Annotated in this window: 83 protein-coding genes; 49 read left to right on the forward strand and 34 right to left on the reverse strand. The window is 74.4% G+C overall.

Translation table 11 applies throughout. The annotated features are described in order from the left end of the window. A partial coding sequence (locus IH54_RS0128195; protein WP_267965234.1) for a beta-ketoacyl synthase N-terminal-like domain-containing protein occupies window positions 1-4,200 on the reverse strand: 4,200 nt, incomplete at its 3' end. 624 nt (window positions 4,201-4,824) lie between these two features. Here IH54_RS0128195 and IH54_RS0128200 point away from each other — a divergent pair. From IH54_RS0128200 to IH54_RS0128215, 4 genes are all read left to right on the forward strand, one after another. Then, window positions 4,825-5,589 (forward strand): AfsR/SARP family transcriptional regulator, encoded by a 765-nt coding sequence (locus IH54_RS0128200; RefSeq protein WP_031522119.1) that lies wholly within the window; start codon window positions 4,825-4,827, stop codon window positions 5,587-5,589. A gap of 58 nt (window positions 5,590-5,647) precedes the next feature. After that, window positions 5,648-6,388, forward strand: coding sequence for an AfsR/SARP family transcriptional regulator (locus tag IH54_RS0128205; RefSeq protein ID WP_031522122.1), 741 nt, complete (start codon window positions 5,648-5,650; stop codon window positions 6,386-6,388). Window positions 6,389-6,431: 43 nt separating this feature from the next. Next, window positions 6,432-7,082, forward strand: a complete 651-nt coding sequence (locus IH54_RS0128210; protein WP_031522124.1) for a response regulator transcription factor — start codon at window positions 6,432-6,434, stop codon at window positions 7,080-7,082. Window positions 7,083-7,205: 123 nt separating this feature from the next. Next, window positions 7,206-7,424, forward strand: coding sequence for a DUF5988 family protein (locus tag IH54_RS0128215; protein WP_031522127.1), 219 nt, complete (start codon window positions 7,206-7,208; stop codon window positions 7,422-7,424). Window positions 7,425-7,473: 49 nt separating this feature from the next. On the opposite strand, the gene IH54_RS0128220 is transcribed toward IH54_RS0128215, so the two are convergent. From IH54_RS0128220 to IH54_RS0128235, 4 genes are all read right to left on the reverse strand, one after another. After that, window positions 7,474-8,934, reverse strand: a complete 1,461-nt coding sequence (locus IH54_RS0128220; RefSeq protein WP_031522130.1) for a rhamnulokinase — start codon at window positions 8,932-8,934, stop codon at window positions 7,474-7,476. Then, window positions 8,931-10,976 carry a bifunctional rhamnulose-1-phosphate aldolase/short-chain dehydrogenase gene (locus IH54_RS0128225; protein ID WP_031522132.1) on the reverse strand — a complete coding sequence of 682 codons (2,046 nt, stop codon included), beginning with the start codon at window positions 10,974-10,976 and terminating at the stop codon, window positions 8,931-8,933. The genes IH54_RS0128220 and IH54_RS0128225 overlap by 4 nt, the downstream gene beginning before the upstream one ends. A gap of 60 nt (window positions 10,977-11,036) precedes the next feature. Continuing rightward, on the reverse strand, window positions 11,037-12,203 hold the full coding sequence (gene rhaI, locus IH54_RS0128230) for an L-rhamnose isomerase (protein WP_031522134.1): 1,167 nt from the start codon (window positions 12,201-12,203) through the stop codon (window positions 11,037-11,039). A gap of 117 nt (window positions 12,204-12,320) precedes the next feature. Then, on the reverse strand, window positions 12,321-14,732 hold the full coding sequence (locus tag IH54_RS0128235; protein WP_031522137.1) for a polysaccharide lyase family protein: 2,412 nt from the start codon (window positions 14,730-14,732) through the stop codon (window positions 12,321-12,323). A gap of 782 nt (window positions 14,733-15,514) precedes the next feature. Between IH54_RS0128235 and IH54_RS0128240 the strand changes: the two genes are divergently transcribed. The 13 genes from IH54_RS0128240 to cynS all read left to right on the forward strand — a co-directional run bounded on the left by IH54_RS0128240 (window position 15,515) and on the right by cynS (window position 27,989). Then, the gene (locus tag IH54_RS0128240; RefSeq protein WP_031522139.1) at window positions 15,515-16,690 is read left to right on the forward strand and encodes an enolase C-terminal domain-like protein; all 1,176 of its coding nucleotides are present in this window, start codon (window positions 15,515-15,517) and stop codon (window positions 16,688-16,690) included. A 202-nt stretch (window positions 16,691-16,892) separates the two neighbouring features. Further along, window positions 16,893-18,200 carry an ABC transporter substrate-binding protein gene (locus tag IH54_RS0128245; RefSeq protein ID WP_052397960.1) on the forward strand — a complete coding sequence of 436 codons (1,308 nt, stop codon included), beginning with the start codon at window positions 16,893-16,895 and terminating at the stop codon, window positions 18,198-18,200. Between the two features lie 57 nt (window positions 18,201-18,257). Beyond that, window positions 18,258-19,223 (forward strand): carbohydrate ABC transporter permease, encoded by a 966-nt coding sequence (locus IH54_RS0128250; RefSeq protein WP_031522143.1) that lies wholly within the window; start codon window positions 18,258-18,260, stop codon window positions 19,221-19,223. Further along, window positions 19,220-20,098, forward strand: coding sequence for a carbohydrate ABC transporter permease (locus IH54_RS0128255; RefSeq protein ID WP_043182524.1), 879 nt, complete (start codon window positions 19,220-19,222; stop codon window positions 20,096-20,098). Before IH54_RS0128250 ends, IH54_RS0128255 begins: the two co-directional genes overlap by 4 nt. 5 nt (window positions 20,099-20,103) lie before the next feature. After that, complete coding sequence (locus IH54_RS0128260; RefSeq protein WP_031522149.1) at window positions 20,104-20,751, forward strand: DUF624 domain-containing protein; 648 nt, start codon at window positions 20,104-20,106, stop codon at window positions 20,749-20,751. Then, complete coding sequence (locus tag IH54_RS0128265) at window positions 20,748-21,851, forward strand: Gfo/Idh/MocA family protein (protein ID WP_052397961.1); 1,104 nt, start codon at window positions 20,748-20,750, stop codon at window positions 21,849-21,851. The genes IH54_RS0128260 and IH54_RS0128265 overlap by 4 nt, the downstream gene beginning before the upstream one ends. Further along, complete coding sequence (locus IH54_RS0128270) at window positions 21,848-22,201, forward strand: L-rhamnose mutarotase (RefSeq protein ID WP_052397962.1); 354 nt, start codon at window positions 21,848-21,850, stop codon at window positions 22,199-22,201. Before IH54_RS0128265 ends, IH54_RS0128270 begins: the two co-directional genes overlap by 4 nt. A 105-nt stretch (window positions 22,202-22,306) precedes the next feature. Beyond that, window positions 22,307-23,317 (forward strand): LacI family DNA-binding transcriptional regulator, encoded by a 1,011-nt coding sequence (locus IH54_RS0128275; protein ID WP_031522157.1) that lies wholly within the window; start codon window positions 22,307-22,309, stop codon window positions 23,315-23,317. A gap of 127 nt (window positions 23,318-23,444) precedes the next feature. After that, complete coding sequence (locus IH54_RS0128280) at window positions 23,445-24,803, forward strand: MBL fold metallo-hydrolase (protein WP_031522159.1); 1,359 nt, start codon at window positions 23,445-23,447, stop codon at window positions 24,801-24,803. A gap of 551 nt (window positions 24,804-25,354) precedes the next feature. Next, the gene (locus IH54_RS0128285; RefSeq protein ID WP_031522162.1) at window positions 25,355-25,720 is read left to right on the forward strand and encodes a rhodanese-like domain-containing protein; all 366 of its coding nucleotides are present in this window, start codon (window positions 25,355-25,357) and stop codon (window positions 25,718-25,720) included. After that, a complete protein-coding gene (locus IH54_RS0128290; RefSeq protein ID WP_031522164.1) occupies window positions 25,717-26,460 on the forward strand; it encodes a sulfite exporter TauE/SafE family protein in 744 nt (247 codons plus the stop codon). The genes IH54_RS0128285 and IH54_RS0128290 overlap by 4 nt, the downstream gene beginning before the upstream one ends. A 296-nt stretch (window positions 26,461-26,756) precedes the next feature. Next, window positions 26,757-27,332 carry a rhodanese-like domain-containing protein gene (locus tag IH54_RS0128295; RefSeq protein WP_031522166.1) on the forward strand — a complete coding sequence of 192 codons (576 nt, stop codon included), beginning with the start codon at window positions 26,757-26,759 and terminating at the stop codon, window positions 27,330-27,332. Window positions 27,333-27,497: 165 nt separating this feature from the next. Continuing rightward, entirely contained in the window at window positions 27,498-27,989 is a 492-nt protein-coding gene (gene cynS / locus IH54_RS0128300) for a cyanase (RefSeq protein WP_420711804.1), read from the forward strand. A gap of 31 nt (window positions 27,990-28,020) precedes the next feature. Here cynS and IH54_RS0128305 read toward each other — a convergent pair whose 3' ends face one another. Further along, entirely contained in the window at window positions 28,021-28,995 is a 975-nt protein-coding gene (locus IH54_RS0128305) for a helix-turn-helix domain-containing protein (protein WP_031522171.1), read from the reverse strand. Between the two features lie 173 nt (window positions 28,996-29,168). Between IH54_RS0128305 and IH54_RS41970 the strand changes: the two genes are divergently transcribed. Then, window positions 29,169-33,242, forward strand: coding sequence for a S53 family peptidase (locus IH54_RS41970; protein WP_052397963.1), 4,074 nt, complete (start codon window positions 29,169-29,171; stop codon window positions 33,240-33,242). Between the two features lie 156 nt (window positions 33,243-33,398). Here IH54_RS41970 and IH54_RS0128315 read toward each other — a convergent pair whose 3' ends face one another. Beyond that, on the reverse strand, window positions 33,399-34,406 hold the full coding sequence (locus tag IH54_RS0128315; protein WP_031522176.1) for a helix-turn-helix transcriptional regulator: 1,008 nt from the start codon (window positions 34,404-34,406) through the stop codon (window positions 33,399-33,401). Window positions 34,407-34,549: 143 nt separating this feature from the next. Between IH54_RS0128315 and IH54_RS0128320 the strand changes: the two genes are divergently transcribed. Next, the gene (locus tag IH54_RS0128320; RefSeq protein ID WP_043182529.1) at window positions 34,550-37,399 is read left to right on the forward strand and encodes a M4 family metallopeptidase; all 2,850 of its coding nucleotides are present in this window, start codon (window positions 34,550-34,552) and stop codon (window positions 37,397-37,399) included. A gap of 56 nt (window positions 37,400-37,455) precedes the next feature. Here IH54_RS0128320 and IH54_RS0128325 read toward each other — a convergent pair whose 3' ends face one another. Further along, window positions 37,456-38,667: a cation:proton antiporter gene (locus IH54_RS0128325; protein WP_031522181.1), complete on the reverse strand. Its 1,212-nt coding sequence runs from the start codon at window positions 38,665-38,667 to the stop codon at window positions 37,456-37,458. 270 nt (window positions 38,668-38,937) lie between these two features. Between IH54_RS0128325 and IH54_RS0128330 the strand changes: the two genes are divergently transcribed. Together IH54_RS0128330 and IH54_RS0128335 are read left to right on the forward strand one after the other, a co-directional pair. Further along, the gene (locus IH54_RS0128330) at window positions 38,938-40,065 is read left to right on the forward strand and encodes a PP2C family protein-serine/threonine phosphatase (protein ID WP_078862595.1); all 1,128 of its coding nucleotides are present in this window, start codon (window positions 38,938-38,940) and stop codon (window positions 40,063-40,065) included. A 231-nt stretch (window positions 40,066-40,296) separates the two neighbouring features. Beyond that, window positions 40,297-41,163: a hypothetical protein gene (locus tag IH54_RS0128335; protein WP_031522186.1), complete on the forward strand. Its 867-nt coding sequence runs from the start codon at window positions 40,297-40,299 to the stop codon at window positions 41,161-41,163. A 186-nt stretch (window positions 41,164-41,349) separates the two neighbouring features. Here the strand turns inward: IH54_RS0128335 and IH54_RS0128340 are convergent, their stop codons facing one another. The 4 genes from IH54_RS0128340 to IH54_RS0128355 all read right to left on the reverse strand — a co-directional run bounded on the left by IH54_RS0128340 (window position 41,350) and on the right by IH54_RS0128355 (window position 47,227). Beyond that, window positions 41,350-42,567: a S53 family peptidase gene (locus IH54_RS0128340; RefSeq protein WP_031522188.1), complete on the reverse strand. Its 1,218-nt coding sequence runs from the start codon at window positions 42,565-42,567 to the stop codon at window positions 41,350-41,352. Continuing rightward, complete coding sequence (locus tag IH54_RS45745) at window positions 42,564-44,780, reverse strand: hypothetical protein (RefSeq protein ID WP_031522191.1); 2,217 nt, start codon at window positions 44,778-44,780, stop codon at window positions 42,564-42,566. Before IH54_RS45745 ends, IH54_RS0128340 begins: the two co-directional genes overlap by 4 nt. A 286-nt stretch (window positions 44,781-45,066) precedes the next feature. After that, complete coding sequence (locus IH54_RS0128350) at window positions 45,067-46,434, reverse strand: chitinase (protein WP_234343965.1); 1,368 nt, start codon at window positions 46,432-46,434, stop codon at window positions 45,067-45,069. Between the two features lie 397 nt (window positions 46,435-46,831). After that, on the reverse strand, window positions 46,832-47,227 hold the full coding sequence (locus IH54_RS0128355) for an ArsR/SmtB family transcription factor (protein ID WP_031522195.1): 396 nt from the start codon (window positions 47,225-47,227) through the stop codon (window positions 46,832-46,834). Window positions 47,228-47,337: 110 nt separating this feature from the next. Between IH54_RS0128355 and IH54_RS0128360 the strand changes: the two genes are divergently transcribed. The 4 genes from IH54_RS0128360 to IH54_RS0128375 all read left to right on the forward strand — a co-directional run bounded on the left by IH54_RS0128360 (window position 47,338) and on the right by IH54_RS0128375 (window position 53,111). After that, window positions 47,338-48,591, forward strand: a complete 1,254-nt coding sequence (locus IH54_RS0128360; protein WP_031522197.1) for an MFS transporter — start codon at window positions 47,338-47,340, stop codon at window positions 48,589-48,591. Between the two features lie 93 nt (window positions 48,592-48,684). Next, a complete protein-coding gene (locus tag IH54_RS0128365) occupies window positions 48,685-50,445 on the forward strand; it encodes an ABC transporter transmembrane domain-containing protein (RefSeq protein WP_052397964.1) in 1,761 nt (586 codons plus the stop codon). 97 nt (window positions 50,446-50,542) lie between these two features. Beyond that, on the forward strand, window positions 50,543-52,297 hold the full coding sequence (locus tag IH54_RS0128370) for an ABC transporter ATP-binding protein (protein WP_031522201.1): 1,755 nt from the start codon (window positions 50,543-50,545) through the stop codon (window positions 52,295-52,297). A 616-nt stretch (window positions 52,298-52,913) separates the two neighbouring features. Then, window positions 52,914-53,111: a hypothetical protein gene (locus tag IH54_RS0128375; protein ID WP_031522203.1), complete on the forward strand. Its 198-nt coding sequence runs from the start codon at window positions 52,914-52,916 to the stop codon at window positions 53,109-53,111. 173 nt (window positions 53,112-53,284) lie between these two features. On the opposite strand, the gene dmpI is transcribed toward IH54_RS0128375, so the two are convergent. Then, complete coding sequence (dmpI, locus tag IH54_RS48150; protein WP_031522205.1) at window positions 53,285-53,473, reverse strand: 4-oxalocrotonate tautomerase DmpI; 189 nt, start codon at window positions 53,471-53,473, stop codon at window positions 53,285-53,287. Between the two features lie 107 nt (window positions 53,474-53,580). Then, on the reverse strand, window positions 53,581-54,495 hold the full coding sequence (locus IH54_RS0128385) for a LysR family transcriptional regulator (RefSeq protein ID WP_031522207.1): 915 nt from the start codon (window positions 54,493-54,495) through the stop codon (window positions 53,581-53,583). A 137-nt stretch (window positions 54,496-54,632) separates the two neighbouring features. On the opposite strand from IH54_RS0128385, the gene IH54_RS40325 reads away from it, so the two are divergent. Next, window positions 54,633-54,908 (forward strand): hypothetical protein, encoded by a 276-nt coding sequence (locus IH54_RS40325; RefSeq protein ID WP_052397966.1) that lies wholly within the window; start codon window positions 54,633-54,635, stop codon window positions 54,906-54,908. 19 nt (window positions 54,909-54,927) lie between these two features. On the opposite strand, the gene IH54_RS0128395 is transcribed toward IH54_RS40325, so the two are convergent. Beyond that, window positions 54,928-55,542: a dihydrofolate reductase family protein gene (locus tag IH54_RS0128395; protein WP_031522212.1), complete on the reverse strand. Its 615-nt coding sequence runs from the start codon at window positions 55,540-55,542 to the stop codon at window positions 54,928-54,930. A 150-nt stretch (window positions 55,543-55,692) separates the two neighbouring features. Here IH54_RS0128395 and IH54_RS0128400 point away from each other — a divergent pair, with 150 nt between their 5' ends. Both IH54_RS0128400 and IH54_RS0128405 read left to right on the forward strand, forming a co-directional pair. Next, window positions 55,693-56,487 (forward strand): SDR family NAD(P)-dependent oxidoreductase, encoded by a 795-nt coding sequence (locus tag IH54_RS0128400; protein WP_031522215.1) that lies wholly within the window; start codon window positions 55,693-55,695, stop codon window positions 56,485-56,487. 155 nt (window positions 56,488-56,642) lie between these two features. Further along, complete coding sequence (locus IH54_RS0128405) at window positions 56,643-57,494, forward strand: sulfurtransferase (protein WP_052397967.1); 852 nt, start codon at window positions 56,643-56,645, stop codon at window positions 57,492-57,494. Window positions 57,495-57,687: 193 nt separating this feature from the next. On the opposite strand, the gene IH54_RS0128410 is transcribed toward IH54_RS0128405, so the two are convergent. Both IH54_RS0128410 and IH54_RS0128415 read right to left on the reverse strand, forming a co-directional pair. Beyond that, window positions 57,688-57,936 (reverse strand): WhiB family transcriptional regulator, encoded by a 249-nt coding sequence (locus IH54_RS0128410; protein ID WP_031522220.1) that lies wholly within the window; start codon window positions 57,934-57,936, stop codon window positions 57,688-57,690. 259 nt (window positions 57,937-58,195) lie between these two features. Then, window positions 58,196-58,642 carry a MarR family winged helix-turn-helix transcriptional regulator gene (locus IH54_RS0128415; protein ID WP_031522222.1) on the reverse strand — a complete coding sequence of 149 codons (447 nt, stop codon included), beginning with the start codon at window positions 58,640-58,642 and terminating at the stop codon, window positions 58,196-58,198. Window positions 58,643-58,724: 82 nt separating this feature from the next. Between IH54_RS0128415 and IH54_RS0128420 the strand changes: the two genes are divergently transcribed. The 6 genes from IH54_RS0128420 to IH54_RS0128450 all read left to right on the forward strand — a co-directional run bounded on the left by IH54_RS0128420 (window position 58,725) and on the right by IH54_RS0128450 (window position 73,530). Continuing rightward, window positions 58,725-59,144: an organic hydroperoxide resistance protein gene (locus tag IH54_RS0128420; protein WP_031522224.1), complete on the forward strand. Its 420-nt coding sequence runs from the start codon at window positions 58,725-58,727 to the stop codon at window positions 59,142-59,144. A gap of 580 nt (window positions 59,145-59,724) precedes the next feature. Continuing rightward, window positions 59,725-61,281 (forward strand): class I adenylate-forming enzyme family protein, encoded by a 1,557-nt coding sequence (locus tag IH54_RS0128430; protein WP_234343968.1) that lies wholly within the window; start codon window positions 59,725-59,727, stop codon window positions 61,279-61,281. Window positions 61,282-61,426: 145 nt separating this feature from the next. Next, entirely contained in the window at window positions 61,427-64,486 is a 3,060-nt protein-coding gene (locus IH54_RS0128435; RefSeq protein WP_031522228.1) for a non-ribosomal peptide synthetase, read from the forward strand. Further along, window positions 64,483-64,818, forward strand: a complete 336-nt coding sequence (locus tag IH54_RS46300; protein ID WP_107060284.1) for a phosphopantetheine-binding protein — start codon at window positions 64,483-64,485, stop codon at window positions 64,816-64,818. The genes IH54_RS0128435 and IH54_RS46300 overlap by 4 nt, the downstream gene beginning before the upstream one ends. After that, window positions 64,815-70,313 (forward strand): non-ribosomal peptide synthetase/MFS transporter, encoded by a 5,499-nt coding sequence (locus IH54_RS0128445; protein ID WP_052397968.1) that lies wholly within the window; start codon window positions 64,815-64,817, stop codon window positions 70,311-70,313. Before IH54_RS46300 ends, IH54_RS0128445 begins: the two co-directional genes overlap by 4 nt. Then, complete coding sequence (locus IH54_RS0128450; RefSeq protein WP_063762393.1) at window positions 70,300-73,530, forward strand: non-ribosomal peptide synthetase; 3,231 nt, start codon at window positions 70,300-70,302, stop codon at window positions 73,528-73,530. Before IH54_RS0128445 ends, IH54_RS0128450 begins: the two co-directional genes overlap by 14 nt. A gap of 79 nt (window positions 73,531-73,609) precedes the next feature. Here IH54_RS0128450 and IH54_RS0128455 read toward each other — a convergent pair whose 3' ends face one another. Then, window positions 73,610-74,956, reverse strand: coding sequence for a condensation domain-containing protein (locus tag IH54_RS0128455; protein ID WP_031522237.1), 1,347 nt, complete (start codon window positions 74,954-74,956; stop codon window positions 73,610-73,612). A 541-nt stretch (window positions 74,957-75,497) separates the two neighbouring features. On the opposite strand from IH54_RS0128455, the gene IH54_RS41975 reads away from it, so the two are divergent. Then, entirely contained in the window at window positions 75,498-77,426 is a 1,929-nt protein-coding gene (locus IH54_RS41975) for an amidase (RefSeq protein ID WP_078862597.1), read from the forward strand. Continuing rightward, a complete protein-coding gene (locus IH54_RS45755; RefSeq protein WP_159012106.1) occupies window positions 77,423-77,593 on the forward strand; it encodes a hypothetical protein in 171 nt (56 codons plus the stop codon). Before IH54_RS41975 ends, IH54_RS45755 begins: the two co-directional genes overlap by 4 nt. 48 nt (window positions 77,594-77,641) lie before the next feature. Here the strand turns inward: IH54_RS45755 and IH54_RS45760 are convergent, their stop codons facing one another. After that, the gene (locus IH54_RS45760) at window positions 77,642-77,785 is read right to left on the reverse strand and encodes a hypothetical protein (RefSeq protein ID WP_159012108.1); all 144 of its coding nucleotides are present in this window, start codon (window positions 77,783-77,785) and stop codon (window positions 77,642-77,644) included. Between the two features lie 213 nt (window positions 77,786-77,998). Between IH54_RS45760 and IH54_RS0128480 the strand changes: the two genes are divergently transcribed. Further along, window positions 77,999-78,469 carry a PPOX class F420-dependent oxidoreductase gene (locus IH54_RS0128480; protein ID WP_078862598.1) on the forward strand — a complete coding sequence of 157 codons (471 nt, stop codon included), beginning with the start codon at window positions 77,999-78,001 and terminating at the stop codon, window positions 78,467-78,469. 42 nt (window positions 78,470-78,511) lie between these two features. Here IH54_RS0128480 and IH54_RS0128485 read toward each other — a convergent pair whose 3' ends face one another. Continuing rightward, the gene (locus IH54_RS0128485; protein ID WP_031522244.1) at window positions 78,512-79,369 is read right to left on the reverse strand and encodes an NAD(P)H-binding protein; all 858 of its coding nucleotides are present in this window, start codon (window positions 79,367-79,369) and stop codon (window positions 78,512-78,514) included. A 96-nt stretch (window positions 79,370-79,465) separates the two neighbouring features. Between IH54_RS0128485 and IH54_RS0128490 the strand changes: the two genes are divergently transcribed. From IH54_RS0128490 to IH54_RS0128500, 3 genes are all read left to right on the forward strand, one after another. Next, complete coding sequence (locus tag IH54_RS0128490) at window positions 79,466-79,867, forward strand: winged helix-turn-helix transcriptional regulator (protein ID WP_052397970.1); 402 nt, start codon at window positions 79,466-79,468, stop codon at window positions 79,865-79,867. Between the two features lie 87 nt (window positions 79,868-79,954). Then, on the forward strand, window positions 79,955-83,374 hold the full coding sequence (locus tag IH54_RS0128495; protein ID WP_052397971.1) for a hypothetical protein: 3,420 nt from the start codon (window positions 79,955-79,957) through the stop codon (window positions 83,372-83,374). 87 nt (window positions 83,375-83,461) lie between these two features. Beyond that, on the forward strand, window positions 83,462-84,946 hold the full coding sequence (locus IH54_RS0128500) for a serine hydrolase domain-containing protein (RefSeq protein ID WP_031522251.1): 1,485 nt from the start codon (window positions 83,462-83,464) through the stop codon (window positions 84,944-84,946). Window positions 84,947-85,016: 70 nt separating this feature from the next. Here the strand turns inward: IH54_RS0128500 and IH54_RS0128505 are convergent, their stop codons facing one another. The 4 genes from IH54_RS0128505 to IH54_RS0128520 form a co-directional block, all read right to left on the reverse strand. Beyond that, entirely contained in the window at window positions 85,017-85,385 is a 369-nt protein-coding gene (locus IH54_RS0128505) for a VOC family protein (RefSeq protein ID WP_031522253.1), read from the reverse strand. Window positions 85,386-85,620: 235 nt separating this feature from the next. After that, window positions 85,621-85,872, reverse strand: coding sequence for a helix-turn-helix domain-containing protein (locus tag IH54_RS0128510; protein ID WP_031522256.1), 252 nt, complete (start codon window positions 85,870-85,872; stop codon window positions 85,621-85,623). Continuing rightward, complete coding sequence (locus tag IH54_RS0128515; RefSeq protein ID WP_031522258.1) at window positions 85,872-86,363, reverse strand: DUF2975 domain-containing protein; 492 nt, start codon at window positions 86,361-86,363, stop codon at window positions 85,872-85,874. The genes IH54_RS0128510 and IH54_RS0128515 overlap by 1 nt, the downstream gene beginning before the upstream one ends. Before the next feature lie 123 nt (window positions 86,364-86,486). Continuing rightward, entirely contained in the window at window positions 86,487-86,708 is a 222-nt protein-coding gene (locus IH54_RS0128520; RefSeq protein ID WP_031522260.1) for a hypothetical protein, read from the reverse strand. Window positions 86,709-86,745: 37 nt separating this feature from the next. On the opposite strand from IH54_RS0128520, the gene IH54_RS0128525 reads away from it, so the two are divergent. Together IH54_RS0128525 and IH54_RS0128530 are read left to right on the forward strand one after the other, a co-directional pair. Then, window positions 86,746-87,018 carry a hypothetical protein gene (locus tag IH54_RS0128525; RefSeq protein ID WP_159012110.1) on the forward strand — a complete coding sequence of 91 codons (273 nt, stop codon included), beginning with the start codon at window positions 86,746-86,748 and terminating at the stop codon, window positions 87,016-87,018. A 162-nt stretch (window positions 87,019-87,180) separates the two neighbouring features. Then, complete coding sequence (locus IH54_RS0128530; RefSeq protein WP_031522265.1) at window positions 87,181-87,942, forward strand: isocitrate lyase/PEP mutase family protein; 762 nt, start codon at window positions 87,181-87,183, stop codon at window positions 87,940-87,942. Window positions 87,943-88,031: 89 nt separating this feature from the next. Here IH54_RS0128530 and IH54_RS0128535 read toward each other — a convergent pair whose 3' ends face one another. Continuing rightward, window positions 88,032-88,445 carry a winged helix-turn-helix transcriptional regulator gene (locus tag IH54_RS0128535; protein WP_031522267.1) on the reverse strand — a complete coding sequence of 138 codons (414 nt, stop codon included), beginning with the start codon at window positions 88,443-88,445 and terminating at the stop codon, window positions 88,032-88,034. Window positions 88,446-88,546: 101 nt separating this feature from the next. Between IH54_RS0128535 and IH54_RS0128540 the strand changes: the two genes are divergently transcribed. Further along, window positions 88,547-89,398 carry an alpha/beta fold hydrolase gene (locus tag IH54_RS0128540; protein WP_031522270.1) on the forward strand — a complete coding sequence of 284 codons (852 nt, stop codon included), beginning with the start codon at window positions 88,547-88,549 and terminating at the stop codon, window positions 89,396-89,398. A 137-nt stretch (window positions 89,399-89,535) separates the two neighbouring features. Here the strand turns inward: IH54_RS0128540 and IH54_RS0128545 are convergent, their stop codons facing one another. Then, complete coding sequence (locus IH54_RS0128545) at window positions 89,536-89,982, reverse strand: winged helix-turn-helix transcriptional regulator (protein WP_031522272.1); 447 nt, start codon at window positions 89,980-89,982, stop codon at window positions 89,536-89,538. Between the two features lie 126 nt (window positions 89,983-90,108). Between IH54_RS0128545 and IH54_RS0128550 the strand changes: the two genes are divergently transcribed. The 3 genes from IH54_RS0128550 to IH54_RS0128560 all read left to right on the forward strand — a co-directional run bounded on the left by IH54_RS0128550 (window position 90,109) and on the right by IH54_RS0128560 (window position 93,581). After that, window positions 90,109-90,981 (forward strand): aldo/keto reductase family oxidoreductase, encoded by an 873-nt coding sequence (locus tag IH54_RS0128550; protein ID WP_031522273.1) that lies wholly within the window; start codon window positions 90,109-90,111, stop codon window positions 90,979-90,981. Window positions 90,982-91,373: 392 nt separating this feature from the next. Continuing rightward, a complete protein-coding gene (locus IH54_RS0128555; protein ID WP_234343971.1) occupies window positions 91,374-92,276 on the forward strand; it encodes a trypsin-like serine protease in 903 nt (300 codons plus the stop codon). Between the two features lie 135 nt (window positions 92,277-92,411). Next, window positions 92,412-93,581 (forward strand): S53 family peptidase, encoded by a 1,170-nt coding sequence (locus tag IH54_RS0128560; RefSeq protein WP_043182548.1) that lies wholly within the window; start codon window positions 92,412-92,414, stop codon window positions 93,579-93,581. Window positions 93,582-94,556: 975 nt separating this feature from the next. On the opposite strand, the gene IH54_RS0128565 is transcribed toward IH54_RS0128560, so the two are convergent. Together IH54_RS0128565 and IH54_RS0128570 are read right to left on the reverse strand one after the other, a co-directional pair. Then, complete coding sequence (locus IH54_RS0128565; protein WP_107060285.1) at window positions 94,557-95,150, reverse strand: RNA polymerase sigma factor; 594 nt, start codon at window positions 95,148-95,150, stop codon at window positions 94,557-94,559. A 73-nt stretch (window positions 95,151-95,223) separates the two neighbouring features. Then, window positions 95,224-95,634, reverse strand: coding sequence for a hypothetical protein (locus tag IH54_RS0128570; protein WP_052397975.1), 411 nt, complete (start codon window positions 95,632-95,634; stop codon window positions 95,224-95,226). 642 nt (window positions 95,635-96,276) lie between these two features. Here IH54_RS0128570 and IH54_RS0128575 point away from each other — a divergent pair. Continuing rightward, entirely contained in the window at window positions 96,277-96,795 is a 519-nt protein-coding gene (locus tag IH54_RS0128575) for a hypothetical protein (protein ID WP_159012113.1), read from the forward strand. Then, window positions 96,792-99,182, forward strand: a complete 2,391-nt coding sequence (locus IH54_RS0128580) for a glycosyltransferase (protein ID WP_078862599.1) — start codon at window positions 96,792-96,794, stop codon at window positions 99,180-99,182. Before IH54_RS0128575 ends, IH54_RS0128580 begins: the two co-directional genes overlap by 4 nt. Before the next feature lie 162 nt (window positions 99,183-99,344). Here the strand turns inward: IH54_RS0128580 and IH54_RS47145 are convergent, their stop codons facing one another. Next, a complete protein-coding gene (locus IH54_RS47145; RefSeq protein WP_234343973.1) occupies window positions 99,345-99,578 on the reverse strand; it encodes a nuclear transport factor 2 family protein in 234 nt (77 codons plus the stop codon). Between the two features lie 377 nt (window positions 99,579-99,955). Beyond that, window positions 99,956-100,825, reverse strand: coding sequence for an NAD-dependent epimerase/dehydratase family protein (locus IH54_RS0128590; RefSeq protein WP_031522288.1), 870 nt, complete (start codon window positions 100,823-100,825; stop codon window positions 99,956-99,958). A gap of 85 nt (window positions 100,826-100,910) precedes the next feature. On the opposite strand from IH54_RS0128590, the gene IH54_RS0128595 reads away from it, so the two are divergent. Beyond that, window positions 100,911-101,486 carry a TetR/AcrR family transcriptional regulator gene (locus IH54_RS0128595; RefSeq protein ID WP_031522290.1) on the forward strand — a complete coding sequence of 192 codons (576 nt, stop codon included), beginning with the start codon at window positions 100,911-100,913 and terminating at the stop codon, window positions 101,484-101,486. A gap of 60 nt (window positions 101,487-101,546) precedes the next feature. Here the strand turns inward: IH54_RS0128595 and IH54_RS0128600 are convergent, their stop codons facing one another. The 4 genes from IH54_RS0128600 to IH54_RS0128620 all read right to left on the reverse strand — a co-directional run. Further along, entirely contained in the window at window positions 101,547-102,521 is a 975-nt protein-coding gene (locus IH54_RS0128600) for a YihY/virulence factor BrkB family protein (RefSeq protein ID WP_052397973.1), read from the reverse strand. A 261-nt stretch (window positions 102,522-102,782) separates the two neighbouring features. Further along, window positions 102,783-103,889 (reverse strand): NAD(P)/FAD-dependent oxidoreductase, encoded by a 1,107-nt coding sequence (locus IH54_RS0128605; protein ID WP_159012115.1) that lies wholly within the window; start codon window positions 103,887-103,889, stop codon window positions 102,783-102,785. A gap of 186 nt (window positions 103,890-104,075) precedes the next feature. Further along, a complete protein-coding gene (locus IH54_RS0128610; protein WP_031522297.1) occupies window positions 104,076-104,657 on the reverse strand; it encodes a TetR family transcriptional regulator in 582 nt (193 codons plus the stop codon). 291 nt (window positions 104,658-104,948) lie between these two features. Next, window positions 104,949-105,677: cellulose-binding domain-containing protein (locus IH54_RS0128620; protein ID WP_031522299.1), on the reverse strand; the 729-nt coding region annotated here is incomplete at its 5' end.

The following is a 105,677-nucleotide window of genomic DNA, read 5'->3' on the forward strand; positions in this document are numbered from 1 at the left end:
GGGGCCGTTGGGCGCGGTCAGGCCGTTGCTCGCGCCGTCCTGGTTGACGGCCGAGCCGCGGACGACGGCAAGGACCCGGTGGCCGTTGCGCCGCGCGTCGGACAGCCGCTCCAGCAGGACGAGCCCGGCGCCCTCGCTCCACCCCGTCCCGTCGGCCGCGGCGGCGAAGGGCTTGCAGCGGCCGTCGGGGGCGAGACCGCCCTGCCGGGAGAACTCCACGAACATCCCCGGCGTGGCCATCACCGTCACGCCGCCCGCGAGCGCGAGGTTGCACTCGCCCTCGCGCAGCGCCCGCGCGGCCAGGTGGAGGGCCACCAGCGACGACGAGCACGCCGTGTCGACGGTGAGGGCGGGGCCCTGGAGGCCCAGCGCGTACGCCACCCGGCCCGACACGACGCTCGGCGTGCTCCCGGTGAGCAGGTGCCCGCCGATGTCGGACGCGGCCTCGTACAGGCGGGGGCCGTAGTCGGCGGTGGTGGCGCCGACGAAGACGCCGGTCGCGCTGCCCTTCAGCGAGCCGGGCGCGACACCGGCCCGCTCCAGCAGGCCCCAGGAGAGCTCCAGGAGGATGCGCTGCTGCGGGTCCATGGCCAGGGCCTCGCGCGGGCTGATGCCGAAGAACTCCGCGTCGAAGTCGCCCGCCCCGGCCAGGAAGCCGCCCCGGCCCGTGGCGCTGTCGCCGTCGGCGACCTCCCAGCCACGGTCGGCGGGGAAGTCCCCGATCGCGTCGGCGCCCTCGTCCACCAGCCGCCACAGCGCCTCGCCGGAGTCCGCGCCGCCCGGGTAGCGGCAGTGCACGGCCACGACGGCGACGGCCTCCCCGGCCGCCGGGCGGTGCGCCGCCGCCGTCGCGCCCTGGGACCCGGTACGTCCGGCGCGCAGCCACGCCGCCAGCTCGCGGGGCGTCGGGTGGTCGAAGGTGACGGTCGCGGCCACCGTGCCGCCGGTGGCCGCGGTGAGCCGTTCGGCCAGCTCGGTCGCCGCGAGCGAGTCGAAGCCCAGCTCGCGGAAGGTCAGTTCGGGGTCGACCCGCTCGGGCCCGTCATGCCCCAGCACGAGCGCGGTCTGCGCCCGGACGAGCCCCAGCACGTCGCCCGCGGCGGCGCCGCCCTCGCGGGGCGGGTGCGAACGGCCGGGCGCGTCCCCGGCTGTCGGGCTGCTGTCGGTGCTCGCGTCCCCGGCTGTCGGGCTGCTGTCGGTGCTCGGGTCCCCGGCTGTCGGGCTGCTGTCGGTGTCCGGGGACCCGGCTGCCGCGCTGCCGCCCGCGCCCGGGTCCCCGGCCGCCGCGCTGCTGTCCGCGCCCGGGCCCCCGCTCGTCGCGCTGCCGCCCGCGTGGCCGGTGCCCGCGGTGAGCGCGCGGGGCCCGTACGCGCCGCCCTCCCAGCCCGCCGACTTCCCAGCCCCCTCGACGGGTTGACCGGGCAGGTCCGGTGCGCCCGCCACCGCGTCGGGCCAGTGGCGTGTCCGCTGGAAGGCGTACGTCGGCAGGCTCGTCCGGCGCGGGGCGTACGCGGCGAAGGAGGCCGCCCAGTCGACGTCGGCGCCCCGCACGTGCGCCTGGGCCATCGCTGTCGCGAAGGACTCCGCCTCGGGCCGCCCGCGGCGCTGGACCGCGACGGCGGCGGGCGCGGGCCCGTCACCGGTGTGCGCGGCGGCGGTCTCACGGGCCATTCCGGTGAGCGAGGCGTCGGGGCCGAGTTCGAGGAAGGTGGTCACGCCCGCGTCGCACAGGTGCCGGACGCCGTCCGCGAAGAGGACGGTCCGGCGGGCGTGGTCCGCCCAGTAGCCGGGGGAGCGCAACTGCTCGGCGGTGGCGGGGGCGCCGGTGACGTTCGAGACGACAGGGATCGCGGGCGGCGCGAAGTCCAGCCCCGCGGCTACCTCGCGCAACTCGTCGAGCACGCCGTCCAGATGGGCGGAGTGGAAGGCGTGGCTGACCTTGAGCAGCGTGGCCTTGCGGCCGCATTCCCGCCAGGCGGCGGTCGCCGCCGCGACCGCGTCGCGGTCGCCGGAGACGACCACGGACGAGGGCGCGTTGACGGCGGCCAGACCCACCCGACCGTCGATGCCCGCGAGGGCGTCGAGGGCCTCCTCGGGGGTGGCCTGCCACGCCGCCATCGCGCCGTCCGCGGTGACGGACTGCATGAGCCGCCCGCGCGCGGCGACCAGCGCGCAGGCGTCCGGGAGCGACAGCACCCCGGCCGCGTGCGCGGCGGTGATCTCGCCGACCGAGTGGCCCAGCAGGGCGTCCGGCCGGACGCCCCAGGACTCGACCAGGCGGAAGAGCGCCGTCTGGAACGCGAAGAGCGCGGGCTGCGTGAATTCCGTGCGGTCCAGCGGCGCGCCGCCGGCCCCGTCAGCCGCGCCTCCGGAGGTCATGACGTCCAGCAGCCGCACCCCGAGCAGCGGGTCCAGGGCCGCGCACACCTCGCGCAGCGCGTCGCCGAAGACGGGGTGGGCGGCGGAGAGCCCGGCGCCCATGCCGGGACGCTGGCTGCCCTGGCCGCTGAAGAGGAAGGCGACGCCGCCGGTGACCGTACGGCCGCGTACGAGACCGGGTGCCTCCCGCCCGGCGGCCAGCGCGTCCAGCTCGCCCAGCAGTTCGTCCTCGCCCGAGCCGAGCAAGACGGCCCGGTGCGGGAAGGCCGTCCGGGTGGTGGCGAGGGCGTGGCCGACGTCGACCGGGTGCGCTCCGGGATGGGCCGCCAAGTGCCCGCGCAGGGCGGCGGCCTGGGCCGGCAGCGCCTGCGGGCCCGCCGCCGACACGACCCACGCGGTGACCGGCGGCGCGCTGCGGGCCTCCGGCTCCGCCGGGGGAGGCGCCGCGGGCGCGGGGGGCTCGGTGAGGACGACGTGGCAGTTCGTGCCGCCCATGCCGAAGGAGCTGACCCCCGCCGTGAGCGGGCGGCGCTCGTCGGGCCAGGGCCCGTAGACCGTCTGCACCCGCAGGCCCAGCTCCTCCAGCGGGATCGCCGGGTTGGGCGCGGTGAAGTGCAGGCTCGGCGGCAGCCGCCGGTGGCGGATGCTCAGCACGGTCTTGAGCAGGCCCGCGATGCCCGCGGCGGCTTCCAGGTGGCCCAGGTTGGTCTTCGCCGAGCCGACCCGAAGCGGCGCGCCCGCCGGGCGCCCACCCAGTGCGGCGCCCAGCGCGGCGGCCTCGACCGGGTCGCCGACGGGCGTGCCGGTGCCGTGCAGTTCGACGTACTGCAGATCGGCCGGCGACACCGCGGCCCGCTGCCATGCCTCCCGCAGCACCTCCTCCTGCGCCCCGGGGTCGGGCCGGGTCAGCCCGTCGGTCGCCCCGTCGTTGTTGACGGCGCTGCCCGCGATCACGCAGTGCACACGGTCGCCGTCCGCGAGCGCGGCGGCGAGCGGCTTGAGGAGCACCATGCCGCCGCCCTCGCCGCGGACGAACCCGTCCGCACCGGCGTCGAACGTGCGGCACCGCCCGCCGGCCGCGAAGCCGCGGAACTGCCCCTCGGCCGCCCGCATGCTCTCCGGCGCGAGGATGAGGTTGACCCCGCCCGCGAAGGCGAGGTCCGCCTCGCCGCGGCGCAGGCTCTCGCACGCCAGGTGCACCGCGACCAGCCCCGAGGACTGCGCCGTGTCCACCGTCATGCTGGGGCCGCGCAGCCCCAGCCGGTGCGAGACGCGGTTGGCGATGATGCCCCGCTGGAGGCCCGCCATGGAGTGCCGGCCCATGCCGCCGGAATCGCCCGCGCCGCCGGGACCGCTGGTGCCCAGGCCCCGCAGCAGCGCCGCGTAGTCGTCCCAGATCGCGCCGGTGTAGACGGCGGTGCGGCTGCCCGCGAGCGCGGCGGGGCGGATGCCCGCGTCCTCCGCGGCCTCCCAGGCCAGTTCCAGCATCAGCCGCTGCTGCGGGTCCATCGCGACCGCCTCGCGCGGCGGGATGCCGAAGAAGGCGGCGTCGAAGGTGTCGACGCGGTCCAGCAGCCCCGCGGTCCAGGGCGCCGCCCCGGGCGGGGCCGGCAGCCGGGATCCCGGCACGGGCCCGACGGCGTCCCCGCCCTCCCGCAGCAGGGTCCAGAAGGCCTCGGGGCCGGGCGCCTTCGGCAGCCGGCAGGACATCCCCACAATCGCCACGGGCTCGGCGGGGGACGCGCAGGGGAGGGGGGAGGCGACGGAAGCGGAAGGCGCGGAAGGCGGCGCCGGTGCGAGGGCTGGGCGTGGGCCGGCCATGAAACCCCCATACATGAATCGCGGAATCACCTGTCATGCGCGCAGGACATGCCCGGAACGCCATTCATTCTCGGAGCGGCCCCTAAAGATGATCTAACCGTCGCCGGCCGCCCACGTTTCGGACGTTTACGCGTCGCCGGTCAGGCAAAATGGACATCACCCGTGCAAGCCGGGCAACCGGGCATGAGGTGCGCCGGTCCCCGCCGTCCGCCGGGGAGTGGCGGAAAGCTGCCGCTACGCATTCGCGCAGGTCCGCCCCCGCGGCCCCGGTCCGTGGCGCGGGCAAGGAAGTCCGCCCGTGGCGGACGTGCCGGATGTCGGATTGGTCACCGCGCGGCCATTTGGCTGTCGGTTGACCGACCCTCACACCGTTGTGCAAGGTGTAGCTATGATGCGTTGATGCTCCTTGCCACAAGCGAATGAATGGCCCTTCTCCCGCCGGACCGGCGCGTGAGAGCTGCCCGCCAGGCGAAGTCCCGGCACTGTGGCCGGACTTGTGTCACCGGCTGGCGGATTCCCCTACGCTCGACAACAGGGTGATTCTCGAGTGCTAAAAAAACATATGGAAAACAGCATGTGCCCTTGCCTGGCCGGCGTATGTCCGCCGGCGGAAGGCGCGGTGCGATGAGGTACGAGATACTCGGCCCGCTGCGCCTGGCCGAAGGAGCGTCGACCCGGCTGGTCGGCGCCCGCAAGGTCGAGGTCCTGCTGGCGGCGCTGCTGGTGCGGGCCGGTGAGCCGGTGTGCAGCGACGACCTCGCCAAGGAGATCTGGGGCACCCGTGCGCCCCGCCAGACCCAGGCCGCCCTGCACGTCTACGTGTCCCAGTTGCGCAAGTCGCTGCGGCTGCCCGGCCGGAGCGAGAGCCCGGTCGTGACCGCCCGTGGCGGCTACACGCTGCGGCTGGGCACCGACGAACTGGACTTCGCCCTCTTCCAGGCCCTGGTGCGCACCGGGCGCGCGGCCCAGGAGGACGGCCGGCTGCAGGAGGCGTGCGAGGCCTACGAGGAGGGCCTCGGCCTCTGGCGCGGACCGGCCCTCGAGGAACTGCGCGACGGCGGCATCGTCAACGGATTCGTGTGCTGGGCCGAACAGGCCCGGCTGGACTGCATGGAGCGCTTCGTCGAGACCGGCCTGGCACTGGGCCGGCACCGCGAATTCATCGGCTACCTCTACGCGCGGATAGAGGAACTCCCGCTGCACGAGTCCTTCTACCGTCGGCTCATGCTCGCGCTGTACCGTTCCGGTTGCAGAGCCGACGCCCTCGACGTCTACCGCTCGGCGCGGACGGTACTCGTCGAGGAACTCGGACTCGAACCGTCCGCCGCACTCCAGCAATTGCACCACGCCGTGCTCGTCGACGCCCCGGAACTGGCGGCGCCCCGGTGAGTGCCCGTACGTACTGAACGTCCGTCAGGTAAAACGGTCCGGACTTTACGGGGGTAACATGCGGTACGAGATACTGGGTCCTCTCCGGGTGGACGACGAGCGGGGGAGTTCCCCGCTCGGCGCGGAGCGACTGGCGACCCTGCTGGCCGTGCTGCTCATCCGATCCGATCAGGTCGTCCCGGCGGAACAGATTTCCCGCGAACTGTGGGGCGAAACACCGCCGCACCGCACCACGGCCACCCTCTACGTCTGCATTTCCCGGCTCCGCAAGTTCCTCGACCGGCCGGGGCGGCGCAATCCCATCCTCACCCGGCCCGGCGGATACATGCTGTGCCGGGCCGCCAGCGAATGCGACGCCGACGTCTTCGAGCGGCTGATGGCCACGGGCCGCAAGAGCGCCAGGTCCGGGCAACCGGAAGCCGCCGCCGCGAGCTTCGACAGCGCCATGCGGCTGTGGCGCGGCGCCGCACTCGCCAACGTCCGCTCTGGCCCGCTCGTCACCGGCTTCCGCCGGCGGCTGGACGAGATGCGGATCGAGTGCTCCGAGATGTTCGCGCAGACCCGCCTCGACCTCGGCCGCCACGAGGAGGTCATCGCCCCGCTGCGCTCGCTCGTCACCGAGTTCCCGCTGCGGGAGGTCTTCTACCGGCAGTTGATGCTCGCGCTCTACCGCTCCGACCGGAAGTCCGAGGCCCTCGGCATCTACGACTCCGCGTGCCGGGTCCTGGACCGGGAGACCGGACTGGAACCGGGCCGGGACCTCCGCCAGCTCCGGCACGCGGTCCTGGCCTCCCTCTGATGCCGGCCGCCCCCGCCCCGTCCCGTCGATGGAGTAGGTGAACGTGGTGCCTGCGGTTCCGGTCAGTGTCGTCATCGTCGACCACCACCCCGTCGTCCGCGCGGGGCTCTCGACCTGGTGCGCGGCGGCAGAGGGGCCCATCGAGGTCGTCGCCGAGGGCCCGGACGTGTCCGTCGCGCTGTACGGTCCGGGCCGCGCCGCGGACGTCGTCGTGCTGGAACTCCTCCCGCGCGACGGTCGCCCCACCTGCGCCGAGCTGCACGAACTGGTCGCGCAGCAGCGCAGGATCGTCGGATACACCATGCGCGGCGGCCCGGAGCCCGCCCTCGCCCGGATGGATCTGGGCTCCACCGCCGTGATCACCCGGGCAGCCGAGCAGTGGCACCTGGTGACCGCGATCCGGGCGGCCGCCGCCGGGGTCCGCTACACCCCGCCGCGGCAGGCTTCCGGCCGCCGGTGCCCGCCCGACCGCCCCCTGCTGTCGGCGCGGGAGCTGGAGGTGCTCGTGTCCTGGTTCCGCTCGGAGTCCAAGGGCGTCGTGGCCAAGAGCCTGGGCATCTCCGAACGCACCGTCAACACCTATCTGGACCGGGTGCGGATCAAGTACGCCAACGCGGGCCGTCCCGCGAGCACCAAGGCGAAACTCATGGCGAGAGCCGTGCAGGACGGTCTCATCTCGCTCGACGAGTTGTGAGATCCGCACGATGCCGCGTGCCCGCGCGCACCCGAGACTGTCATGGAGCGACAACGCCGGGCGAACGGCGCCCGGACGGCACCGACAGGTCAGCAGCACGAACGTGAAGGGAGCACCACTGCCATGACGTCCGCACCCCCGCCCAACGTCATCCTCCGCGGCGGCCCCGAGCAGTTCGCCCCGCCCTCGCACACCCGCTACGTGGACGACACGGACACCAAGCTGAAGCTCTTCGTCGGCAACGCCTGGGAGCACTACGAGCCCACTGAGGAGTTCATGGAGCACGACGGCCGCAACCTGCGGGTCTTCGAGTGGAGCCGCCGCACGTACGTCGCCGAGTGAGCGAGGCGCGGGCGGTCCCCGCGGGGCGGACACCGCCGCCCCGCGAGGGTCACCGGCCGATCCGGCGGGCCGCCGCGTCCCACGCGGCGCCGTCGCCCGCCGGCTCGTAGCGCACCACCGGCTGCGTCGCGGCCAGCAGGGCCCGCGTCGCCGCGCGGCCCGGCAGCAGTCCGCGGGCGCGGGCCTGGACCAGGACGTTGCCCAGCGCCGCGGCCTCGGCGGGCCCGGCGACCACCGGCAGCCCGCAGGCGTCGGCGGTCAGCCGGCACAGCAGGGCGTTGCGGGCCCCGCCGCCCACGACGTGCACCACGTCCACCGGCCGGTCGGCGAGCGCCGCCGCCTCCCGCACCGCCGCCCGGTGGGCGAGCGCGAGGGAGTCCAGGACGCAGCGGGTGGTCCCCGCCCGCGTGGCCGGTGCAGGCTGGCCGGTGGCCCGGCACGCCGCGGCGATACGCTCCGGCATCCCGCCCGGCGCCAGGAAGGCCGGGTCGGCGGCGTCCACGACCGACCGCAGTCCCGGCACCCGCGCCGCCTCCCGCAGCAGCGGTACCGGATCGGTCACGTCCCAGGCGCGCATGCACTCCTGGAGCAGCCACAGGCCCACGACGTTGCGCAGGTAGCGGACGGTGCCGTCGACGCCCAACTCGTTGGTGAAGTTGGCGGCACGGCTGGCCTCGGTCAGGACAGGGGCGTCGAGTTCCAGCCCGGCGAGCGACCAGGTGCCGGTGCATATGTACGCGAAGTGTTCGCCGGCGGCCGCAGGCACGGCCGCGACCGCGGAGGCGGTGTCGTGCGAGCCGACCGCGGTGACGGGCACCGGGCCGTCGAGCCCGGTCTCGGCGAGGACGGCGGGCAGCAGGACGCCGGCCGGGTCGCCGGGGCGGCGCAGCGGTGCGAACAGGTTCAGGTCGACACCGGCGGCCGCGGCCACCTCGGAAGCCCACCGGCCGGTGCGGGGGTCCAGGAGCTGGGTGGTGGAGGCGTTGGTCAGCTCGGTGCCCTGCTCGCCGGTGAGCCAGTACGCGATCAGGTCGGGGACGAGCAGCAGCCGCCGGGCGGCCGCGAGCTGGGCCGTGCCGCGGGCGGCGGCGAGCTGGTAGAGGGTGTTGAAGGGCGCGTACTGCACACCGGTCGCCGCGTACAGGGCGGCGGGCGGCATCCGCGCCCACACGTCCCCTGCGACGCCCTCGGTGCGCGGGTCGCGGTAGTGCACCGGGTTGCCCAGCAGCCGCCCGTCGGCGTCGAGCAGCCCGTAGTCGACGGCCCAGCCGTCGACGCCGACGGAGTCCGGCCGTCCGCCGGCGGCGCCCGCCAGCCGCAGCCCGTCCAGGACGCCGCGGTGCAGCGCCAGCACGTCCCAGTGCAGGGTGCCGCCCACGGTGACGGGCCGGTTGGGGAAGCGGTGGGCCTCGGTGAGGTCGAGGGTGCCGGGGCCGACGCGGCCGACCATGACGCGCCCGTTGGACGCGCCGAGGTCGACCGCGGCGAAGGTCCCGTGATCGGCGGTCATCGCAGGAACGCGGCGGCGACCCCGGCGTCCACGGGGATGTGCAGACCGGTGGTGTGGGTGAGGTCGCCGCCGGTGAGCGCGAAGACCGCATTGGCGACGTGGTCGGGCAGCACCTCGCGCTTGAGCAGGGTGCGCTGGGCGTAGAAGGCGCCGAGTTCGGACTCGGGCACCCCGTAGACGGCGGCGCGCCGGGCGCCCCAGCCGCCGGCGAAGATGCCCGAGCCGCGCACCACCCCGTCGGGGTTGACGCCGTTGACGCGGATGCCGTGCTCGCCCAGCTCGGCGGCCAGCAGGCGCACCTGGTGGGCCTGGTCGGCCTTGGTGGCGGAGTAGGCGATGTTGTTGGGGCCGGCGAAGACGGCGTTCTTGGAGGCGACGTAGACGATGTCGCCGCCCAGGCCCTGCGCGGTCATGACGCGGGCGGCCTCGCGGGAGACGAGGAAGGAGCCGCGGGCCATGATCGCGTGCTGGAGGTCCCAGTCGCGGGCGGTGGTCTCCAGCAGCGGTTTGGAGATGGAGATCCCGGCGTTGTTGACGACCAGGTCGACGCCGCCGAAGGCGAGCAGGGCGGCGTCGAAGGCGGCGCGGATCTGCTCCTCGTCGGTGACGTCGACGGTGACGGCCACGGCCTTGTCCGGCCCGCCGAGTTCGTCGGCGACGGCGGCCGCGCTGGCGGCGTTCAGGTCGGCGACGACGACGCACGCGCCTTCGGCGGCCAGCCGGTGGGCGACGGCCCTGCCGATGCCGGACCCGGCGCCGGTGACGAACGCGACGCGGGTCGCCAGCGGCTTGGGCGCGGGCATCCGGCGGAGCTTGGCCTCCTCCAGCTCCCAGTACTCGATGCGGAACTTCTCGGCCTCGGCGATGGGCCGGTAGGCGGAGACGGCTTCGGCGCCGCGCATGACGTTGACGGCGTTGACGTAGAACTCGCCCGCGACGCGGGCGGTCTGCTTGTCCTTGCCGTAGGAGAACATGCCCACGCCCGGGACCAGGACGACCGCCGGGTCCGCGCCGCGCATCGCGGGCGAGTCCGCGGTGGCGTGCCGGTCGTAGTAGGCCGCGTACTCGGTCCGGTAGGCGGCGTGCAGCTCCGCCAGGCGGGCGGTCACGTCCTCCAGCGGGGCGGCGGGCGGCAGGTCCAGGACCAGGGGGCGGATCTTGGTGCGCAGGAAGTGGTCGGGGCAGGACGTGCCGAGAGCGGCCAGGCGCGGGTGCTCGGCGCGGGAGAGGAAGTCCAGCACCTCGGCGGAGTCGGTGAAGTGCCCGACCTGCGGCCGGTCGGTCGAGGCGATGGCCCGCAGGACGGGTGCGAGGGCGGCCGCACGGGTCCGCCGCTCTTCGGCCGGCAGCGGCTCGTACCCGTCGAGGACCGGTCCGAGGGGTTCGGGCCTGCCGCGCTCGGCGAGGAAGGACTCGGCGGTGCGGATGATGTGCAGGGAGTTGGCCTCGCACTCCTCGGACGTGTCGCCCCACGCGGTGATGCCGTGCCCGCCCAGCACGCAGCCGATCGCGCGAGGATTGGCCTGCTTGACCGCGGCGATGTCCAGGCCGAGCTGGAAGCCGGGCCGCCGCCAGGGCACCCACACCACGGTGTCGCCGAAGCACTCGGCGGTCAGCTTCTCCCCGTCGGCGGCGCAGGCGAGCGCGATGCCGGAGTCTGGGTGGAGGTGGTCGACGTGGGCGGCGTCGACCAGGCCGTGCATGGCGGTGTCGATGGACGGGGCCGCGCCGCCCCTGCCGTGCAGGCAGTAGTCGAAGGCGGCGACCATCTCGTCCTCGCGGTCCACGCCCGGGTAGACGTCCGCGAGCGCGCGCAGCCGGTCCAGCCGCAGCACCGCGAGGCCCGTTCCGGTGAGGGTGCCCAGGTCGCCGCCGGAGCCCTTGACCCACATCAGCTCGGTGCCGGCGCCGGTCACCGGGTCGGGCGCGGTGCCCTTGGCGGAGGTGTTCCCGCCGGCGTAGTTGGTGTTGCGCGGATCGGAGCCGAGCCGGTGGGAACGCTCCAGCAGGGCCCGGACCTCGGGGTGCGAGGCGGCGGTCATGGCAGGTGTCCTTGTCTGGGAGGGGACGGCGGTGGTGCGGGCGGCGGCCGGAAGCGCGGGTCAGGCGCCCCAGCCGGCCTGCTCACCGCCGACGCGTTCGGTGACGATGCGCTCCGCGTGGCCGGTCGCGCGGTAGGCGGCCATCGGGTCGGGGCCCAGGCCCATGTCCTGGCGGACCTCGGCGAGCAGCGGGCGGACGTCGGTGTTGTAGGCGTCCATCAGCACCGCGTTGGCCTCCAGCACCTCGCCGGCCTGCTGGGCTGCGGCCAGGGCGCCGGCGTCGACCAGCAGCGCCTTGGCGGTGGCCTCCTGGACGTTCATCACCGAGCGGATGATCGCCGGGATCTTCGCCTCGATGTTGTGGCTCTGGTCGAGCATGAACGCCACCCCGGTGGCCGGGTCCAGGCCGCCGTTGCGCACGACCTCGTGCATGATCCGGAAGAGCTGGAAGGGGTCGGCCGCGCCGACCATCAGGTCGTCGTCGGCGTAGAAGCGGGAGTTGAAGTCGAAACCGCCGAGCTTGCCCTCGCGCAGCAGGAAGGCGACGATGAACTCGATGTTGGTGCCCGGCGCGTGGTGCCCGGTGTCCACCACGACCTGCGCCTTCGGCCCCAGCTTGAGGCAGTGCGCGTACGAGGTGCCCCAGTCGGGGACGTCGGTGGTGTAGAAGGCGGGCTCGAAGAGCTTGTACTCCAGCAGCATCCGCTGCTCGTCGCCGAGCCGCTCGTAGACGGTGGCCAGCGCTTCGGCGAGGCGGTCCTGCCGGGCGGTGATGTCGTCCTGGCCGGGGTAGTTGGTGCCGTCGGCGAACCACAGCTTCAGGTCCCGCGAGCCGGTGGCGTCCATGATGTCGACGCAGGCCAGCAGGTGGTCCAGCGCCTTGCGGCGCACCGCCGGGTCGGGGTGGGTGACCGAGCCGAGTTTGTAGGCGTCGTCCTGGAAGACGTTGGCGTTGATCGCTCCCAGCGACAGCCCGCGCTCACCGGCGTACGCGGCCAGGCCCGCGTAGTCGTCCACGGTGTCCCACGGGATGTGCAGCGCCACCACCGGCGCCACCCCCGTCGCCTCCTGCACCCGGGCGGCGTCGTCGAGCTTCTCGTACGGGTCGCGCGGGACTCCGGCCTGCGCGAAGACCTTGAAACGCGTCCCGGAGTTGCCGTACGCCCACGACGGGGTCTCGATCCGCTGGGACGCCAACGCCGCCTTGACGGCGGACACTTCACTCATGGGCAACTCCTATGAATCGTTTCATGCCGCGGACGATAAACAGCGTGCCGCGCGGGTGTCAACAACACTGCCGTCCGGCGCCGGGGCCGCGCGGGAGGCGCGGCCCACGGCCCCGGCTCAGTGACCGGACGTACTGGTGGCGCTTCCCCGCACCCGGCCGCCGTTGGCGTGGAAGCCGAACTCGACGTGGCCGTCCGCCCGGACGGGGCGGGCACCGGTCGTCGCCACCGTGACGGACGCCGACCCGCCGGGCGGGATGGATGCGGCCACGGGGACGGGGAAGCTGTTGGGATCGGCCCCGGCGACCTGCGGCAGCCCGCCGGCCTGCCAGCGGACGGCGTCCAGCCGGACGTCGTTGGCCGGGCCCGACCCCTTGTTGGTGATCTCCACCCGCCAGGTGCTGGTGCCGTGCGAGGTGCCCAGCGACGTCACCCGCCCGGCGAGCCGGGCCGGCCGCGCCGGCTGCGGACCGTCGATCTCCAGCACGACCGTGTCCCAGCCGAAGCCCACCGAGGACGGCGCCCCGGGCGTGACCGTACCGCCGTGCGTGAAGGCGACGGTGTTGTCCCCGGCGGTGAGCAGCGCGGCCGGGAAGGTCAGCAGGGCCTGCCGGGGGTAGCCGCTGCGGTCGGACTGGCGGGCCATGGTGGAGTCACTGTTGGCCGGCAGCGTCCCGGCGATGCCCGCGGACGTGCCGTTGACGGTGACCACAGGCGGCTTGCCGCCCTGCTGCATCGACGACGACACCGTCAGGTACGCGGTGCCCTCGGGTGCTTCGTCCAGCGGGAAGTTCACCGTCCAGGTGCCCGGGTTGGCCTGCGCATAATACCAGTCCTCGGGCTCCCACGACCGGCCCACGGTGAAGGTCAGGTCGCCGGGCACGAGCGACGGCTTCCAGTAGTCGCGCGGGCTGGGGCGCACCGGCGACCCGGTCGCGAGCGCGTACTCCTCGCCGGTGCGGTCGGCGCGGCCGATCTGCCACAGGAAGGTCGAGCGCTCGGTGGGCGACCAGGTGATCGTGCCGAGATCCTGGTGGGGGCCGGAGACGGTGATGCCGGTGCGCGTGAGCTGGTCGGTGACCGAGCCGTCCGCGGCGAAGACGTACAGCGTGTACGTGCCGGGGTCGGTCGTGCCCGGCTGCCACGCCTCGGGGACGCCCGGCAGGGCGAAGCTGCCGTCGGCGGCGGTCCGTACGAAGTGCACGGGCTCGTGGATCGTGTACACGTCGGTGACGTCCTGGGTGCTGAGCAGCACCCACAGATCCCCCGCGGAGCGGCCGTCGGCGACCCGGATGCGGCCGGTGACCGTGCTGCGCCGGGCGGGCTCGGGGTAGAGCGGGTCGTCGACCCACGCGGCGCCCGCGCGGTTCTCGGCGATCTCGCGGCGGGCGATGCCCGCGGCCTCGGCGATCATCGCGTCCGGGTCCTGCGGGTCGCCGGTCGTCAGGAAGCTGAACCACGGCCCGTACAGCCGCCGGTAACCCGCGGGCAGGGCGTAGGAGGGCAGGCCGTAGTGGTTGGCGCCGAAGTAGTTGAGGATCAGCGCGTCCTGGTGGATAGCCAGGTCCTGGTGCTGCGGGCCGACGCCGTAGAAGCCGGCGAGGGTCTCGTCGGACACCCCGCCGAGAGGGGTGAACCAGGTGCCGAAACCGTTGCCGTAGTGCCCGAACATCGGGTTCTCGTGGTGGTAGAGGCTCCAGTCGTACTTGGTGTAGACGTCGCCCGCCTTCGTGCCGCCCGCGTTGCTGTCCGGCGAGGGCAGGCCGGGGTTGTTCGCGCCGTCGACCAGCCAGGTCTCGTCGCCGACGCTCTGCTGCGTGGCCAGGTAGGCGTACGTGGGCTGCTGACCCTTGCCGCGCTCCCAGTTGTAGCAGTGGTCGAAGACCGAGCGGTCCCAGCGGGTGTTCATGCGGACCTCGTTGATGGAGGTCGCGTCGGTGGCGGTGAGGATGTCGTAGCCGTACAGGCCCGGCTTGCCCGCCCGCATGACCAGGTGGTGCTCGTGCCGCAGCGGCACGCTCGTGACGTCGGCGAACGCGACCTCGACCAGCTCGGGGGAGACCCGCAGCACCTTGACCTGCGTGCACACCAGACGGGACTTGCCGCCGCCGGCGTCCACGTAGAAGGAGTGCCGGCGGTCGGGGTCGCGGGGGTCGACGCCGTTGAGGTTGTGGGCCAGTTCGGTGCCGTCGACCACGACCGAGGTGGCCGTGACGGACACGTCGGACCAGCCGGTGAGGACGCCGCCGGCCGCGTCGTCGCGGCCGAAGGCGAAGCGGACCAGGCCGTTGTCGAGGACGATCTCGCCGGCCTCGCCGGGGAAGGCGTACGTGCCGACCGCCGCCGGTCTGCCGTCGAGCGTCAGCCGTACCGGGTGGTGTGCGGCGTCCGGGTCCGCGGCGCCGCCCGGTCCCTCCTGCGGCGACTGCGCGGCCGCCGCACCGGCACCGCCCACGACGGTGGCGGCCGCACCGGCTCCCATCAGACCGAGCGTGGTCCGACGGCTCACATGGCTCTGCTGCCAGGACATCAAGACTCCTCGTGCTGGACGACTGGGGTGGCGGCGCCGTGCGGCCGACCCGGGATGGCGGCGGCCGGCGCGGAGCAGGAGTGCGGGGAGAGCCGGGCCGTGACGGCGCGGGCCGGCCCCGTCCGGGCACACGGACTTCTCGCCGCGGGCTGCGGTCGCGGTGGCCCGATACGGGGATTGAAACGTACCAACTGCTCTGCCGGGCGTTGAAGCTAGCGAGCCGGACGAGGATTGGGAAGGGGTCGCGGGCAGGCCGATCCCCGGGCCACGGCTTCCGGGGTGCGCCGGACGGGGCCGGGCCGGTGGTGCGTACGCCCTGGGGAACGGTGGGCTCCGGATGGTCGCTGCGCAGGTCAGACCGGGTGCGGGGGCGGGTTGCGGGCTTGGGTGTCGGATCCTGGTGGACTATGATCGACTGGCGCGAACTCGCCACATTGTGCGTGGATCGATTCAATCGCTGAACGGCAGGGGAACAGGCCGCGCGAACGGTCATGAATCGGTTCAGCCCCTCCGGGACGGCTGCGACGCCTCGAATCACCGTGCAGTGCACGGCCCGTACCTTCGCCGTGACAGAAGCCGCAACGGGGCGAGTGGCATCGACTCATATGACCCCACGACGAAAAATCGTTTCAATCAAGTTCTTGACGCTACTGAAACAGGGCCGTAGCGTCCCAGCCCATCAGGCCGCCTCCGGCCGCACATCGCGTTCCTTCCTGTTCCCTCTCGTTCCCTCTCGTTCGTTTCACGTCCTTTCCCGTTCACCGTCCCGAAGCGAGGGCAGCATGCCGTCCGGTACCGCTGGCACCACGATCGTGGCTGTGTCGGCCCAGCTCTTCCGTACGACGACGAAGCTGGCCGTCGACCCCGACGGGCACGAGCACCCCGGCGCCGAACGCGCCGTCACCCGGGCCCTGCTCACCCTCACCGACAGCGAGGGCAACCAGGGCCGCAGCCTGGCCGACCCGGCGCACATCGGGCGCGACGTGCTCGACGGGCACGTCCGCCCCGTGCTGCTGGGCCGCGACGTGCTGCACCGGGCCCGGCTGTGGCAGGACCTGGCCCGCCGCCAGCGCGGCAGCGCCGGGACCCTGGGCAACCGGACCCTGGCCGCCGTCGAGCTGGCGCTGTGGGACCTCACCGGCCGCCGCCTCGGGCTGCCGGTGTGGCAGCTGCTGGGCGGCATGCGCGACAAGGTCCCCGCCTACGCGAGCACCATGTGCGGCGACGAGATCCCGGGCGGCCTGTCCAGCCCGGAGGACTACGCCGCCTTCGCCGAGAAGCTCGTCGCGCAGGGCCACCACGCCGTCAAGCTGCACACCTGGATGCCGCCGGTGTCCTTCGCGCCCAGCGTGGCGATGGACATCCGGGCCTGCGCCGCCGTCCGCGAGGCCGTAGGGCCCGACGTCCCGCTCATGCTCGACGCCAACCACTGGTACAGCCGCGCCGAGGCGCTGGAACTCGGGCGGGCCCTGGACCGCCTGGGCTTCCACTGGTTCGAGGAGCCGATGGACGAGTACTCGGTCAGCTCCTACCGGTGGCTGGCCGGCCAGCTCGACACGCTCGTCATCGGCCCGGAGACCGTCGAGGGACGGCTCCAGGCCCGCGCCGAGTGGATCGCCGCCCAGGCCTGCGACATCCTGCGGGTCGGCGTCCCCACCAGCGGGGGCATCGGCCCGGCGCTCAAGACCGCGCACCTGGCCGAGGCGTTCGGCATGGACTGCGAGCTGCACGGCGGCGGCGCCGCGACGCTCGCCGTCCTCAGCGCCGTGGGCAACGCCCGCTGGTACGAGCGCGGACTGCTGCACCCCTTCCACGACTTCGACGAGGTCCCGCCGCACCTGACGCGGCCCCCCGCGCCCGTCGACTCCGAGGGCTACGTCCACCTCAGCCACGAACCGGGGCTGGGCGAGGGCCTGGACACCGGCTACATCGACGCCGAGACGGTCGCGTCGTGGTGACGCCCCCGCTGCCGTGAGGCCGCGGCAGCGACCACGTTGCCGGCGCGACCGAACCCGGCGGCAGCGGCGCGGCGCGGCGCGCCGCCACGCCGGGACACGCACCACCCCCGCGGCCGCCCCGCCCGGCGTCCGCCCCGAACCCGCCCGTTACCCCCCGCGGCCGGCCACCGCCGGCGCGCCCGCACTCCGCAGGAGTACGTCCATGACTCTCCGTACCACCGTCCAGCGCCACCCCCGCAGCGTGCGGACCCTGGCCGTCGCCACGACCGTGGTGTGCTCCCTGACCCTGGCCGCGTGCGGGTCCGGCTCGGACTCCTCCAGCGGGGGCAAGGTCAAGTTGAGCTTCTCGTGGTGGGGTGACGCCTCGCGGGCCAAGGCCACCGAGGACGCGGTCGCCGCCTTCGAGAAGGCCCACCCGAACATCACCGTCAGCACGCAGTACGCCAACTTCGCGTCCTACAACCAGAAGCTGGCCACCCAGATCGCCGGCGGCGGCGCCTCCGACCTGATCCAGATCGACTGGGGCAACCAGAGCCAGTACGCCAAGAGCCACACCCTGCTCGACTTGTCCACCGGCCCCGGCAAGGTCGACCTGTCCGGCCTGGACCCGAAGTTCGCCGGCAGCGGCAAGGACGGCGACAAGCAGGTCGCCGTGCCGTTCGGCCAGGCCACCCAGAGCTTCGTCGTCGACACCACCAAGCTCCAGTCGCTCGGCGTGCCCGTCCCGCAGGCGAGCTGGACGTGGGACGACCTCAGGACGTACGCGCAGGCGGTGCACGACAAGTCCGGCGGGAAGGTCGCCGGGATCTCCGACCCCGGCACCACCTGGGCCGCCTTCCAGTCCTGGCTGCTCCAGCGCGGCAAGCAGCTCTACACCGGCGACGGCAAGCTCGCCTTCACCAAGGACGACCTCGCGCAGTTCTGGAACTTCTGCACCGACCTGCGCAAGTCCGGCGCGGCCACGCCCGCCAACCAGACGGCCACCCTCGTCTCCGGCCCCGCCGAGGACCCGCTGGCCAAGGGCACCGCGGCCGCCGAGTGGGACTACGACAGCATCTACGCCAGCCACGCCGCCGCCACCAAGGACACCCTGGCCCTGCTCCCGCTGCCCGGTGAGAGCGGCCGGACGGGCATGTACGCCAAGCCGTCGATGCTGCTGTCGGTCTACGCCCGCTCCAAGCACCCCAAGGAGGCCGCCGAGCTGCTGAGTTTCCTGGTCAACGACCCGAAGGCCGCCGCGGCGCTGGGCACCAGCCGGGGCCTGTTCCCCAACCTGGCCGTGCGGAAGCAGCAGGCGGCGACCGCCACCGGCAACGACAAGGTCGTCTCGGACTTCGAGGCCGCCAACGCCTCGCAGCTCGCCGCCACCCCGACCGCCCCGCCGAAGGGCGACGGCCAGCTCATCACGCTGATGCAGCGGATCTACGGCGCCGTCAGCTTCGGCCAGCAGAGCCCGGAGGACGCCGCCGGCTCCTTCATGCAGCAGGCGAACCAGATCCTCGGGCAGTGACGGCCCGCCCGTAACAGCCCCCGCACCACGCCTGACGAAGGACGAAGGAGGAAGCCGGTGAGTTCGACGGCACGGCTCGACCGACCGGTATCGGCGATCCCGACCCGCAAGCCACGCAAGCCCCTGCCCACCAAGGGTGTCGCCGACCGGACCGCCGGATACATCTTCCTGCTGCCCTGGTTCGCCGGCCTGGCGATCTTCACCGTCGGGCCGCTGGTCTACTCGCTGTACCTGTCGTTCACCGACTACGACCTGCTGGACCCGCCCAAGTGGGCGGGTCTGGCGAACTACCGGCAGATGTTCACCACCGACCCGCGCTTCTTCCACGCCGTGCGCGTCACGCTGGAGTACGTGGTCGTGGTGACGCCGGTCAAACTCGGGCTGGGACTCGCGGTGGCGCTGCTGCTCAACCGCAGGCGGCGCGGCGTCGGCGTCTACCGCTCGCTGTTCTACCTGCCCTCGCTGCTGGGCACGAGCGTCGCGGTGGCACTGGTGTGGCGCTCGATGTTCGCGCAAGGCGGCGCCGTCTCCGACGGCTTGGCCTCGCTGGGGCTGCCGAAGACCGACTTCGTCAACAACCCGACGTGGTCGCTGCCGGCCATCATCCTGCTGTCCTGCTGGCAGTTCGGCGCCCCGATGGTGATCTTCCTGGCCGGCCTGAAGCAGATCCCAGCGGAGCTGTACGACGCCGCCGACGTCGACGGCGCCGGCAAGTGGCAGCGGTTCTGGCACGTCACCGTGCCGCTGCTGTCCCCGGTGATCTTCTTCAACCTGCTGCTGGAGACCATCAACTCCTTCCAGGCCTTCACCCCGGCGTTCATCGTCAGCGGCGGCACCGGCGGCCCGGCGGACTCCACGCTCTTCTACACGCTGTACCTCTACCAGACCGGCTTCAACGACTTCCGCTTCGGCTACGCGTCGGCCATGGCGTGGGTGCTGCTCGCCGCGGTCGGCATCGTCACCGCCATGATGTTCCGCCTGTCGCGGGCGTGGGTCTTCTACGGGGACGGAGGCAACCGATGAGCGACCGCGCTCTCACCGCCGCAGCCGGGCCGCGGGCCGGCGGCGGCACGTACCGGGCCGTACTGTGGCACGTGGTGGTCATCGCGATCGTGCTCGTGGTGATCTACCCGGTGCTGTGGATGCTGGGCACCTCGTTCAAGCCCGCGACCGAGATCGTCACCTCCAACCGCCCCTGGCCGCTGCACTGGACGGCCGGCAACTTCCCCGACGGCTGGCACGCCAACCCCGGGGTGACCTTCGGCCGGTTCTTCACCAACTCCCTGGTGATCTCCGCCCTTGCCGTGGTCGGCACGCTGCTGTCCTGCTCGCTCGCCGCGTACGCCTTCAGCCGGCTGGAGTTCCGCGGGCGCTCGGTGATGTTCGCCGGCATGGTCGTGACGATCCTGCTGCCCTACCACGTGCTGATCGTCCCGCAGTACGCGATCTTCAAGCGGTTCGGATGGATCAACACCGACCTGCCGCTCGTCGCCCCGAAGTTCCTGGCCACCGAGGCGTTCTTCATCTTCCTCATGGTCCAGTTCATGCGCGGCATCCCGAAGGAGATCGACGAGGCCGCCCGCCTCGACGGCTGCGGTCCCTACCGCACCTTCCTCCACGTCGTGCTGCCGCTGACCCGGCCCGCGCTCATCACCAGCGCGATCTTCAGCTTCATCTGGACCTGGAACGACTTCTTCACACAGCTGGTCTACCTCAACGACACCGACAAGTTCACCGTGCCGATCGGCCTTTCGCTGTTCGTCGACCAGACCGGTATGACCTCCTACGGCCCCATGATGGCCATGTCGGTGCTGGCCCTCGCGCCGGTCTTCCTCTTCTTCCTCGCCTTCCAACGGCTCCTGGTGGACGGCGCCACCTCCAGCGGACTGAAGGGCTGACCACGATGCCCGCACACCCCACCCCCGGCGGTCAGGCGGCCGCCGCCCGGCGGTTCGGACCCGTCCTGAGCGCCGAGCGCACCGAGCAGGTGCGCACGGCCGCCGAGACCATGGCCGTCGGCGCGCTCTTCCTGCTCTTCTCGCTGCCTCTGGTCACCGTCGGCGCCGCCTGGTGCGCGGCCGCCGAGGTCGTCGCCGGCTGGCACGAGGAGCGCGAGGCGCCGCTGCTGCGGACCTTCGCCTGCGTGGTGCGCCGCGACCTGCGCAGCGGCCTCGCCCTCCAGGGCACCGTCCTCGCCGTCCTCGCCGCGACCTGGCTGGAGGTGCACACGGTGCTGAACTCCCGCATCCCGGGCCGCCCGGTGGAGGCCGCGGCCCTGGCGGTGCTGGGCGCGGCGGCCGTCGCGCTCGCGCTGCTGGCCGCAGCCTGCCGGGCCGCCGACCGCACCCCGTGGGCGCCCGCGCTGCGCACGGCGGTACGGCTCGCGGGCGCGGCCCCGGGCACGCTGCCGCTCGTCGTCACCGCGCTGGCCTGCGTGGCCGCGCTGGTCGCCACGATCCCCGCCTTCGCGGGCTTCATGGCGGGACCGCTCGCCTACGCGGTGTCCGTGGCCGCGGTCCGCGCCACCCGGCGCACCGGGGCCGCCCGATGAGCGCCCCGGTCAGGGCCGCCCTCGTCGGCACGGGCGCCATCGCCCGGCACGCCCACCTCCCCGCGCTGCGCGCGCTCGGCGACGAGGCCGACGTGGTCGCCGCCTTCGACATCGACGAGCAGGCCGTACGCGCCTTCTGCGCGGACGGCGGCGTGCCGCACGCGTACACCGACCTCGACCTGATGCTCGCCGAGCAGCGGCCCGGCCTGGTCGTCATCTGCACCCCGCCGGCCTTCCACCAGGAGCAGACCACCGCCGCGCTGCGGTCGGGCGCCTGGGTCTGGTGCGAGAAGCCGCCCTGCCGCTCGCTCGCCGAGTACGACGCCATGCGGGCCGCCGAGGGCGAGCCCGGCGGCCCGTACGCCGCCATCGTCTTCCAGCACCGCTTCGGCTCCTCCGCGGCGCACGTGCGCGAGCTGATCGCCGGCGGCGCGGTAGGCCGCCCGCTGGTCGCGCACTGCCAGACCACCTGGTACCGCGACGCTGCCTACTACGCCCCGCCCGGCCGCGGCACCTGGGCCGTCGAGGGCGGCGGCACCACGATGGGCCACGGCATCCACCAGATCGACCTGATGCTCGAACTCCTCGGCCCCTGGGCCGAGGTGCGCGCCATGGCAGGCACCCTGGTGCACGGCACCGAGACCGAGGACGTCTCCACCGCGCTGGTCCGTTTCGCCTCCGGCGCCCTCGCCACGGTCGTCAACAGCGCCGTCAGCCCCGACCAGGTGAGCCGGATCCGCATCGACTGTGCGCGCGCCACCCTCGAACTGACCCACCTCTACGGCTACTCCGCCGCCGACTGGCGCATCACCCCCGCCCCCGGCGTCGCCCCCGAGGAGGCCGCCGCCTGGCGGGACATGGGCGACGACGTCCCCAGCTCGCACCTGGCGCAACTGCGCGCGCTGACCGCCGACCTGAGGGCCGGGCGCCGCCCGCGCGCCAGCGGCGCCGACGGCCGCACCAGCCTCGAACTGGTCGCCGCCCTCTACAAGTCGGCCCGCACCGGCGCCACCGTCGAAGCCGGCGCGATCGCCCCCGGCGACCCGTTCTACACCTCGCCCGGCGGCGTGCCGGGCCCGCGGAAGGAGCCGGCCTCGTGACGGCCGCCGAACCCCCGCAGGAAGGCGCCCGGCGCCGTGTCTGCTTCCTGCTGAAGGTCCGCCAGGAGAAGCTGGCCGAATACCGGCAGCGGCATGCCGAGGTCTGGCCGGAGATGCGCGCGGCCCTCGCGGCGACCGGCTGGCACAACTACTCGCTCTTCCTGCGCGACGACGGCCTGCTCGTCGGCTACCTGGAGACCGAGGACTTCGACCGCGCCCGCGCCGCGATGGACGCCACCGAGGTCAACGCGCGCTGGCAGCAGCAGATGGCCCCGTACTTCGAGGCGCTGGACGGCGCGGCGCCGGACGCCGCGATGGTCCCGCTCGCCGAGGTCTTCCACCTCGACTGACCAGGCGCCCGCGGGCTCCGCACGCGGTGCTGTGCGCGTCCGCCCGTACGCCACGCGGTGGCCACTACTCTGTCGCTGTCCACGACATGGGAGACGACGTTAGCGATGATCGGCATCAAGGACGTGGCCCGGGAGGCCGGCGTCTCCGTGGGGACCGTCTCCAATGTGATCAACCGGCCCGACCTGGTGTCCGAGGCCACCCGGGACCGCGTGCTGTCGGTCATCAGCCGGCTCGGGTACGTCCGCAGCGAGTCCGCGCGGCAACTGCGGGCGGGCGCCAGCCGGATCGTGGCGCTGCTCGTCCTCGACATGGGCAACCCCTTCTTCGTCGACCTCGCCAGCGGCGCCGAGCGGGCGGCCCGCGAGGCGGGGCTGCGGGTCATGGTCTGCAACAGCGCGCAGGACGCCGCCGAGGAGGCCGACTACGTCGCCCTGTTCACCGAGCTGCGGGTGCGCGGCGTGCTCGTCACCCCCGCGGACCCGGCGGGCCGCAGCCTGGAGGTGCTGCGCCGGCAGAACATCCCGTACGTCCTCACCGACCGCGTCGCCTCCGACGCCGACGCGTGCTCGGTCTCCGTCGACGACGTGAACGGCGGCCGGCTCGCCGCCCAGCACCTCATCGACGCCGGGCACCGCTCGATCGTCTACGTCGGCGGCCTGGCCGACGTCCCGCAGGTGCGTGACCGGCGGGCCGGCGCGCTGGCCGCGCTCGCCGGCGCCGGGCTCCCGCCCACCGCGCTGGTGGACGTCACGACCGCCCGCCTCGACGTGGCCGCCGGCCGTGACGCCGGGGCCCGGCTGCTCGGGCTCGCGCCGCGGCCCGGCGCCGTCTTCTGCGCCAACGACCTGCTGACCCTCGGCGTGCTCCAGTCACTCTTCGACGCGGGCGTCAAGGTGCCCGACCAGACGGCGATCGTCGGCTACGACGACATCGAGTTCGCCGCCGCGGCTGCCGTGCCGCTCACCTCGGTCCGCCAGCCCGCCGCGGCCATGGGCCGGATCGCCATGGAGCTTCTCGCCGAGGAGACCGCGCAGGCGGGCGTCCCGCACACCCACCGGCAGATCGTGCTCCAGCCCGAGCTGGTCGTCCGCAGCTCCAGCCTGCGCCGCGGCTGACCCTCCGCCGCCCGCCCGCGCCCCACCCCCTCCGACCAGCTTCGATACCCCTCCGGTGATACCCCGAGGGGTATCCGTGTACCGTGGAGGTATACCCCGGGGGGTAAAGGGCGAAAGGAAGCACCTCTTGTTCTTCATCGAGACCATCGAGCTCAAGGGCCTCGGCAACCGGCACTACCTGGCCGGCGGCCGCTCGGCCGCCGTGGCGGTGGACCCGCCGCGCGACATCGACCAGGTGCTCGCGGCCGCCGCCCGGCGCGGCGTGCGCATCACGCACGTGGTCGAGACGCACCTGCACAACGACTACGTCAGCGGCGGCCTGGAGCTGGCCCGGGTGACGGGCGCCGCCTACCTCGTGCCCGAGGGGGCGCGGGTCGCCTTCCGCCGGGTGCCGGTGGCCGACGGCGACGAGATACGCATCGACGCGGGGCTCGGCCTGCGGGCCGTCGCCACCCCGGGGCACACCCCGCACCACACCGCGTACGTCCTGCACGACGACGGAGCGCCGGTGGCCGCCTTCACCGGCGGCTCGCTGCTCATCGGCGCGGTCGGCCGCCCCGACCTGGTGGAGCCCCGGCTCACCGAGGGCCTGGCCCGCGCGCAGCACGCGTCCGTGCGGCGGCTCGCGGACGAGCTGCCCGACGAGGCGTCCGTGCTGCCCACCCACGGTTTCGGCAGCTTCTGCTCCTCCGCCCAGGCAGGCGGGGACGCCACCACCATCGGCCGGGAGAAGACCGTCAACCCGGCATTGACGGCTGACGTGGAGTCCTTCGTCACCCGCCTGCTCGCCGAGCTGGACGACACGCCCGCGTACTACGTCCACATGGCCCCGGTGAACGCCGCAGGGCCCGCTCCCGTGGACCTGACCCCGCCCGGCGTCGCCGGCGCGGGCGAGATCGCCGAGCGGCTCGCGGCGGGGGAGTGGGTCGTGGACCTGCGCAACCGCGTCGCCTTCGCCGAGGGCCACGTCGCCGGGACGTACAACGTCGAGGCCGACGGCAAGCTCGCCACGTACCTCGCGTGGCTGATCCCGTGGGGCCGCCCCGTCACGCTGCTCGCCGGATCCCCCGAGCAGCTCGCCGCCGCCCAGCGCGAGCTCGTCCGGGTCGGCATCGACCGCCCCGCGGCCGCCGCGACCGGCACCCCGCGGGAGTGGGCCGCCGAAGGTGCCCCGCTCGCCTCCTTCCCGCGCGCATCCTTCCGCGACCTGGCCGCACGCGGCACGGAGGGCATCGTCGTCCTCGACGTGCGCCGCAGCGCCGAGCGCGCCGCCGGCCACCTCGCGGACTCCGTCCACATCCCGCTGCACGAGCTGAACGGACGGCTCGCCGAAGTCCCCGCGGGCACGGTGTGGGTCCACTGCGCCGGCGGTATGCGCGCCGCCATCGCCGCATCCCTGCTGGACGCCGCGGGCCGCTCCGTGGTGGCGGTGGACGACGCCTTCGACGCCGCCGTCGGCACCGGCCTCCCCCTCACCACGAACTGAGCACGCGCTCGCTCACGGCACCCGTTCACGGCCTGGCGGCCGCTGCCGCCACGAGCGGTACGGCGCCGACTCCGGCGGCCTGCGGTAACGCCCTGCCGGGCGCGCGGCCGTCGCCGGCCGGGTCTCCCCGGCCGTTCCGGCCGCACACGGTGCCGGGCCGGTGCCCGTGACCTGGGTGACCGCCCGCAGGGTGCGCGCTCGTCGCGGGCCGGGTGCGTGCGGTGACCGCCCGCCGGGTGCGTGTCTGCCGCTGGCCAGGTGTCCGATGCCGCTCCGCCGCGTGCGCTGCGGAGGGCGCCGCTGACCTGCGGCGCCCACGTGCCGGGCGCCCTCGCCGGTGGCCGGGCAACCGGTCGCGCGCCGTGTGCCGGGCTGCTGCCCGCGACGTGGGCGACTGCCCGCCGGGTGCGTGCTCGCCGTGGGCCGTCTGCCCGCAGTCCCTTCCGCCGGGCGTGCGGCGGCCCCCGTTCCCGACAGGTGCCCGCCGCCCGCGACTCCCCTCCGACGTCCGAACCCCGGATCCCTCCACCACGACTCCCGTGAGGCTTGTGATGTTTCCCTTCCGCGGCGCTCCGCGCCGCGTCAGCGCCGACGAGGCCCGCCACCGCACCCTCGGCCCCGCCGCGCCCGCCGTCCTGGTGGACGTGCGGGAGCGGGCGGAGTGGGATGCGGGGCACGTGCCCGGCGCCGTGCACGCGGCGCTGTCCCGGCTGGTGGCCGGGGCGGCTCTGCCGGGTGCGGCCCAGGGGCGGCCGGTGGTGGTGATCTGCCGCAGCGGCCACCGCTCGCAGCAGGCGGCCCGGCTGCTCGCCGACCGCGGCGTGGACGCCGTGGACGTCAAGGGCGGCATGAAGGCGTGGGCCGCCGCCGGGCACGCGGTCGCAGGCCCGCACGGGACGACCGGCACCGTGGCATGACGGACCTCGTCCTGGCGCTCACCTCCGGCGCGGTCGTCGGCCTGGCCCTCGGCGGGCTGGGCGGCGGCGGCAGCGTGCTCGCGGTGCCCGCCCTCATCTACCTGCTCGGCTTCACCCCCGCCGACGCGACCACGGCGGCGCTCGTCATCGTCGCGCTCACGTCCGTCACCTCGCTCGCCGGGCACGCCCGGGAGGGCAACGTGGCCTGGCGGACCGGGCTGCTCTTCGCCGCCGCGGGCATCGTCCCCGCGGCGCTCGCCGGGGCCGCCGCGGGCCACCTGCCGCAGCGGGCGCTGACCGCGGCCTTCGCCGCCGTCGCGGTGCTCGCGGCGCTGCGCATGCTGCGCCCCGCGCCGCCCGCGCGCCCCGGCGCCGTGAACCCCGCGCGGGCGGGCGCCGCGGGAGCCGGGCTCGGCGCGGTGACCGGTTTCCTCGGCGTGGGCGGCGGCTTCCTGGCCGTGCCGGTGCTGGTCGGCGTGCTGAAGGTGCCGATGCGGCGGGCGGTCGGCACCAGCCTGCTGGTGATCACCGTCAACTCGGTCGCCGCGCTCGCCGCCCGCTCAGGCAGCGGCTCGTCGCTGGACTGGGCGGCCGTGGCGCCCTTCACCGCCGCCGCGGTGCTCGGCGCGTGGGACGGCAAGCGGCTGGCGCGCAAAGCCACCGGCAGCACACTCCAGCGGCTCTTCGCCTGGGCGCTGCTCGCGGTCGCCGCGCTGATGCTCGTGGACGCCGTCCGGTGACCGGCGGCCGCGCCGGAGGTGCCGCCTGCGGTGGGTGCCGCGACCTTCCGCCGGCGGTGGGCCGGTCGTGCGGTCCTCGCCCCAGAGCTTCGCCTGGGAGGTGCCCCCACGCGCCCCTGACGGACGCCGCCCCGCGCCCCCGCGGTCGCCCCCGGACGCCGCCCGTGCGGGGCACGACCACCGCAGGGGGAAGGCCTCGGAAACCTACCGGTCGGTAGAAAGCTTCACGCTCCCGTACGACTCCCGAAACAGAACCTGTTCTCGGGGCACTCTTGACCCCTTAGGATGCATGCACTATGGCTACGACCACCTCCCTCGACGCCCGCCAGGCCCGTGCCCGGCTGGACGACCTCACGGTCATCGACGTGCGGACCGCCGGCGAGTACGCCGGCGGCCACATACCCGGCGCGCTCAACGTCCCGCTCGACCGGCTCGACGATGCCCTCCCCGGCATCCGGGACGCCGCCGAGCGCGGCCCCGTCCTGGTGGTGTGCGCCTCCGGCGCCCGCTCGGAGAACGCCTGCCGCACCCTCGCCCGGCACGGCATCGAGGCCGCCACCCTCACCGGCGGCACCGGCGCCTGGGCGGCCGAGGGCCACGACCTCGCCCGCCCGCAGGGCAGCCCGCGCGCCGTCTGGGCCATGGAGCGGCAGGTCCGGTTCACCGCGAGCCTCATCATCCTGCTCGGCCTCGCGCTGGGCTTCTTCGTCCACCCGGCCTTCCTGCTGCTGTCCGCCGGCATCTGCGGCGGGCTGATCTTCTCCGCCCTGACCGACACCTGCGGCATGGCCGTCGTGCTGGGCAAGCTCCCGCACAACCGCCCCCGCGCCGCCGACCTCGACGCCACGCTGGCCCGGCTGCGCGGCCGCTGACCCGCGGCAGGGCAGGAGGCGCCACGAGCCGGCGAGGCGGTGGAACACGCCTCACCAAGAGCCGGCGAGGCGGCGGAACACGCCCGAAACACGCCTGACGTACCATCACCCCCCTACCAGCGGCCCGGTGACCCACCGGGCTCCCGGGCGGGGAGGTCCCGAGCGATGAGCGACGCAGGGAAAGACGGCGTGCCGGGCGGTCTTCCGCCCCGCATGGACCGCGACGAGATCACGGCCGCGATCGTCGCCGCCAGGCTGGCCAAGGGCCTGACCTGGCAGAAGCTGGCCGACGAGATCGGGCGGCCGGTGGTCTGGAGCACCGCGGCACTGCTCGGGCAGCACCCGCTCCCGCCGGACGCCGCACTCCGGGTCGTCCGGCTGCTCGACCTGCCCGACGAGGCCGTGCCGGTGCTCGCCGCCGTCCCGCACCGCGGGGCGGGCGGGGTGCCGACCGATCCGACCATCTACCGCCTCCACGAGGCGGTGCAGGTCTACGGCCCGGCCCTGAAGGAGCTGATCCACGAGCAGTTCGGCGACGGGATCATGAGCGCGATCAACTTCAAGGTGGACATCGGGACCGCGACACACGACGGGGCCGCGCACGTCGTCATCACCTTCGACGGGAAGTTCCTGCCCTACAGCTGGCCCAACGACTGAACCGGCCGCCCCGCCCGCGCCCGGCGGCCCGTCACAGCCAGCCGCGGCGCATCGCCTGGGTGCCGGCCTGGAAGCGGCTGGTCGCACCCAGGCGCCGGGTGAGGTCGGCGATACGGCGCCGCAGCGTGCGCTGGCTGAGGTCCAGCTGCCGGGCGATCGCCTCGTCCTTGAGCCCGGCGTTGAGCAGCTGCAGCAGCGCCCGGTCCTCCTCGGCGATCTCCGGGTGGACCTGCACGGCGGCGCCGGGGGCGGCGAAGATCGGCGTGCCCTGGGCCCAGTGGACCTCGAACAGCTCGGTCAGCGCGTCGCTGAGCCCGGACTGCCGGACCAGCACCGCCGCGGTCCGCATCCCCTCGTCGCTGCCGGTGAGCGGCACCAGCGCCTCCCGCCGGTCGACCACGATCAGCTTCGTCGGCACCCGGGGCAGCACCCGGGCCTGCTCGCCCAGCGCCACCAGGTCCCGCAGCCGCTCCGCGTACTCCGGCACGGCCAGCACCTCGCCCGCATAGGCGGCGCGCACGCTCACCCCGCGGGCCAGCAGGGTGCGTTCGGCCTCGGAGGTGCTGCCGTAGGAGGTGACGTACGGCGGCGTGTCGAAGGCCAGCACCTCGCGTTCCGCGCTCGCCAGCAGCTCCTCGACCCGCCGGGTGATCCGGGCCGGGCCCTCGATCACCTCCACCATCAGCCGCGGGTCCGCACGCAGGCTGCGCTCGTGGAATTCCGCGGCGTACGCCTCCACGGACGAGGCCACGCGCTCCAGCTCCGCCTGCCGGGCGCGGATGAGCGAGGCCAGCCCGGTGCGCGGGTCGACCGGCGCGTACTGCGCGGGGCGGCCCGCACGGCAGCCCGCCAGGCCCGCGGCCACCAGGCCGTCGAGCGCCAGCCTGGCGCGGGCGGGCGGTACGTCGAGGAGCTCGGCCAGCGCGCCGGCCGTCAGCGACTCCTGACGCAGCAGCACCTGGTAGGCGCGCTCCGCGCATTCGTCAAGACCGATCGGCTCCAGCACCCTGCCGCCCCCTCGTCCCTCTGCCGGGTTTTGACCTGATTCGGCCCGGCCCCGGTGTGGCCACGTGTGGCCATTGGCCATAAGTGGCCAACCGAACCACTCCCTTGTCACCCCCGTGAGCTGCAACTCTACGACCTCCCCCCTTCGTGGTGACAAGGAGTTACGAGCCCCCGATGAAAATCCGAGCAAAGGCCCTGCGAGGCGGTGCGCTGGCCGCGGCCCTGGCCACAGCCGCCGCCGTGCTGGCGGCCCCCGCGGCGCATTCCGAACCGTCCGACCACGTCATACGCCTGAACGCCGCCCAGCTGGCGAAGCTGAGCGCCAAGTACACCCCGATGAGCGACGGAACGCCCGGCCTGGTGGCAGCGGCCGCAAAGGCCGGCGGCTCCCAGGGCGACGCGGCCGGGACGTCGGACCCGGCGGCGCCGCAGACCGCCACGTCGCCGTCCGTCGACGAGCAGACGAACTGGCAGACCGCGCGCGGCGCCGCGTCCACGCTGGCCCTGAACGGCACCGGCGACTGGGTCGCGCTGTTCGGCAGCGGCTCGGTCACCCGGTACGACGCCCACGGCGACCCGGTGTGGCAGCGCACTACGCACTCCCTGTACTCCGACTGGCACGTGACGCCGCAGAGCAGCCTCCAGCAGGAGGAGTACACGGCGTCCATGTACGAGGGCTACAACCCGTACAACCCGTCGTCGACCGGCAAGCACCCCTACGCGCAGGCGGACTTCAACCACGACGGCGTCGCCGACGTGGCGGTGGCCTACTCGGTCGGCGACAACCCGGTGCGCAGCTTCACCAGCCCCGGCTCGGCCCTGTCGACCGGCACCTTCGTCAGCGTCCTGGACGGCCGCACCGGCCGGATGCTGTGGCACCGGCTCGTGCCCGGCTACGTCGGGTCGATGCTGGTGCAGGACGGCAAGCTGGTCGTGGCCGAGCGCACCGGCCCCGACTGGGACCTGGACCCGGTCGCGGAGCAGGGCGGCAGCCGCAGCTCGCTCACCGCCTACTCCTTCGCCGGCGGCGCCGAAGGCCTCACCGCACGCACCGCGTGGACGTACAGCACCGGGGCGCCCTGGGCCTCCTGGTCCGACGTCGAGCCGATGACCGGCGGGCGGATCACCGCCGGCTGGACCGACACCCCGTTCGGCCTGGGCAGCCCGCGCCCGGCGGCCGGCCACGTGGTGGTCGTCGACGCGGCCACCGGTCACGTCAGCGTGGACACCAGGACCCCCGGCTACCCGCGCATCGTGCACCAGGACCCGGACTCGGACCGGGTGCTGGTCGCCGAGCAGAACGACCCCTACGACGCCGTGCGCTGGGACCTGACCGCGTACGACGCCCGTACCGGCTCCCGCTCGGTGCTCGCCTCGCGTGAGGGCACCATCCCCGAGGCGTTCCTCGTCAACGGCCAGGCGCACGGCGAGCAGGCGCGGTACGCCGTCGCCGAACTCGGCATCGACCCGGTGACGCTGGCCGACGGCCAGAGCACGGTGTCCGGCTGGGACGAGCAGGGGAAGACGGTGTGGCACCACCAGACCGCCAGCACCGTCGGCGAAGCCAACGCCCCGACCCTGTCCCTGGCGCTCGACCCGCACGGGCACGGCCAGGTCCTCGCCACCGTCGCCGACGCCACCGCGGTGACGGCCGCGACGCCCGAGGGCCTGTACCACATGCAGCTGCTCGCGTTCGACGCCCGCGACGGCGGGGTCATGTGGCGGCGCGAGGGCGACGTCACCGGCGACCAGGTGACGCCCTACCAGGGCCGCCTGCTCACTGTCGGCTACGACGCCACCGCCTGGTCGATCGACCCGCAGCACGGTGATGCCACCGCGCTGCCGCTGCTGGGCGACCTGTACTCGGCGGTCTCGGCCGACGTGAACGGCGACGGCGTCAGCGACCTGGTCGCCGGCGGTCAGAGCCACGGCCTCTTCGCGCTCGACGGCCGCTCGCTGAAGAGCAGCACGCCGCGCATCCTGTGGCACGCCGCCGTCAGCGGAGCCGTCCACCAGGTCCAGCTGGCCCAGGTCGCCGACAGCCGGGGCACCGAGGCGACGCGCCTGGTCGCCGCCACCTCCGGCGGTTTCGCGGTGCTCGACCCGCACAGCGGCCGTGTCACGGCAGACGTGGCCACGGGCGCCTTCCAGTACGGCGTGACCGTGACCGGCGGCGAGATCGTCGCCACCGGCGCCAAGGGCGTCAGCGCCTACACCGCGGACGGAACCGCCCGCTGGACCTACCGCCCCGCGGGCACCGACGGCAAGCACGTCGTCTACTCCACACCCGCCACCGACGGCCAGGGCCGGCTGTTCCTGGAGTACGGCGGCACCCTGTCCGGCTTCGGCACCGGTGCCAGCGACCCGGCCCCGACCGCCGTCGCGCTCGACGCCGCCGCAGGCACCCAGCTGTGGAGCGAGCGGCCCACGGGCCTGACGGCCACCTGGATCGAGCAGCAGGCCGGCGCCTTCGCCGACCCGGCCATCCCGTCCGCCGGCGGCCACGGCGTCGCCTTCGCCTTCGGCGGCAACACGCCGGGCGAACCGCACCAGGTCCAGATCGTGGACGGCCGGACCGGCAAGGTCGTCTCGGCACGCGACACGATCGGGTCGAACACCTTCCAGGGCTTCGCGGCCTCGCAGAAGTACGGCCTGGTCGAGCTGCACGCCTTCGAGGTGACGGTCTACCCGGCCGACGGCAGCGCCGCGTACGACGTCCGCATGAACGTCAACCCGCAGCAGGGCGTGTTCGTGACGACGACGGGTGGCAAGGAGACCTTCGTCATGGGCGTCGGCGGGATCGAGCAGTTCGACCAGCCCTTCCCGCAGCCCGAGGACACCCTGGCCGCCACCAGCGAGGCGTTCTCGCAGTTCGCCGGCTCGGTCACCCCGGTGACCCTCACCGGTGCCGGAGCCGGCACCGAGTTGGTCGGCCTGCCGCGCGACTGGGCCGCGTACGCGCTCAACCAGGAGGTCGGTACGTACGGCGCCGACATGGCGGCGCCCGACGCCTTCCCGCACGGTGTGACGGTCCAGCAGGTCACCGACACGGCGAAGGCGGCGAAGCCCGCGCCGAAGTCGCTGCTGAAGTCGCCCGCCGCCGGCGCGGCGGCAGCCCCCGTCAAGGACCCGGCCCTGCCGAGCGGCACCGCCACCCCCTCGCTGAAGGTCCAGGCCTCGGTGCGGGTCTCCCCGCACGACACGATCGAGACCACCCGCGGCTACACCCCGCAGCAGATCCAGGCCCGGCTCGGCCTGACCGGTGACGGCACCGGCCAGACCATCGCCGTCGTCGACGCCTACGACTACCCGAACGCGACGTCCGACCTGAACCACTTCGCCGACCACTTCGGCCTGCCGCAGACCTGCGACAGCGTCCCGGCCGGCACGGACTGCTTCGACTTCCGGCAGGTCTACGCCGACGGCACGCGGCCCGAGGCGGACGCGGGCTGGGAGGAGGAGGAAGCCCTCGACATCGAGTGGGCGCACTCCGTCGCACCGCACGCCAAGATCGTGCTGGTCGAGGCCGCCGACGCCTCCGCCGCCGGCCTCTACCGGGCCGTCGACAGGGCCGCGGCGCTGCACCCGGCGGCGGTGAGCAACAGCTGGGGCATGTCGGAGTTCTCCGAGGAGTCCTTCTACGACGGCCACTGCAAGCTCGCCGACTCCGTCTGCACCCAGTCCACGGGTGACGCCGGCTACCCCGCGGGCTACTCCAGCACCAACCCCAACGCCCTGGCCATCGGCGGCACCAACCTCCAGCTGGACGCCGACGGCACCACCCTGGGCGAGACGGCATGGCGCTCCACCGGCGGCGGCCTGAGCTACTTCGAGAAGCGCCCCGCCTACCAGGACGGTGTGCAGGACTCGGCGTACCGGGCCACCCCGGACGTCAGCTTCGTCGCCGACCCGCGGACCGGCGTCGCCGTCTACACCACCGCCCTCGGCGACCCCGAGTGGCTGGAGGTCGGCGGCACCAGCCTGTCCGCCCCGGTCTGGGGCGCGCTGCTGACCGCCACCGACCAGCTGCGCGCCACCGCGGGCAAGCACCCGCTGGCCGTGGCCGGTCCGGACGGGGACACCGCCCACGGCGACGTCTACGGGCTCGGGGACAAGCTCAACGACGTCACCGCCGGCTCCAACGGAGCGTGCGGCTCCGAGTGCACCGCGGGGCCCGGCTACGACACCGTGACCGGCCTCGGCTCCCCGCTCGCGGGCGTCGACACGGCGCTGGCCGCGATGAAGTGACGGTCCACCGGGGAGGACCGGGCGGGGGCCCGGCCATCCCCGGACGGGGCGCGTCCGGAGGGGAGCGCCCTACGGACCGGGGGCCGGCTCACACCGCTCGCGCGGGTGAGCCGGCCCCTCGGCGTCTCAGGCCGTGAGCCGGGCCTCTCCCACGTCTCAGGCGGTGAGCCAGCCCCGCAGCGTCGCCTGGACGCCGGCCTGGAAGCGGGTCTCGACGTTCAGCATCTGCATCAGCCGGGTGATACGGCGGCGGACGGTGTGCACGTGCACGCCGAGCCGCCGCGCTATCGCCTCGTCCTTGAGCCCGGCCGCGAGCAGCGTCAGCAGCTCGCGGTCCTCCGCCGCGGCCTCGCCGTGCGCCGCCGCCCCGATCGGCAGCGCGCGCTCCCACACCGCCTCGAAGAGCGGCGTCAGCGTGTGGCCCAGCAGCGAGTCGCTGACCACCAGCGCCCGTGCCGTCGGATCGGCGGCCTCGGTCGGCGGCAGCAGCGTGATCCGCCGGTCGACCGTGATGAGCTTCGTCGGAAGGTCGGCGCCCACCCTGATCTGCACGCCCTGAGCGGCCAGTTCGGCGAGCCCCTCGGCCCGGCCGGGGTAGCGCAGCCCCTCGCGGTCGACGACCACCCGCACCTGCACGCCGCGCCGGACCGGGCCCGCCACGTCCAGCGGGGCGGGCATCCCGTCGGGCGCGCTCCCGGCGTACGGCGGGCGGTCCAGGAGGGCCACCTCGACCTGCGCGGAGGCCAGCAGCCCCGCCGCGCGCTGCGCGATGGCCTCCCGGCCGCCGATCGCCTCGATACCCGCGGCGCGCACGTGGTGGGCGTCGCCCAGCAGTTGCTCGCTCGCCCGGTCCACCGAACCGGTCAGCTCCTCCAGCGCCGCCGAGCGCACGAGCAGTTCGGCCTGGTGGTGGTGGATCAGGCCGCGCAGCGCGGTGGCCGGAGCGGCCGCCCGGGGCAGCGCGCCCCTCCCCGCGGAGGGGACGGTGAAGCCGCGCTCGGCCAGCCATGCGAGGGCCGCGGTGACGCGCCGCGCGGGCAGGTCCAGGTCCCGCGCCAGGGCGGCGCGTGAGGCCGCGGGCCCGCCCAGCAGCGCCGCGTAGACCCTGAGTTCGTCCTCGCCGAGGCCGAGCGCCCGCCACTGCGCCTGCACTTCCTCCCGCATCACACCTGCGATCTTGCTGCGCGCACCCAGGACACACAAGTGTCCATGGCCACAAGTACGCACCCGGGAAGCGTTGTTCGCGGCCCCTGTCCGGCATTTCGATGTCCGCGTCCGTTCATGTATCGCGCTCCGAAGGGAAGACCATGGGGATCCCCGCACGCAGCAGAACGACAGCGGACGCGAGGGCCGGCACACCCCGCCGCCGCGGCGCCCGCGTCACGGCCCAGGGACTCGCCGCCGCCCTGCTCGCCACCGCGGGACTGGTCGCGGTCACCGGACCGGCCGCGCACGCCGACGCCGCGGCGCAGCCGGCGCCCGCCGCAAGGACGCGCACCCCGTCCCTGGTCACCGGGCTGGACGAGGCCGCGACGGCGAGCGGCAGCGCGGCCGACGCCGCTCTCGGGCACCTGGCGGCGAAGAAGAGCCGCTACCACATCGACGACCCGAAGCGGGATCTCGCCGCTGTCTCCAGTGAGCGCAGCGGCAAGGACGAGACGGTCCGCCTCCAGCAGAAGTACCGCGGCGTGCCGGTTCTCGGCGGCCAGTACGTCGTACGGATGCGCGAGGCGAGCGGCAAGCGCACCGTCACCGGCACCTCGGGCAGCTTCTACACCCAGCTCGACCTGCCCTCCACGACCCCCGACGTCTCCTCCGCCGTCGCCGTCAGCCGCGCGGTCGGGGCGGTCTCGACGCAGCTGGGACAGGGCCCGCTCACCCGCCCCGCGGGCACCGCGCCGTCCACCGGCACCCTCGGGGGCACCGACGAGGGCCTGACCGTCCTGCCACAGGGCAAGGGCGTGCTCACCCGGCACATCACCGTGTCCGGCACGGACCCGCGCACCGGGCAGCCGGTGAAGCAGGAGGTCTACGTCGAGGGCCACTCGGGCTACCCCGTCCTCCAGTACAGCGGCATCCAGTCCTTCGCCCCGGCGGGCACGGCGACGGCGGCGCCGACCGCCGCGAGCGGCACCGCGGCCCCGGAAGCTCCTGCGGCCGGCCAGCAGCTCGTCGTCAAGGGCAGCGGCGTGCGCTACAACGGCGAGACGACCGAGCTCAACCTCTACCAGGGCGCCGACGGCGCCTACCAGATGATCGACTACGGCCCGCGCGACGCAGGCGTGAGCAGCACCCTGCTCGCCACCTACGACGCCCGCGGCCGCGAGGCCTCGACGGCGTCGGGTGCCTGGCCCAGCGGCATCAAGACCTTCAGCTCGTCCACCACCGACCTCGGCCCTGAGTACACCGACTCCGGCGCGGTCGACGCCCACTGGGGCGCCGCACAGGTCTACGACTACTACCGGAGGCACTTCGGGCGGGACGGCCTGGACGGCAAGGGCGGTTTCGTCTACTCCCTCGTCGGCGTCGTCGCCGACGGCCGGCCGTACAACAACGCCTTCTGGGACGGCAGCAAGATGGTCTACGGCCAGGGCGGCGGCGACTACCGCACCTTCTCGGCCGACACCGACGTCGTGGGCCACGAGATGACCCACGGCGTCATCCAGAACACCGCGAACCTCGTCTACGCCGGGCAGTCCGGCGCGATGAACGAGGCGCTCGCCGACTACTTCGGGAACGCCATCGACGACGAGGCCAACCACATCCCCATGTCCGACCCGGACGCCTCGCTGCTCGGCGAGAACCTGTGCGTCAACGCCTCCCCGCGCGACTGCGCGCTGCGCAACCTCGACGACGGCGCGACCACGTCCAAGGACTTCGTCGGCGTCACCTACCGCGGTGACGACGGCGGCGTGCACCTGAACTCCACGATCTTCTCCGGCGCCCTGTGGGACATCCGCCAGGACCTCGACCCCGACTTCGCCGACCGGATCGTCTACCGCGCCCTCACGGCGTACATGACCCCGCTGGACGGCTTCACCAAGGGCCGCGCCGCGGTCGTCGCCGCCGCGCAGGAGCTGGGCGCCACCAAGGCCCAGCTGATAACCGTGAAGCAGGCGTTCGCCGCGCACGGCATCGTGCCCAACTGGGAGACCGCGCTCGGCATCGACGCGAGCACCCTGATCAGCAAGGTGAACATCTCCGGTACGGGAGTCGGCGCGGGCGGCGGCAAGTACGCCGTCTCGCTCAGCAACGACGACGGCAGCGAGCCGTACTCGGTGTGGGCGGGCAGCACCAGCGGCACGGGCAGGCCCACCCTGGTCAGCGGCAACAACGGCGACTACAACGTCTACGCCGACACCGACGGCAGGACCGTCGCCTGGGCGGAGTTCGCGCCCGCCTCGATCCTGATCAAGGTGCGCCCGCTGGCAGGCGGCCCGGAGAAGACCGTGTACTCCTCCTACACCGACATCTCCTCGGTCGCGGTCGACGGCGACTACGTGGTCTTCACCGAATCCGACCCGTTCGGCAACCCGCACGTCGGCTACCGCGACATCAGGACCGGCGCGGGCACCTGGGTGGACGGCGGCCGGTACCAACTGTCCACCACGCTGCCCTCGATCAGCGGCGGCCTCGTCGCCTACGCCAAGCTGTGGCCGGAGTCCGACGGCTACAAGCTCGGCGTGGAGACCACCGACCTGGCGACCGGGAAGACCACCCTGATGCCCGTCGACAAGAACGCCACCCTCGCCGTCGGCCAGACCGCGGTCACCGCCGACAGCGTCTACTGGCTCGCCGACACCGACCTGTCCGACGGCGGCCGGGTGTCCCTCGACCGTGCGGACCACGACGGCTCGGCCCCCGCCGTGCTCGTCCCGGAGACCCGCGGCACGGCCCTGTACGGCTACAGCCTGACCGCCTCCGACGACGCGGTCACCGTCCTGTCCGTCCCCCCGGCCACCACCTGGGCCAACGACACCCTGCCGAAGCTCTACCAGATCGCCCCCGACAGCACCGGCGGCCTCCAGCGCGTCTCGTGCGACCGCGGCGACCAGGTCTTCCCCGCCGCAGACACCGGGCAGCGCGTCCTGTGGCTCGACGGCACGACCGGCTGGACCGACCTGGTCGTGCGCGACCGCCCCGCCGGCCAGTGCTGACTTGACACGCCCGCACGCCGCCGGGCTCCCGGGCCGCTGCCCCGGGAGCCCGGCGGTCACCACGCCTCGCTCTCCTCCGCCGCCCGCGGCATCGCCCGCTCGCCGGTCCGGCCGCGCAGCCGCCCGGCGAGCAGCGGCAGCACGAGGACGGAGAGCATCGCCGCGCCGACCAGCGAGGCTGCCGTGCCCGAGCCGATGACCTCCTGGTCCAGCCCGATCGTGGTGATCGCCGCGACCAGCGGCAGGCAGGTGGCCGCGTAGAGCGCGAGGGCGCGCCGGTCCGGCCCGCCCAGGCCGGACGGCGCCAGCAGGTGGACCGGGCCGCCGCGCAGCAGCACGAACAGCAGCAGGAAGCCCGGCACCATCAGCAGCGCGCCACCGCCGTGCAGCAGTGCGTCCAGGTCGAAGTTGACACCCGTGTCGACGTAGAAGAGCGGGACGAGGAAGCCGAAGCCCATGCCCTCGATCCTGCCCAGCACCTCCTCCCGGCTCCGCGGCCCGGCCCCCGACAGCACCAGCCGGGTGAGCACGCCCGCGGCGAAGGCGCCGAGCAGCACGTCGAGCCCGAAGGACGCCGCGAGCGCCAGCATCCCCGCGAGCAGCAGCATCACGAAGCGCACCGCGAACTGGCCGCTGCTGTGCAGCGTCCGGTCGACCAGCCGGGAGAACCACGGCCGCCGCGGCCGCAGCGCCCACAGCACCGCGAGCGCCGTGACCACGCCGAAGACGGCCAGCAGCGCTGCCGACTGCCCCGGCTTGCGGCCGCTCAGCAGCAGGGCGACGGCGACGATCGGCCCGAACTCGCCCACCGCCCCGAAGGCCGACACCGCCGTGCCGAACCGGCTGCCGAGGTCCCCGTCGTCCTTCAGGATCGGCAGCACCGTGCCCAGCGAGGTGCTGACCAGCGCCGTGCCGATGACGAACGCCTCGTACGGCTTCCCGCCGCTGATCCCGAACGCCACCGCGAGGGCCGCCGCCAGCGAGGCCAGCCACGCGGCCCCGGCCCGGCGCAGGAGCGGGCCGCGCACGGCGCCGAAGTCGATCTCGTACCCGGCGAGGAAGATCAGCATCGACAGGCCCAGGTCCGACAGCGTGTCGATGACCTGGTCGCGGTGCGCCCAGCCGAGCACCTGCGGGCCCAGCAGGATGCCCAGCGCGATCTCGAAGACGACCTGCGGGACGCGCACCCGGCGCCGTGCCACGTCGGCCAGCAGCGGTGCGAGGACGGCCGCGGCCATGATCAGGACCAGGGTGCCCGGGTGCGCCACGCCGTCCAGTCCTCCTCGTCTCGCGGGGCGGCCCGACAGGTCCGGCGCCCCCCGCCAGCCTCGGCCGCCGGGCGCCCGGGCACGAGCCGGGTGGCCCGTCCGGAGGAGCCGGGCGGGGTGCCCGGGGCTCCGCCGACATGTGGCCGGGCCGGTACCGCAGCACAATGGAGGCCGAGCAGGAGGACGGCGGACGCGGAAGCGGACCCGCGACGGCTGCCGGGGCGTCCGCTGCCCCGCGACGCGCGAGCGGAATGGGTGCGGCGAGGAGCGATGCGGTTCCCTTGGTCCCGGTCCGGTGAGGACGACGGCACCGGCTCGTCCCGGCAGATGACGGGGCTGGTCGCGGTCCCGATCGTCCTGATCGCCGTGATCACCGTCGCGGACGTGCTCGCGCCGCAGGACATCCATCTCGGACCGCTGCTGGTCGTGGCGCCCGCGCTCACCGCCGCCTTCGGCAGCTCACGGCTCACCGCGCTGGTCGGCTTCCTGGCCACCGCCGCCCTGTTCACGATCTCCGCGGTCCGCAACAGCATCTTCACGTCCAACCACGAGAGCCAGATCGCCGCGCTCGTCGTGATCTCCACGTTCACCGTCTTCTTCTGCCGGCTGCGCGAGCGGCACAGCGCCGAGCTGAGACAGGTGCGCTCGGTCGCGGAGGCCGCCCAGCAGGTGGTCCTCCAGCCGCTGCCGGACCGGATCGGCCCGCTGACGGTCGCGGTCCGCTACGAGGCCGCGGCCGACCAGGCGCGGATCGGCGGCGACCTCTACGCCGCGGTGCGCACCCGGCACGGCACCCGGCTGCTCATCGGGGACGTGCGCGGCAAGGGCCTCGCGGCGGTGGACGACGCGGACCTGCTGCTGGGCGCCTTCCGCAGCGCCGCCCACCGCGAACTGCCGCTCGCGGCGCTGCACCTCGAACTCGAGGCCGTCGTCGCCTGGGGCCTCACCCAGCCCAACCGGCACGGCGAGGACCCGGGGGAGTCCTTCATCACCGCCGCGCTCATCGACATCCCCGACCGCGAACCGCGGATCAGCGTCCTCAACAGCGGCCACCCCGCCCCGCTGCGCCTGCACGGCGGCCGGGTCACCGCGCTCGTGCCCCGCCGCTACTCGCCGCCCATCGGCATCCTCCCGCCCGAGGACGCGGACGCCGCCGCCGACGTCTTCGCCTTCGAGCCCGGCGACACCCTGCTGCTCTACACCGACGGCGTCACCGAGGCCCGCGACCTCGCCGGCACCTTCTACCCGCTCACCGACCGGCTCCCGGACCTCGTCCCCGGCGGGGCGCACCCCGTCGACCTGCTGACCGCCCTGCGCGCCGACCTGCTGCGGCACACCTCGGGCAGCCTCGACGACGACGCGGCCGTGGTCGCCGTCCGGCACGACGGCCTCCCCTGACGGGATCGCGCAACGCTGCCCGTCGATCGGACGGGGGCCGTCCCCGCACGGTGCGGGAGGCCGGCCCGGTGTGCCCGCGGGGCCGGCCGGCCCCCTGACGGCCTGCGGACCCGCTGACCGCAGGGGCGGACGAGACCGTACGGAGACCCGGGCGTTGCCGGAATGCCGGTGTCGACCCGGGAGCATGACGGCATGGGGGATGTCGCGCGGAACACGAGCAGGGGCCAACGCGTGGCGCGCGGTTGCGCGTTCACCGCGATCGGCGCGGTGGGGGTGGTGTTCGCACTGCTGGTGTGCGGTGCGTGGTACATCAACGAGCAGCTGAAACCCGTCCCCCCGCCGGACGTCGCCGCCTTCGCGCACTCCGCGCCCGCCCGGGCCGCCAGGGCCGGCGCGGCGCGGTCCGCCTCCGCCGATACGGCGGCCCTCGCCGCAGCCCTGCCGGGGGCCGAGCCGCTCGGGACCTCGGTGTCGGACGTCTGCCGCAGCCTAGAGAGCGGCGCGATGTTCGGCGGCCGGTCGAGCTGGGGCCCGGTCCAGTGCACGCGCGCCACCGTCGCCTACGTCGCGTTCGACGGCGACATCGCGGCGCGCCTCCGGGCGCTCGACGCGGTCCTGGCCGCGCGCGGCTGGACGGGCAGCACGCTCACCGAGGCCGCCGCCTCGCCGGACCGGACCGCGCTGCCGCCCTCCCCGACCGAGTCCTTCTCCCCACCGCATGCGGCGCCCACCGGCTGGGGCCGGGTCTCCGGGAAGTACGCGCGTCCTCCGCACCGGGCCGCCGGGTACGACACCTCTGCGAGCCTCCAGGTCTCCGTGGCCGGTGCGCCGTACGACCCGGAGACGGCCGCCGGGTACCTCCAGCTCGGCGACGAGCCCCTGCGCCGCACCGAGAGCGGGCTCGTCCACGTCACCTGGCAGCCCCTCTCCACCCACGCGGTGGCCCAGGAGGCCTTCGTCACCCACCACTACGTCGCCGCCTTCTCCGTCGTCGTGCGCTACATCGTGCAGTCCCCGCCCGCGACGCCCACGAAGTCCCCGACGCCGACGACGTACGATCCCGGGCCGTGCCTGAGCGGCAGCCACACATGCTCCTGACACGGACCGCGGACCACGGGATCTGTCGCTGCGGCGGCTGCTCGCGCACGGCGCCGGAGCCGTGGCCGTGCAACGGCGGCACCGACCGGCAGTGGCGCCCCGGGCTGATCGCGCCTGGGCTGATCCCACCGCCCCGCCGCGCGGGGAGGGGCGCCGCACCCGGCTCCCCTCCCCGCGGACCCGCCGTCAGAAGGCGCCGAGGCCGTCCGGGGTGCCGTTGCCCGTGGGGCTGTCGTAGCCCGGCCCCGCCGTGCACTGGTAGTCGCCGCCGCAGTCCGTGCCCTGGACGTTGCTGCCGGTCGTGACGTCCGTCAGGCCCGCCGTCGCCGCGTACAGCGCGGAGGCGTCCGGGAACCGGGCGGGGTGCCCGGCCAGCGCGATGACCGCGGCGACCAGCGGCGCCGACGCGCTCGTGCCGCCCACCACGGACCACCCGGGGTCCGTGCCGCCGGTCCCGTCCGTGGTGTAGACGGCCAGCCCGGTGTCGGGATCGGCGACCATCGAGACGTCGGCGACCGTCCGGCCCGGGCAGTTGGGGTCGTGCTGCCACGCGGGCTTGTCCACCCACGCCGAGCAGCCGCTGCCCGCGCCCTGCCACGCACTCTCCGACCACCCGCGGGCGGTGCCGGGATCGCGGGTCAGCGTGGTGCCGCCGACCGCGAGCACGCTGCTGTACGCCGCCGGGACGCCCGGGATGCCGTAGCCGGCGTCCCCCGAGGAGGCCACGACCGCCACGCCCGGGTGGGTGTAGTGGTCGGCGTACGACGCGTTCGGGCCGCTCTCGGCCGCGGTGTAGCTGTTGGAGATCTCGGTGGCACCGAGCGCGGCCGCCGTGTCGACGGACGCGGCGAGCGTGTCCCCGGCGGCCTGGTCGGCCTCCACCAGCAGCAGGTGGCAGGAGGGGCACAGCGCCGAGGCCGCGTCGAGGTCGAGCGCGGTCTCCGTCGACCAGCCCTGGTCGGGCGGGAGCGGGGCACCGGCCCCGCGCTGGTTCACCTTGCGGAAGCAGCCGTTGGCCGTGGTGCAGGCGGGCAGGCCGAACGTCGTGCGGTAGACGGCGAGATCGGCCTCCGCCTGCGCGGCGTCGCCCGCCTCGACGACGGCGACGGTCTGCCCGGTGCCCCCGGCCGCGGGCAGCCCGTAGGCCGCGCGCAGCTCCGCCGGACCGTAGCCGGGCGGCAGCGCGGCCTGCGCCGCGGTGGCCGCGTGCGGGCCGCGCACCCCCTTCCCGGCGTGCAGGTCGGTGCGCACCTGGGCGAGGCAGCGGGCGAAGCCCGGCTTCGGGGTGCCGCACACGTCGCGGAGGTGCGGGGAGGCGGCGGCCGCCCTGCCCGCGGGGACCACGGCAAGGGCCGCGACCGTGGCGAGTGCGGTCAGGTACGGGCGTACGGCTGCGGGCCTCATCGTGTGCTCCCCGGGGCGATGCCGTAGGCGGCGGTGACGGTCTGGGTGATCGAGCCGCCGGCGCCGTCCGCCGCGGTGACCTCGATCGACGGGGCGGCGGTGCCGGTGTTCCGCCAGTCGGCGTGGTAATTGCCGGCGCTGCCGGTGAGCGCGGCGGGCTGCCAGGTCGCGCCGCCGTCGAAGGAGACCGACACGGTGGCGGACGTGACGGGGGCGTGCGAGCCCCGGCCGTCGTAGGACAGGTGGCCCACGGTGAGGTCCAGGCCCTGGGTGCCGCCTTCCGGCCCGGTGTTGGACGGGTCGGTGTCGAGCCGGTAGGTGAGGGTGAGCGCGGGCATGATGCGGCAGCCGGCCGCCGGGCAGGGCACGTCCGCCGGCAGGTCGAGGCCGGGGTCGGCGCCCCGGCCCGGGTCGTGGAAGGCGAGTTCGGTGCGGGTCCGCACCGACTGGCCGGCGCCCGTGGCGGAGCGGTCGGTGTCCAGGACGGCGCGGTAGTCCGCGGGCCCGTCCCCGGCGGACACCCGGGCGCCGATCACGTCCGGCTCGTCGACGAGCCGGGTGCCGTCCCGGGAGAGCGTGAAGTCCGTGTCCGCGGCGACGCTGCCGACGTGGTCCGGCTCGCTGTCGCCGGTCGGCAGGTAGAGGGTGAACTGCCCGCCGCCGGCGCACGCGGTGCATTCGCGTACCTGCTGGTCGTGGTGGGTGCCCAGGCCGGGGGCGAGCGGCCCGTGGGCCCAGTCGACCGTGCGGGTGGAGCCCGGCGCGAGGGTCAGGGTGTCGGAGTCGAACGTGTCGAGCTGCGCCGTCACGGTGCCGAAGGCCCACCCGCCGCCGTCCGCGGTGCCGACGTATTCGGTGCGGCTGCCCGGCACGGCCTGGCGGCCCTGGTCGACGGGCGGCGGCAGGACGGTCTGGCCGGCCGCCTCCACCGCCCGGGTGAAGCCGTCGACGGGCAGCACGTAGAGGGAGCCGGGGGCCCCGCCCGCCGCCGGGTCCGCGGAGAACCGGTGCTCCACGGTGGCCAGTTCGCCGGGCTCGGCGCGGAAGGCCTGATCCGCGGGCACGTCGTCGGAGCCGAACGCCACGTCGTAGCGGTACGCCCCGCCGTCCGGCGCCGCGCCGCCCCACTGGACGACGTACCGCGAACCGGCCGCGGCCGCGGGCCGCGCGTTGACGTAGACGGGCACGGTCGCCGGACTGCCGACCTGGACGCTGTCGAAGGTGACGTTTCCGGACGGCCCGGTGCGGAACCAGGTGAGCTTGAGGACGTCCGCGGTGGCGGGCTGCGGGGTGGTGACGGTGACGCGCCGGTCGGCGGCGGCCTCCTCGACGGCGACGGTGGTGTCGGGGCCGTCCTCGGCGACCGTGGTGTCCTGCGCCACCTCGCGCCAGGCGGTCTCGGCGCCGTCCGCGGCGCGGTCGACGAACAGCGTGTAGACGGCGTAGTGCCCCGCGGGCACCTGGACGTTGCCCTCGCCGTTCTCGACGGGCACGACCGTGCCGAAGCGGCTCACGTCGTCGGTGTTGAGCACGATGCTGCCCAGCGGCGTGTTCCCCGGCCCGCCGGACAGGCCGCGGGCGCTGATCCGCAGGGTGTGCAGCGGGAAGTGCGGGCGGGCGGCGGTGCCGGTGCCGGTGCCGCCGAGCCGCACCGACTCCAGCGCCGGCGGCAGGCGCCGCTCCCGCACGGCCCGGCCGAACGCGGCGGCCGAGCCCGGGTCCAGGACGCCGGTGGCGGTGCTGCCGGTGACGGAGGTGAGCCGCACCCCGGGCGGGGCGGCGGGCGGGGTGCCCGCGGCGAAGGTCAGGTCCAGGGGTGTTCGGCCGCCGGCGGTGCTCTGCCGGGCGAGGGCGGTGACGTCGAAGAGGGAGAGGTCGAGCCGCCGGCCCACCTCCGGCAGGACGTCGGCCGGAACGGCGTAGGTGTCGCCGCCCCCGCCGCCGAAGGACACCAGCGTGGCGGCGGGGCCGTCCTGCGGCAGCATCCGGTAGCCGCTTACGTGACGACCCGTCGTGCCGACCAGCAGCCGCTGACCGGTGACGAGGGCGACAGTCCTCGACGCGGGTGCCGGCACCGTGGCGGCGGTGCCGGCGGGGCCCGCCTGCGCGGCGCCGCTCGCGGTGCCGCCTGCGGCTCCTGCCGCGGCCAGCGCGAGCGCGACCGCCGCGCGGGCGAGCGCCCGGACCGGGCGGCCCCTTCGTCTCGTGAGCATGTTGCCTCCGTGGGGGGATAGGCGTGGGGGGACAGTTCGCCGTGCGGACACTCGCTGGGCCGCCAACTCGCCGCAACGCCACGGGATTCCACTGTGTCACGAGTGACGCACGGGACACAGGTGGCGTACGTCCTCGATGCTCGGGCCGGTCCCGGACATGCCGGTGCCCCCGCGGGGTTCGCGGGGGCACCGGGTGTCCGCGGGGATCCTCCGCAGCCCCGCGCCCCGGTCCGTGACGGGGCTCGTCACGGACCGGGGCGCGGGGCCGGGCTGCTCCGGCGGGGCGTCAGCGTCCCTGGAGGGACCTGACGTTGTCGCCGAAGGTCCAGCCCTTCGAGCCGTCCCAGTTGATCGACCAGGTCATCAGGCCCTTCAACGAGCCGCCGAAGGCGTTCCACGACTGGCCGACCAGGCCGGGCGACATGTAGCCGCCGCCCGCGCCGGGCTGCGCGGGCAGGCCGGGCACCTGCTTGTCGTACGGCACCTTGATCGTGGTGCCCTGGACGGTCAGGCCGTTGTTGAGGCACGTGGTCTGGGCGGTGAAGCCCGCGACCGTACCGGCCTCGTACGAGTCGCCGGAGCAGCCGTACATGCTGCCGTTGTAGTACTGCATGTTCAGCCACCACAGCCGGCCGTTGTCCACGTACTTCTTCACGATCGGCAGGTACGCGCCCCAGATCGAGCCGTAGGTGACGCTGCCGCCGGTGACGTACGCGGTCTCGGGCGCCATCGTCAGGCCGAAGCCCGCGGGCATCTGGGCCAGCACGCCGTCGATGATGCGCTCCAGGTTGGCCTGCGAGGCGGACAGCGTGCCGATGCTGCCGCTGCCGGACAGGCCGGTCTCGATGTCGATGTCGATGCCGTCGAAGTTGTACTGCTTGAGGATCGGCACGACGGTCGCCACGAAGCGGTCCGCGACCGTGCTCGACGACAGGTCGATGCCCGCGGCGGCGCCGCCGATGGACATCAGGATCGTCGCCCCGGCCGCCTTGGCCTGGCACATCTCGGCGGGCGTGGCGACCTTGACGCCGCTGTCCATGCCGTCCTGCCACTCGACGGTGCCGTCCGAGAGGATGACCGGGAAGGCCGCGTTGATGACGTTGTAGCCGTGCTGGCCGATCCGGCTGTCGGTGACGGGCGTCCAGCCGAGGCCGGGGTGGACGCCGTTCGCGGCGCCGTCCCAGTTCTCCCAGTAGCCCTGGAGGACCTTGCCCGAGGGCCGGGGCTTGGTGGCGCAGGTGCTGCCCGGCGGGGTGGTGGGGGGCGGGGTCGTCGGCGGGGTGGTGGGCGGAGTGGTGGTCGGCGAGGTCGGGGGCGTCGTGGTGGGCGAGGTCGGCGGGGTGGTCGTCGGCGAGGTGGGCGGCGTCGTGCCGGTGCCGCCGGGGCCGGTGAGCGACACGTCGTCCGCAAGGTAGGCGGGCTGGCCGTACCAGCCGTGCACGTACACCGTCACCGAGGTGGTGTTCGCGCCGGTGGTGAAGCTGACGCCGAGCTGCTGGTACGAGGAGGCGCCCGGCGTCCAGGTGGACGGGTCGGTGCCGCCGGTGCCGGTCGCGCCGATGTAGACGTAGCTGCCCTGGACGTACGCGCGTCGGCCACCAGGTTGGCGGCCGCGGCGCCGGCCGCCGCCCCGGAGCCGACGAGCGCGACGCACGCGCCCAGGACGGCCGCGGCACTCACTCCGGCGACGGTGCGGTTCACGGCGGCGTACCGGCGCGCGGTACGGCCGGTGCGCGCCGCGACGGCCGCCTGTGGGCGGGCCGTCCGGCGTGGAACGGGCAACCTCCGACGGAACATGCTGTGCTCCCTTCTCGCCACGTGCCAAGGGCATGAGCAAGTGAGTGGGGGAGGGCTTGACGCCCGGCTCAGGGTGAAGTGGAGACATGCGCGCGTGTGACCGTCGGGATCGTAGGAGCGGCAGCAGGGCGCGTCAATAGGTCTGGACCAAAAGAGGTCTGGACCAAAGTCGGATCGGGCCACGCCCGGGACCTGCGGATCGACTCCGGGTCAGGGCTCGCGCCGGCGCTTTCCGTTCGGCCGGGCGCCCGGTGTCACGCCGTCGGGGGCGGTGTCCAGGCCGCCACGAGGTCGACCAGGCCGGGGAAGCGGGCGTCGAGGTCCTCGACGCGGACGTGGCTGCGGCGTTCGAGGCCGTACTGGCGCTGGCGGGTGACGCCCGCCTCGCGCAGCGCCTTGAAGTGGTGGGTGAGCGACGACTTGGGCCGGTCGAGTCCGAACCAGCCGCAGGAGTGGTCGAAGTCCTCGGACTCCAGGAGGAGTTTGCGGACGATCGTCAGCCGCAGCGGATCGCTGAGCGCGCCGAGCACGGTCTCCAGGCGCAGCTCTTCGACACCCGGCTCCGGCAGCGGTTCGGGCAGGCCGGACGGCTCGGGCAGCACCGTGACGGCGCGTGCGGCCGCCCCGTTCGGGGTCCTGGCCGGGGACATGGGCGACTCCTCGTCGACGCGGAATGCTTGTACGACTTCAATCGTACTGCATGCTAAGTTCGACTCGACTCGTACTGCTGGAGGTCAGCAGCACATCGGGAGGAGCAGTCATGTCCGAAACCCGGAGCAGATCCGTCCAGGCCGTCGGTGCAAGGCCGCGCAGCGGGGCCGCGGGGCTGCCTGCCGCGCCGCTGCGGTGGGTGTGGCTGGCGGCCTGGCCGGTCACGGCGGTGTTCGTGCTCTCGAACGCGGCGACCCCCCTGTACGTGCTGTGGCAGCGCGACATCGGCTTCTCCAAGGGCACCCTGACCGTGGTGTTCGCCTTCTACATCGTCGGCCTCCTCGGCTCGCTCCTGGTCTCCGGCGTGCTCTCCGACCGCCTCGGACGCAAGCCCGTCCTGCTGCCCGCCCTGGCGCTCGCCCTCGCCGCCTGCCTGGTCTTCGCGACCGCCACCAGCGTGGCCGCGCTCGTCGTGGCGCGGCTCTTCACCGGGATCGCGGTCGGCGCCGCCGTCTCGGCCGGGATGGCCGCGGTGACCGACGTCGCCGGCCCGGGGCGCCGCCGCACCGGCGCGCTGCTCGCCTCCTGCGCCATGGTCTTCGGCGCCGGGCTCGGCCCGCTGCTCGCCGGTCTGCTGTCCGAACTGGCGCCCGCGCCGACCGTCACCGTCTTCGCCGTCGAGGCCGTCCTGCTGGCCACGGCGGTGCTCTGCGTCCTGCGGATGCCCGTGCGCCGCCCCGCCGCGCCCGGCCGGGGCGCCTGGGTGCGGGTGCCCGGGGTCCCGCGCGGCAACGGCCGCCGGCTCGCCCTCGGCATCGCGGTGTTCGCGCCCGGCATCACCGCGACGTCCTTCGTCCTGTCGCTCGGCCCCTCGCTGTTGTCCGGGCTGCTCGGCACCACCAACCGGATCGTCGCCGGGGCCACGGCGTTCGCGATGTTCCTGGCCGCCACCGGCGTGCAGTTCGCCGTCCAGCGGCTGCGCCGCCGCACCGTCCTCGCCGCGGGTGCGGTGAGCACCGCGCTGGGCATGGCCGCGCTGGTCGCCGCCGTGCACACCTCGTCGGTGGCCGTCCTCGTCCTGTCCGCGCTGCTGGCGGGCGCGGGCCAGGGCATGGGCCAGCTCGGCGGCCTGTCGCTGCTCAACTCCGGCATCCCCCCGCAGCGCCTCGCCGAGGCCAACGCGGCGCTCAACGTGGGCGGTTACCTGCCGGCCGGCGTCCTGCCGGTCTCCGCCGGCTACCTGAGCGACGCCGTGGGCCTGACCACCGGGGCCACCGTCTTCGGCGCCGTCCTCATGGGCCTCGCCGTCCTGGCCCTGGTGACGGTCCTGTCCACCCGGCGCCAGGTGACGGACCCGGCCTGACGAAGTGCCGCCCGGCGCCGGACGGTTGGCCGCGAGGGCGCCGTGTTACGGTCGCCGCGGATGCGTCACGGCGCGGGGGCGGAGGGGCGGCCGGTGCGGACCGACACGGAGCAGCCGCGGGGCGGCGGGCGCCCGCCGCCCCGCGAGGACGCCGAACCCCCCGCCTCCGCCTGGCGGTTGCTGGCGCGGGCGCTGCGCCGCAACGCGCGCGGCGCCGCGGCGGTGGTCGCCCTGCTCTCGGTCTGGCAGTTCTCCGAGGCGATGGTGTCCGTGGTCGTAGGCATGATCATCGACCACGCCGTGGCGGCGGGCAGTTCCCGCGCCCTCCTGGCGTGGGGCGGGTTGCTGGCACTGGTCTTCGCGTCCCTGATGGTCTGCTACTTCCACGGCGCCGCCGGGGCGTTCCGTACCGACCAGCGCGAACGCCACCGGCTGCGGGTCGAGATCGCCGGGCACGTCCTGCGGCCGGCCGGCGCCCGCAGCGGCGCGCTGCCCGGCGCGACGCTGTCGCTGGCCACCGCCGACGCGGAGAGCGCCGGCACGCTCGCCCAGCCCGTCGGCTACACGCTCGCCTCGGCGGCGGCCGTGCTGGGCAGCGCGGTGATCCTGCTGCGCATCGACCTGGTGACCGGCCTCGTGGTCCTGCTGGGCATGCCGCTCCTGGTGGCCCTCACCCAGTTCGCCACCCCCGCCGTCTCGCGGCGGAGCCGCGACCAGCTCACCGAGGTCGCCCGCACCTCCGCCCTCGCCGCGGACCTGGTACGCGGGCTGCGCGTCCTGAGGGGCCTCGGCGCCGAGGACGAGGCCGTCGCGCGCTACCGGGCGAGCAGCCGGGCCGCCACGGCCGCGGGGATCCGGCTCGCCGGATCGCACGGCGTGCTCGAAGCGCTCTCCACCGGGCTCGGCGGGCTGTTCCTCGCCGCGGTCACCCTGCTTGCGGGCAGCCGCGCACTGGACGGCACCGTCTCGACGGGGGACCTCGTCGCGATCGTCGGCCTCACCCAATTCCTCGCGGTACCGCTGCGGGCGCTGGGCCGCACCGGCGAGCAGGTGGGGTCCGCGTACGCGGCCGCCTCCCGCATCGCCGAATTCCTGGCCACGCCCCCGCTGCTGGCCGCCGGTGACGGGGTCGCGCCCGGCAGCGCCGCGGGGCTCTCGCTCGAGGACGTGACCGCGGGCGCGCTGCGCGGCTTCTCCCTCGCCTCCCGGCCGGGCGAGCTGCTGTGCCTCGTCGTCCCCGACCCCGCCGCCACCGGCACGCTCGTCCGGGTGCTGGCCGGCGAGATCCACGGGGCCGCCCTCGACGGCCAGGTCCTGCTGGACGGCACACCGCTCGCTGCGCTGAGCCTCCACGACCGCAACCGCCGGCTGCTGGTGAACCCCCGTCACGCCCACCTCCTGCACGGCACCCTGCGCGGCAACCTCGACCCCGGGGGCCGCCACGCCGACGCCGCCCTCGCCCGCTTCCTCGACGCCGCGGCCGCGCAGGACGTCGCCGCCCTCGACGGCAAGGGCCTGGACCAGCCGGTGGCCGCCGGCGGGACGACGTACTCCGGCGGTCAGCGGCAGCGCGTCGCCCTCGCCCGGGCGCTCGCCGCCGACCCGCCGGTCCTCGTGCTCGACCATCCGACGACCGCCGTCGACGCGGTCACCGAGCAGCGGATCGGCGCCGGCATCAGAGCGCTGCGCCACGCCCCGGCGAGCGACCGCACCACCTGGATCGTCACCACGAGCCCCGCCCTGCTCGGCGCCGCGGACCGCGTCGTCGTCGTCCGCGACGGCCGCGTCCGCGCCGAGGGCACCCACCGCGAACTGACCGCCGACCGCGACTACCGGGAGTTGGTGCTGCGATGAGGAAGAAGCCGCCGCGGTCCGGGCCCGGGCGCGCGAGGTGCGGTGTGCACGGGCGCGGGGCCGCCGCGTACCGCGGCCGGCGGGAGGCGGTGCGGCCGTGAGCGGGGAGTTGCTGCCGACCGGGACGCGGCGCGAGGCGTACGCCTTTCTGCGGCGTGCCGCGGCCGCCGACCGGTGGGGCGCCGGGGCCGCCGTCGGGACGACGGTGCTGGCGAGCGGCGCCGGGCTCGTACCGCCCTGGGCCGTCGGGACGGTCGTCGACCACGTCGTCTCCGGCCGCGGGGGCATCTTCCCGCAGGCGCTCCTCATCTGCGTCGCGACCGTGGTGGGCGCGCTGGCCGGCGGCGCCTCGGCGGTGGCGCTCGCGCGGGTCGGCGAGCCCGCGCTCGCCGGGCTGCGCGAGGAGGTGCTGGACCGCGCGCTCCACCTGCCCGCCGACCGTGTCGAACGGGCCACCACCGGCGACCTGCTCTCCCGGCTCTCGGACGACGTGCGCACCGTGTCCCAGGGGCTGCGCGACACCCTGCCGGTGGTCGTGGGCTCGGCCGTCACCGTCGTCCTGACCGCGGCGGGCGCGCTGGCGCTCGACTGGCGGCTGGGGCTGGCGGTCCTGGCCGCCGGCCCGCTCTTCGCCGCCGCGCTGCGCTGGTACCTGCCCCGCTCGGCGCCGCTCCACCGCGAGGAGCGGATCGCCCAGGGCCGGCGGGCCGAGGCGCTGCTCGGCGGGATCGAGGCGGCCCCGACGGCCCGGGCGTTCGGGATCGGCCCGCTGCTGGTCGGCCGGGTCGCCGACGCCTCCGGCCGCGCGGCGGGCGTCTCCGTCGACGTCTACCGCCTGTCGCTGCGCCTGCTCATGCGCAACAACCTCGCCGAACTCGCCGGGCTGTCCTGCGTCCTCGGCCTGGGCTTCGTCCTGGTGCGCCAGCACCTCACCTCGGTGGGCGCCGTCACCGCGGCCGCGCTGTACTTCCTGCGGCTGTTCGGCCCGATCGGCGGGATCCTCTTCACCTTCGACCGCTTCCAGGCGATCGGCGCAGCCCTCTCCCGGCTCGTCGGCATCGCGGCGATGCCGGCGCCGCCGGCCCCGGACCCCGCCGCCGAACTCCCGGGCGGCGACGTCGTCCTGGAGGCGGTCACGCACGCCTACGTCCCCGGGCGGCCCGTGCTGCGCGATGTCAGCCTGCGTATCGCCCCCGGCGAGCGGGTCGCCCTCGTCGGCGCCACCGGGGCGGGCAAGACGACGCTGGCCGCGGTCGCCGCCGGGGTGCTCCGGCCGACCGGCGGCACGGTCGCGTACGGCGGCACGCCCTACGACCCTGCGCGGACCGGGGCGCGCTCCCGGGTCTTCCTCGTCACCCAGGACGCCCACGCCTTCGCCGGGACGGTACGGGACGCGCTCACGCTGGTGAAGCCCGGCGCGCCGGACGGCGAGCTGTGGCGGGCGCTGTCCGCCACGCTCGCGGACGGCTGGGTCGCCGCCCTGCCCGGCGGCCTGGACACCGTCGTCGGCGAGGAGGGCCACCGGCTCGCGGCCGACCAGGTCCAGCAGCTGGCCCTGGCCCGGGTCGTGCTGGGCGACCCCTGGTTCGTGGTGCTGGACGAGGCCACCGCCGAGGCCGGGTCGGCGGGCGCGCACGTCCTGGAGAAGGCCGCGGCAGCCGCGGTCGAGGGCCGCTCGGCACTCGTCGTGGCCCACCGCCTGACGCAGGCCCGCCCCGCCGACCGCATCCTCGTCCTGCACGAAGGGGCGGTCGTCGAGCAGGGCACGCACGACGAGCTGCTCGCCTTCGGCGGCCGTTACGCCGAGCTGTGGCGGGCCTGGTCGGACCACCACGCCGCCGCGCCGGGCTGAGCGCGGACCGCCGCCAGCGGTCGCCGTCCGGCGTGCCCGCGACGACGCCGAGGTTGAGGAAGGTCCGCAGCCTCGCCCGGAAGGCGGCGGGCCGCTCCCCGCCGACCCGCGCGACCAGGGCGCCGCCCGCCGCGCCGCTCGCGCTGCCCGCCAGCCGGTCCAGGGCGGCGACGAGCGTGAACGCGGACCAGCTGCCGATGAGGACGAAGGCCGCCAGGGTCGCGGCCTGGAGGACGAGGGAGGCGAGCCGGACGGTGCGCGCCCCGTACCGGTCGGCCCGATTCCCCGCTGGTACGCCGGCGCCGGCCCGCACACGCCGGCGACCGTCAGACCCGCGCCCACCTGCGTGGCGGGCAGGTGCACCACGAGCGTGAAGTAGAGGACGGCGGCGGAGTCGAAGAGCCCGTTGCCCACGCGGCTGACGAAGTTGGCGGCGATCAGGGCGCGCTCCGCGCGGGGGCCCGGCCCACCGGGTATGCGCTCCCCGGCTCCGGTCCCGATCACGCAGGTCAGGCTAACAGTGACATTTCCCGATACGGGCCCGCCCGCCGCCGCGCCGGGCTAGGCTCGTACGTCCGGGGCCCGTCGAGCGGGCCCGCCAGGCACGGGGGTGCTCATGATCTTGATCTTCGCGGCAGCGGCCATTTTCCTCGCGCTGATCGCTTGCGTCGTGACGCTGGTCCGCCGCGGTTCCACCCGCGGCGCTCCGCGCGCCGAAGCCGCCCACCGCGCGGAGGCCGAGTACCAGCGCGCCTTCAACGACGCGCGCACCGTGCACAACGCCGCTGCGATGGGTGACGGCTACCACCGCTGACCCGCCCGCCACGCCGCCCCCGGATTCCGGGATCCGAGGGGACGGCGTGGGCGCTCCGCGTCCGGCAGGGCGTTCGGCTCTCGTCGCTGTGGTCCGCGGTCCCTGCCGCGACCAGCGACCGGACGGCAGCCGACGGCCGACCGGGGGCGGGCGCACCGGACGGCCCGGGTGCGCTACTTCCTCGTATCGGCCGTGAGCTTGCCCGCGACGGCCCAGCTCTCGGGGCTCGTCTCCTGGATCCACACCTGCACGCTCTCGGCCGGCACCTGGAGCGCGTCCACGAACGCGTCGGTGATCCGTGCCACCAGCTCGCGCTTCAGCTCGACGCTGCGCGGGCCCTGCTGGACGGTGACGATGGGCATCTGGTCCTCCTGGGTCGTCCGGGTCGCGGCCTGCGGCCCGCGACCTCCTGTGCCACCCAGTCCACACGTTCCGGCGGCCCGCACCCAGCCCCGGTCCGCGCGTGCAGTCATCGCGGATCGAGATCGCCGCGCGCCACGTCGCGGCAGGCGTCGAGCAGCGGGCGCAGCCGGTGCGCGGGGGTCTCCTGCCGCACCGCCAGCACGCCGGGCAGCGCGAGCCGGCGGCCGGCCGGGTCCGTCACGTGGACGAAGGCGACCCGGCTGTGGCGCAGGTGCGCGGCGTGGGACGCGTACACGACCGTCCACGCCGACCGGCCCGCCCCCAGGGACGCGAGGTTGTCCTGCAGTGAGCCGTGGCTGCGGCCGGGAAGCGGCTCGAATCCGGCCTCGTGGCAGGCGCCGACGACGAGGTCGACCAGCGGCGGGTTGTTGCGCCGCTCCGTCAGCAGCAGCGGCAGACCGGCCAGTTCGGTGAGGGGGACCGTCCCGCGCCCGGCGAGGGCGTGCCCGGCCGGCAGCGCGGCCACCAGCTCGTCCTGCCAGAGCGGCAGCAGGCGTACGCCCTCCGGCACGTCGATCTCGCCCCGGGCGAACGCCGCGTCCCACTCCCCCGCGCAGACCCTGGCGAGCCGCACGTCGAGCGGGCCGGAGAACAGTTCCACCGCGGTGCCCGGGGCATCCCGCTGGAGGACCTCCAGCACCTGGTCGAGGCGCTCGCCCATACCCGTGCTGGTGCCGACACGCAGGGTCGAGCCGCGGTCGGCGACGAACCGCTCCACCGCTCCGGCGGCACGCCGGGCGGCGTCCAGCACCTCGCGGGCGGCGGGCAGGAACTCCTGGCCCGCCTCGCTCAGCCGCACGTGGCGGGGCGAGCGGTCGAGCAGCTCGACGCCCAGCTCCCGCTCGAGCCGGCGGATCTGCGTGCTCACCGCCGACTGGGCGATCATGAGGCGCTCGGCCGCCCGACCGAAGTGCAGATCCTCCGCGACGGCCACGAAGTAGTGCAGCTGGCGCAGCTCCATCCCCGCCGCCCCCTCTCACCCGTCCCCGCGCCTGCGGATCCTTCCAGGCTAACCGGCGGAACCGGCCGGGCCCGTGGCAGGTCCTTCATGGCGTCCGTCCGGCCGGACGGGCCGCCGCACGCCGAGACGAGGTCGATATGAAGCGCCGTTCGACGAGGTACCTGACCGTTTTCGCGTCGATAGCCATCGCCGTGTCCGCCCTCACCGGATGCGCCAGCGACTCGCGCGGCACCGGCGACTCGCCGGTCGCCGACCACCGGGGCGAGGACAGCCCGGCCAACGTCACCAACTTCCCCGACGGCTTCGCGAACATCGCGACCAAGTGTGTCGCGGGCGCTCCCGGCTTCCGCGCGTTCGTGACCACCAGGGAAGCCGCGCCCATCGTGCTCGCCGACCCCGCCTGCAAGGGCTGACACCCGCGCACGGGCGGCGTCACAGCACGTCGTAGACCAGGTGCGTCGCCGTCGACGTCGGGATTGCGCCGCGCTGCACCAGCGTGTGCCGCGCCCCGGCGGGGAAGAGCGGCGTGCCGGAGCCCAGCACGACGGGCGCCAGGTGCAGTGACAGCGTGTCGACGAGGCCGGCCGCGAGCGCCGAGCCGATCGTGGCGCCGCCGCCCATGAGGACGACGTCGAGATCCCGGCCCGCGGCCGACGACGCGGCCTCGGCGCGCTCGCGCGCGGCGGCGACCGCGTCGGGCAGGCCGGTGGTGACGAACGTCCAGTCGAGGTCGGTGAGCCGGACCGAGGCCAGCGGCGCGCTCGTGACGACGACGAAGGCGGGCCGGCCGACCTCACCGGCGCCGTAGCCGGTCTCGGCGTCCCAGCCCCGCGGCCCGTCGACCACGTCGAAGAGGTGCCGCCCGAGGACGACGGCGCCCGAGCGGGCGGTCGCCTCGCCGAGGATCCTGCGGTCCTCGGGGTCGTCGGAGAACGCCCAGGCGTGCAGCGCCGCGCCGCCGGCGCCCAGCCCGCTGTCCGGGCCGGCGCCGGGGCCGGTGACGAAGCCGTCGAGGGAGACCGAGATGTCAGCGGTGATGCGAGTCATACCGGGGAGGACTGCCGCCGCCGCCGGAACTCATCGCTGCCGCCCGGCCCGGCGAAGCCCCCGGGTGGCCGAGCCCGTACCGCGGCGGGCCGGGAAGGAGAACCCTGGCGGCCCGGCCCGCGGGCCGCCGGGACGGCGGGAGACGCCAGCATGCTCATCGACCTTTCCGGCCGGACCGCCCTGGTCACCGGCTCCACGCAGGGCATCGGCCGCGCCGTCGCGGCCGGTCTGGGCCGGGCCGGCGCCCGTGTCGGGGTGAACGGCCGCAGCGCCGGGTCGGTGGGGCGGGCGGTCGCGGAGCTGTGCGACGAGACGGAGCGCGACGTCTTCTTCGCCGCGCCCGGCGACCTGTCCTCCGAGGAGGGCGCGCGCCGGGTCGCGGACGCGCTGCCCGGCGTCGACATCCTCGTCAACAACCTCGGCGTCTTCGGCGCCGCCCCCGCGCTGGAGATCGACGACGCCGAGTGGCGCCGGTACTTCGAGGTGAACGTCCTCGCGGCGGTGCGGATGATCCGGACGTACCTGCCGGGCATGAAGGACCGCGGCTGGGGCCGGGTGATGAACGTCGCGAGCGACTCCGCCGTCGTCATCCCCGCCGAGATGATCCACTACGGCATGACGAAGACGGCGCTGCTGGCCGTCACCCGCGGCTTCGCGAAGGACGCGGCCGGTACCGGCGTGACGGTCAACTCGCTGATCGCCGGGCCCACCCACACCGGCGGCGTCGAGGACTTCGTGTACTCGCTGGTGGACCGCGACCTGCCGTGGGACGAGGCGCAGCGCGTCTTCATGGCCGAGCACCGCCCGCAGTCGCTGCTGCGGCGGCTGATCGAGCCGGAGGAGATCGCGAACATGGCCGTCTACCTCGGCTCGGACTTCGCGACCGCCACGACCGGCGGCGCCGTCCGGGTGGACGGCGGCTACGTCGACTCGATCCTGCCCTGACCCGGGACATGGACCCGCTCCCCACCCGCCTCACGCCCGGGCGGCGGCCGCGGGGCGCGGATCCGCCGTGGCCGGGGTGCTCGGGTGCCGTATGAGGGTCTCGCCATTCGGATGTTATTGGCTCACCATGTGGACAGGTGGCTAGGGTTCGCGGCATGACCGATCATGTGAGTGTCCCGCCGTTCGTGCGGGTGGAGGAGCTGGACGCGCTGCCCGGGCGGGTGGTCCTGGCGGACGTGCGCTGGTATCTCGACGGCCGTTCCGGGCGGGCCGCCTACGAGGACGGGCACTTGCCGGGCGCGGTGTTCGTGGACCTGGACCGCTGGCTGACCGGGCCGGCCACGCCGGAGGGCGGCCGCAACCCGCTGCCGTCGCCCGCGGTCTTCAGCCGGGGCATGCGCACGCTGGGCATCGGCGACGAGGACGTCGTGGTGGCCTACGACGACCAGGGCGGCGTGATCGCCGCCCGCCTGGTGTGGATGCTGCGGACCACCGGCCGGCGGGCCGCCGTCCTGGACGGCGGCCTCGCCGCCCACCTCGACGCCTTCCCCGGCTCCCTCGTGACGTCGGAGCCGGTCCCCGCCGAGGCCGTCTTCACCGAACGCCCCTGGCCGGAGGACGTGCTGGTGGACGCCGACGGCGTGACGGGCCGCGACGTCCTGGCGGTCGACGCCCGCAACCGGGACCGCTTCCTGGGCGCACAGGACCCCGTCGACCCCCGCCCCGGACACGTCCCCGGCGCGCGCAGCGTCCCGTGCCGGGGGAACCTGGACGACCGCGGCCGCCTGCTGCCGCCCCAGCAGATCCGCGACCGCTTCGCCGACGCCGGGGTCGACCGGGACACCGCACCGCTGGTCGTCTCCTACTGCGGCTCGGGGGTGACGGCCTGCCACAATCTGCTGACCATGGAGCACACGGGAATCGGCCGGGGCCGCCTCTTCGTCGGCGGCTGGTCCGCCTACGGCGGCGACCCGTCCCGTCCCGTCGAGACGGGCACCGGCCGCTGACACCCCGTCAACCGCGCCGCCGCAGCGGTCCTGGTGCTGTGACCGGGAGGGTCTGCCGGGAGCTTGCGGCGTCCGGTGCGGTGCGTCGCAAGGCTCCGGATCGGCCTCGTAGCGGGCCTACTCGGCCGGTGCGGCAACGCAGCGAGGTGCCGTGCCGGGCGTCGCAAGCCGGTGAACCCTCCCGGTCACGGCACTATCGGCGTGCGCGGCGTTCGCGGCGCCGCACCGTACGGCGCTCGTCCTCGCTGAGTCCGCCCCAGACGCCGGCCTCCTGGCCCGTGTCCAGCGCCCACCGGCGGCAGGCGTCCATGACGGCGCACCGGCGGCAGACGGCCCTCGCCTCCTCGACCTTCAGGAGGGCCGGCCCGGAGGTGCCGACGGGAAAGAACAGCTCGGGGTCCTCGTCGCGGCACGCGGCGCGGTGTTGCCAGTCGGGGATCATCGTTCCTCCGTCTTGCGGTCGCCCTTCGGTACGGGAGCGGCGGGTGCTGCCGGGGCCGTCGGGCGTCCCCGCCCTCCCCGCGGCTTCCCGCGGCGGTTGCGACGGATGCACCCGTCCCGCTCCACGCTTCGCCTTACCGGGACGGCGGAGCCGAATCCGCCCGGACCCTCCGAACTCGCCGCCCCCCTCGCGGAGTCCGGCCGCCGGGGCGAACGGACGGCGGGTCAGGACCGGGCGGTGTCGCACGGGGTGCGGGCGGTCATGGGCCGGCGGGCGGCGGGGGAGCGGCGTCCAGGGCGGCGACGAGCCGGCGCAGGCCGGCGTGGAGGTGCTCGGCCTCGGCGGCGCTGTAGTCCAGGGAGCCGAAGACCCGCGCCACGACGCCCTCGCCGGGCTCGCGGAGGGCGCGGCCCTCGCCGGTCAGCCGGACCAGGACCGAGCGCTCGTCGGTGCGGCTGCGCTCCCGCGTCACCAGCCCGGCAGCCTCCAGGCGCTTGAGCAGCGGCGAGAGTGTGCCGGACTCGAAACGCAGCGCTTCCCCCAGCTCCTTCACGCTGCGGCCGTCGCGGTCCCACAGCAGCAGCATCGTCAGATACTGCGGGTACGTGAGTCCGAGCGGCCGCAGCTCGCGCCGGTAGGCGTTGTCGAGCTCGCGTGCCGCGACGTGGACGGCGAAGCAGGCCAGGTCGTCCGGTACGAGTCCCATACTCCCAGGGTACAGGTTTGACAGCGCACAATTAAGTTGCGTACAACTGAATCGTTCGCAATCCACTGAGAGGACCCTCGTGATGCCGACCTACACCGCCGTCGCCACCTCGTCCGGCCGCGACGGCCGCGCCACCACCTCCGACGGCCGCCTCGACCTCCAGCTCGCCATGCCGAAGGAGCTCGGCGGCAACGGCGAGGGCACCAACCCCGAGCAGCTCTTCGCCGTCGGCTACGCGTCCTGCTTCGGGTCCGCCCTGAAGCTGGTGGCCCGCGCCAAGGGGCTGAACGCCGACGACTCCACCATCACCGCCGAGGTGACCCTGTCCAAGAACCCGGAGGGCCAGGGTTTTGTGCTCGCCGCAGTCCTGCGGGTCAAGCTGCCCGCTGGCTTGACGCCCGAGCAGGGCACCGCCCTGGTCGAGGCCGCCCACCAGGTCTGCCCGTACTCCAACGCCACCCGCGGCAACATGCCGGTCGAGCTGGTCGTCGAGCACGCCTGAAGCCCGCCGCGTCCCGGCCGGGACCTCTTCCCGGCCGGGGCGCGCGCGTACCGGGTCGGAACAGGCCCAGGTCCTCCAGCTCCTTGTGCAGGGCGGCCCGGGGGTGCGCCGCCCCGTGCGGGGCGACGGCCTTCCCCGGCCGCTGACGCGGGGCCTCTCCCGGGCGGCGGTCGCGCAGCAGTCACGCCCCGGCGAGCCCGCCGGTCAGCCCGCCGAGGTGGCAGAGCCGGCTCACGCCGGGCGTGCCGGGGACGGCGACCGTGAGCATGTGGACGAAGGTGCCCGCCATGGCGAGGCCGATCGCGGCGGGGGAGGGCCGTCGGGCGCCACGCCGCGGCTCCGGGGGCGAATCTCGGCCCGTGGCCCGCGAACCGTTCCTCCTGGTCGGTCAGGGGTCGACCGGTGGTGGCGACCCGTCAGGAGCGGTCGGCGCCGCCTGCGTGAGGGTGCCCGGGAGGCGTCGTACGGCGGTTCGCGGCCGAATCTTGACCCCCTAGTTGGTCTATGCCAATCTTGCCGTCAGGTCTGGACCAAGTGTCATTCGGGGGCGCTCGGAGCCGGCCGGAGAGGCCCGGGGGAAGTGGCAAGCTCCATACAGCACAGCAGGGTCGGCACCCGATTCGACGCGCCGGCGCAGGCCCGGGACGCCCCGCCGGGACCGGACCCCGCGGACGGGCGGACGGTGCACGGACTGCTCGACCTGCGGGCCGCGGCGCAGCCGGACCGGACGGCGATCAGCACCGACACCGGCACCGGGCTGACCTTCGCCCAGTGGCGGGAGCGGTCCCTCTCGGTCGCGAGGGCGCTGGTCGCCCGCGGCGTGCGGCCCGGCGACCGGGTGGCCCTGGTGTTCGGACTGCGCGACTGGCCGGACTACGCCGTGCACTACTGCGCGGTGACCAGGGCGGGCGCGGTCGCGGTGCCGGTCTCGGACGGGCGCCCGGCGGAAGCGACCGGGGGACTGCTGGAGCACTGCGGCGCCGTCGGCGTGATCGCCGGGGCCGCCGGTGAGTTGCCGGCCGGCCCCTGGTGGACGGCCCGGACCGCCGATCTCGCCGCCGACGGACCCTTCCCGGTCGACCTGCCCACGATCGGACCGGACGACGCGGCCCAGGTGCTCTACACCTCCGGCACCACCGGAAAGCCGATGGGCGTGCTCGCCACCCACGGCAACGTGGTGCACGGGACCAGGCCGGCCGCCCGGCACCGGCCCCTGAAGCACTCCGAGGAATTCCTGCACGCCTTCGCCGTCGGCACCAACGCCGGCCAGACCATGCTGGTCAACGCGCTCGACGCGCACCCGGCCGCGCTGGTGGCCACCCGCTTCACCCCAGCCCGGTTCGCCCGGCTGATCGAGCAGCGGTCGGTGGGCAGCGTCTTCGTGGTCCCGGCGATGGCCGCCGAACTGCTCAACGCCGGGGTGCAGCAGCGCCACGACCTCTCCTGCGTCCGGCTCCTCGGCTCCACCGCCGCCGCGCTGCCGCCCAGCGTGGCCACCGCGCTGACCGAGGCCTTCCCGAACGCCACCGTGGTCAACTACTACACCTCCACCGAGGCGGCGCCCGCGCAGACCGCGATGGTCTTCGACCCGGCCCGCCCCACCGCGCTGGGCCTGGCCGCGCGCGGATCGGTGATGGTGGCGGACCCCGACGGCCGCCCGCTGCCGCCGGGGGAGACCGGCGACGTGCACCTGCGCTCGCCCGCCGCCCAGCGCGCGTACTACGGCGACGGCGCGGCCGGCGCGCGGGTCTTCCGGGCCGGCTGGGTGCGGATGGGCGACGTCGGCTACCTGGACCGGGACGGCTACCTGCACCTGGTCGACCGCGAGTCCGACGTGATCAAGTCCGGTGCCTACAAGGTCTCCACGCTCCAGGTGGAAGCGGTGCTGCTGGAACACCCGGCGGTCGCCGACGCGGCGGTGGTCGGCGTGCCGCACCCCGTACTCGGCATGAGCGTCGGGGCCGCGGTCGTACCGGCCGACACCGCCGCCTTCGACCCGGCCGAGCTGCGCACCTACCTCGCCGGCCGGCTGGCCGCGCACGAGATCCCCGGCCGGATCCTCACCCTGGACGTCCTGCCGCGCAACGAGGCGGGCAAGCCGCTCAAACGGGTCGTACGCGAACTGCTCGCCGGCTGACCGCCACCCACCCACCTCTTCCGCCGCCCGCCACCCCATTTCATCTCGTCCCACCTCTCACGCGCGGCCGCCGCGCCCTCCGGCGATGGCGCACGCCCCGCGCCGCCGCTCCTCACGGATTCCCGACAGCGAAGCGAGTCCTTCCATGCCCGAACCCAGTGCCACCGTGCTCCCGGCAAGCCTTCCGCAGCAGGGCGTCTGGCTGACCGAGCGGCTCGACGCCGCCCGCACGAGCTACCACCTCCCGCTGCGGATCGGCTTCGACCGCGTCGACCCCGCGGCCCTGCGCGCCGCCTGCGCGGCCGTCGTCGCCCGCCACCCCGCGCTGCGCGGCGCCCTCGCCGAACGCGACGGGGTCGTCGCGCTCCACCGCGCGCAGGCCGACGTCGTCCTGGCCGAGAGCGCCGCCGCGGACGGCCCGGCCGCGCTGGACAAGCTGATCGAGGAGGAGGCGACCCGCCCCTTCGTGCTGGAGACCGGGCCGCTCGCCCGCTTCACCCTCTTCCACGGCCCGGACGGCGCCGCCGACCTGCTGTTCGTCGCCCACCACGCCGTCTTCGACGGCATGTCCAAGGACGTCCTGGTCCACGACCTGGCCGCCGCGTACAACGCGGCCGTCGCGGGCGCGCCCGCGGACCTCGGAACGGCGGACCCCGAGCGGCCCGCGGAACCCGGTCCGGAGCTCGTCCGGGCCGCCGCCGACTGGTTCGGCCCGCGCTGGACGGACTCGGCCGACCTGCTGCTGCCGGGCCTGCGGCGGGCAGCGCAGGGCGTCGGCCCGGGCGCGGCCACCGGCCGCCGGCTGGACGCCGAGGCGCTCGCCGCGGCCGCCGGCGCGTGCGGGGTGAGCAGCTTCGAGTTCCTGCTCGCCGCCGTGCACACCCTGCTGCGGCGCTACGGCAACACCGGCGTCCCGGTGGCCGTGGCCCTGTCCACCCGGCCCCCGGGACCGGCGCGCGAGATCGGCCTGTTCGTCAACGAACTGCCGCACCACCCGCCCACCTTCGCGGCGTCGCCGTCCTTCCGCGACTTCGCCCTCGGGGTGCGGGCCGGGCTGCGTGAGCTGTACCGCTTCCGCGCGGTGCCCTTCGCCCCGGCCGTCGGCGGCCTCACCCCCCGGGTCGGCCTCACCCCGGTGTCCTTCGGCTACCGGCGCCGCGGACCGGAGCCCGCCTTCACCGGGACCGCGAGCCGCGTCGACTGGATGATGTTCAACGGGACCGCCCGCAGCACCCTGCACATCCAGGTGGTGGACTCGGCGGACGGCTGCGAACTCAGCCTCCAGTACGACCCTTCGGTGATCGCGCCGGAGACCGCCGAGCGGATCGCCGGACACCTGGAGACGCTGCTCGCCGCCGCGGTCGCCGGCCCGGACACCGGCGTGGACGCGCTGCCGCTGCTCGGCGCGGACGAGCTGCGGCAGGTCACCGAGGACTGGAACGACACCGCCCGCGACTACCCGGCCGACCGGACCGTCCTCGACCTGTTCGACGCGCGGGCCGCCGCCCGCCCCGACGCCGTCGCCGTCACCGCGCCCGACGCCGAGCTGACGTACGCCCAGCTCCGCGACCGGTCGGCGGAGCTGGCCGGGCGACTGGCCGCCGCCGGGGTCGCCCCCGGCAGCCTGGTGGGGGTGCACCTGGCGCGCACCTCGGCGCTGCCCGTCGCGCTGCTCGCCGTCCTCAGGGCCGGTGCCGGATACCTGCCGCTCGACCCCGGGTACCCCCAGGAGCGGCTGGCGCTGGTGCTCGCCGACTCCGGCGCCGCGCTGCTGCTGGCCGACGGCGAGCCCGCCGCAGCGGTGGCGGCCGCCGCGCCCGCCGTGCTGCGGCTGGACCTGCCCGCCGGACCGGCGGAGCCCGCGGAGCGGCCGCTGCCCGCGCCGGGCCCGCAGGACCGCGCGTACGTCCTCTACACCTCCGGCTCGACCGGCGGCCCCAAGGGCGTGTCCGTCGGCCACCGCGCCCTGGTCAACCTGCTCAGCTCCTTCGCCGACCGGCTCGGCTCGACCGAGCGGGACCGCTGGCTCGGCCTGACCTCGCTCTCCTTCGACATCGCCGGGCTGGAACTCTTCCTCCCGCTGGTGACCGGCGCCCGGCTGGTGCTGGCCGGCGACGGACTCGCCGTCGACGGGCCCGGGCTGGGCGAGCTGATCCGCCGCGAGCAGGTCAGCCATGTGCAGGCCACCCCGTCCGGCTGGCGGGTGCTGCTCACCGCCGGGAGCCTGCCGGAAGGGCTGACCGCCCTCGTCGGCGGCGAGGCCCTGCCGCTGCCGCTCGCCCGCGAGCTGCGCGGCCGGGTGGACCGGCTGCTCAACGTGTACGGGCCCACCGAGACCACGGTCTGGTCCACCTGCGCGGAGTTGCCGCCGCTGCCCGGGACCGTCACCATCGGCCGCCCCGTCGCCAACACCCGCGCCTACGTCCTCGACCCGCAGGGCCGCCCCGCGCCCGTGGGGATCCCCGGCGAACTCCACCTGGCCGGTGACGGCGTGGCGCAGGGCTACCTGCACCGGCCGGAGCTGACCGCCGAGCGGTTCGTCGCCGACCCCTACGGCGGCGGCCGGATGTACCGCACCGGGGACCTGGCGGCCTGGACCGAGGACGGCGAGCTGGACTTCCTGGGCCGGCTGGACGACCAGGTGAAGATCCGCGGCCACCGGATCGAGCTGGGCGAGATCGAGTCCGCACTGCTGGAGCACCCGGCGGTCACCGCGGCAGCGGTGGCCGTCGACACCGGCCAGGACGGCGAGCAGCGGCTGGCCGGCTACCTGGTGGCCGCGGCCGGGCCCGCCCCCGCCGCCGCCGAGCTGCGCGCGCACCTGGGCCGGACGCTGCCCGGCGCGATGATCCCGCAGGTCTTCGTGGCGCTGCCCGCGCTGCCGCTCACGCCCAACGGCAAGCTCGACCGGCGCGCGCTGCCCGCGCCGCCCCCCGCCGAAGCCGCCGCCGGGCCGCACGACCTGCCGGCCGCGCCCGCCGGCGACCCGGTGGAGGCCGAGCTGTGCGCGATCTGCTCCGAGGTGCTCGGCATCCCCGACATCGGCACGGACGAGGACCTCTTCGACATCGGCGCGCACTCCCTCAGCTTCATCCAGATCGCGGCCCGGATCCGCAAGTCCTTCGACGTCGACCTCGACCTGGAGATCTTCTTCGACGTGACGACCGTGGCCGGGCTCGCCGCAGCCGTGAAGGAGCAGCAGTGACCGACGACTTGAGCACCCCTGCGGCCGTCCGCGCACCGTCCCTGCTCGCGGTGCTCGCCGACATGACGGCCGAGGCGAGCGACGACGCCGTGACCGCCGCCGAACTGCTGGCCGCCCCCGGCACCCCCTTCGTCGCGATGGGCCTCGGCTCGCTCGCCCAACTCCGCCTGGTGGACGCGGTGGAGGGGCGCTACGGGGTCTTCCTCGACCTGGACCAGGGCGACTTCCTCGACAACCTCCAGGCGCTCGCCGCCCACCTGGTGGCCGACCACGGGGTGGCCGAGCAGCCCGCGGACGGGCACGGCGCGGACGGACCGGGGGAGCGCGGATGAGCGACACCCGACCGCAGCCCGCCGGCTGGTCCGACGCCAAGCGCGCCCTGCTCGCCCAGCGGCTGCGCGGCGCCGCCGCACCCGTCCAGGTGGTCGCACCCCGCTCGGCCGGCACCGTGCCGCCGCTGTCCAGCGGGCAGGAACGGCTGTGGTTCATGGAGCAGTTCGCACCCGGCGGGGCCGCCTACGCGCTGGCCCCCGCCCGCCGGCTGCGCGGCCCGCTCGACCGCACCGCGCTGGACGCGGCGCTCACCGACCTGGTGGCGCGGCACGAGGCGCTGCGGATGACCTTCCCCGCCACCGAGGACGGCGCCGCCGAACTCCGCATCGCCGAACCCGGGCCGACCGCCGCGCGGTTCACCGACCTCGCCGCCCTGCCCGAGCCCGCGGCCCGGGCCGCCGAGCTGATCGGCGAGCGGGCCGCGGAACCGTTCGACCTGGCCGCCGGGCCGCTGCTGCGCGCCGAGCTGCTCCGGCTCGGCGCCGAGGAGCACGTACTGGCGCTGGTCATGCACCACATCATCACGGACGGCTGGTCGGTCGACATCCTGCACCGCGAACTGGACGCGCTGTACGCTGCCCGCGCGGACGGCACACCGTCCGGACTCGCCCCGCTCGCCGTACAGTTCGGCGACTACGCGGTCTGGCAGCGGGAACGGCTGGACAGCGGCGCACTGGCCGCCGACCGGGCGTACTGGCGGACCGCCCTGGACGGCGTGCCCGCGCTCGACCTGCCCGCCGACCGGCCCCGGCCGCCCGTGCTCACCTTCGCGGGCGCCGCACACGCCTTCCACTGGGACCGCCGGCTCACCGGCAGGATCGCGGAGGTCTCCCGCGCGTACGGCGCCTCGACGTACATGACCGTGCTCGCCGGCTACCAGGCCCTGCTCTCCCGGCTCGGCGGACAGCGGGACTTCGCGGTCGGCTCGCCGGTCGCGGGCCGGCTGCACCGCGAACTCGAAGGCGTAGTGGGCGCGTTCGTCAACATGCTGCCGATCCGGGCCCGGCTGGAGGAGGGGATGGGCTTCGGCCGGCTGCTCAGCCGGGTGCGGGAGACCACCCTGGACGCGTACGCACACCAGGAGGTGCCCTTCGAGCAGATGGTCGCCGACCTGGACGTCACGCGCGACGTCAGCCGGTCCGCCGTCTTCCAGACCACCTTCGCCTTCCAGAACTACGGCGAGCGCGGCGCGGCGGCGCCGCCCGCCGGGCCCGAGGGCTTCGGCTACGCCGCCACCTCCACGCACTTCGACCTGGCCCTCTACCTGAGCGAGCAACCGGACGGCCTGCACGGGCTGTTCACCTACCGCACCGACCTCTTCGACGAGGCCACCGTCGTCCGTCTCGCCGAGCGCTTCGAAATGCTGCTGGACGCCGCGCTGGCCGACCCGGACCGCCCGGTGGACGAGCTGCCGCTGGTCACCGGGCAGGAGCGGGAGCAGCTGGCCGCCTGGTCGGCCGGTCCCGAACTGCCCGCGGGCGGGCCGGAGACGCTTCCCCGGATGCTGGCACGCGCCGCGGCGGAGCACCCCGACCGCCCCGCGCTGGTCTTCGAGGACCGGTCGCTGACCTACCGTCAACTCGACCGTCGGGCCAACGGGCTGGCGCGGCGGCTGCGCGCCCTCGGCGTCGGACCGGACGACCGGGTCGCGATCTGCCTGGAGCAGTCTCCCGACCTGGCCGCCGCCCTCGTCGGCGTGCTGAAAGCCGGCGGCGCCTACCTGCCGCTCGACCCCGAGCAGCCGCCCGCCCGGCTGGCCCACCTGGTCGCCGACGCACAGGCCGCCGTGCTGATCACCGACTCGGTGCTGCGCGAGCGCTTCCCCGGCTACCAGGGCGCGGAACTGCTGCTGGACGGCGAGCCGTTCGAGGAGTGCGACGACCCGCCCGCCGAGCTCTGCGGACCCGACGACCTGGCCTACGTCGTCTACACCTCCGGCTCCACGGGCCTGCCCAAGGGCGTCGCCGTCCAGCACCGGCAGATCCTCAACTACCTCACCGGCGTGGGGGAGCGGCTGCGCATCGAGCCGGGCGGCCGCTACGGGCTGCTCCAGTCGCTGTCCTTCGACTTCAGCCTCACGATGCTCTACCTGGCCCTCGGCAGCGGCGGCACCCTCCATCTGCTGCCGCGCCGGATCTCCGGCGCCGAACTGGCCGAGCAGGTCGAGTCGCTGGCGCTCGACTACCTGAAGATGACGCCGTCGCACCTGGCCGCCCTGACCGCCGACGCCCCCGTCGAGCGGCTGCTGCCGCGCCGCGCGCTGGTGCTGGGCGGCGAGGCGTCCAGCTGGGCGTGGGCCGCCGAACTGGCCGCCGCCGGGCGGTGCGCGGTCTTCAACCACTACGGGCCGACCGAGGCGACCGTGGGCGTCTGCGTCTTCGAGGTCGGCCCCGAGTCCGGCCCGGGCAACACCCCCATCGGCACCCCGCTCGCGGGCGCCCGCTGCCTGGTCCTGGACCGCGCGATGCGCCCGGTGCCGCCCGGCGTCACCGGCGAACTCCACCTGGGCGGCGACCGGTTGGCCCGCGGCTACCTCGGCCGCCCCGACCTCACCGCCGAGCGCTTCACCGCCGACCCGGAAGGCGGCGGCCGGCTCTACCGCACCGGCGACCTGGCCCGCTGGCGTCCCGACGGCACCCTGGACTACCTCGGCCGCGCCGACGACCAGATCAAGGTGCGCGGCTACCGCGTCGAACCCGGCGAGATCGAGGCCGCGCTGGCCGAACTGCCCGGCGTCACGCAGGCGGTGGTGGTCAGCCGCGGCGAGGGCGTACGGCAGAACCTGGTCGGCTACCTGGAGCGCCCCGGCGCCACCGAGCCGCTCGCTCCGGCCGGGGTGCGGGCCCGGCTGCTGGAGGTGCTGCCCGACTACATGGTCCCGGCGCGGTACGTGGAGCTGGAGCGGCTGCCGCTGCAGGCCCACGGCAAGGTCGACCGCCGCAAGCTGCCCGAGCCCGAGGAGGCCGCCGCCACCGGCGAGTTCGTCGAGCCCGACGGCGAGGCGGAGACCCGGGTCGCCGCCATCTGGACCGAGCTGCTGGAGGTCTCCCGGGTCGGCGCGCTGGACGACTTCTTCGAGCTGGGCGGGCACTCGCTGCTCGCCACCCAGGTGGTGGCGCGGATCCGCCGGGCCTGTCCCGGCCTGCCGGTCCCGATCGGCGTGATGGACATCTTCCGCTTCCCGACCGTACGCGGGCTCGCCGGGCTGATCAGCGACCCGGCGGCGGACCGCGGGAAGGGCGGGCTGCTCCACCGGCTCACCCCGGAGCGCCGCCGTACCGCCGCGAGCGTGGTCTGCGCACCGTACGGCGGGGGCAGCGCGCTGATCTACAAGCCGCTGGCCGACGCGCTGCCGGAGGACTGGGCACTGCACTCGCTCGCCGTCCCCGGCCACGAGCTGGGCGAGCAGCCGATGCCGGTCGAGGAGGTGGCGGCCGCCTGCGCCGAGGAGATCCTCGCGGACGTCGAGGGCCGGCTGGTCCTCTACGGGCACTGCGGGCTCGGCGTGCAGCTCTGCGTCGAGATCGCCCGCCGGGTCGAGGCGGCGGGGCGCGAGATCGAGGCCGTCTACCTCGGCGGGATCTTCCCGTTCGCCCGCCCGCGCGGCCGCGGCGCCGCCCTCGCCGAGCGCTGGTCGGAGCTGGCCGAGCGGCTGCGCAGCGACCAGGGCATGGTCAACGCCCTGGCCGCGGCGGGCCTCGACACCGACGACGTGGACCCCGAGCAGCTGCGGCTGATCATCCACAACCGCAGGACCGGCACCAAGGAGGCGGAGCGCTACTTCACCGAGCTGTTCGAGACCGAGGGCGGCCGACTGCTCGACGCCCCGGTCGTCGCGGTGTGCGGTGAGCGCGACCCGGCGACCGAATTCCACCAGGAGCGCTACCTGGAGTGGCACCGGATCACCGGCACCGCCGCCGCCGTGGTGCTCGCCGAGGCCGGGCACTTCTACCTCAGGTACCGCGCCGAGGAGCTGGCCGCCGTCGTCACCGGGGTGCACCCGGCGCTCGCCGACGGCACCGAGGACCGCTACCGGCGCACCGAGGAGTCCACGTGGTGGCTGGACGGGGTCTCCCGCGACCCGGCCGCCCGCGGCGCCGGTCCGGCGGAGGGCGAGGTCCGGCCGAGCATGGGCCGCTTCCTCACGGTGGCCGCCGGCCAGCAGGTGTCGATGATCGGATCGGCGCTCACCGAGTTCGCCCTGCCGGTCTGGATCTACCTGCGCACCGGCTCGCTGGCCCACTTCGGGCTGCTGGCCGCCTTCGCCCTGGTGCCCGGCATCCTGGTGGCGCCGATCGCCGGCACCGTCGTGGACCGGCACGACCGCCGCAGGACCATGCTGCTCGGCGATCTGGCCGCCGGCGTCACCCAGGCCGTGATGCTGGTCCTGGCCCTCACCCACCGGCTGGAGGTCTGGGAGGTCTACCCGCTGATCTCGGCGCTCTCGGTGGCACTGGCCTTCCAGCGCTTCGCCTGGGGGTCGGCGGCCGCGCAACTGGTGCCCAAGCGCTTCCTGGGCCGGGCCAACGGCGTGGTCCAGCTCGCCTTCGGCTTCGCCCAGTTCCTGGTGCCGCTGTTCGCCGTCGGCCTGCTCGCGGCCGTCGGCCTCGGCGGCATCCTCGCCTTCGACGTGGCCGGCTACGCCTGCGCGGTGGCGGTCGTCGCACTGGTGAGGTTCCCCCGGGCGATGGCCTGGCACCGGCGGGAGTCGGTTGCCGAGGAGATACGGGCCGGATTCCGGCTCGCGCTCGGCAGCCGGCACTTCCGCGCCATGCTGCTGTTCTTCGCGGTGCTCAACATCTTCCTCTCCCCGCTCTTCCTGCTCACCACCCCGCTGGTCCTCTCCTTCAGCCACCTCGCCTCCACCGGCTGGATCGCGACGGGCGGCGGCGCCGGCGCGGTCGCCGGCGGGCTGACCCTGCTCATCTGGGGCGGGCCGCGCCGGGAGCGGCTGCGCGGGGTGCTGCTCGCCGCCCTCGCCCTGTCCGCCGCGTGCGTGCTCACCGGCCTGCGGCCGTCCCTGCCGCTCGTCGCGCTCGGCGCCTTCGGCATGGCCTACGCGCTGGCGCTGGTCAACGGCGTCTACGCGACGATCATCCAGACCAAGGTGCCGCAGCGCTTCCACGGCCGGGTGATCGCGGTCAACACCATGGTCGCCTGGTCCACCCTGCCGGTCGGCTTCGCCGTGGTCGCGCCCTTCGGCCCAGGGCTGCTCCAGCCGCTGATGGACCCCGGCGGCGCGCTCGCCGGCACCGCCGGGCAGATCGTCGGCACCGGCCCCGGACGCGGAATCGGCCTGCTCTACGTGCTGTTCGGCCTGGCCATCGCGCTGCTCGTGACGATCTCGCTGCGGCTGCCCGTACTCGCCGGGTTCGACCGGGAGGTGCCGGACGCACCGTCCGACGACCTCGTCGGCCTCCAGGCGCTCCAGGCCCTCAAGACCGGAACCGCCGACCGACCCACCACCCGCGAGGTGCCCAGTGACCAGCTCTGACCCCGTGCGCCACTACCCGCTGACGGTCGAGCAGCGCCGCCTGTGGTTCCTCCAGCAGCTCGACCCGGCCGACGCCGGCTACAACATGTACATCGCCTGGCGCTGGCGCGGCCCCCTCGACCTGGCCGCGCTGACCGCCGCGCTCGACCGGCTGCGGGCCCGGCACGAGGTGCTGCGCACCCGGTTCGACCTGCTCGACGACCAGCCGGTGCAGCTCGTCGGGCCGCTCGAACCGCTGCCGATCGAGGAGGTGGACCTCGCGGTGCCGCCCGGCGCGGACCCGGCCGAGGCCGCCCGACTGGCGGCCGCGGCCGCCGGCGAACGGGTCAACGCCCCCTTCGACCTGGCCGCGGGCCCGCCGCTGCGGCCCGCGGTGCTCCGGCTCGGGCCGGACGACCAGCTGTTCTGCCTTGCCCTCCACCACATCGTCAGCGACGGCTGGTCCGCGCGGCTGCTGTGGTCGGAGCTGCTCGCCTGCTACCGCGCGGAGCTGGCCGGCCAGGAGCCCGAACTGCCGCCCGTGACAGCTACGTTCGGGCAGTACGCGGTCGCCGAGGCGGAACGGCTCGACGGATCGCGGGCCGCGGCGGAACTCGACTACTGGCGGGACAAGCTCGCCGGGATCGCCCGCCTCGAACTGCCCACCGACCGCCCACGCCCGGCCCGCCCGAACCGCCGCGCCGCCTTCGGCGACGTGCGGATCGACGCCGGACTCGTCTCCGGCGTCGAGCAGTTGGCCCGCAAGGAGCGCTGCACCCCGTTCATGGTGCTGCTCGCGGCCTACCAGATCCTGCTGGGCCGCTGGGCCGGACAGCACCACTTCGCCGTCGGCGTCCCGGTCGCCGGCCGTACCGAGGTCGCGCACGAGGCGCTGCTCGGCTACTTCAGCAAGACCGCGGTGGTACGCGCCGACCTGTCACCCGTGACCGACGGCGAGACGGCCGCCGACGCGGACTTCCGTACCGTGCTGCGCCGGGTCCGCTCCGCGGCGATGGGTGCCTTCGGGCACCAGGACGTCCCCGTCGAGCGGCTCGTCCCCGCCCTCGGACTGCCGCGCGGACGCCACGTACCGCCGCTCTTCCAGACCCTCTTCGTGCTCCAGAGCCAGAACGACCTCTCCACCGAGTCGGCCGAGGACGCCGTACCGGGCGTCACCCTGGAACCGGCCGACGCCGGGTTCGCCCAGGCCAAGTTCGACGTGCTGCTGGACCTGTGGCGGCACGCCGACGGCGGGCTCCACGGGGCCTTCTGCTTCGACGGGGAGCTGTTCGCCCGGGCCACCGTCGACAGCGCCGCGGCACGCTACGTGCAGCTCCTGCGCGAGGTGGTCGCCGACCCGCTGCGCCCGCTCACCGGCGACCTGCTGCTCACCGCGGCCGAACGCGACAGGGTGCTCGCCCTCGGCACCGGGCCCGCGCTGCCCGCCGAACTCCCCACCGCACCGGAGTTGTTCCGCTCGGCCGCCGCCCGGCACCCGGAAGCGGTGGCGCTGGAGTGCGGTGGCGACACCCTCGGCTACCGCGAGCTCGACCGGCGCTCCTCGCTGCTGGCCGAGCGGCTCGGGGCCCGGCCCGGCGCCGTGGTCGCCGTCCGGCTGGACCCCTCCTTCGACCTGGTCACCGCGCTGCTGGCGATCTGGAAGGCGGGGGCCGGATACCTCCCGCTCGACCCGGCGCACCCCGCCGAGCGGCAGCGGCTGCTGCTCGCGGACGGGCAGGCGGAGCTGCTGCTCGCCGCCGCCGGCGACCGGGACGCCGCCGAGCTGGGCGTCCCCGTGCTCGCCCTCCCCGGGAACTGGCCCGCGGACGCGCCCGCGGGCACCCTGCCCGCGGTGCCCGGATCCGCGCCCGCCTACCTGCTGCACACCTCCGGCTCCACCGGCCGCCCCAAGGGCGTCCTGGTGGACCACGCGGCGCTCGCCGCCCGCCTGCACTGGATGGCGGGCCCCGACGGCTACGGCCTGCTGCCGTCCGACCGGATCGTGCAGTTCGCCTCGATCGGCTTCGACACGCACGCCGAGGAGCTGTGGCCCGCGCTCGCGTCCGGCGCGCGCTGCGTCCTGCTGCCGGGCGGCGGGCGGATGCTGCCCGACTACCTCCGTACCCCGGCCGCCGCGCGGGTCACCGTCCTCGACCTGCCCACCGCGTACTGGAGCGAGCTGGTCGACCTCGGCGAGGACCTGCCGTGGCCCGCCGCGCTGCGGCTGCTGATCCTCGGGGGCTCCGAGGCCACCTCCCGGTCGGTCGCCGGCTGGCGGGCCCGGCACGGTGACGCGGTACGGCTGGTCAACACCTACGGCCCCACCGAGGCCACCGTCATCGCCACCAGCGCCGAGCTGACCGCGGCCGACACCGCCGCCCGCCCGCCGCTGGGCCGGCCGCTCCCGGGCGTACGCGCCTACGTGCTGGACCGGGGGCTGCGGCTGCTGCCGGCCGGTTTCGAGGGCGAACTCGCCCTCGGCGGCGCGGGCCTGGCCGCCGGCTACCACGGGCGGCCCGACCTCACCGGGACGAGCTTCGTACCCGACCCGTACGGCCCGCCCGGCGCGCGCATGTACCTGACCGGCGACCGGGTCCGCTGGCGGGCCGACGGGCAGCTGGAATTCCTCGGCCGCACCGACGACCAGGTGAAGATCCACGGCCGCCGTGTCGAACCCGGCGAGATCGAGGGCGCCCTGGCCGCCCACCCCGGGGTGGCCCGCGCCGCCGTGGTGGTCCGTGACGGCACCCGGCTGGTGGGCTACGCGGTACCCAGGGCCGGAGCCGTCCTGGAACCGGCCGCGCTCCGCGACCACCTGGCGGTACGGCTGCCCGCCTTCATGGTGCCCGCCGTCTTCGCCGTGCTGGAGACGCTGCCGCTCACCGCCAACGGGAAGCTCGACCGCCCCGCACTGCCCGACCCCGGCCCGGGCGCCTCCGGCAGCCGCGAGTACCTGGCGCCGCGCACCGACGCGGAGCTGCTCGTCGCCGGCATATGGCAGGAGGTCCTGGGGGTGGAGAAGGCGGGCGCCCTCGACCACTTCTTCGAACTCGGCGGCGACTCCCTCCTGGTGACCCGCGTCGCCGCCCGGATCCGGGCTGCCGCCGGCCTGGACGTGCAGGTGCGGGACGTCTTCGACGAGCCGACCCTGGCGGGCCTGGCAGCCCGCGTGGAGGAGCTGCTGATCGCCGAGATCGACGCGCTCAGCGAGTCCGAGGCGACGCGTCAGCTGGGCTGACGCCCCCGGGGCGGCCGCGGTGCGCGGCCGTCGCCGGGGGGCGCCGGGCGTACGGGGCAGGGGACCGCCCGGCGGGCCGTCAGGCCAGGGCGGCTGCGACCACGCGCTCCTCCACCGCACGCAGCAGCGGTTCCACCTCGGCGGCCGGGACGGAGCGGGTGTCGACCAGCAGGGTCGCGCAGGTGCGGCCTGCTTGCTGCCCCAGGCCGAAGAAGAAGCGGCAGTCCTGCCGCGCCCAGCGCGACCGCCAGCGGAACTCGCCCGGCTGCGCCGCGGCCAGCTGCGAGGGGTCGGGGGCCGCGGCGCCGTGCTCGGTCTCCCGGTGGTCGTTGAAGAGCGCGTTGAGGTCGAGTGCGGCGCCCCGCCGCTTCTCCTCCGCCGTGACCGCCTCCGCGAGCGCCCCCGGGTCGTAGTGGCCGTGCCGGGACGTCTGCAGCTGCGCCCGCCACGCCTTCCGGGCCAGCTCGCCGAACTCGCCAGAACCGCCCAGCACCACCAGCCCGTTCTGCGCGAAGGCGCCGACCGCCGTGCGCTGCTCCTCGTTCACGCGGTTGCCCAGGATGACCTTGAGCGGCACGGCGTCGAATCCGGTGCGCTCGGCCAGCTCCTGCCCGAGCGCCGCCAGGACGACCGCGCTCGGCGAGGTGCCGGTCCCGACCGCCGCCAGCCGGCTCGCCAGATCCAGCCGCTCGCAGCCGAGTTCGCCCTCCCACCAGCGCACGTCCTCGCCGGGTCCGGCGTCCTCGGGCCACAGGGAGGCGGGGATCCCGGTGAGCCGGCGGGACCACAGGGCGACCGCGGCGGCGCTGCGGGCCGTCGCCTGCGGCCCGGCCTCGTATTCGGCCTGCTCGCGCGGCTGCCGTCCCGGCACCGGCGGCGGCAGCACCCCCGGGCGGCGGCGCCGCTGGGCGAGCAGCCGGCGCAGGTCGTCCAGCACCACCTGGGCGCCGGTCCCGTCGGCGGCGATGTGCGCCACCGTCACGACCGCTCCGGCCACCTGGCCCGCCACCAGGACCGCGGTGACCCGCACCGGCAGCCCGTCGCCGAGCAGGTCGAAGCGCACCGCCTTGTCCGCGGCGGCCTCCCGCTCCAGGACCCGCGCGAGTTCCTCCGCCGCGTCCGCCTCGACCAGGCGCACCGTCAGCGTCCCGGCGCCGCCCAGCCGTTGCCGCAGCCCGCCGCCGGCGTCGAGTCGGTAGACGGTGCGCAGCGACTCGTGCCGTTCGAGCAGCGCCCGTACCACCTCGGCGAAGTCCCCCGGGGGCACGGGGTGGCGCAGGGCGAGCGGGAGCGCGATGTTGAAGTAGTGGTCGTCCGGCGCGTACCAGGAGATCGGCTCCCAGATCGTCCGCTGCCCCCAGGTGGCGGGCCGGCTCCCGTCCGCCAGCCCCTCGAACCGGACCTCCAGCCCCGCGCTGCCGTGCATCGGCACCCCTCCGCTCCCCGCAATGGTACAGACCAAAGGGATCCTAGGGCTGCCGAGGCCGCGGGGGCGAGGGGTTCGCCGATATCCGCTCGGCCGTGTACGCGGGGGCGGCCGCCCGGCCCGCGTTCATCGCGGCGGTCTTCGGTGCGCCGACGCCGGACGTGAATTGCCGCGCGAAATTCCCGCGATTCCTGTGACGCCAGGTACCCGAGGGGTGCATCGGGCGGCGGGTGTCTCCGCGAGCGCGCCGCGGACCGTGTTTAATGTGCGTTTCGCCTGTCTCTCTCCTGGTGGAAAAACAGCTGTTCAGTGGATCCTTGACGGCCGGTTGGACCGGATTGGGCCACCTTTGGTGCGGCGGTGAATGTGATGTGCGGGACACCCGCCGGAAATAAATCGGTGAACTGGATTCATCGTGCATGAAAGACGTCTCCGGTGGCTTCCCTGCGTCGTGCCGCGCGGCCTAAAGTCTCCCGTGGGGCGCGAATGCAAATTCGCCGGCCCTTTTCTTCTCCCCCCGTTAAGGACAGGAAAGCCGTACATGACGCCAGAACGTGCCAGGTCCACCCGACCCTCCCGCGCCGGAACCGCGCCCGCGGGGGTGAGCCGCCGGGCCGTGCTCGGCGGGGCCGCCGCGGTGACCGGCGCCGCCGCCGTCTCCGCGGCCGCCGCGACGCCCGCCGCGGCAGCCCCCGGGGCCGGGGGCTCCGCCGACTCCACCGCCGCCGCCCGGCTGCCGGCCGCTCTGCCGCCGGCCTCCTCCGTCAAGAAGCGCGCCCGGCTGGTCGACTACGAGGTGGTCGAGCTGGCGGCACTGATGCGGGCCCGGGCCGTCACGGCCGTAGAGGTCACCAAGGCGTACCTGGACCGTATCGACCGCTTCAACGGGCCGTTCGAGACCTACGGTGACAACGGCCTGTACAACGCCTTCGTCCGCATCGACCGGGAGGGGGCGCTCGCCCAGGCGGCCGCCGCGGACGCGCGCTTCGCCAGGGCGCGGCACACCCATGAGGACCTGCCGCCGCTGCTGGGCATCCCCTTCGGCATCAAGGACTCCGTCGCCGTCGAGGGACTCGACGCCAAGGACGGCAGCCACGCCTTCGACGGCAACACCGCGCTGCGCGACGCGACGGTCGTGCACCGGCTCCGCGAGGCCGGCGCGGTGATACTCGGGCACACCGTCTGCTCGGCCTTCTCCGGCTCCATCACCGGCACCTTCGCCGGCAACGCCTGGAACAAGGACTACGTGCCCGGCGGTTCGAGCCAGGGCTCCGGCGTCGCCCCGGTCGCCCGGCTCGCCGCGGCCTGCATCGGCGAGGAGACCGGCGGCTCGATCATGATGCCCTCGGCCGCGAACGGCGCCAGCGGCATCAAGCCGTCGCTCGGCACGAGTTCGGTCGCCGGACTGATGCCGCTGTCGCCCGGCTACGACGTGCTCGGTCCCATCGCCCGCTCGGTGCGCGACGCGTCGCTGATCCTCTCCGTCATCCTCGGCCCCGACCCGGCGAACGACCCGCTGACGCTCGCCGCGCCCGAGCCCTTCCCCGCGATGCCGCTCACCGCCCGCAAGGGCCGCCGCCCGCTGGCCGGCGTCACCATCGGCATCCCGCAGTCCGACTGGATGCGCACCGGCCGCGGCGTCCAGACCGGCACCGCGCCCCAGGACACCTACGACGCCGACCACCTGGCCGCGTTCGAGCGCCTGAAGCAGCAACTGGCCTCGCTGGGCGCCACGGTGAAGGACTTCCCCGGCCTGGACGTCACGGTCGCGGCCAACGACCCGTACTTCTCCAGCTCCGACGTGCTCGCGACGGTCGACGGCTCCCCGGTCTCGCCCTCCTCGGCGGTGCTCAGCCCCAACCGCTACGAGATCCGCTACTGGGACGCGGTCAAGGACTTCGCCGCCACCCGCCCCGCCGACCAGGCCGCCGCGCTGCTCGCGCAGTACGGCCGCAAGGCGCCCGGCGAGAGCGCGGCCTCCTTCGAGTCGGCGACCCGCTTCGCGGGCCTGATCCCGGCGTCCGTGCGCGTCGAGGGCGAGCGGCGGCGGCGAACCCTGCAGGCCAACTACCAGGCCGCGCTGGACGAGGCGGGCGTGGACTTCATGCTCGTCCTGTCGCTCGGCGCGCAGATCGGGCTGCGCAGCGGCGGCGGCTTCCCGGTCTACCGGGCGTACTACCAGCTCCCCAACGCCCTCGCCTGGCCGATGGTCTCCTTCCCCGTCGGCTACGACAGCACCGTCGGCCTGCCGATCGCCGCGCAGTTCTGGGGCCCGCGCTTCAGCGAGCCGCAGATCGTGCAGGCCGCGATCGACTACCAGGACCACTTCCCGCAGTACCACAACGCCGCCCCGCCCGACCCGGTCGCCGACGCGCCGAAGGTCGCGCCGCGCATGCTGCGCACGGCCGAGCCGGCAACCCCGCCCGAGCTGTCCAACGACCCGCTGGTCGCCGAGGAGGCCCTGCGATGAGCTTCCTGACGGTCGGCTGGCAGCCGGTGATCAACGCCGGGCTGCTGCCGCAGCACCCGGGGGACGACACCGAGCCCGTCGCCACGGTCGGCTGGCTGCCCAAGCTCGGCACCGCCTTCTACCCCTACCCCGACGACGACCCCGAGGCGCCGCCGCCCCGCGGGTGACCGCGCCCGCGGCGGCAGGTTCCACACGGCACAGGGGGTGATGCGGGCTCAGGGGGTGATGCGGACGACGAACGCGACGGCGAACCGGGTCACACCGTCGGTGCTCTTCACGGCGAAGTTCCCGCTGGCCCCGTAGGAGCCGGCCACGAACGGGTCGCCGCCGTTCCGGCCGGCGCTGCCGCCGGTGCTCACCGTCCCCGCCGGGCACGGCAGGCTCGCCGTCGCCTACCCGCCGGGCGGCACCGCCACGTCCTCGCCCCGGTAGCGCCCGACGGACGCGTCCGGTGACGCGCCCTGGGGCGGTACGGGCGGAATCGGGGGCGGCGGCGCGGGCGTTCCCCTCCCGGAGCAGGCCGGCCCGCGTCCGGCGGGACCCGGCCAGGACACCGCCACCGAGGAGCGACCGTGAGCCCGCAGAACCCCGAGAAGCCCGCCGACGTGACGCCCGAGCTGCTGCGCACCCAGCGCACCGGCGTCCTCGTCACCCTCAAGCGCGACGGCCGCCCGCAGCTGTCGAACGTGTCCTTCACCTACGACGACGCGACGCGGCTGGTGCGCATCTCGGCCACCGACGGCCGCGCCAAGACCCGCAACCTGCGCCGCGACCCGCGCGCGAGCTTCTACGTCACCGGGCCCGACCTGCAGGCGTACCTGGTCGTCGAGGGCGACGCCGAGATCACCCCGGTGGCGGCAGACCCGCACGACGCGACGGTCGACGAGCTGGTCGAGGTCTACCGGGCGATCGTCGGCGAGCACCCGGACTGGGACGAGTACCGCGCGGCGATGGTCGCGGACGGGCGGCTGGTGATCAGCCTGCGCGCCGACCGCGGCTACGGGCTGGGGGCCGCCGGCCCGTTCAGCGGTCCGCTGGGCTGACCGCCGAACGGGCGCGGACGCGCGGAGTGGCGCCGCCCCCGGTCAGTTCTTGAGCGCTTCGGCCACCGCGTCGGCGAGGGTGCCGGTGGGGCGGCCGATGAGGCGGGCCAGATCGCCGCTCCCGCCTTCGAGCAGGCCGGTGCGGATCGCGTTGACGTCGACGTCGACGAGGACCTCGGCGACGGGGACGGGAAGGCCGGCGCCGACCAGGACGTCCAGCAGCCGCGGGGCGTCCAGGTCGTGGTGGTCGACCTGCGTGCCGCTCTGCCGGGTCAGCTCGGCGGCGTACTCGGCCAGCGTGAAGGTGTCGTCGCCGCTCAGCTCGTAGGCGGTGTTGTCGTGCCCGCCGGTGGTCAGGACCGCGGCGGCCGCCTCCGCGTAGTCGGCGCGCGGGGCGGCGCCTATGCGGCCGGCCCCGGCGGCGCCGGCGACCCCGTGGGCGAGCTGCACGGGGATCTGCGCGGTGTAGTTCTCGGTGTACCAGCCGTTGCGCAGGAAGGTGTGGACCAGGCCGGAGTCCACGATCAGCTGCTCGGTCGCCTTGTGCTCGTCGGCGAGCACGAAGTCGGCGGCGGGGCCGCCGAGGATGCCGGTGTAGACCAGCCGGGCCACGCCCGCGGCCTTGGCGGCCCCGACGACTGCGGTGTGCTGGGGCACCCGCCTGCCCACCGTGTCGCCGGAGATCAGCAGCACGGTGTCCCCGGCGCGGAAGGCGCCGGCCAGGGTCTCGGGGCGGTCGTAGTCGGCCGTCCGGACCTCGACGCCCTGCTCGGCGAGACCGGACGCCTTCTGCGGGTCGCGCACGGCGGCGACGACCTCGCTCGCCGGGACGCGCCGCAGCAGCGCGGCGGTCACGAGACGGCCCAGCTGCCCGGTGGCTCCGGTGACGACAATGCTCATGAAAGTCTCCAAAATCCCTTTTGATCTCCTGCCTCACTCACTTTATGGGGGGTTCAGGCCTGAGTGGAAGTACGCACTTTTGGGTAAGCTCGGTCCATGACCGACACCCCGGCCGCCCGCGGGGCGGCGACGCTGCCCTTCGACGCGCTGTCCGCCGACTGCCCGTCCCGGTCCGTGGTGGACCGGCTGACCAGCCGCTGGGGCGTGCTCGTCCTGGCCGCCCTGCGGCGCGGGCGGGTGATGCGGTTCAGCGAGCTGCGCCGCACGGTCGAGGGCGTGAGCGAGAAGATGCTGGCCCAGACCCTGCAAGGCCTGGAGCGCGAAGGCCTGGTGCACCGCGAGGCCCGCCCCGTGGTGCCGCCGCACGTGGAGTACACCCTCACGCCCTCGGGGGAGGAGGCGGCCGTGCTGGTCATCGGCCTGGTCTCCTGGGCGGAGGCCAACACCGAGGCAATCGTGCGCGCCCGCGCGTCGTACGACGGCCGCCGCACCGCCTGAGCGCGGCCGCGTCACCGGCGTCGGCGGCCTGCCCGTGCGCCGAAAACCCGTACGGGCGGCGGACCGTGCCGCAGCACAATGACGGGCATGTCCGTCCAGCCGCACGATCCGCGCACCACCGCAGGCCGCGATCCGCGTGCCGCCGTCGACGAGCTGCTCGCCCGGCTCGACCCGCTCGCCCACCCCGCCCGGAGCCGGGCGCTCGCCGCATGGGCGCGTGAGCGCGCGGGGAGCGGGGGGCTGGGCACGCTGCTGGCCGAGCTGGAGACGCGCGGGACGTACGGGCGGCGGCTCGCCGCCGTCGCCGCGTGCGCGGGCCAGGACGCCGGCCACCTCGCGGACCGGCTGGCCGACCCCGACCCGGCCGTGCGCGGGCACGCCCTGCGGGCCTCGCGTCACCTGCCGATCAGCGACGACGCACTGGAGCGGGCGATGGAGGACGCTCCCGGGGTGGTACGCGCGGCGGTCGAGGCCGCGGTCGTCGCGGGCGGGCGGACCGCGCTCGCCGAGCGGCTGATCGGGCCCGTCCGCGAGCGGTGGGGGGAAGCGGAGGCGGTACGGCTGCTGCCGGGCTGCGGGACGGAGACGGTACGGGCGCTGCTGCCCGGACTCTTCCCGGCGGTGACGCACTGGCGCGTGCTGGCCCGCCGCCACCCGGACGCGGTGCTCGACGAGGCGGCCCGGCAGCTCGCCGGACTGCCCGAAGCGGCGCGCGCCGACTGGTGGCTGCGCAACGGGGACATCTTCCCCGCGGCGGCCGAGGCCCTTCCCACGCGCGTCCTGGACGTGCTGGAGGAGCACTGCCCGCCGCATCTGCCGTTCGCCGTGCGCGCGTGCCTGGCGCCGCTGCTGCGGGCGGCCCCGGGGCGGACGATCGGCCTGCTCACCGCCCCGGAGCGGGCCGCCCGGCCGGCACCGGGCCTGGTGTCCCGCACCGCGCTGGGCCGGATCGCCCGGCGCGGGGTGCCGGAGCTGACCGACCTCGGCCGGGAGTGGAGCCGCAACCCGGAGGCCTACGCGCTGCTGCTGCGCGCGCTGCCGCCGCCGGAGCGCGAGGCCTTCCACGACACCGTGACCGCGGGCCGGGACCTGAGCCGTACCGCCCTCGCCGACTGCGTGCTGGAGGCGCTGCCCCGCCGCCGCGCGCAGGCCGAGGCGCGGCGGATGGCGGAGCAGGCAGCGGAACGGGGGGAGAGCTGGCTCACCGTGCTCGCCGCCGTGGCCCACCTGCCGGTGGGCGAGGCGCGGGAGCGGCTGCTCGCCGCGACCCGCCGGCCCGCGGCGGAGAGCCGCGCGGCGGCGTATCCGCTGCTGGTCCGCAACGCGGCCCGCTCCGGCGACCCGGCGGCCGTCGCCGTCCTGCTCGGCGACCTCCAGCGGCTGCGCAACGAGCAGGAACCCGTACGCGGCCCCGCCCTCCTCGCCCTCGCCGAGGTGCCGCCGCGGCTCTTCTCCGGCGCGGACAAGCCCCGCCTCGACACGATCACCGCCGACGCCGTCGAGGCCCGCGACAGCTCCGGGCGGACATGGCACGCCCTTTCCGCACTGGCCGTCAGGATGCTGCGCGAGCACGCGGTGAGCGGCGAACGCGACCTGCTGGCCTGGGCGCTGGAGACCGTGACCCGGCTGTCCGGGCACACCGGCGGCCACGCACTGGGACACCTCGACGCCGGGCTGCGCAAGGGGCAGGAATTCCAGGTCTTCGAGGCGCTGCGCCCCTGGCTGGAGGCGGGCGCGGACAAGGCCGACCACTCGCTCACCTTCGCCCTGGCACGCGCGCTCGGCCGGCGCGCCCACCGCATGCCGGAACTCCAGGAACTCCTGTGGGAGGCGGTCCGGTCCGGCAACGACACCACCGTGCGCCACGCGGTCGACCTGCTCCTCGACGACCCGGCACGACGGGACGGGCGCACGGAGCGGATCCTCGAACTGGAGCCCTCGGCAGCCGTGCTCCCGCCCGTGCTGCAGGTCCTGACGCGCCGCAGGACGGACCTGCTGGACGCCGTCCTCACCGACACCCCGCCGTACGGGCGCTTCCTCACCCCGGGCACCCCGTGGCTGCCGCCCGTCGACGGCATCCACACCTGGCTGCCCCGCCAGCAGGCCGCCGCCGCGCGGCTGCTGGCCCGGGCCGCCGCGGACGCCGGGCTCCCCCAGTCGATCCGGGCCGCGCACATACGGGCGCTGGCCGCCGTCCCCGAGCACGGCTTCAAGGCCGTGCGCCGCTGGACCGGCTCCCCGGCCACCGTGCTCGCCGAGGCGGCCCTCGCCGCGCTGGCGTGGACCGACCGCCCCGCCGACGCGCTGCCGCTGCTGCTGGAGCACGCCGGCGACGACCGGGCGCGGGTCGCCGTCCACGCCGCGCACCGCGTGTGCGAGCGCATCGCCCCGTCCGCGCTGGAGGCGGTGCTGCGCGCCGCGCTGCTGCCCGGCGCCGGCGGTGCCCCCGCGGCGGCCAAGGTCACCAGCCGGAAGGAGTTCGTACGGCTCGCCGCCGCCGGGCTGCCCGTCAGCACCGCGGCCGGCATCGTCGCCGGCACCTTCGACCTCCCGGACCAGCACCCCGACGTACGGGCGGCGTGCGTGGCCGTCGCCGCCGGGCTGCTGCCCGCGCCTGCCGCGTGGGGGCTGCTCGAAGCCGCCGCCGACGGCCCGCCCGTCACCCGGACGGCCCTGCTGCGGGTACGCCCCTACGAGCTCCGCGCCCTGGAGCGGCCGCGCTTCGCACGGCTGGTGGGCCGCGTCACCCACACCCCCGACCGGGAGACCGCCGACCTCGCGGCGGGCCTGCTCGCCGTGTGGGCACCGTGGTACCCCGAGGCCGGACCGCTGCTGGCCGCCCGGACCACCGACCTCGGCAACCGCACCGCCTGGCACGCGGCGGCGGACGGCCTCGTGGCCCTCGCCGCCGCACCGGACGGGGACGGCCCGCTGCTGGACGCCCTGGCCCGGCTCGCCGCCGTCCCCGCGGACCACCTCGACGCCGAGGCCGAACGCGACCTGCCCGCCCGCCGGCGACTCGCCCACCTCGTGACCCGGCTCGCGTCCGCGGCAGCCCCGCGCCCGGCCGCGGCCCACCGGGCGGCGGCCGGGCGCGCCGCCGAACTCCTGTGCGCCGCCCCCGGCTTCCTGCCCCAGGGGGCACAACTCGCCGCCACGGCCCTGGACCTCGACGCGACCGCCCCGCAACTGCTCGGCGGGCTGGACGACCTGGCCGGCCTGCACGCGGACCGTCCGCTGCTCGCCGACCGCACCGCGAGCACCCTCCGCAGCCGCCTCACCGCCGCCCACCACCCCGGTGACCCGCTCGTGCTCCTGGCGGCCGCCGAGCGTCTCACCCTGGCCGGCACCCACGCCGCGGGGCTGCTGGCCCTCGCGGTCACCCAGGCACTGGGCTCGCGTACCTCCTGGCCGCAGGAGTGGCGGGCCAGGCTGCGCGCCCTGCGCCGCCACGCCTGCCCGGACGTCCGGGACGCGGCCCTGGCGGTGACCACAGCGGCGGAGTGACCCGCGCCACCCGCCGGACCGGGCGCGGAGGCGTTGACACCCGCAGGCTCCGATGGGTGGACTGGGGATGATCACCTGGAGGAACACATGAGCACCCACGCCGGCCGCCCGCTGCCGACCAGCACTCCGGCCGCCGAGGGCGTGGACGCGCGCGGCGTCCACGCCTTCCTCGACGCGCTGGAGGCCGCGCCTGGCATCGACCCCCACGGCGTCATGCTGCTGCGGAACGGGCGCCTGGTCGCCGAGGGCTGGTGGGCGCCGCGCACCCCGGACCGGCCGCAGCTGCTCTACTCCCTGAGCAAGAGCTTCACCTCGGCCGCCGCGGGCCTGGCCGCCGCCGACGGCCTGCTCGACCTGGACGCGCCGGTGGTCTCCTACTTCCCCCGGTTCGAGGCGGAGATCACCGATCCGCGCAGCCGGTCGATGCTGGTGCGGCACATCGCGTCCATGGCCAGCGGGCACGAGTCCGACACGTGGGAGCGCGTTCTCGTCGCCGACCGGGCCGAGCCCGTGCGCGGCTTCCTGTCCCTCCCGCCGGACCGCGAACCCGGCACGGTCTTCGCGTACAACCAGTCCTGCACGTACACCCTGGGCGCCATCGTGCAGCACGTGACGGGGCAGTCCCTGACCGGCTATCTGCGCGAGCGGCTGTTCGATCCGCTCGGCATCGCCGAGACCGTCTGGGAGCAGTTCCCGGCCGGGCGCGACCTGGGCTTCAGCGGGATGTACGCCACGACGGACGCGGTCGCCCGCCTCGGGCAGCTCCTCCTCCAGGGCGGGGTCTGGGAGGGCAGGCAGCTGCTCCCCGCCGGGTGGGTGGCCGAGGCGACCCGCGCGCACGTGCCGAACGGCGACGGGACGGCCGAGGGCGCGGCGAACTCCGACTGGCAGCAGGGCTACGGACTCCAGTTCTGGATGTCCCGGCACGGCTTCCGCGGTGACGGGGCGTACGGCCAGTACTGCGTGGTGCTGCCCGAGCACGACGCCGTGCTCGCCCTGACCTCGCAGACCCTGGACCTGCAAGAGGTGCTGGACGCGGCGTGGCGGCACCTGCTGCCCGCGTTCGGTGACGCCACGCTGACGGACCGCGAGAAGGACGACGAGTCGCTGCGGCTGCGCCTGTCGCGGCTCGCGCTGCCGGGGGTCGCGGGCGAGGCCGCGCCCCCGGCCGGTGCGGGGGAGTGGGCGGGCGCGCGGTTCGCACCGGCGGGCGGCACCTGCGACGAGCAGCCGACGCTGACTCAGGTGAGCCTGCGGCGGGACGACGCGACCGGCTGGTCGCTCGCCCTGACCGAGGGCGAGCGGACCTTCGCCCTCGGCTTCGCCCCCGGCGGCTGGACCACGACCGAAGGCGGCCCCGGGATGCCGCCGTGCGCGGTCAGCGCCGGGTGGACGGACCGGGACACGTTCACCGCGACCGTGTGCTTCCTGGAGACCCCGCACAGCCTGGACCTGCGATGCGAGCTGTCCGACCTGCCCGAGCCGTTCACGGGCACCTTCACCGCGGCCTGGCGTACCCGGCCGCTGCACCCCCGGCCGCTGCTGCACCGCATGCACGGGCCACGCCACTGAGACACGCCGCTGGGCCACGCCCGGCGGCGCGCTGCCGCCGGGCGTGGCCGCGCCGATCGCGGCTCCGCCCTCACCGGGCCGGGATCGGCTGGGTGAGGTTCACCGCGTTCCCCTCGGGGTCCTTGACGTGGGCGACGCGCAGGCCCCACGGCATGTCGTTGGGCCCTCCGCCGACCGAGCCGCCCAGCGCCGCCACGCGGCCGAGTGTCTCCTCGACGTCGTCGACGGCGATGCTGAGCACGACCCGCGGCGCCGCACCGGTCGGCGCGTCCGGCCTGGCCACCAGCCCGAGCTCGGAGTCGCCGACGCGCAGGCCGACGTAGAAGGCCGGGCCCTGCGCCGGCTCCCGGAAGATCTCCTCGGCTCCGAGCAGCTTCGTGTAGAAGCCGAGCAGGACGTCGAGGCCGGTGGTGATGATCACTGGCTGGATGGTGGACATGGCACTCCTGTCGGGAACGGTCGTCTCGCGTGACAGACCGTCCGGGGACGCCGAACTCATCGGCGGGACGCCCTCGTCCGACGATCCGCCCCCCGCCCGCATGCCGCCTCCTCCGCCGCCCGGGACCTGGTCACCCGCCGCCCCTCCTCGCGGCGGGCCCGGGGTGCCGGGCCGGGCGGGCGTATCCGGGGCGTCCGGAAGCTGCGCACGCCCGTCGTCATGAGCCCCGCCGGCATCACCCGGTGTGCGCGTCGGCGGGGACGGCTCGCTCGCCCGTGGTGTCCTCGGCCTCCCAGCGGAGCAGGTCACCCGGCTGGCAGTCCAGCACCTCGCAGAGCGCGGCGAGCGTCGCGAAGCGCACCGCCTTGGCGCGGCCGTTCTTCAGCACCGCCAGGTTGGCGGGCGTGATCCCCACGCGGTCGGCGAGCTCGCCCACCGACATCTTCCGCCTGGCCAGCATCACGTCGATGTCGACGGCGATCGGCATCAGATCACCCCGTCCAGCTCGGCCTGCATCCGGGCCGCTTCGAGGTCGCGGGCGACGGCCTGGGTGAGGAGCGTCCGCAGTACGAGCACGATGAGTGCGACCCCCAGGACGGCCACGCCGATCCCGCCCATGACGAGCGTGACTCCCGGGTCGTCCCGCTGGCCCGGCGCGTTCACGGCCGTGACCGCGAACCACACGAGAGCGGCCGCGACGATCGCGCCGATGATGCCGTCCAGGTAGCGGAAGGCGGCATGCGAGAACACGGTTCCGCCCCGCACCATCGTGACCAGCCGCCACACGCAGACCAGGACGACCTGGACCGCCCCGACGCCCAGGACCGTGAGCACGCGCAGCGCCGTCAGCGGGAGCGTCCCGTCCTCCGGGTCACTCCCGCTGAGCAGCACCCACACCATCAATGCCTGGACGAACACGGTCCCGGTGAAAACCACCGCGAGCACGACGCGCAGCGCCCGCACTGCCAGCTTTCCCATGACCCCATCCCTATATCGATCAACGATCGGAATCTATCGAATCTCGATAGATGGAGCAAGGTTCGGACGTCGTGAGGGCCTGGCGGGCTTCCCCTTTCGCCCTCGGGGCGGCGCCGGGCCGGATCACCCGGCGTCGATCGGCTGCCCGTCGAACTCCCCGCCGTCACAGGTCAGTGCGCCGTTCTTCGCGACGGGGTGACCGTGGCCGACGAGGCAGTCCTCCATCCAGATGCCGGCGCCCGAAGCGGCGGAGGACGAAGCGTAGGCGGGGACCGCCGCCAGGGCTGTCGGCGCGGCCGCGGCCAGGACGGCGGTGAGCAGTGCGGTGGTGACGATGCGTCGCATCGGTGGCGCTCCTTCGGAGGGGACGGTGAGGACGTTCATGCGCATTGCAGGTACTTCCCAACCGCATCGGGAATATGCCACTGTCACCCGAAGTATCCGCCTAATCCGGCGACGCGAGATCACCTACCCCGTCACCACCGTCGTCCACGCCGCAGACCAGGAGATCGTCACCTCCACCGGCACGGTCACCGCCGGTTACGGGCTCGGCTCGCTCTCCGAGCGCATCGCCGTCCACCCCGGCCTCGGCCTCCTCGACCGCCTGGGCTTGCACGACCACCCGGCAGACCGGCCTGCTGTCACCGTCGTCTGACGCCGCACCAGGAGCCTGCCGCCGGCCGACGACTTTCGGCCCCGCGCCGGGTCTGAACAAGTGACCCGGTCCCCGCGCGAGCGGGGGTCCGTGCTCCAGCGGTCCTGGAACGGGCCGCCGGACGAGGTCGACTGCTGCCGTTCATGATGCGAGGAGAATTCGATGGCTGCTGATCTGGCGGAACTGAAGGCTCGGGCGGCCCGGCTCCGCGAACTGCACACCGGTGACCTCCTGGTGCTGCCCAATGCCTGGGACGCGGCGAGCGCCGTGGTCGTGTCGGAGGCGGGATTCCCCGCGGTCGCCACCACCAGCGCGGCCGTGGCCGCCGTGCTCGGTCACCCCGACGGTGAGAAGGCGCCGTGGGAGGAGATGTTCGCCGCCGCGGGGCGGGTGGCACGGGCCGTTCCGGTCCCCGTCACCGTGGACGCCGAGGCCGGCTACGGCATGGCGCCGCACGAACTGGTGGGCCGCCTGCTGGACATCGGCGCGGTCGGCTGCAACCTGGAGGACACCGACCACCGCGCGGGCGGCCTCACCGAGGCCGGCGCGCAGGCCCAGTGGCTCGCCGAGGTCCGCTCCGCCGCCGACGACGCCGGCGTCCCGATCGTCGTCAACGCCCGCGTCGACACCTTCCTGCCGCCCTCCGGGCTGACCGGGCCGTCCCGGCTCACCGAGGCGGTACGCAGGGGCCGGCTCTACCTGGAGGCCGGAGCCGACTGCGTCTACCCCATCGGCGTGCGGGACAGGAGTGACATCGCCACCCTCGTGGAAGAGCTTCCCGGCCCCGTCAACGGCAACACCGGCGAGCACCTGGACCTGGCGGCGCTCAGGGAGCTGGGGGTCGCCCGCGTGTCCTTCGGGCCCCGCTTCCACCGGGCGGCCATGTCCGATCTGCGGGTGGCGGTGGAGAAGCTCCTGGCCTGACCCGGCCGGACCGCGCCCCCGCCGGGTGCTCCTGCCCCATGGCCGACCGGCAGGCCGGGCGCGGACTCGGCGGCAGGCAGAGGACCGCTTCAGCCAGGAGGCGACCCGTCGGCGAGCTGGTTGCTGCGGTCGATCTCCGGCATGTGCGTCTCGGCCCAGACCCGCAGGGCGGAGAGCGGTCTTTCGAGGGACAGGCCGAGTTCGGTGAGCCGGTAGTGGACGGCGGGCGGCACGGTGGGTTCCACGCGGCGAGCGACCAGGCCGTCGCGGACCAGGCTCTGCAGGGTGACGGACAGCATCTTCTGTGAGATGCCGGGGATACGGCGCCGCAGTTCCGCGAAGCGGAGCTCGTCCGGAGCCTCCTCGGCCAGCACCTTGACCGCCATCGACGTCCACTTGGTGCCGATCCGGTCGAGCAACTGGCGGACCGGGCAGCGCGGATCCAGCAGATCACCCCGCTCGCCGGGCCGCCGGACGGGTTCGCCGGGCTTCGATGCGGTCACTCGGGGCTCACCACCTGAAGGGAAAGTGCCGTCTTGGACGGACCAGGATAGTTCCATAGCGTGACCTGGTCACCAATCCTCACCACCCCTGGAGCCCCTCCATGCCCGAACTGCGGCGCGTCCCCGTCAACGGCGTCGAACTGAACGTCGCTCTCGCCGGATCGGGCCCGGCCGTACTGCTGCTGCACGGTTTCCCGCACACATGGGAGCTGTGGACGGACGTCATGGCCGACCTGTCCGGCCGCTACCACGTCATCGCGCCGGACCTGCGCGGGTTCGGCGCGAGCAGCGGAGCCGCCTCCGGGTACGACGCGGGCACGCTGGCCGAGGACGCCGCGGCGCTTCTCACCGCGCTCGGCGTGTCCTCGGCCGCGGTGGTGGGCATCGACGCGGGTACCGCGCCGGCCTTCCTGCTCGCCCTGCGCCGCCCCGGCCTCGTCCGGCGCCTGGTCGTCATGGAGTCCCTGCTGGGCACGCTGCCCGGCGCCGAGGACTTCCTCGCCGGCGGGCCGCCGTGGTGGTTCGGCTTCCATTCCGCCGCGCCCGGCCTTGCCGAGACCGTGCTGGAGGGCCACGAGGCCGCGTACGTCGACTGGTTTCTGAATGCCGGCACGCTCGGTGACGGGGTGCGCCCCGCCCTCCGGGACGCCTTCGTCCGCGCGTACACCGGCTGCCGGGCGTTGAGCCGCGCGTTCTCGTACTACCGGGCGCTCCCCGAGAGCGCGGCACAGATCGAGCAGGCGGTCGCCACCGCCCGCCTGACGGTGCCGACGATGGCGCTGGGCGCCCGGCCCGTCGGGGCTGCGCTGGAACGCCAGCTCCGCCCGATCACCGACGATCTCACCGGACACGTCATCGAGGACTGCGGCCACATCATTCCGCTGCACCGCCCACGCGCCCTGCTCGCGCTGCTGCGTCCGTTCCTGGCCGGTGAGGACGCGAAAGCAGCCTGAGGGGCGCCGCCGGCACCGAAGGACGGCAGCCTGCCCGGTCGACGGCCCTCGTAAGACCGTGTCGTCCCGGCCGTCCCGGTCCGGTGAGCGGGAGCCGGCCGGGGACGGGCGAGGTCCGGACGGTTGGAGGTGCGTCGTCAGGAGGTGCGGGAGTTGTATTCCTCACGGTTTGCGAGGACCTCGGCCATGTGCGTCTGCGCCCAGTTCCTGAGCCCGCGCGTCATGTGGTGGAGCGAGAGGCCGAGGTCGGTCAGCTCGTAGGAGACGGTGACGGGGACGGTCGGCGTCACGGTTCGGGTGAGCAGACCGTCGTGCTCCAGCGACCGCAGCGTCTGGGTCAGCATCTTCTGGCTGACGCCGGCCAGCAGACGGGAGATCTCGGAGTAACGCATCGCCTTCGGAGCGACTGCGTGTCCCGCGCCGGGCCGGTCAGGGCCGCTGTCGCCGCCGAGCGCACACAGGACCAGGACGACCCACTTGTCCGAGATCCGGTCGAGCAGCTGCCGGCTGGGGCACCCTGCCAGGAACGCGTTGTACTCGACCTTGGCCTGGGCCCTCTTGCGGGCCGCATTCGTCGTCACGATCGCACCTCTCACCGACGGGTGGTTACGCACTTCAAAGTGCCTACTTCCCGATGGGAAGCTCCTCTCCAATGCTGGTGCAGGGAGGCGGCAGGCGCCACCCCCGCGTGCACGACGAAAGGCAACAACATGAGCACACCCTCCCTCTCCCTTCCCGGCGGCACCTGGGCCCTGGGTGACCTGACCGTCACCCGGTTCGGCTACGGCGCCATGCAACTGGCCGGACCGTGGGTCATGGGACCGCCCGCCGACCGCGAGGGCGCCCAGGCCGTTCTGCGTGAAGCGGTCGACGCCGGTGTCACCCACATCGACACCAGCGACGCCTACGGGCCGCGCGTCACCAACGAGCTGATCCACGAGGCACTGCACCCCTATCCCGAGGCGCTGCACATCGTGACCAAGGTGGGCGCGACCCGCGACGGACAGGGCGGCTGGCCCACGGCCCGGCGACCCGAAGATCTGCGCCGCCAGGTCCACGACAACCTCACATCCCTCCGGCTCGACGTGCTCGACGTGGTCAACCTCCGGCTCGGCAACGCCGAAGGTCCCCAGCCCGGCTCGCTCGCCGAGGCGTTCGAGACCCTCGTGGAACTCCGGCAGCAGGGCCTGATCCGCCACCTCGGGGTCAGCAACGCCACCGAGGAGCAGGTCGCCGAGGCGCAGGGCATCGCGCCGATCGTGTGCGTGCAGAACATGTACAACCTCGCCCACCGCCACGACGACAAGCTCGTCGACCGACTCGCCCGCGACGGCGTCGCATACGTGCCCTTCTTCCCCCTCGGCGGCTTCACCCCGCTGCAGTCCTCGGCGCTCTCGGCGGTCGCCGCACGACTGGCGGCGACACCGATGTCCGTCGCGCTGGCCTGGCTGCTGCAGCGGTCACCGAACATCCTGCTCATCCCCGGCACGTCATCGACGGCGCACCTGCGCGAGAACATCGCCGGCGCGGGAATCTCCCTCTCTCACGAGGACTTGGCCGAACTGGACGGCATCGGCCGCTGAACGCCCCGGAGCTGAACGACTCACAGGCCACGACCGAAGTCGGGGTCGCCCGTCGTCGCACCCCTCGGCGTGATCCGCGCGACCGCGGTCGGTGAGGACGAATCCGCCTCCGGCGCGCGTGGGAGGGGGCCGCCGCCGGTACGTGTTCACGCCCCGCCGCGGGGAGCAGTGTCCATTCCCGGTCTTCCGGCCGGAATGCCTGCGCTGATGCTTTCGTCACCTTTGCGTCGAGGGTTGCGTTGTACCTGTCAAGCCTTCACACTGCACGCGTCCACACGGGACGGTTGGCAACTCCTGTTCCGTGGACGTCCGCAGGCGTGCCCTGTCACGCCGGCGGTGGTGCGCCCGGTCTGCGACACCGGCTGTCGTGGCTGCCGTGAGAGGAGCTCATCGTGTCGTTCCGGAACGCCGGAAGCGGCAAGCGGCGGATGAGCGGTGGCTTGGCCGCCGCTGCTGCCGGTGCGGTCCTGGGGATCGCCGGGGCGTCGCCTGCGGCGGCCGTCAACTCGTACAACGCCACACCGGCGCCCGAGCGCACCGAGGTCGGCGCCCTTGTCGCCCAGTGGGACGACGACGGGGACGCGGCCACGCCCGACCGGGTGGACTGGGTGTGCTCGGGGACGATGGTGGACCGCGACACGTTCCTCACCGCGGGGCACTGCACCAGTGACTGGCCTGCGGGCGTGCGGTTCTACGTCTCCCTCGACCAGGACGTCCAGTCCGAGCTGGACGCCGCCGAGCAGGCGCACGCCGGTGACCCGGCGGCTGTCGGGACGGCCGTGGGGGTCGAGGGCGTCGCACACACCGACCCCGCCTACCCGGGCCCGTCCGCCGATCCGCACGACATCGCCGTGATCCAGCTGCCCGCCGCCGCGGTTGCCGCGCGCTGGTCGTTCACCCCGGCCACGCTGCCCGCCCAGGGCCAACTGGACGCACTGGGTCGGCAGGGGCTGAACGGCACGCCGTTCGAGGTCACCGGTTACGGCACGCAGGAGGCGCAGCGCGGCCCGGGCGGCCAGACCCATCCGGGCGGCGGCGTCCGGATGAAGGCCCCGGTCTCCTTCGACGCGCTCAACCCCTCCTGGGTGCGTTTGGCCATGACGGCTCCCCAGGGCAACGGCGGCGCCTGCTACGGAGATTCGGGTGGTCCGAACTTCGCGCTGATCGGCGGTTCGCTCGTCCTCGCGGCGATCACCGTCACCGGTGACTCCCCTTGCTACGCCACCAACGTCGCCTACCGGCTCGACGTCACGGCAAGCCGGGCGTTCCTCGCGCCCTTCGTCACCCTCCCCTGACACGGCAGCGTCCGGCCCGGCACGCCCTACCCGGGCGGCCGTGAGCCGGGCAGGCTGCCGAGGCCGACGCACCGATCGGCCATGACCCCTGAGGAGAGTCATATGCAACTGCGCACACGCGCACAGCTGTTTGGCATGGGCGTAGCAGCCCTGGCGGGAATCCCGCTCATGGTCCTCGGCCCTGTCGGTGCCTCGCAGGCGGCGGTCTCGCCGGCCGCGAAGACCGCGCACTCCTGTACCACGGCCAAGGCGGGATTCGCCTCGTGCCAGGCGATCGTCCGTACCGACGTCGTCTCCACCGAGCAGATCTCGCCGAACGCCACCCCGTCCGGCTACGGCCCGTCCAGCCTGCAGTCCGCGTACAACCTGCCGTCGGCGACGGCGGGCGCCGGCCGCACCGTCGCGATCGTCGACGCGTACGACGACCCGACCGCCGAGGCCGATCTCGCCGTCTACCGGGCCCAGTTCGGGCTTCCGGCCTGCACGACGGCCAACGGCTGCTTCAAGAAGATCGACCAGAACGGCGGCACCAGCTACCCGAAGAAGGACGGCGGCTGGGCGCAGGAGATCTCACTCGACATCGACATGGTCTCGGCGATATGCCCCAACTGCCACATCCTGCTGGTGGAGGCCAAGACCTCGTCCTTCGCCAACCTGGGCGCCGCGGTGAACCGCGCGGCGGCCACCGCGGGCGTCGTCGCCATCAGCAACAGCTACGGCGGCTCCGACGCCTCCGACGCGAGCTACGGCTCGTACTACAACCACCCGGGCATCGCCGTGACCGCCAGTTCCGGTGACTCCGGCTACGGCGCGAGCTACCCGGCGTCCTCGCACTACGTCACCGCCGTCGGCGGCACGTCGCTCAGCACCTCGTCCAACGCGCGCGGCTGGACCGAGACCGCGTGGAGCGGCGCCGGCAGCGGCTGCTCCGCGTACAACACCGCGCTGACCGGCGCCGCGTCCTTCGCGACCGGCTGCTCCAAGCGCGCAGAGGCCGACGTCTCAGCGGTCGCCAACCCCTCCACCGGCGTGGCGGTCTACGACAGCACCGCCTACCAGGGCTACTCCGGCTGGATGGTCTTCGGCGGCACCAGCGTGTCGTCCCCGATCATCGCGTCGGTCTACGCACTGGCCGGCAACACCGGCTCGATCGACAACAACTACCCGTACACGCACTCGACCTCGCTGTACGACGTCACCTCCGGCAGCAACGGCAGCTGCACCACCTCGCAGTGGTGCACCGCCCGCACCGGCTGGGACGGCCCCACCGGGCTCGGCACGCCGAACGGCATCGGCGCCTTCTGACCGGCGGCACATCGCAACGCCGGGCCGGAAGGGGGGTCTCCCTTCCGGCCCGGTTCCGCGGTCAGGCCCGCCCGTGGCCTTTCGCGTGGCCGGTCACGACGGCAGGCGTCGGGCGCCGGGAGGCGTGAGGCGCGGGGGTTTGCGGCGTGACGGCCGCAGGATCTGCCGACGGTCTCGCGGATCCCGCCCCGCCGTGACCGGAAGGCTGGCCGCCGGTCAGCCGTGCGCAGTACGGGGCAACCTCGGCAGGGCTGCCCGCGGCGGTCTCCAGGCGGCGCTGCGCCGCGGAGTCCAGGTGCTCGCCGCGCTCGGAGGCCCGCGCGTAGGAGGCACACAACCCTTTGAGGCTCGGCGGTGCGGGGGTGCTCGCCCCGGGAGCGGAAGGGTGCGCGGAGGGACCGGTGGGGGCAGCAGGCGCTGTTGCCCGGTCCGGCGAGGTGGTGGGTCGGCCGGTGCCAGGAGCACTCGGGGTGCCGGCCGCGGGTGCCGGCGGGGCCGGCGCAGGGCTCTGCACGGGCGTGGCCTCTCCGGAGCGGAACGGGTGCGGCAGCGTCCCGGTCTGTGCGGCGATCGCCACCCCGCCGAGTACCGACGCCGCGGCGAGGCCCCCCACCAGCGCTCTCGTCGGGCGTGACACGCGCCGCCACGGTGTACGCCGGCGCTCCGGGCCGGCCGGTGTCCGTCCCGCTTGCCGCGAGCCGCGGAAGGCCTGGAGCACGAGCCGCTCGTCGTCCGCGTTCCCGGGCCGGGAGTCGGCTCCCCGCGCGGCCTTCGACAGCAGCCGGGCGAGATCGGCCACCCGGGGATCGTCGTGGGGCAGGTCCGGATCCCCGTCCAGCAGCCGTTCCGCCGTGCCGGCGTCGAGCCAGCCGGGTTGCCCTTCCGGCCCGGCCCGGTGCCTCCCCGCCAGGTCACCGGTTCGACCGGGGAATGCGCCTTCCCGTGGCTCCGGACGCTCGTTGCTGGTCATCGTCGTCACTTCTCCTCGGTGCCGCCGGTGCGGCGCATGTGCTCTGCCAGGCGTTTGAGGCCGCGATGGGCGGCGGTGCGGACCGCACCGGGCTGCTTGCCCAGAACCTGGGCGGCCATGGGGGCGTTGAGGCCGAGCATCACCCGCAGCAGTACGGCCTCGGCCTGGTCGCGGGGGAGCTCTGCGATCAGGGACAGGGCGTGGGCGGTCGAAAGGTTCTCCAGGGCCAGGCTCTCGGAATCCCGCTCGGCCGAAGGTTCCGTGACGGCGTCGTCGAGTTCCGTGGTCCTGGGGCGGACATTGGCCTTGCGCAGGTGGTCCAGTGCCCGGTTCCGGGCGATCGTGGCCGCCCAGGCGCGAAAAGCCGGCCCGTCGCCCCGGAAGCCGTTCAGCCCGCGTACGACGTCGTGCCAGGTCTCCGCCGCGACGTCGTCGGCGTCGTGGCCGACGAGGCCGCGGAGATATCCGACCAGGCGTGGGTTGACCGTCCGGTAGACGGTGGTGAACGCCGCCTCGTCGCCCTCGCGCGCCCGCGCGAGGGCAGCGGCGAACGCCGTGTTGTCCGTCCCGTCCTGCCGGGGCAACCGCGCTCTCGCCACCAGTCCTCGTCGTGCTCGTCGGCCACCGGGCCGGTGGCGGGCGCCAGCTGTCTGCTCGTCCTGCGCCGCAGACTCAGCCCCTGGTTCTGCCGACCACCGCGAGGCAGAACAGGCGCAAGCTGTCCTGCGGACCGTTCTCGTACCGTTTGACCGCTCTGCCCAGGGGGTTCCACAGTCGGCCGTCCGGCGTGCGAACGCCGAACGGCTGTCCGAAGATAGCGCGCTGGCCGGCATCGAATTCCACCCAGGCTGCGCCGGCCGCCCGCACCAGCACCTCACCGGTGTAGGCGCCCAGGGCCATCAGGGTGGGTGCCAGGTCCGCGGCCCGCGATTCCCCCTGGCGCAGGCCGTCCATGATGCGGTCGACGAGGGCCAGGCTCCCCGGCGAATAGTCGAGCCCGAGCCCGGAGCGCTCGCGCACCGTCGCCACCAGGCCTGCTGCCAACCGCGGGCAGGACTCCACCGCCCCCGCGGGCGCGTCCACCGTCCGATCCGCCCCCACGCCGCCTCCTCCTGACCACCGGTTTCGCGCGGGAATGCGCGTAGAACAGGGGACGTAGCGGCCGCCGAAAGCGTTACACCCCTCCGGTCTGCGGCGAGCGGCAGGCGGCGGCCGCCCTCCGCGCGAGTACGTTCGACGGGCAGGCCGGGTCGAACTGGCAGGAGCACCGGACGGCAGGTCCCACTACAGCCAGCCGATCCCGTCGCTCGCCCCCCGAAGTTCACCGGCAGCCTCTCCGTCGCCGAGGGCTCCCAGGCCCGGCCGGAGTGCACCGACTTCCCGTCGTCGGTGACGAACGCCACAGGCTCCTGGACCCGGACCGCCGCCCCGGCCGGCGCGCGGGCACCACCACCGGCATGCTCGCGTACACGTTCTGCGCCGCCGAGCGCCCCTCCACCCGCGGCGTGACCACCGCGCCGCCCAACTCCTGCGAGGGCGGCGTCGGTACCGGCGCCACCACGTTCGGCATCCCGCTCCCGATGTCCGCCCGCCGGCAGGACCGAGGCGTGGCCCGCGCCGCCGGTGACGCGGGCGCCCGATGCCACAACAGGGTGCCGATACGGATGTTTCCGCAAATATGCGTCGCGTCGCCAAGGCGTGTTGCCTCTTGTAAGGTGCGCGGCTGTGCAACCCGAGACAGTGCAGGACCCCTCCACCGGCCGAACACCCGGTGCGAAGAAGCACCGGTCGGGCGGCTCCCACGGAGCCGCCCGACCGGTCTTCCTCGACCCTTCAGGGCGGCGGCAGCGCCGGGTCAGAAGGCTTGGATGTCTCCTGGCGGTCCCCGCCGCCGCCTACGCCGTGCTGCTGCTGAGCACAGCTTTCGGCGGGCCCTCGGTCGACTCGCCGTACCTGCCGCTGCCTGCCGCGGGCGACCACGGCGCGGGCACGGCGACGCCCCGGCACACCGCACCCGGCTCACCGCACCGCAAGCCCTCGGTGGCGGGCGGCGCAGCGTCCGCCACCGGCAAGCCGACCGCCCGTACCACAGCCGGCACCGCACCCTCGGCGCACCCGTCCGCGTCCGGCAGCGCCGCCACGGCCACCGCGAAGCCGTCCGCCACCGCCTCACCCACCGCGACCCACGGCAAGAGCACCGCCACCCACCCCGTCCCCACCCACACCGGGCACGGTCGCGGATGAGCCGGCGGCGGGCAGCGCCCGCGGGGCGCGGCGGCCACCACGGCCGCCGGGGTGTGGTGCGCAGCAAGCCGCTGCGCACCCACTGGCTGCTGCTGACGGTGCTGGTCCTCACGCTGAGCGGCACGCTCCTCATCCAGGGCTACACCCAGCACATGTTCGGCATCGGCGACGACGCCGCGGGCTCAGGCGGAGGGCCCGCGAACCGGGTGCCCACGGCGGTTGCCCACGGCGGCCCGGTGATCGACAGCGCGGCGACTCCGGCCCGGACCGCCCGCCCCAGGGCCCGCACCATCGCCCTCACCTTCGACGACGGCCCCGACCCCCGCTGGACCCCGCAGATCCTCGCCGTGCTGCGCCGCCACCACGTGCACGCCACGTTCTTCGTCGTCGGCACCGAGGTCGCGGCACATCCCGCGCTGGTGCGGCAGATCGCCGCCGACGGCAACCAGATCGGCATCCACACCTTCACCCACGCCAACCTCGGCGCCATCCCCGCCTGGCAGCGCTCGCTCGAGCTGCGAGAGGCCCAGCTCGCCCTGGCCGGCGCCACCGGGCAGACCAGTTACCTCCTGCGCCCCCCGTACTCGTCGAGCAACGAGGCCCTGAACGACCACGACTGGGAATCCGTCGAGACGGCCGGCGAGCACGGCTATCTCACGGTGCTCAGCACGCAGGACAGCGAGGACTGGCAACGCCCCGGAGCAGACGCGATCGTCGCCAACGCCACCCCGCACGGCAGCGCCGGACAGATCCTTCTGATGCACGACGGCGGCGGCGACCGCTCCCAGACCGTCGCCGCCCTCGACCGGCTGCTGCCGCAGCTGACCGCACGCGGCTACCGCTTCGCCACGGTCTCCGAAGCGGTCGGCCTGCCCCAGGCCACGCGCCCGGCGAGCACCGGCGACCACTGGCTCGGACTCGCCCTGATCGGCACGCTCGCCGCCAGCGGATGGGCGCTGCGCATCCTGGGCTGGCTGCTCCTCGCCGCCGGCGTGCTCGCCGTGCTGCGCGCCGCCGCCGTGGTGATCGCCGCGCGCCGGCACACCGGGCGACGCGGCAAGGCCTGGGGGCCGCCGGTCACCGAGCCGGTCACCGTCATCGTCCCGGCCTACAACGAGAGCGCCGGTATCGAGGCCGCGGTCCGTTCGCTGCTCGCCTCCGACCACCCGGTTGAGGTCGTCGTCGTCGACGACGGCTCCACCGACGGCACGGCCGATCTGGTCGAGTCCCTCCACCTGCCCTACGTGCGGGTCATCCGGCAGGCGAACGCCGGCAAACCCGCCGCGCTCAACGCCGGGATCGCGGCCGCCTCCTTCGAGCTGCTGGTCATGGTCGACGGCGACACCGTCTTCGAGCCGGACGCGGTGCGCACCCTGATACAGCCCTTCGCCGACCCGCGGGTCGGCGCGGTGTCCGGCAATGCCAAGGTCGTCAACCGGCGCGGACTGCTCGGCCGGTGGCAGCACATCGAGTACGTCGTCGGCTTCAACCTCGACCGGCGGCTCTTCGACCTCGGGCAGTGCATGCCGACCGTCCCCGGTGCGGTGGGCGCCTTCCGGCGCACCGCGCTGCTCCGGGTCGGCGGGGTCAGCGACGAGACCCTCGCCGAGGACACCGACCTGACCATGGCACTGTGCCGCGAGGGCTGGCGCGTGGTCTACGAGGAGGACGCGATCGCCTGGACCGAGGCGCCGGCATCGCTCGGCGCCCTGTGGCGGCAGCGCTACCGCTGGTGCTACGGCACGCTCCAGGCGATGTGGAAGCACCGCCGCGCCGTGGTCTCCGCCGGCCAGGCCGGCAAGCTCGGTCGCCGCGGGCTGCTCTATCTGCTGCTCTTCCAGGTCCTGCTGCCCCTGGTCGCCCCAGTCGTCGACATCTTCGCCGTCTACGGCCTGGTCTTCCTCGACCCTCTGCGCATCGTCGGCCTGTGGCTGGCCTTCCTGCTCCTGCAGGCCCTCCTCAGCGCGTACGCTTTCAGGCTGGACGGCGAACGGATCGGGCCGCTGTGGACGCTGCCCCTCCAGCAGTTCGTCTACCGGCAGTTGATGTACCTGGTCGTCATCCAGTCCGTGGCCACCGCCGTCGCGGGAAGCCGCCTGCGGTGGCAGCGCATGGAGCGGTACGGCAGTCTCACCGTGCCCGTCGCCCCCACCGCACCCGCCCCCGCGGCCGCGGGGGCAGGCCCGACGCCGTACTCCCCACCGCCCGGCCGTCCCCGGCCCCAGCAGGACCTCGCCGAGACCTGGCTGAACGAAGTGCACGGCGCACCGCACGCGGCGGACGTCACCTACCTGCGCAGCGGCCACACCCCCGGCCTGGAAGCCGGCCCCGACCACCAGGCTCCACCCCGGTACGGACCGGATTCCTACGGAGGCGGTGCACGCTGACGGGATTCGCCGCACGAGGAGCGTTCCGTGGCCCCCGGCGTAGGACCCTCTGCTGGGGGGAGAAGGTCATTGCGCGCCGGCGGCGATGCCCGCCTTCTGCAGGCGCGGCGCGCCCGGACGGCGGCGGCGAGACACCGGCGGAGCGCCTGGTACCGGGAACTCCTACTGCGGGTGCAAGGCTTCGGCCACCGCGATGGTGTCCCAGTAGAACGGGTGTATCTCGGTGATGAGTCCGTCTTTGACCGTGATCAGTTGCATGACCGAGGTGTCCAGGGTCCGACCGGTGGCGCGGGCCTGCAGGCGGCCGCGGTTCAGTACGACGACGACGTCTCCGTCGACCACGAACCGCTGCTCCAGGAATTCCAGCGACTGCCACGCCTCGCTCATCGCGGCCATGAACTCCTCGATGCCGCGCGGCCCGCGCCAAGTGCCCCCGTAGGGCAACCAGGTGCCTGGTACATCACCACCTCAGGATCGAGGCACCCGGCGAGTCCGTCGAAGCTGGCCTTGCCCATACCTCCGGCGGCAATGTAGGCCGCTTCGGCCGCGTAGAACTCCTGCAGTACGGCCAAGGCGCCGCCTCGTGCGCGCGCGCCTGTGCGCGGCCCAGCCGCCGATTCCGCGATCGGGCTCGAATTCATCGTGTTTTCTGCGGTCATCAGCCCATGGCGACGATCCAGCGGGAAAGGCGCTGGCGATATTCGGACATCGGCGTCCTGGGCGTCACCGCCACGGTCAAAACTGCCGACCCACGCTCCTGGCCTCCTGGCGGCTCAGCGACTGAAGTAGAAGCCTGCGTCGAGGTCGGCGAGCAGGGTGGGGTGGGTCGGCTCCCAGCCGAGCAGTTCGCGGGTCGCCTCGTTCGGCATCTTGACGTCGATGCCGATGAAGGGGAAGGCCCTGAAGTGCTCGGCTGCCTGCTCCGCCGACATGCTGACCGCCTTGACGCCCAGGTGGCGGGCGACGGACTCGGCGATGATGCGGACCGGGACACCGGCCTCGGTGGCGCCGGTGACCTGCGAGCCGGCCGGGGCCTTGTCCACCGCGAGCGCCCAGACGCGGGCGACGTCGAGCGTGTGGCCCGCGGCCCAGGTGTTGGCGCCGTCGCCGACGTAGCCGGCGACGCCGGTTTCCCGGGCGATCCGGAGGTACTGCGGGATGAACCCGTTCCGGTCGCGCTCGCTGTGCGTGACGTTCGGGACCGCGACGAGGACGGTGCGCACGCCGTGCTCGGTGTACCCGTGGATGGCGAGGGCGACCTTGGCGCGGGGATTCCGGTGGTTCACCAGGTCCTCGACGCGACTCATGCCGATGCCGAGGAAGGCCTTGCCGGTGTCGACGAGTTCGCCGCAGATCGCGTGGACGACCTCTTCGTCCTGTGCGGCGACCTCGGCGAAACGACCGGAGGCGATGCCCTCGTGCTGGAAGCCGAGGTGGACGACCGCGTCGGCGTTGCGGGCGGCCTCGCGCAGGCCGTCGAGGTCGGTCAGGTTGCCGCGGCGGGCCTCGGCGCCCATCGCCCTGACGGCAGCGGCCGCCTCGTCGGAACGTGCGAGGCCGACGACGTCGTGACCTGCGTGGATGAGTTCAGGAACAACGGCGGAGCCGATGTGGCCGCTGGCACCGGTGACGAAGACGCGCACGAGGATCTCCCTGGGAAGTGATGTGACTTGGTAACGTCACGGTACCACGGTGACGTTACCAAGTCACATCACTTAGGATGTCCCCATGGCTCGATGGGAACCGAACGCACGGGAACGGCTGGTCCGCGCCGCGGTCGAACTGTTCGCCGAGCAGGGATACGAGGCGACAACGGTCAACGAGATCGCCGAGCGGGCCGGAGGGCTGACCAAGACCACGTTTTTCCGGCACTTCACCGACAAGCGCGAGGTGCTGTTCGCCGGGCAGGAGATCCACAGCCGGGTCACGGCCGAGGCGATCGCCGAGGCGCCCGCGTCGGGCACGCCCCTGGAGATGGTCGGCCTGGCGCTGGACGGACTCGCGTCGTCGTTCACGGAGGACCGGCGGGACATCGGACGGCGGCTTCGGGCGGTCATCGCGAACAGCGCGGAACTGCAGGAGCGCTCCGCCTCCAAGCGGGCGGCGCTCTGCGAGGCGATGGCGCAGGCGCTTCGCACGCGCGGCGTCTCGGAACTCGTCGCCGATCTCGCGGCCGAACTGGGCGTGCGTGCGTTCTACGGCGCGTTCGACCGGTGGACGTCATCGGCGGAGCCGCGGACCCTCGTCGAGTACGCGCGAGAGGTCTACGGCGAGTTGAAGACGGCTGTGTCCGTGCTCGAATAGCCCGCCTGGCCGGCCGGCCAGGCGGCCGTAGGAGTGGCGCGAAGAAGAGGGCGGCGGCTGTCAGAGGTTGCGGTCGTCGCGGGGTTCGACGTAGGGCTCCTTGTCGGCGGGGTGGCCGGCCAGGCGAGCGCGGGCGCGTTCGGACTCGGCGCTGTATTCCAGGCCGAGCAGCAGGGCGATGTTGGAGATCCACAGCCAGACGAGGAACACGATGATCCCGGCGAAAGCGCCGTAGGTCTTGTTGTAGCTGGAGAAGTTGGCGATGTAGACGGCGAAGAGGGCGGACGCGGCGATCCAGACGAGGACGCTGAGCACGCTGCCGCGGGTGATCCAGGCGAAGGGATGCCTGACGTTCGGCGCGGCCCAGTGCAGCACCGCGACGACCAGGGCGAACAGGACGACCATGACAGGCCACTTGGCGTAGTTCCATACGGTGACCGCGGTGTCGCCGAGACCCAGGATGTGCCCGGTCCTGCGGGCCAGGTCGCCGGTGAACACGATGCCCACCGAGATGGCGGCCAGAACAGTCACGGTGAAGACCGTGATTCCGAGTCGAACGGGAATCGTCTTCCAGGCAGGGCGGCCTTCGCCGATGTCGTACACGGCGTTGCCGGCTCGCATGAAGGCCGCGACGTACCCGGATGCCGACCACAGTGCGACCCCGGTGCCGACGATCAGCGGGACGAGGGCTTTGTCGCCGCTGGCCTGTACCTGGGTGACGATGCCGGTCAGTGTCGAGCGGACGGCGCCGGGGGCCGTGCTGGTGATGTTGTCCGTCAGCGACGCGGCAGCGGACTTGCTCAGAAGGCCCACGATCGAGACGAGCGCCAGGAGGGCGGGGAAGACGGCCAGGATCCCGTAGTACGTGAGGGCGGCGGCGAGATCGGACAGATTGTCGGCCTTGTATTCTGCGAAGGTGCGCTTGAGGATCTCCCAGGCCGTCCCGCGGGGGAGGTCCGAAGGCTTTGCCGGCGCCCGGCCGGCGGTGCCCTCCGCTTCGGTGGCCCCGGTGCGCTGCGGCTCACGTTCCGCCATGGCCTGCCCTTCGGGCCGTGTAGCGGGCCTGGGCAGAAAGAGCTTTTCTCTTCATTTGACCATTGTGGTGCAATGGTCGCGATCATTCGCATTTCCGTGAATTCTGGCGTGTACCGGATGCCCGCTGTGGTGGACCTTCGCGGTCCGGGCGGCATCGTGCATATTGCCGGTCGGACAAGGGCCGGGCGGACGACCAGGGGCCGGACAGTTCTGTCGGCAGCCGGGCCCACTGCGTCTACGCCGGTGGTGCGCCCCCGACCGTCACGAGGGGAACCGCTCCGGGCGGAAGTCCGCCAGCAGCTCGTCCCTGTGACCGCTGAGGATCTCCGAAGCGAGCAGCCGGCCGATCACCGGCCCGAGCGTGATGCCGCTGTGGGACACGGCCTCGTAGTAGCCCGGCACCGACGGTACCGATCCTACCGAGGGGAATGCGTCGGCCGGGATGGGCCGGTGGACGACCCGGGTCCGTACGATGCGAGAGCTGCCCAGGTCGGGGACGACGCGCCGCGCCGCGTCGTGGAGCAGCCGTGCCAGTTCCGCCGGGTCTTCGCCTGTGTCGATGAGCGCGTCCACCTCGCGACTGTGCAGGACCACCGAAGCCTCCCCGTCCGGGCGGATCTCCACGTGAGGTGCGTGCATGGCGCGGCCGACCGGGACGCGGACGCAGCTGATCCGGGTGACGGCGCCGGGCTCGCGGCGCATCGGCAGGTGCCGTGCGACGAGCCCGGCGACATGGGAGGCACGGGGCCCCGCCGCGTTCACCACGATGTCGACGTCGAGCGAGCTTCCGTCGGACAGCGCCAGCGTGCGGATGCTCCCGTCGGTACCCGTGCCGATGCCGCGGACCGCGGTGCCGGACCGAAGCTCGGCGCCGCACGCGACCGCCTGAGCGAGCAGGCGGCCCACGAGGTGCCGTCCGTGCACCCACGCTTCGTCGGGACAGAAGAGGACCGGGACCTCGCCGGGCAGCGCGAGAGCCGGCTCGAGCCGGCGCACCTCGGCCCCCGTACGCACCTCGACCCGGTAGTCCCAGGCGGCCAGCAGCTCAGCGGACTCCAGGAGCTTCGTCTCCGCCGCGGGATCATCCGCCCAGCGCAGGTGGCCACTGGGATACCACCATGAGTCGGGCCCGATGACCCCGGCCAGCTCACGGTGGGCCGCCATACCGGCGACGTTCAGGTCGAAGTAGGACCTGCGCACCGTCTTGTTGCTCGCGTTGACCCAGGAGAAGGACCAGTCGGTGACGCCCTCACCGGGTCGTCCGGCGTCGATGAAGACCACTTCGGCGCCCTGCCGGGACAGGTTCCAGCCCACGCCGGCTCCGAGAACGCCCACTCCGATGACAGCAACACGCTGCGACCGCTTCACTGTGCACTCCCGTCCGAACAGGCAACCGCCGCCAACCGCTTGCTGCCGCGCGCTTCCCCTCGAACCACACGCCCGAGTCTCCAGGTACGCGGAAGAAGGGGAAAGTCCCGAGCCTGTCCGCGGCCCGAACGGCTTCGAGGCCTCTCACGAAGACGGAGTCGCCGGCGCATGCCCTCGGCGCGTTCTTCAGGGCGTCGGCGCGGTGAGATACCGCTGGATCGTCGGACCGAGCCAGTCCACGATCTCCTCGCGGGTGAGCGCCACGCTCGCCGGGAAGCGCAGCACGTACCGCGTCAGCGCGAGTCCCAGCACGGTCGAGGCGCACAGCGCTGCCCGGGCCGGCGCCTGCTCCGGATCGGGGCACACCCTTCGCGCCAGCGGGATCAGCTGGTCTCGCAGCACCCGCTGCATGTGCTCGGCGGCGGCCGGGTCGGCGGCTCCGACCCGGATCAGCGCGGTGAGGTCCCCGTTCTCCTCCCACAGGGCGAGGAAGTGGCGCGCCAGCGTGCGGCCGATCTCCGCACGCGGCTCGACGGGCACGCCGGGCAGGCCCGGGTCGATCGCGACGGCGTCGGCGAACAGGCCTGCCTTGCTGCCGTAGTAGCGCATCACCATCGACGGGTCGATCTTCGCGTCACGCGCGATGGCCCGGATGGTGGCCTTCTCGTACCCGTCCGCCGCGAACCGCTCGCGCGCCGCGGCCAGGATCGAGGCGCGGGAAGCGTCGGCACTCCGCGCGGCCCGCTGGTTGTCCGTGCTGCCGGTCATGCTGACAAACGTAGGCCAACGCATGCACCGGCAGGCGGATTTTCCCGGCAACATCGTGTCGCCCGCCGAGGTCGCCCCCGGCGGGAAGGCATCTGTCAGGCCTGCGGTGCTCCCGTGCGGGCGGCGCTCGCGAAGTCGACGAGCAGCAGGGCCGAGCCGTCGCTCGGCGGTGCGCCGGTGGGCAACGCGACGTCGGCGCGCAACAGCGGCGCCCGCAGACCCCTCCTGCCGCACCACCGGCTGCCGGGCGGTGAGTGCGCGACGTGTCCCCGCCCGGCGTGGGGCAGTGGATCAGGTGCAGGCGGTGCCGTTGAGGGCGAAGGCGGTCGGCGAAGGGTTGCTGGAGGCGTACGTGCCCTGGAACCCGAAGGACGCGGTACCGCCCGAGGGGATCGTGCCGTTGTAGCTCATGTTGGTGGCGGTGACCACGGCGCCCGACTGCGTGACGGTGGCGTTCCAGCCGTTGGCGACCTTCTGGCTGTCGGGGAAGGAGAAGGTGACCGACCAGCCGTTCACCGGGGTGCCGCTCGTGTTGCCGACGGTGACGTCGGCGGTGAATCCGCCTGCCCATTCGCTGGTCGTGGTGTACGTGACATGGCATGTGCCGCCCGTGGAACCGCCACCGGTGACGGTCCAGGTGAAGGACGCCGTGCCCTTGGCCCCTGTGGCGTCGGTGGCGGTGACCGTGACGGCGTAGCTGCCGGCCGCGGTGGGCGTTCCGGTGATCCGGCCGGTGGAGCTGATCGAGAGACCGGGGGGAAGGCCGGCGGCGGCGAAGGAGAGCGTCTGACCGGAGGCGGAGTCGGCGGCCTGGACCTGCAGCGCGGTGACCGCCGTGCCCACGGTGGCGCTCTGTGCCCCGGGGTTGGTGACCGTGACGGTGTTGCCCGGGGCGGTGGTGGCCCCGTATCCCGTCGCGGCGATGTTGGCCTGGACGGCGTTGTCGGTGGCGTCGGTGGGGTAGCCGGCGACGACGGCGCCCTCGTAGAAGGTGCCCTGGGACTGGTTGGTGTTGCCGTT

Origin of the sequence: Streptomyces sp. NRRL F-5123 (genome assembly GCF_000721495.1) — a bacterium.
GTDB lineage: Bacteria > Actinomycetota > Actinomycetes > Streptomycetales > Streptomycetaceae > Actinacidiphila.

Excerpts from the sequence above, each read along its gene's own strand:
- IH54_RS0128200 (WP_031522119.1), top strand. The coding sequence starts at position 4,825 with ATGAGGTACGAGATACTCGGCCCGCTGCGCCTGGCCGAAGGAGCGTCG.
- IH54_RS0128205 (WP_031522122.1), top strand. The coding sequence starts at position 5,648 with ATGCGGTACGAGATACTGGGTCCTCTCCGGGTGGACGACGAGCGGGGG.
- IH54_RS0128215 (WP_031522127.1), top strand. The coding sequence starts at position 7,206 with ATGACGTCCGCACCCCCGCCCAACGTCATCCTCCGCGGCGGCCCCGAG.
- IH54_RS0128220 (WP_031522130.1), bottom strand. The coding sequence starts at position 8,934 with ATGACCGCCGATCACGGGACCTTCGCCGCGGTCGACCTCGGCGCGTCC.
- IH54_RS0128225 (WP_031522132.1), bottom strand. The coding sequence starts at position 10,976 with ATGACCGCCGCCTCGCACCCCGAGGTCCGGGCCCTGCTGGAGCGTTCC.
- rhaI (WP_031522134.1), bottom strand. The coding sequence starts at position 12,203 with ATGAGTGAAGTGTCCGCCGTCAAGGCGGCGTTGGCGTCCCAGCGGATC.
- IH54_RS0128235 (WP_031522137.1), bottom strand. The coding sequence starts at position 14,732 with ATGTCCTGGCAGCAGAGCCATGTGAGCCGTCGGACCACGCTCGGTCTG.
- IH54_RS0128240 (WP_031522139.1), top strand. The coding sequence starts at position 15,515 with ATGCCGTCCGGTACCGCTGGCACCACGATCGTGGCTGTGTCGGCCCAG.
- IH54_RS0128245 (WP_052397960.1), top strand. The coding sequence starts at position 16,893 with ATGACTCTCCGTACCACCGTCCAGCGCCACCCCCGCAGCGTGCGGACC.
- IH54_RS0128255 (WP_043182524.1), top strand. The coding sequence starts at position 19,220 with ATGAGCGACCGCGCTCTCACCGCCGCAGCCGGGCCGCGGGCCGGCGGC.
- IH54_RS0128260 (WP_031522149.1), top strand. The coding sequence starts at position 20,104 with ATGCCCGCACACCCCACCCCCGGCGGTCAGGCGGCCGCCGCCCGGCGG.
- IH54_RS0128265 (WP_052397961.1), top strand. The coding sequence starts at position 20,748 with ATGAGCGCCCCGGTCAGGGCCGCCCTCGTCGGCACGGGCGCCATCGCC.
- IH54_RS0128275 (WP_031522157.1), top strand. The coding sequence starts at position 22,307 with ATGATCGGCATCAAGGACGTGGCCCGGGAGGCCGGCGTCTCCGTGGGG.
- IH54_RS0128285 (WP_031522162.1), top strand. The coding sequence starts at position 25,355 with ATGTTTCCCTTCCGCGGCGCTCCGCGCCGCGTCAGCGCCGACGAGGCC.
- IH54_RS0128290 (WP_031522164.1), top strand. The coding sequence starts at position 25,717 with ATGACGGACCTCGTCCTGGCGCTCACCTCCGGCGCGGTCGTCGGCCTG.
- IH54_RS0128295 (WP_031522166.1), top strand. The coding sequence starts at position 26,757 with ATGGCTACGACCACCTCCCTCGACGCCCGCCAGGCCCGTGCCCGGCTG.
- cynS (WP_420711804.1), top strand. The coding sequence starts at position 27,498 with ATGAGCGACGCAGGGAAAGACGGCGTGCCGGGCGGTCTTCCGCCCCGC.
- IH54_RS41970 (WP_052397963.1), top strand. The coding sequence starts at position 29,169 with ATGAAAATCCGAGCAAAGGCCCTGCGAGGCGGTGCGCTGGCCGCGGCC.
- IH54_RS0128315 (WP_031522176.1), bottom strand. The coding sequence starts at position 34,406 with ATGCGGGAGGAAGTGCAGGCGCAGTGGCGGGCGCTCGGCCTCGGCGAG.
- IH54_RS0128320 (WP_043182529.1), top strand. The coding sequence starts at position 34,550 with ATGGGGATCCCCGCACGCAGCAGAACGACAGCGGACGCGAGGGCCGGC.
- IH54_RS0128330 (WP_078862595.1), top strand. The coding sequence starts at position 38,938 with ATGCGGTTCCCTTGGTCCCGGTCCGGTGAGGACGACGGCACCGGCTCG.
- IH54_RS0128340 (WP_031522188.1), bottom strand. The coding sequence starts at position 42,567 with ATGAGGCCCGCAGCCGTACGCCCGTACCTGACCGCACTCGCCACGGTC.
- IH54_RS45745 (WP_031522191.1), bottom strand. The coding sequence starts at position 44,780 with ATGCTCACGAGACGAAGGGGCCGCCCGGTCCGGGCGCTCGCCCGCGCG.
- IH54_RS0128355 (WP_031522195.1), bottom strand. The coding sequence starts at position 47,227 with ATGTCCCCGGCCAGGACCCCGAACGGGGCGGCCGCACGCGCCGTCACG.
- IH54_RS0128360 (WP_031522197.1), top strand. The coding sequence starts at position 47,338 with ATGTCCGAAACCCGGAGCAGATCCGTCCAGGCCGTCGGTGCAAGGCCG.
- IH54_RS0128375 (WP_031522203.1), top strand. The coding sequence starts at position 52,914 with ATGATCTTGATCTTCGCGGCAGCGGCCATTTTCCTCGCGCTGATCGCT.
- dmpI (WP_031522205.1), bottom strand. The coding sequence starts at position 53,473 with ATGCCCATCGTCACCGTCCAGCAGGGCCCGCGCAGCGTCGAGCTGAAG.
- IH54_RS0128385 (WP_031522207.1), bottom strand. The coding sequence starts at position 54,495 with ATGGAGCTGCGCCAGCTGCACTACTTCGTGGCCGTCGCGGAGGATCTG.
- IH54_RS40325 (WP_052397966.1), top strand. The coding sequence starts at position 54,633 with ATGAAGCGCCGTTCGACGAGGTACCTGACCGTTTTCGCGTCGATAGCC.
- IH54_RS0128395 (WP_031522212.1), bottom strand. The coding sequence starts at position 55,542 with ATGACTCGCATCACCGCTGACATCTCGGTCTCCCTCGACGGCTTCGTC.
- IH54_RS0128400 (WP_031522215.1), top strand. The coding sequence starts at position 55,693 with ATGCTCATCGACCTTTCCGGCCGGACCGCCCTGGTCACCGGCTCCACG.
- IH54_RS0128405 (WP_052397967.1), top strand. The coding sequence starts at position 56,643 with ATGACCGATCATGTGAGTGTCCCGCCGTTCGTGCGGGTGGAGGAGCTG.
- IH54_RS0128410 (WP_031522220.1), bottom strand. The coding sequence starts at position 57,936 with ATGATCCCCGACTGGCAACACCGCGCCGCGTGCCGCGACGAGGACCCC.
- IH54_RS0128415 (WP_031522222.1), bottom strand. The coding sequence starts at position 58,642 with ATGGGACTCGTACCGGACGACCTGGCCTGCTTCGCCGTCCACGTCGCG.
- IH54_RS0128420 (WP_031522224.1), top strand. The coding sequence starts at position 58,725 with ATGCCGACCTACACCGCCGTCGCCACCTCGTCCGGCCGCGACGGCCGC.
- IH54_RS0128435 (WP_031522228.1), top strand. The coding sequence starts at position 61,427 with ATGCCCGAACCCAGTGCCACCGTGCTCCCGGCAAGCCTTCCGCAGCAG.
- IH54_RS0128445 (WP_052397968.1), top strand. The coding sequence starts at position 64,815 with ATGAGCGACACCCGACCGCAGCCCGCCGGCTGGTCCGACGCCAAGCGC.
- IH54_RS0128455 (WP_031522237.1), bottom strand. The coding sequence starts at position 74,956 with ATGCACGGCAGCGCGGGGCTGGAGGTCCGGTTCGAGGGGCTGGCGGAC.
- IH54_RS41975 (WP_078862597.1), top strand. The coding sequence starts at position 75,498 with ATGACGCCAGAACGTGCCAGGTCCACCCGACCCTCCCGCGCCGGAACC.
- IH54_RS45755 (WP_159012106.1), top strand. The coding sequence starts at position 77,423 with ATGAGCTTCCTGACGGTCGGCTGGCAGCCGGTGATCAACGCCGGGCTG.
- IH54_RS0128485 (WP_031522244.1), bottom strand. The coding sequence starts at position 79,369 with ATGAGCATTGTCGTCACCGGAGCCACCGGGCAGCTGGGCCGTCTCGTG.
- IH54_RS0128490 (WP_052397970.1), top strand. The coding sequence starts at position 79,466 with ATGACCGACACCCCGGCCGCCCGCGGGGCGGCGACGCTGCCCTTCGAC.
- IH54_RS0128495 (WP_052397971.1), top strand. The coding sequence starts at position 79,955 with ATGTCCGTCCAGCCGCACGATCCGCGCACCACCGCAGGCCGCGATCCG.
- IH54_RS0128500 (WP_031522251.1), top strand. The coding sequence starts at position 83,462 with ATGAGCACCCACGCCGGCCGCCCGCTGCCGACCAGCACTCCGGCCGCC.
- IH54_RS0128505 (WP_031522253.1), bottom strand. The coding sequence starts at position 85,385 with ATGTCCACCATCCAGCCAGTGATCATCACCACCGGCCTCGACGTCCTG.
- IH54_RS0128510 (WP_031522256.1), bottom strand. The coding sequence starts at position 85,872 with ATGCCGATCGCCGTCGACATCGACGTGATGCTGGCCAGGCGGAAGATG.
- IH54_RS0128515 (WP_031522258.1), bottom strand. The coding sequence starts at position 86,363 with ATGGGAAAGCTGGCAGTGCGGGCGCTGCGCGTCGTGCTCGCGGTGGTT.
- IH54_RS0128520 (WP_031522260.1), bottom strand. The coding sequence starts at position 86,708 with ATGCGACGCATCGTCACCACCGCACTGCTCACCGCCGTCCTGGCCGCG.
- IH54_RS0128525 (WP_159012110.1), top strand. The coding sequence starts at position 86,746 with ATGCGCATTGCAGGTACTTCCCAACCGCATCGGGAATATGCCACTGTC.
- IH54_RS0128530 (WP_031522265.1), top strand. The coding sequence starts at position 87,181 with ATGGCTGCTGATCTGGCGGAACTGAAGGCTCGGGCGGCCCGGCTCCGC.
- IH54_RS0128540 (WP_031522270.1), top strand. The coding sequence starts at position 88,547 with ATGCCCGAACTGCGGCGCGTCCCCGTCAACGGCGTCGAACTGAACGTC.
- IH54_RS0128550 (WP_031522273.1), top strand. The coding sequence starts at position 90,109 with ATGAGCACACCCTCCCTCTCCCTTCCCGGCGGCACCTGGGCCCTGGGT.
- IH54_RS0128560 (WP_043182548.1), top strand. The coding sequence starts at position 92,412 with ATGGGCGTAGCAGCCCTGGCGGGAATCCCGCTCATGGTCCTCGGCCCT.
- IH54_RS0128580 (WP_078862599.1), top strand. The coding sequence starts at position 96,792 with ATGAGCCGGCGGCGGGCAGCGCCCGCGGGGCGCGGCGGCCACCACGGC.
- IH54_RS47145 (WP_234343973.1), bottom strand. The coding sequence starts at position 99,578 with ATGGCCGCGATGAGCGAGGCGTGGCAGTCGCTGGAATTCCTGGAGCAG.
- IH54_RS0128595 (WP_031522290.1), top strand. The coding sequence starts at position 100,911 with ATGGCTCGATGGGAACCGAACGCACGGGAACGGCTGGTCCGCGCCGCG.
- IH54_RS0128600 (WP_052397973.1), bottom strand. The coding sequence starts at position 102,521 with ATGGCGGAACGTGAGCCGCAGCGCACCGGGGCCACCGAAGCGGAGGGC.
- IH54_RS0128610 (WP_031522297.1), bottom strand. The coding sequence starts at position 104,657 with ATGACCGGCAGCACGGACAACCAGCGGGCCGCGCGGAGTGCCGACGCT.